The sequence below is a fragment of the Lawsonibacter sp. JLR.KK007 genome (genome assembly GCF_036941135.1).
Taxonomy (GTDB): domain Bacteria; phylum Bacillota; class Clostridia; order Oscillospirales; family Oscillospiraceae; genus Lawsonibacter.
Window position 1 is genome coordinate 896,618 of record NZ_JAYWSY010000002.1, and the last position, 109,541, is coordinate 1,006,158.

The window sequence follows — 109,541 nt, forward strand, 5'->3', positions numbered from 1 at the left end:
GGTTCAGCTCACCGAGACGGCGGCGGAGCGGTACCTCCCCGAGGGCGTTTTGGGCCGGCGGACCATCCTGTGGCAGACCCGGGCGGGGACAGCCGGAAATGGCGGGGTGACCGTCCTGGACGCAGACGGAGAAACGGTCCCCCTGGATCTCGACCCGGAGACGGGCGTCTATACCGTCAGGGAGACGGCGGAGGAGCCCACCGATGAGGAGTATGCCGCGCTCACCGGCGCGGCGAAGAGCTACGCCCGGTATATGATCCGGCAGGGGGACGCCGCCCAGCTGCGCCGCTATTTTGACAGCAGCAGCGCCATCTATCAGACCATCTGCTCCAGCGAGATCTGGATTCGCCAGACCTCCGGCCACACCTTTTCCAACGAGAGGGTGAGCGAGTTCCAACGCTATGGGGAGGATATCTTTTCCGCTCGGGTGTCCATGCACCTGGACGTCCAGCGGGGGAACGGCTCTGCCAAGCCCTATGAGATCGACAGCACCTTTTTCTTCCATAAACAGAACGGCGGCTGGCGGGCCTTTGAGATGACCAATATGGACGTGCAGGAGGAGATCGTCCATAGCCGTCTGGTTTTTATGGACGGCGAGCAGGAGCTGGGACGGCTGTTCGTCTCCTCCGGGGAGCGCAGCTTTACGCCGCCCGCTGTGGAGGAACGTCCAGGCCAGCACTTCGCCGGCTGGGCTACCCGGGGACAGGAGGGGGGCAGCGTCACCATGACTCTCCAGTTCCAGCCGAAGGAGGATGGGACCGTCACCCTTCCGGCGGGCCTGACGCTGGAGCCCATGACCCTGTATGCGGTTTTTGAATGAATGAAAAAAGCGGACAGTCCGTATGGACTGTCCGCTTTTTATGCATACTGAGACCAGCGCGGTCCGCAGGACCGACTTGATAAAAAAGGAGCGGATAGCTTGACGATCAATTACAGAAAGGCGGCCATCGTGGGCTGCGGCTTTGTGGGCGCGTCCATCGCGTTTCGCTTTTTGCAGCAGGGACTGTTTTCCAATCTGGTCCTGCTGGACGCCAACCGGGACAAGGCGGAAGGGGAGGCCATGGACCTGAGCGACGGCCTGCCCTACGGCGCTTCCATGGAGATCACCGCCGGGACCTACGACGACATCGCCGACTGCGGGCTGGTCGTGATCACCGCCGGGGTGAACCAGAAGCCCGGCGAGACCCGGCTCCAGCTGATCGAGCGCAACGCTGTCATCATGCGGAGCATTGTGGAGGAGATCAAAGCTCGGCCCTTTGGGGGCATTCTTCTTATCGTGTCCAATCCGGTGGATGTGCTCACCCATGTGGCCAGGGAGCTGTCAGGCTATCCCAAGGAGCGGGTCATCGGGTCTGGGACGGTTTTGGACACCGCCCGGCTGAAACAGCTGCTGGGGGAAGAGCTGGGGGTGGACAGCCGCAATGTTCACGCCTTCATTGTCGGTGAGCACGGCGACAGCGAGCTGGCTGTCTGGAGCGGAGCCAATGTGTCCGGTTTGAATCTGGACGATTTCTGCCGCCTGCGGGGAAAGGAACTCCATGAGGCCAGCAAGGAGCGCATCTATCAAACCATTCGGGACAGTGCCAACGAGATCATCAAGCGTAAGGCGGCGACCTACTATGGCATTGCGATGGCGGTAGGACGCATAGCGGAGTGCATTGTAAAGGACGAGCAAGCGGTGCTGCCCATCTCGGTGGGGCTGGAGGGAGAGTACGGCTTGGACCACGTGACGCTGAGCATTCCGTCCATTGTGGGCAAGAACGGCCTGGAGAAGATCTTGGAGATCCCGCTGGGGGAGTCCGAACGGTTGGCGCTGGACCGCTCCGCCCAACAGCTGCAGGAGGTCATCGCTGGGCTGAAGCTGTAAGCGGACCAGCCTCGTGCAAAGCGGGCGCGGTGTTTGTATGATGGAACCAGAACTAGTAAATATAGGCAGGTCCCGTTGTGGTATATCTCCGCAGTTCAGGGCAAAGCTATAAGCGGATGTTCCATCCAACACAAACAGGAAAAACAAAATGAAAAAAGGAGAGACGAGTTATGTCTAACAGTAATAGCAGTAAGATCATGGTTCCCAACGCCCGTGAGGCCATGGACAAGTTTAAGATGGAGGCTGCCAACGACCTTGATGTAGCTGCACCATCTTAAAAAAGCAAAAGCGAATTAGAGAAGACTATGACGAAATATTACTTAAATTGGTGAATCGGCCCATAAAAGCCGGCCTGTCGCAAAGAAATGTGACAAGCCGGCTTTTATTCCCTCTTATTTTTGTGAATCAAATCAGAAATTGGCTCATGTTTTAGGCGAAATAGGAAAAAATTCGCTCATTTTTTGCGGAACAGTTGTAATTCTTCCCCCATCGGAGTATACTATAGCCAATAATGCGGATGGAGGGAAGTGCCTATGCGCTACTTGAAACGGAAAATCGACTTATTTCTGGCAGAGTGGAAAGCCGCCCCTAACCACAAACCGTTGATTGTCAAGGGACCCCGGCAGGTGGGCAAGACGGAGTCGGTCCAACGTTTTGCCCAAAGCAGCTACGAAAATGTGATCTATATCAATTTCGTAGAGGAGCCCAAGTACAAGCTCATCACAGCCGACGGCTATAAGACGGACGAGATCATCAAGAATATTTCCCGCCTGGACCCGGGCAAGCGATTTCTGCCAGGAAAGACTCTGCTCTTCTTTGACGAACTCCAGGAATTCCCCGATATCGCCACCGCACTGAAATTCTTTTCCATTGATGGCCGCTTTGATGTGATCTGCAGCGGGTCCATGCTGGGGATCAATTACCGGAAAATCGAGAGCAACAGCGTGGGCTACAAAACAGACTACGAGATGTATTCCATGGATTTTGAGGAATTTCTCTGGGCGAAGGGCTATGACGGCGGTTTTGTAGACGACCTGTTGGAGCATATGCGGACGCTGACGCCTTTCAGCGAATTGGAACTGTCCGTCTGCAATTCGCTGTTCCTGGATTTCTGCATCCTGGGCGGGATGCCGGCGGTGGTGCGGGAGTATGTGGAGCGGGGTACCTTTGAGGGCTCTCTGGATATTCAGCGGCAACTCATTGCCGACTACAAGGAGGACATTCGGAAATACGCCGAGGGGCTGGATCAGGGGCGCATCCTCAACGTATTTAATCAGATCCCGCCTCAGCTGGCTAAGGACAGCAAAAAATTCCAGATCTCCAAGGTGGCCTCCGGGGCCAGGTTTAAGGACTACCGGGGGTGCATCGAATGGCTCAGCGATGCCGGGATGGTAAATATCTGCTACTGTCTGAATTTCCCGGAGCTGCCGCTGAAGGGCAACTATGAGGAGACCAAGTACAAGCTGTATTTTGCCGACAGTGGCCTGTTGGTGGCCATGCTGGACGAGGAGGCCCAGGAGGATCTGCGGGCCAATAAAAACCTGGGGGTGTACAAGGGCGCACTCTATGAGAACATCGTGGGAGAGGCGCTGGTGAAAAGCGGCTGTGGGCTGTACTACTACAAACGGGAGGATTCCACGCTGGAGGAGGACTTTTTTGTCCGCACTGCCTCGGAACTGATCCCGGTGGAAGTCAAAGCCACCAACGGCAGGGCCAAGTCCCTGCGCACGCTGATCTCCAGCGAAAAATACAGCGATATTTCCCACGGAATCAAGCTCACTGGGGGAAACATTGGATACAGTGATAATATCTATACGTTTCCATACTTCTGCGCATTTTTACTGAAGAGGTACTTGAAGTCGGGAAATGAAATGACATTATAGGAGAACGGAGTTGGAGACGATGCAAATGGGATCCTGGAAGAATTGGTTCCAGCCCCACATTTTGGAGCGGGGCCGGACCTACTTTGAAGAGGGCCGAGTCTCAGACCTGGAGCGCACTGAGGACGGCTACATCGCCACTGTGGAAGGCACAGAGGAATATGAGGTGGAGATCCTGCTGGAAGGAGATACCATTGAGGATATGCTCTGTGACTGCCCTTATGCGGAGGATGGAAATGCCTGTAAGCACATGGCGGCGGTCCTGTTTGCGATATCTGCCGCCGAACCGTCCAAGAAGAAAGCCCCAGCAAAAAGGGAGCGTCTGACTCCCGCCGGTCTTGTGGAAAAAATTCCTGACAGCCAACTCCGTCCGCTGTTGACAGAATTGGTATCCGCAGATGAGAAGCTTTACAGGGCGCTGCTCCTTCGATATGGGGAAACATCTCTGGATGAATGTATAAAGACGCTGAAAAAAGAGCTGGCCTCCATCGGAAACCAGTACGCTGACCGCCATGGCTATATCAACTACAGAGAGGCGGATGATTTTGAGTGCGATATGGCTGATTTCATTGGGCGGCAGACACAGACACTGCTGGAGCGGGGTGAACCCCTGCTGGTGCTCCGGGCAGGGATAGATGCGCTACGGGAATTTGCGAGCTATGAAGTTGAGGAGGGTTGCAGCTATATAGATGACGCTATGGATACGATGCTTACGGACATATTTTGTACCTGTAAAGAAGACACCGTTTCAGAGATGTTTGACCTCCTCCTGAAATGTGCAGAATCAGGCAGAGAACACTGGAAGGTCCAAGACTTTGCAGAACAGGCGATTTTCTCCCGGTTTTCCGGAGAAATGTTTGACAGGAAAAAGCTGGAGCTGATAGATAGACAAATTGCGGACCTTGAGGTTTCCGGCAAGCAAGGTTATTCCAGAGAATATGAGATGGAACAGCTGCTGACACGCCGTTTTGATTTGATGAAAAAGCTGTCCTTGCCGAAGGAGGAACTGGACGCCTTTTTAGAACGGTACACAAACTATTCTGATATCCGTAAGCTGCGTATCCAGCAGGCGCTTGAGGACGGGAAGATGGACGAGGCCATTCGTCTGCTGGAGGAGGGTAAGTCCGCCGGCCGTGACAAGCGGGGGCTGGTAGCGGAGTACAGCGAATGGCTGATGAATCTGTATGAGCAGCAGGGGCAGCGGGACAAGCTGATTGCGGAGCTGGAGTATCATGTCTTTGTTCTGTCCTCCGGCGGTATAGAGATGCTGAACCGCCTGAAGAAAGCGTGTACGCCGGCGCAGTGGATCGAGTACAGAGAGCGGTATCTTTCCGGGCGATCTTACCACAAGCTGGATCTTATGGAATCCGAGGAGCTTTGGGAACGCCTGATGAAAGCGGTTGCTACGGCTGGGCATCTTTCCATTCTGGACCGCTATGAAGCGGCTCTGAAAAAGCGGTATCCAAACGAACTGCTGGAGGCATACGCTTGTATCCTAACGAAAGAAGCGGCCACGGCATCCAACCGAAAGCGGTATCAGGAGTTGGCGCACTATCTGAAAAAACTCAGGAGCTATCCGGACGGGGCAGAGCGAGCGGCACAGCTGGTGGGGGACTGGCGCGCTCGGTATACCCGCCGCCGGGCCATGATGGAGGAACTGCGGAACGCGGGATTTTAACTGTATCATTGTCATATGGCGCTTTTGGCGCTATAATAGCTTAGGACAGGAGGTGTTCCCCATGAGCTGCCACAATGTCAGTGCCAATGATAAAATGAAAGAAAACGCCGAGGAAAAAATGTAGTTTTGTGGCGGAGGTGAAGGGAAAAGGATAGACTCCCAATCAGGGCGAGAAAGAGCCCGGAAAGGGAGTCAGGAAATGCAAGGAGCACAGTGGATGGAAATCCGAAGCGACAGACAAAAAGGGCTGAGCTATGTGGAGCTGGGCCGGAAGTACCACATGGACCCGCGAACAGCAAAGCGGTACGCGGAATCGCCGCAGAAGCCGGAGTACACATTGAGCGAACCCAAGCCAACAAAGATGGACCCGTACAAGCAGATCGTGGACGAGTGGCTGGAAGAGGCGCCGTATTCAGCGCTGCGGATATTGGAGAAGCTACGGGAAATGGGATTTGACGGGGGCTACAGCATCGTCAAGGCGTATGTGAGCAGCCGGAAGATGGACTTGAATGAGAAAGCAACGGTGCGGTTTGAGACGATGCCCGGAAAGCAAGGGCAGATGGACTGGGGATTCTTTGAGGATCACCTGGTATACGAGGTAATATCGGGGTGACACCATCCCCATCCTCCTCAAAGGAGAAGTCGGAGATGTGGGTCCCACCGGCGAAGGTCTTGGGGACCTTGATAGCCAGGATATCCACCGCCCTTTGGATCATCCGCTCACTGATACACCCCTCCCCGTTGAGCAGAGCCTGGACCTGGGCCTCCCGGAAAATCTTCACGATGTATGCCGGGATCCCCGCCGAGTGGTCATACAGCTTATTGGCCATCTTTTCCGTCAGGGGAGCGGAGGAGGGCGTCAGCTGGTAGGGCCAGAGCTGTTCCAGGAAGGAGCGGTAGGCCCCGTCTGGTTTCAGCGGCAGCAGGCGGATTCCCCTGGTGCGGCGTTTCAGGTGCTCCTGACTGATAAACAGATCCTCCGCCTCCGGGGTCCCCACAAAGTAAGTGGCAGTCCCGGTATCGTTGGTCAGCTCCACCAGGAACTTGATCAGCGGCTTCACCTGCCGGTTTTTCCGGGCCGTGAGGACCGCGTTCTGGATCTCATCCACCAAAATCAATCCCACATGGTGGGTTATGCAGAGAATCTTCACCTGGGTAGCGATAGCAGAAACGGAGATGGACTTCATCAGGGTCAGGCGGTTCAGGTAATCGGAGGCAATGGCTCGGTCTAATACCGCCAGGATGTTGAAGGCCAAGGTCTTGATGGAGCAATCACTGGGACACTCCACCCTGAGATATAAGACCTGCTTGCAGAAGAAGGGGTGGCCTTGGTACTCGGTGTGCTCGATCACCTGGGGGAGCAGCCCCAGAGACCTTTGAACTGTAACCGTCTTCCCGATGCCGGGCACTCCCAGAACGGAGCCGGTATCCGCCTGAGCTACAAAAAAGGCCGCCCCTAGCCCCTGGAAGATAGCGTTGGTCTGCCTGGCCCCATCAATCACCGTCCGGGTGGTGTAGGTTGTCCGGATAGCCCGGTAGAGCTGGTATAAATGGCGTACATGTAGTCCATGGGGATGAAGACTGTGGAGAGGATCGGGAGGGCCTGTCTCCGCTCCTCCGAGGTTATGGTTCCAATGTTATGTGGGATTGGTGGGGACCCGTTCACCTCAGCTAGAAACTCCTCCCGCCCAACCATCTCGGGCATCGCAGCCAGAAATGGATTGTCCGCTGGGGCATTGTCGTAGATGCCCCCCACGCTCTGTCCCGCCGGGTATTTCCTCATGTTGAATCCCTCCCTTGAGCCTGCTTCACGATTCCCTGAATAGCCCTCACCGCCGCCACTCCGGCCTGCCGCTCCGTCTGCTCCGCTTCTTTATGGATAGTCCGCTGCCGGGCCTGGTCCTAAATTACCTCCTGAGTTGAGCAGCCCTCATATTGAGTTGTTGCAGTAGTTTTTGTCATGGGGCAGGGGATTGTCCCATCATCCATGATGAGAAAAACTGAACCCACATCAGCCGGGTCATACGCCACCGTGTAACTATCCCCGATATATAAACCGTCCACACACTTTGGCGCGTACCACAACCCATTGACCTTCAAACCCTTCCGGGTCAGCTTGGCGGTCATCCGGGGGAGAGTCAGCGGATGGAGTTCATCAATGGGAGGGGTTAGCAGATTAGCCCCACCCTCAATCCACCGCCGAGCAGATGTTCTCCCATCTGGGAGAAGCCGACCGGAGTTTAGGTAGATAATCGAATGGATTAAAATAGCCGTGAATTCATCCAAATCAAGCACAGCCTGGTCCCGGTAGTCCACAGTCCAACGCTCCTGGGCGTCTGGCTCAATCACCCCCTTCCCCCGCAGGAGGGGCTTGTACCTCTGCTGGAGCAAGTCGAAGGCCTTCTCCACCAACCCCTTCCGATCCGGACGGAACGGCGGGAGGGATTCTACCTCAACCCCATATCTCCGACAGAGTTCATTGACTCTGGGGCCAAAGAACTCCCTCCCCCGGTCGGTAATGATCTCATTGGGGAGGCCGGTGTTGGGCCACTGCTCTCTGTTGATGTCAACCCCGAACTGCTTGCAGAACACCACCTTATCCATGGTGGCGCACTCCAGGCACTTCATCACCGCCGTCTCATCGGAGTCCATCCCCACATAGAGGCCGGTGATCAGTTGGGTGGCCGTATCGACTGCCAGGTAGATATTTGGTCTACCAATGACGGTAGTTCGATCCAGTTGGGAGACTAAATAGATGTCTCCGACAGTGGCATCCATCTGAAAGGCTCCCGGCTCCGGCTTCCACTGGCTGGCTGCTCCAAATGCCGGGCGGTTATTGCGCTGATAGTGGGTCAGACCGTCCCGGGCAATCACCTTTTGGGGCTGCTTGTGATAACCTCGGTTATAGAAGTAGTGCCGGAAGGCGGACCAGCTCGGTGTTGTATCTAACAGAGTTCCGTCCCAGCTGGTGTACCTCTCAACCACCATCATCTCGTATGCAGCTCGCAGGGAGAACTTCTTGGCGGAGAAGTAAAATGTCTTGATTGCCCAGTCAAACTCCGGCCTGGACTCCCCACCCCCACAACCCTTTGGTGCAGTCAGCACCCCCTGAGCCAGATAGCGGTAGTAGAGCCGGAGGACTCGCTTGTAGGTGGTCCCTTCCCTCTGCGCCACCTCTTTCGCCACAACCAGCCGATAGGCACGGTCTGTGATAGACCTGGGCTGGGCGTCCAGGAGGGGTTGGATTAAAGCCAGCCGCGACTGTTGAGCCGCAGTCAGCTTCTTCTTGGAGGACTGCTCCAGAAAATCCTCCGGGGTCTGAATCCGTTCCACCTCGTCCCCTGTGTAGAAAAAGGGTTGGGCTGGTTCTTCGTAGGGAATCAACCACATTCCGCCCTCGCCAACATGCAAAACCCGATACTCAATCCCGTTGTAAGAAACAAACTTCACAGTCACGGAATCACCACCACCTTCCAATCGCTGACATCCAACACAGCCCAGTACCGTCGAGACAGTTCCAACTTCTCCAAGTCGGCCTTCTTCTGTAACTGCCCGTCCGTCACCAGTTCCCGGACTCCAACCCTCCCATCCGCATAGCGGAGGAGGAAGTCAGAGGCCCATTCTGTTTCAAAGTAGGCCGGACGGATACCGATGCGGTCGATGTGGGGGTAGCGGGTCATATCCCACCGGCAGGCGGCCTCGTAGGATTCCACCCAGGCCTCCCCCTCCAGCCACTTGGCGTAATCCCTGGCCGGCTTGCTGTGGACTTTGACCATTACTCCACCCTTCTCGCTGTAAAACTGAATGTCCCTTGTTTTCACTCCAACTTTTTCCACGATAAATCCCTCCCATATAACATCGATCGGTGTGGTTGGGGGTGGGGGTGAATCGCCAATCAAGAGGTTTAAAATCCCACCCCCACATTTTCTTGTATCCACCGGATGAGTTGCTACCCCAAAATAACTCCTAAATTGAATTAATTTGAAATTTTGACCTTGAAATTTGAATTAATCTGAAAATTTGCGGGTTTTCACCTGCAAAAACTCGGATTAAATCCCTGCTTGACCTGTCAATCTGCAAAAATTCAGATTAAATCAGCCCCCTCAACCGAATAAATCTCAATTTTTGATGCTTACGGAATAAATCTGAAAAATGCCGTTTCAAGATCAGCAAAAACTTAGAATAAATCAAGAAGCCCCAACCGAATTAATCTAAAAAAACGCCCCTCAAAACCCACAAAAACTCAAATTAATTCAAAATTTTTCGGCAAAAATTCAGATTAAATAGCCTTAATCGGAACCACTCTGTCATAGTCCCTCCCAAAACGCCCCCAATGTCCCAACCATTTTGGACTGCGGCTATCTGAATTGGAGGGAATTTAAATGAAAGGAATCGGAATTTTTAGAGGTGGATTTCAACCGATTTAGATAGGAAAGCCGATAAAAACAAAGAAAAGGCCCCGAGTAATGGTGAATTACTCAGGACCTCTTGGGGGTCAGGATATTAGGGATGCTCTGTCTGATGTGAAATGGACAACGACAAATGGGAGACTGATTACTTCAGCTCCACCTTGGCGCCGGCCTCTTCCAGCTTCTTCTTCAGCTCCTCGGCCTCGTCCTTGGACACGGCCTCCTTCAGGGTCTTGGGAGCGCCCTCGACAGCGGCCTTAGCCTCGGCCAGACCCAGACCGGTGATCTCGCGGACGGCCTTGATGACCTTGATCTTGGCGGCGGCGTCAAAGCCGGCCAGGACCACGTCGAACTCGGTCTTCTCAGCGGCGGCCTCAGCGGCTCCGCCGCCGGCGGCGGGAGCGGCCATAGCGGCGGCGGACACGCCAAACTCCTCCTCCAGGGCCTTCACCAGCTCGGACAGCTCCAGAACGGTCAGAGCCTTGACTTCCTCGATCATCGCAGTAATCTTCTCACTCGCCATGATAAATGAACCTCCTAATTGTGTAAATTTTTAATGTGTGGTTCCCGGTTTGGGAACAGTCTGCCGCTTACTCGGCGGCGGGGGCCTCCTCAGCGGGGGCCTCAGCGGCGGGCTCGCCGTCCTTCTCGGCGATGGCCTTCAGCACGATTGCCAGGCTGGTAATGGGAGCCAGCATCATGCCGAGAGCCTGCGCCTGCAGGACCTCCTTGGAGGGCAGCTCAGCCAGGGCCATGATCTCCTCCAGGGACAGCACCTTGCCGTCCATGAAGCCGCCCTTGATGTTGAACTTGCCCTCGCCCAGCTTCTTCGCGTGCTTGTTGACCACGCGCATGGGAGCGATGGGGTCGCCGGCGCTGGTAGCCAGAGACGTGGTGCCGTTGAGCACATCGTCCAGCTCCTTGAGCCCGGCGTCGTCCAGGGCGAAGCGGACCAGGGTGTTCTTGACCACGCTGTACTGCACGTCGTTCTGACGCAGCTCGGCGCGCAGAGCGGTGTCCTCCGCTACGGTGATGCCCTTGTAGTCCACCAGCACGCCGCTGGCGGCGCCCTTCAGCTGTTCCTCCAGAGCGGCCACGATGGCCTTCTTCTCGGAAAGGACCTTTGCGTTAGGCATGTTTGGTTTCACCTCCAGAAATGTTTCCGCGAAACAAAAAACCTTCCGCCGGAAAGACAGAAGGACAGTACAATCAAAAGAATATCCCTTTGAATGCACTCTCGGCAGGAATTATGCCCGGAAAGGCCCCTGCTGTCTTTGAACGCGAGGTGTATTATATAAGAAGTCCGGCCCGTTGTCAAGGTGATTTTGCAAAAAATCCGCCCATTTTCATGGGCCGGGTCAGCATTCTTTTGCGCTATCCCCCTGAGACAGCGCTTTTTGAACCAGATCGGAGGACTTTGACGGGATGAATTCGATGGTTTTATAGTCCGCAATCCCCTCCCGGTAAAAAGGGTCCTGCTTCATGATCGACGCTGCAGTTTCCATATCATGGCAATTACACAAAATGATACCCCCTGTTCGGGGTACCTTGCGTCCAGAACAGAGGAACAGACCTTTTTCATAGTGTTCATCCAAGAATCGAATATGTTCTGGTAAAAAACGCTCTACCTCAGACAGCGGCTTTTGATAGGTCAGATCAAAAATAAACATGCTTGCATTCCTCCCTGATATGTGATAAAATTATAATGACCGAGGTCACTGACCTCGGTCATTATAATACATCTGTTGGCAGTGCCTGTCAAGAGAATGTTCAGGGAGATCGATCCATGTGGAACAACGATTAAGCAGAAAAGAAAGAGCCGCTGAAACAAAACGGAAGATATTTGCAACCGCGGTACAGCTCATAAAGGAAAAGGGCTATGACAAAATCACGGTTCGAGAAATTTGTGCGGCATCGGGAGTTGCCAAGGGTTCATTTTATGTTCACTATAAATCCAAGGAAGATATTTTACGAGAAAGCTATTATGCCGACATGGGACACTATGTGCGGGAGCGTTTTGAAGCGTGCTCTGCCGCCGGCAAAAGCGCATCTTATACGGCACAAATCATTCATTTTTTGAATCTGGAATTGGAATTTGCCGAATATGCAGGATACGAAATGACCGCTCTTGCTTATGCACTAAATTTAAGCGCCTGCGTTCCAGGCCCGTCGGAGCACCTCCAAAAAAGGACCTTCAGCCAGATCCTGTACGATGCGGTTCAGCATAATGCGGACCAAAACCGCACCGGCCTTTCCAGCGGCGAAATTTTCCACTATTTTGAAAGCCTGATTCGAGGTTTAATGGCAACCTGGTGCTTCTCCAATCACTCATTCAGCATCGTGGAACAGGGGAAAAAGTACATCTCGCTTGCCGTATACAGCATTTATAAAGAGGAACCGGAAACGCATTGATAGACGGCATATGCCCCATGATTCGAAAACTTTCTGCTCAGTTTGCATTGACTTCTCCCCTGTGATTCAGTATGATAAAGGGTACACGAAATCAATACAAAGGAGAACGAACCATGCTCACCCTGGAATCCTTCAAGGCGGCCCGCAGCGTACTGCAGTCCGTCCTGCGGCCCACGCCGCTGATCCACTCCCCCTACTTGTCCAAAAACTGCGGAAACAGCGTCTATCTCAAGCCGGAGAACATGCAGGCCACCGGGGCCTATAAGCTCCGGGGCGCTTACTATAAGATCAGCACCCTCTCCCAGGAGGAGAAGGACCGGGGGCTGGTCACCGCCTCTGCGGGCAACCACGCCCAGGGGGTGGCCTACGCGGCTCAGGCCGCAGGAGTGGCGGCCACCATCGTCATGCCCACCACCACCCCCCTGGTGAAGGTGAACAACACCAAGGACTACGGAGCCAAGGTAGTCCTCCACGGCGAGGTCTTTGACGACGCCGCCGAGCTGGCTGCTGAGATGGCCCAGAACCAGGGGCTGACCTACGTCCACCCCTTCAACGACCTGACCCTGGCCACCGGCCAGGGCACCATCGCCTACGAGATTTTCCAGGACCTGCCCGACGTGGAGATCATCCTGGTACCCATCGGCGGCGGGGGACTGGCGGCGGGAGTGTCCACCCTGGCCAAGCTGCTCAACCCCCATGTGGAGGTCATCGGCGTAGAACCCACCGGGGCGGCCTCCATGAAGGCCAGCCTGGAGGCTGGCCATGTGGTCACCCTCCCCAGCGCCACCACCATTGCCGACGGCGTGGCGGTCAAGACCCCTGGCGATCAGGTCTTCCCCTTTGTGCAAAAAAATGTGGACCGAATCATCACCATTGAGGACAGCGAGCTGGTGGAAGCCTTTTTGGACGTTATGGAGCGGCATAAGATGGTGGTGGAAAACGCCGGCCTGCTCCCCGTAGCCGCCCTGCGGCACCTGGGCTGCGAGGGAAAGAACGTCGTCTCCGTCCTCTCCGGAGGCAATATGGATGTGATCACCATGTCCTCCCTGGTCCAGCACGGGCTGATCTCCCGGGGGCGCATCTTCACCTTCGCCGTTCAGCTCCCCGACCGGCCCGGCTCCCTGCTGGCCGTGGCCCAGATTCTGGCCGCCAACAACGGCAACGTCATCAAGCTGGAGCACAATCAGTTCGTCAACATCAACCGCCAGTCCGGGGTGGAGCTGAGGGTCACCCTGGAGGCCTTCGGCCACGACCACAAGGAGCAGATCCTCCGCGCCCTCCGGGCGGAGGGTTTCCAGGCGGTGGAGACGGACACGGCGGATTTTTATACCTGATAAGCCCTCTGCCGCCCGCCGGGGACCCCATCGGGTCCCGACGGACGGCTATCTGAAAGCGGCGGGCCGGCCGGGCCGGCGAGGACGGGTGTGGGCCGTGGGCTCGGCCCGGAGCGGTCCCTCCGAACCCGGGGCCTCCTCTCCGCTGAACTATCTTATGCGCCGGGGCCGTCCCCAGCGCCTGTCCAAAAAAGGAGGATTCTCATGATCAAGATCGCCCCATCCATCCTCTCCGCCGACTTCGCCAACCTGGAGCGGGACATCCAAAAAGTGTCCTCCGCCGACTGCCTCCATGTAGACGTGATGGACGGCGCCTTTGTGCCCAATATCACCATCGGCGCGCCGGTGGTCCAGTCCATCCGCCGGTGCACCGGTATGTTCCTGGACGTCCACCTGATGGTGGAGAAGCCGGCGCGGTACATTGAAGCCTTCGCCCAGGCGGGAGCGGACCTGCTGTCCGTCCACCTGGAGGCCGACCACCCCTCCCGCATCGCGGAGGCCCTCCGCATCATGGACCGGTGCGGGGTGAAAAAGGCGGCCGCCCTGCGGCCCATCACCAAAGCAGAGGCCATCCTGCCCTACATTGAGGAGCTGGATCTGGTGCTGGTTATGACGGTGGAGCCCGGCTTTGGCGGGCAGGCTTTTATGGACTCCCAGCTGGAGACCATCCGCCGGGTGCGGGCCATTGTCAACCAATACAACCCCGCCTGCGAGGTGGAGGTGGACGGGGGCATCACCCCCAAAACCGCCCCTCTGGTCGTAGAGGCCGGGGCCAATGTCCTGGTGGCAGGCTCCGCCATTTACGGCGCGGCCGATATTCCCGCCGCCATCGCGGCGCTGAGAGGGTCTTGAACATGCAGTACTTTCCCCCCGCACTGGAAAATTTAGTGGAGTACTTCGCCAAGCTGCCTGGAGTAGGCGTCAAATCCGCCCAGAGGCTGGCCTTCCATGTGCTGTCCCTCTCCGAAGAGGAGGCCGCCGCCTTCGCCAGCGCCATCACTGGCGCAAAAGCGTCCATCCACTGCTGTCCCGTCTGCCAGAACCTGACAGAGGGGGACGGTCCCTGCGCCATCTGCGCCAGCGCCAAGCGGGACTCAGCCACCATCTGCGTGGTGGCCGACCCCAAGGACGTCATCGCCATGGAGCGCAGCCGGGAATACAACGGGCTGTACCACGTGCTCCACGGGGTGCTGTCCCCTATGAACCATGTGGGGCCGGACGACCTGTACATCCGCTCCCTGGTGGAGCGGGTGGCCGCAGGCGGCATTGAGGAGGTCATTATGGCCACCAACCCGGACACCGAGGGGGAGGCCACCGCCATGTACCTGTCCCGGCTGTTAAAACCCTTCCAGGTGAAGGTGACCCGTTTGGCCTACGGCATCCCGGTGGGCAGCCACCTGGAATACGCCGACGACGCCACTTTGGTCCGCGCCCTGGAGGGCCGCAGAGAACTGTAAAACGCCCGGCAAATTGCCGGGCGTTTGCCTGTTGTTATACCGCAGTTTCTTCTCCGCCGCCCTCGCTGGGGGCGCTCTCCACTGGGGCGTCCTCTCCGCCCTTTGAGGACTCGGTCTTGCCGCCGCTCTTGTCCTCGTCATCCAAAACGCTCTCGCACTCCTCGTCATCTTCTTTGACAAAGGCTTTCATAGCCATCGCGATTTTATAGCCGACGGGGTCGTTTTCCATCAGATACCGCTCATCCTCGGGCGGGACCTTTTTGCCCTTCATAATGCGCATGGCGATTTCCAGGCATTTCATTTTGGCCTTCATATCGGCAGACAGGGCGTCCAGCTCGTCCTGCTTGGCCTCCGCATCCTGCATGATGCTGTCCAGCAGGCCGTCGGACTGCTCCTCCCGCTCCTTCCCGGTGGTCAGAAGGGACAGGATCTGGGCGTTCTGCTCCTGCATTTGCTCCTGCATCTGCTCCACCCACTGGTTGGACAGCTCCACCCGGTCAGCCGGGGAGGTCCCGGCGGTCTGGGCCGCGTCCGCCTCCTTCTTTCCCGCCAGACGGGCAGAGGCGGCAAAGCTGACCGTCTCTCCCCGTACGATATTTCTGATCTCCATCCTTCATACCTCCTGTTCTGCCGTTATGATTCCGGCTCCTCCTCCAGCTCGTCCACCATAATGAGGGCGGCAATGTCCTGACACTTCTGCTGGAGCTTCAGCCGCTGGGATTCGGCCTCCCTCTCCTCCTCGCTCTGGCTGTTTTCCGGCAACTCGGGGGCGGCGGCCTGCATCCGCTGTCTGGCGGCCTTGGCATACAGGTTCAGGGTCTCCTCCGCCTGCTGCTCCTCCGCCTGCTGCACCCACTGGCGCTGCAGCTCCAAGCGGTCCAACGAGACCCGCCCCGCCTGGGGAGCGGGGGGCTGCTGCTCCATCCCTTCTTTTCCGCTCAAAGAGTCGTGCATTTCCATACAGACCCCTCCTTTTGTTGATTCTAAGTGAATTATCGGCCAGAGCGGACCAAAACTTTACCCCCTACAGACAAACAGGCAGAACCCTCTCCGCGGCCAGCCGCCCCGGCTCCACTGCGCACTCCAGTGCCAGCACCTCTACCCCCGCCTGCGCCGCCCGGCGGAGGGCGGCGCCAAATTCCGGATGGGTGGCGTCGTTGGGCTCCACATGGTCCATCCCCGCCATCTGGACGATGAAGCACACCCCCGCCTCACAGCCCGCCTGCCGGGCCAGGACCAGCTCCTCCAGGTGCTTCACCCCCCGGAGGGTGGGGGCGTCTGGAAAGCGGGCCGTGCCGCCCTCCTCCAGGGTGACCCCCTTCACCTCCCAGAAGCCCCGGCGGGCCTCCCCCTCCTGCGACCACTCCCAGTAATAGTCGAACCGGGAATTGCCGTAGGTTGTCTCCGGGCGCAGGAGCGTGGGCACAAAGCCAAGCCCTCCCGCCACCGCCCACTCCCCGAACACCTTGTTGGGAGCCTGGGAGTCCATGTTGATGAGCAGGGGCCCCTCCGGGCGTGCCTTCTCCACAGCGATCAGGTCGTATTTTGTTTTCCGGGCGGGATTGGCGCTCTCCTCCAGCCAGACCTTCATCCCGGGCACCAGCAGCTCCCGGCACCGCCCGGTATTTTTTACGTGGCAGACCTCCAGCCTTCCGCCCATCTCCACGTGGGCGATAAAACGGTTGGGCCGCGCCTGAAAGACGCCCGGTAAAATTTTTCCATAGACCATCTTGTTTTTTCTCCATTTTCTCTGTATAGTGGTATGTTGTTTCCCGCTCCCGCAGGACGGGAACCAGTATAATTCATCTCAGAAAGAGAGACAAGGCCCATGGAGAAAAAAGCCTCGCTGAACATTATCGCCGCCGCCGCCCTGTGGGGGTGCATCGGCCTGTTTTTGAAGCTGCTCACCGCCGCCGGCCTCACCTCCATGCAGGGGGTGGCCCTCCGCGCCCTGGTGGGCTGCCTCTTCTACGGCCTGTTCCTGTTCCTCACCGACCGGAACGCCCTGCGCGTCGCCCTCCGGGACTGTCCCTGGTTCCTGGGCACCGGGGTCTGCTCCCTGCTCTTCTTCAACTGGTGCTACTTCAACGCCATCACCCTCAGCTCCATGTCGGTGGCGGCGGTGCTGCTGTATACCGCCCCGGTCTTTGTCACCCTGATGTCCGCCCTCCTCTTCCGGGAGCCCGTCACCCCCGTCAAGCTGGCCGCCCTACTGATCACCTTCTCTGGCTGCGTCCTGGTCACCGGGATGTTCCCCCTGGGACAGGAAACCATCTCCCTGCCGGTGATCCTCTTCGGGCTGGGCTCCGGCTTTGGCTACGCCCTGTACTCCATCTTCGGCAAGTTCGTGCTGGACAAATATACCCCCTCTACCGTCACCTTTTACACCATTCTGTTCTGTGCCGTTTTCGCCCTGCCCCTGTCCGGGCTGCAGAACAACCTGGCCGCTCTGACCAACTGGCAGGTCTGGGCGGGGGCGCTGGGGGTTGGACTGCTGTGCTGCGCCCTGCCCTACCACCTATACACCACCGGCCTGCGGGACGCCGAACCGGGCCGGGCCGCTATCCTGGCCACCCTGGAGCCCTTCGTCGCCGCCGGGCTGGGCATCGTGCTCTTCCGGGAGGAGGTCACCCCCTTCAAGCTGCTGGGGATGGCGGCGATCCTGGGCGCGGTGCTGCTGCTCAACGTGCCGTCTAAAGGGACTCAGAGCTGAGTTCCCACTCTGGAAAATTCGGGACCGCTATGGTATAATGCACCGGTAAAACACGAAAAACTAAAAGGAGATGACCCCATGTCCTGCAAAGAGGAATTTATCGAGATCTTCAAGGCCAACATCACCCGGGAGGGGGCCGACAAGCTGCTGGATTACCTGGAGCACAAGAGCGACTTTTTCACCGCCCCCGCTTCCGCCCGCTACCACGGGGCCTATGAGGGCGGGCTGTGCGAGCACAGCCTGAACGTGTATCACTGTCTGGTGGACTACCTCCAGCGGGAGCGGGTGCAGGAGCTGTACGGCCTGGACTACAGCGACGAATCCATTGCTCTGGTGGCCCTGTGCCACGACCTGTGCAAGGTGGGCTGCTACAAAAAGGGCGCCCGCAACGTGAAGAACGAGGCCACCGGCCAGTGGGAGAAGGTCCCCACCTACACCTTTGAAGACCCCCTCCCCTACGGCCACGGGGAGAAGAGCGTGTACATCACCAACGGCTTCGTCCGCCTCACCCGGGAAGAGGCCATGGCCATCCGCTGGCACATGGGCTTCTCCGGCCCGGAGGATAACCGCACCGTGGGACAGGCCCTGCGGATGTACCCTCTGGCCTTCGCATTGGCCACGGCGGATATGGAGGCGTCCTATTTCTTAGAGAACGAGGAATAAACAGCAAGACCGCCCAACCGGGCGGTCTGTTCGTTTCAGGACTGGGCCAGCCGCCGCTTTTGGGCAAAGGGCCGCAGAACGGGTACCTTGGGCAGGGCAAACAGCAGCAGCGTCCCCAGCACATAGCAGGCCAGGGCCTCGCCGGGGATAAACGTCAGCGCGTTGAACCCGCAAGCCGCCCAGAAGGCGGCATCTACCGCTCCAACCTCCGCCCAGGCCCACATGGGCGGCAGGATGACAGCGTTGACCAGGATGGGGGGCAGCGCCGCCAGATACCAGCGGGGCATCTTCATGGTGAGCCATGCGGCAATAGCGGTGGCCAGAGTGCCAAACACCACATCCAAGGGACCATAAAGGGAGAGCAGATTGGTGAGGAAGCACCCCACAACCAGTCCCGGCGCGGCGGCGGGGAACACAAAGGGCAGGACGGTAAGGGCTTCGGCAAAGCGGCACTGGATGGGGCCGTAGGTCAGGCCGAAGATATCCCCAAAATACCCCAGCACCGCGTAGAGCGCCGCCACCATGGCGGCTAAGGTAATGTCTCGAACCGTGAATTTGCGCATAAAAAAACCTCCATTTTTTGTTTAGAGAACGGCGGCAGACCGCCGAACGAACACCGGATTGAAAAATTTTCCGGCGCTTGGACGAGATGGTACAAACTCGTCAGGAGGTATTGTAGCACAAGCGGTGCGGTTTGTCCAGCCTTGCGCTTTGAGTTCGGATGGCGTAAAATGTAAGAAATCCGTAAGAGATACCCCTCTTGTTTTGTAAGAAGTTTCTGTTATTCTGGTGCCAGCGAACGAGGAAGGAGCAAGTTCCATGAGCGAGCAAGAGACCATACTGGTGGTGGACGACGACAGGGAGATCGTGGGAGCCATCGCCGCCGCCCTGGAGAAGGAGGGCTACCGGGTCCTCCGGGCCTACGACGGCATGGAGGCGCTGAACCTGGCGGTGGACCCAGAGCTGCGGCTGATTCTGATGGACGTGATGATGCCCAGGCTGGACGGGCTGTCGGCGGTACTGCGCATCCGGGAGCGGCGGAATCTGCCCATCATCGTGCTGTCGGCCAAGAGCGAGGAGAGCGACAAGGTGCTGGGCCTGTCCATGGGGGCGGACGACTACGTGACCAAGCCCTTCAGTATGGGGGAGCTGGCCGCTCGGGTGCGCAGCCAGCTGCGGCGGTACACCCGGCTGGGGGATGTGAACGCCGCCCCTGACGGGACCATCACCAGCGGGCGGCTGGCCTACGATCCGGCTACCCGTGTGCTCACCGCCGACGGCGAGCCGGTGAAGCTGACCAACATCGAAACGGGCATTGTGGACCTGCTCATGCGCAACCTGGGCCGGGTGTTCCCCGCGGAAGAAATTTACCGCCGGGTGTGGGGGGAGGAGGCCTGGTCCTCCGAGGGCACGGTGATGGTCCACATCCGGCGCATCCGGGAGAAAATTGAGCTCAATCCTCGTGAGCCAGACTATTTGAAGGTGGTGTGGGGCATTGGATACAAAATGGAAAAAAAGTAAATCAATCATTGGCTTTCTGGCCTTCCTGCTGGGGGTCTCTCTGCTTCTGGAGGGGGCGCTGTTCTTCGGCACGGCGATGACCTCCTCCAACAGCCGCGCCTGGGTCTATGACAGCTTCAAAAGCGACTGGCGCAGGACCCGGGAGTTTAAAAACTTCGTCTCCAACCGGCTGGAGCGGCTCATTACCATGGGGGCCGGGGGCTGGGCCTACGGCTATTACAGCTACAGCGGGGACGACGGAAACGGCCCGGTACCCTCCACTGGCGCGGAGCGGTGGGCCAAAGGCATCCATGAGAAAATGAAGGAGGATAAAAACGTCCTCTACACCGTGGCGAAGGAAGGAGAAGCCCTTTACAGCAACAGCGACACGCTGACCGCCTCTACCACAGCGGCCCAGCTGCCCGAGGGTTACGGTTTCCTCCTGCAATTTGATGGAGAGAAGGTTCGCGCATGGCTGGACGGAGAGGAGCTGAACATCTACGGCGGCGGCTACTACCGCTTTGAGCCTCAAGAGGACAGCTATCAGTGGTACGTCCCCGGCTATAAGAACTTCACCGTGGACGAGGCGGGGAGCAAGGTCAAGGTGACCATGGCGATGATCAACAGCCCGCAAGTCTTTATCAAGGGCAACTATGGCAAAACCGGGTCAGACGAGTACAACGAGCTGTACTACCTGAAGCGTAACCTGGGAGCCTACCGGGAGGAAATTCTCGGCCACGCCGTCCGCACGGGCGTAGGCGCGGGACTGTTCCTGGTGTACCTCCTGCTGCGGAAGGACAAAAAGCGGGCGGACATGGCCCTGGCCCGAGGGACGGGTAAGGTCTGGTTTGAGGTGAAAATTCTGGCCGCCCTGCTGCTGGTGTTCTTCTGCCTCCCCCGTCCGGAGTACCTGGGGGATATCTGGCAGGAGCTGACCTATGCCTACGCGCCCCAGGCCTCCGCAGGCACCGCCGCCTCCATCGACATCAACGGCGACATCATCGCTGAGTGGGAGGCACAGGGCCTCCCTCCGGAGGAGATCGAAGCCGCTCTCTCCGAATACGGCTACGGCCAGATCGCCTATGCTGAACAGGCCAGCGACTTTGCCACAGCGGTGACCGTCCTCCGGGAAAACGGCGGCTGGCTGCTGCGGGAGTACCTGTGGGAGCTGGCCGACCACTCCCTCAACCTGCTGGTGGTCCTCTGGGGGCTGTACCTGCTGATTTTCAATGACTGGCGGTATAATCAGCGCCCCTGGAAACAGGGCGTATTGGGAATGCTGGCCGTCCGTGAGCTGAAGTACCCCCTGCAAAAGCGGCTGAGCCGGATGAACGGCTGGCTGGGGCTGGCGGTAGCGCTGCTCTGGCTGGAGGTGCTGTTCTTCCTGGTGGCCCAGACGGTGGAGCTCTATATCCCCTCCTGGGCAATCTGGAACCTGTTCGGCCTGCCCTGGCTGCTGGCACTGGTGGTGTACGCCTGGTTCTTCTGGCGGCAGCGGAGGATATGGCAGGACTTCGGCGCGGTGGCCGGGCAGCTGGAAAGCATTCGGGCTGGCGAGGTAGAAAGTGATTTGACCTTACAGGAGAACAGCGACCTGCATCAGATGGCCGACGACCTGAATCACATCCGGCAGGGCCTGCACCAGGCGGTGGAAGAGCGCACCCGCAGCGAGCGGATGAAGGTGGAGCTTGTCACCAACGTGTCCCACGACCTGAAAACCCCCCTCACCTCCATCCTCAGCTACACCGAACTGCTGGCCCAGGAGCCCCTGGAGCCTCCCGCCAGCGAGTACGTCCAGATTATGGGGGAAAAGGCTCAGCGGCTGAAGGCCATGGTTCAGGACGTGTTTGAGGTAAGCAAGGCGGCGTCGGGACAACTCCCCGTAAAATTGGAGAAGCTTGATTACGCCCGGTTATTGCGCCAGACCCTGGCCGACATGGCTCAGGCCATCGACCACAGCGGCCTGACCCTGCGCGCCAGCATCCCCGAGGGGGAGGTGCCCATCACCGCCGACAGCGACCGGCTCTACCGGGTCTTCCAGAACCTGATCGGCAACGCTTTAAAGTACTCCCTGCCCGGCTCTCGGGTCTACCTGAATCTGACGGTGGAGGGGGGACAGGCCAGCGCCAGCGTGCGGAACACCTCTGCCGCCGAGCTGAGGCCCGGCGCGGACTACACCGCCCGCTTTGTCCGGGGGGACGAGAGCCGCACCGACGGCGGCTCCGGCCTGGGGCTGTCCATCGCGGAGTCCTTTACCAGGGCCTGCGGCGGTGAGCTGACCGTCACCACCGAGGCGGATTTGTTTACCGCTGTGGTGACCTTCCCAACATCTGATTCTTAATCTTTTTTTAATGGCCGCTCCCTTGAGAGCGGCCATTCTTTATGCTATACTTTACCGAAAAAATCGAAGAAGGAGAGCAACCGCATGCCAACTGAACAGACTGCCGCGCCTAAGCTGAAAACCAATCTGGACACCGGCCTGCTCAAGCTGATTGCCATTCTCTCCATGGCCGTTGACCATGTGGGCAGCGTCTTTTTCCCAAAATATCCGGTGTTCCGCTGGATTGGCCGGTTGACCTTCCCCATCTTCGCCTACTGTTTGACGGTGGGACTGCTTTACACCCATGACATCAAAAAATACCTGGTCCGCCCTGTGGAACGGATACCTGGAGGACCCTAAATCCCTGATCGTCGCCGGTCACGCCATCAACTGGACCATCTTCGGGATGCGGTCCGTGATCCCCATCCATCTGCCCACCCGGACAGGAATCAAGGTCCCAAAATGATTCTTCTATGGCTTCTACCCCGCTCATCTGGCGGCCATCGGCATCGTCCGCTTGATTTTGAAGGTATAATTAAATTCCCGCCCTGGCCTGGCCGGGCGGGAATTTGTCTGGTCACAGCTTTTCAATCTCTCCCTGGTCGATCACCTTGATGCCCCGCTGGGCCAGGGCAGCGGAGGCGGAGGCGGCATCCTCCACGCGGAAGATCATGTAGGCGTGGTCCACCCCCTTGCCTCCCAGGAAGGCGTACATATACTCCACGTTCACCTTGGCGTCGGTGAGGACCTGGAGGACCTTGTTCAGCCCGCCGGGCACGTCGGGGATGGCCACCCCCAGCACGGGAGTGATCTTGTTGATAAACCCGGCCTCCCGCAGAACGGTGGCGGTCTTATACACGTCGTCCACAATGAGGCGGGCGATGCCGAAATCGCTGGTCTCGGCCAGGGAGAAGGCCCGCATGTCGATCTGATGCTGGGCCAGAACGCCGGTCATGGCGTACAGCGAGCCGGGCTTGTTCTCCAAAAAGACAGAAATCTGCTTGATCATAGTGGTACCCTCCTCAAATTTTCCGCTTGTCGATGACCCGGACCGCCTTGCCCTCGCTTCGGACAATGGTCTTGGGCGCCACCAGGGTCACCTTGGCGGTGATGCCCAGCATGGACCGCAGGCCGTCCACCAGTTCCTTCTGCCGCTTGGCAATCTCGCCCATGTTGTCGGTGAACATCTCGGGGGTCATCTCCACCTGGACGTCCAGAGTGTCGGTGGACTTCACCCGGTCCACGATGATCTGGTAGTTGGCGGGGTAGCCGTGGTTCAGCAGGACGGTCTCGATCTGGGACGGGAAGACGTTGACCCCCCGGATGATGAGCATGTCGTCGGACCGGCCCATAGGCTTGCACATCTTCACATGGGTGCGCCCGCAGGAACACTTCTCCCGGGTGAGCATGCAGATATCCCGGGTGCGGTAGCGCAACAGGGGGAAAGCCTCCTTGGTGATGGAGGTGAATACCAGCTCACCCTTGCTCCCCTCGGGGAGGACCTCGCCGGTGTCGGGGTCGATGATCTCAGCGATGAAGTGGTCCTCGTTGATGTGCATCCCCGTCTGGGCAGAGCACTCGAAGGATACGCCGGGGCCGGACAGCTCGGTCAGGCCATAGATGTCGTAGGCTTTAATCCCCAGGGTGTTCTGGATGTCCTGGCGCATCTCCTCAGACCATGCCTCCGCGCCGAAGATGCCCGCCTTCAGGGGGATCTGATCCGGGGTGAGGCCCATCTCCTTCATGGTCTCTCCGATGTAGGCGGCGTAGGAGGGGGTGCAGCACAGGATGGTGGCCTGCAGGTCCTGGATGAACATGATCTGCCGCTCGGTATTGCCCGAGGAGGTGGGGATGGTGAGACAGCCCACCCGATGGGACCCGCCGTTCAGGCCGGGGCCGCCGGTGAACAGGCCATAGCCGTAGGACACCTGGCACACGTCCTCGTCGGTGCCGCCGGCGGCCATGATGGCCCGGGCGCAGCAGTCCTCCCACAGGTCCAGGTCGTGCTGGGTGTAGAAGGCCACCACCCGCTTACCAGTAGTGCCCGAGGTGGACTGGATGCGCACGCACTCCTTCAGGGGCTTGGCTACCAGCCCGTAGGGGTAGGCCTCCCGCAGGTCGGCCTTGGTGATGAAGGGCAGCTTGTGCAGGTCGTCGCTGGAGCGGATGTCATCCGGGGTGAGGCCCTTCTCCTCCATCTTCTTGCGGTAGTAGGGCACATTGTCCCAGACGTGGCGCACCTGCTTCACAAGCCGCTCATCCTGCCAGGCCTTGATTTGTTCCCGGGACGCGCACTCGATCTCGGGCTGGTAGTATCGTTCCATTGGAATCATTCCTTTCTGACGTTCCATGTTTATTGTTTACGCCTCCGCGTTTTTCAGCCTACTTTGCCAGCAGCCGGCCCCGGTTCATGGTGACCTTGGCCTTGCCAAAGTCCATATCGAAGATGACAATTACGGTGACCGGCGGCTCCGGCAGCAGGTCAAATACCCGCTCCGACTCCCAGTCCGCCAGCTCCTCAAAGTTCTCCTTGGCAAAGCCGTCGTAGGAGGAGCCGTCCGCCCCCATGTCCATATTGATCCGGGCCTCATAGCCCTTGTCCCCCCGGGTGATGGAGATGGTATACTTTGCCGAATTTGTAAACTCACTGGGCAGCTTCTCCTTGAAAAACTGCTTGAGCGCCTGGGCGTTGGCGTCGTTGACCTCCTCCACTTTCTTGGCGCCGCCGCCAAAGAGATTAGAAAACAGTCCCATTTCAGGTCATCCCTTTCTATTGTTATGTTTACTGTGCGTTTTTTCCTAATTCAAAAGCCTTTTTGTTCAGCTCCAGGAATTTGGGCGGCACCATGGCCTCCAAGGACTTTTGCCACGCCTGGTCGGGCAGGTCGAAGTAGTGGGACAGCCGGCCCATGAGGACGATGTTCACCGCCTTGCTGCTCCCGGCTTCCTCGGCCAGCTTGAGGCAGTCCAGGGCGTCCACCTTGGCCCCGGCGGCGCGCATTTTCTCCACCAGGTTCTCCGGGTAGCTGGCCGCGCCGGTGATGACGGGCATGGGGTCGATCTGCTGGGTGGAGGTGACGATTTGGCCGTCGGGCTTGAGGTAACTCAGCCACCGGGCGGCCTCCAGCAGCTCGAAGGAGACGATGTAGTCCGCCTCCCCCTTGTCGATGACGGGGGAGTTCACCTTGCTGCCGCAGCGGACGTAGGTCACCACCGACCCGCCCCGCTGGGACATGCCGTGGACCTCGGAGACTTTCACGTCATAGCCCTGCTCCATCAGCAGATGGCCCAGCAGCTTGGAGGCCAGCAGGGAGCCCTGGCCCCCCACGCCGACAATCATAATATTTTTGGTTTCCATCTCTCAGCCCTCCTTTTTGGTGCTCTGGAACGCCTGCACCGGGCACAGCTGCTCACACACGCCGCAGCCCACGCACAGGGTATTGTCCACATGGGCCTTGCCCTCCCTGATGGAGATGGCGGGACAGCCGATCTTCATGCAGCTGCGGCAGCCCACGCACTTGACGATATCCACCTTCAGGGGCGCCTCGTGCTTGACGTACTTCAGCAGGGCGCAGGGGCGGCGGCTGATGATGACCGAGGGCTGGTTGGCGGCCAGCTCCTCCTTCAGGACGGCGTCGCAGGCCTTCAGATCGTAAGGGTCCACCACCCGGACCCGTGTAAAGCCCATTGCCTTGCACAGGGCCTCCAGGTCGATCTTCCCGGCGGGGTCGCCCTTGATGTTGTAGCCAGTCGTGGGGTTCTGCTGGTGGCCGGTCATGCCGGTGATGGAGTTGTCTAGAATAATCACGGTGGAGTTGGACTGGTTGTAGGCGATATTCGCCAGGCCGGTCATGCCCGAGTGCATAAAGGTGGAGTCGCCAATGACCGCCACCGTTTTGCCCTCGGCTTCCGCCCCCAGGGCCTTGTTGAAGCCATGAATGGCGGAGATGGACGCCCCCATGCACAAGGTCATGTCCATGGCGGCCAGAGGGGCCACCGCCCCCAGGGTGTAGCAGCCGATGTCCCCCAGAACGGTGACCTTGTTCTTGCTCAGGGTGTAGAACAGGCCCCGGTGGGGACAGCCGGCGCACATGACGGGGGGCCGGGGCGGGATGGGGTCCTCCAGGCTCCTGCCTATGGGGAAGGTGTGGGTCAGCCGGTCGGACACGATGTTCTGACTCAGCTCGCCCAGCCGGGGGAAGTCGTACTCCCCAGAGATGGCCAGGCCCAGCCGGCAGCAGTAATCCGTGACGAAGGGGTCCAGCTCCTCCACCACCACCAGCTCCTCCACGGATTTGGCGAAGTTGATCAGCTTCTGATCCGGCAGAGGCCAGATCATGCCCAGCTTCAAAACGGGGTATGTATCGCCGCAGACCTCCTTGACGTACTGGTAGGAGGTGGACGAGGTAATGATGCCGATCTTGTGGTCCGAGCCCGGCTCCACCCGGTTGATGGGGGCGGTCTCCGCCCACTGCTGGAGCCTGCGGGTGCGCTCCTCCACCAGGGGGTGGCGGCGGATGGCGTTGCCGGGCATCATGACATATTTTGCACTGTCCTTCTCATAGGGCCTGACCGCCGGTTCCGTCCGTGGGGAGGTCTCCACCAGGGACTGGGAGTGGGCAATGCGGGTACACATTTTCAGCAGCACCGGGGTGTCAAACTGCTCAGACAGCTCATAGGCCAGCTTGGCATACTCCAGGGCCTCGGCGGAGTCAGAGGGCTCCAGCATGGGGACCTTGGCGGCCCGGGCGTAGTGCCGGGAGTCCTGCTCGTTTTGGGAGGAGTGCATCCCGGCGTCGTCGGCCACGCCGATGACCATGCCGGCGCGGACTCCGGTGTAGCTCATGGTGAACAGGGGGTCGGCGGCCACGTTCAGACCCACGTGCTTCATGGCGCAGAAGGACCGCTTCCCCGCCAGGCAGGCGCCGAAGGCCGTCTCCATGGCCACCTTCTCGTTGGGGGCCCACTCGCAGTACACCGCATCGTACTTGGCGGCCTCCTCGGTGATTTCGGTGCTGGGGGTACCGGGGTAGCTGGAGACCACGCAGCACCCCGCCTCATACAGGCCCCGGGCAACGGCAGCGTTGCCCAACATCAATTGTTTCATCTTATTTTCCCTCACTATCCTTCGTTTTCTTGCCGCCCTCGTGGAGACCCTCCCGGGCGATGACCTCCTGCATGACGCCGCCCGCGCCGTTGTCCAGCATGGACCGGCGCACCCGGCTGATGGTGGCGCTGCTTGCGCCTGTTTTGTCCAGGATGTCCAAATAGACCAGTCCCTGCTGCAGATACACAGCCACATCAAACCGCTGCTCCAGCGAGCGCAGCTCCGTGGGGGTACACAGATCGTCGAAGAACCGGCAGCACTCGTCCAGGTCCTTCAGCTTCAGGATGGTCTCGTACAGGGCCATGCTCCGCGCTCTCTTTTCCCCTTTCGCCATTGGATAACACTCCTTTTCAAACGATGTTCCGGCGCGAAATTTACTCCTATAAAGTTTAGCACAGGAAAGTATGGAAGTAAAGAGCGGACCGGTTAAAATTTATGGGTTTTCGGGAATTTTCTTGACAGGATGGAAAATATGCGCTACAATGCTTTAGCGGTTAAAATCAATGAAGTCATACGGAACCGATCCGTTTCAGAAAGGAACGAACGCAATGCCTATCACCGATCTGCTGGAGCGCAACAGCAAGCTCTACGGCGATGAGACCGCCCTGGTGGAGATCAACCCGGAGGTCCGGGAGGAGCAGCGGGTGACCTGGAAGGAGTATGAGCTGATCCAGCCCACCGGCGACGCCCCCTACCGCCGGGAGATCACCTGGTCTGTCTTTGACGAAAAGGCCAACCGGGCAGCCAACATGCTGCTGGAGCGGGGCATCCGCAAGGGACAGAAGGTGGCCATCCTGATGATGAACTGCCTGGAGTGGCTGCCCATCTACTTTGGAATCCTGAAAACCGGGGCTGTCGCCGTCCCCCTGAACTTCCGCTATACCTCGGACGAGATCGAATACTGCCTCAAGCTGGCGGACGCTGACGTGCTGTTCTTCGGCCCGGAGTTCACCGGCCGCATGGAGGCCATCGTACCTAAAATTTCCAAGCAGATGCTGCTGTTTTTTGTGGGCGAGCACTGCCCCCCCTTCGCGGAGGAGTATCTGCGGGCCACCGCCAACTGCTCCAGCCGCGCCCCCAAGGTGCTGGTGGATGACGAGGACGACGGCGCGATCTACTACTCCTCCGGCACCACCGGCTTCCCCAAGGCCATCCTGCTGAAGCACACCGCCTTGATGCAGTCCGCCCGCATGGAGGCCATCCACCACGAGACCACCCACGAGGACGTCTTTTTGTGCATCCCGCCCCTGTACCACACCGGCGCGAAGATGCACTGGTTCGGCTCCCTGTTCACCGGCAGCCGGGCCGTGTTGCTGAAGGGGAACTCCCCCTCCGCCATCTTCCAGGCAGCCAGCCAGGAGCGGTGCACCATTGTCTGGCTGCTGGTGCCCTGGGCTCAGGATATTTTGGCCGCTCTGGACCGGGGCGAGCTGAAAATCGAGGATTTTCAGCTGTCCCAGTGGCGGCTGATGCACATCGGCGCCCAGCCGGTGCCCCCCTCCCTCATCAAGCACTGGCTGACCTACTTCCCCCACCACAAGTACGACACCAACTACGGCCTGTCCGAGTCCACCGGCCCGGGCTGCGTCCATCTTGGGGTGGAGAATGTCCATAAGGTGGGGGCCATCGGCGTGCCCGGCTACGGCTGGAAGCTGAAGATCGTGGACGAACAAAACGTCCCCGTCCGGCAGGGCGATGTGGGCGAGCTGTGCGTCAAGGGTCCCGGCGTGATGGTGTGCTACTACCACAACCCGGAGGCCACCGCCGAGGTGCTGGAAAACGGCTGGCTCCACACCGGCGACATGGCCCGCCAGGATGAGGACGGCTTTGTCTTCCTGGTGGACCGGAAGAAGGACGTGATCATCTCCGGCGGCGAAAACCTGTACCCGGTGCAGATTGAGGATTTCCTCACCGCCTACCCCAAGGTCCATGACGTGGCCGTCATTGGCCTGCCCGACAAGCGGCTGGGTGAGATCGCCGCCGCTATCATCCAGATCAAGGAGGGCATGACCTGTACGGAGAGCGAGATCAACCAATTCTGCATGGACCTCCCCCGGTACAAACGGCCCCGGAAAATCATCTTCGCTGACGTCCCCCGCAATCCCACCGGCAAGATCGAAAAACCCAAGCTGCGGGAAATCTACTGCGGCGTCCGGCTGGTGGAGGCACAGAACCAGGGATAACAGAAAAGGAACGGCCCCTGCGGGGGCCGTTCCTTTATTCCTCTTCCTTGAGTTCCTTGGGCTCGGGGGGCATAACGGGACGGTCGCCCTCCAGCTGGTCGAAGTAGTCCTCCTCCTGGAGCACCGGTCTGCGGTGGCGGGCGATGGCCATGATGGTGGGGTAGAGCACAATCGCAATCAGCCCGCCGGAGAAGCCGTTGTTGTACAGGTTCATCCCCGCCACGGGTGAGCCGGTATACAGCACCACCGACGAATGGAGGAAGCCGGCCAGAACGCCGTAGCCCCATCCAAAATACCCCGCCACCGGAGCCAGCGTGGTGCAGAACAGGCAGGCCAGCTGAACGGCGGAATCGGTGAGGGACCAGTCCATCACCAGGCTGCCCAGGGCCACTCCGCCCATCACCGGCAGGATGTTGAATGCGTGCTTGCCGAAGGCGGAAAAGCCCATGATGGTGAGGATACCCCCTACGGTGGGACCATTCAGGTCGCCGCCGGTGAGGAGAAGGAAGGACATCCCGATCAGACCGTTCACCCCGATGTTGATACACACTGGGGCAGGGCCGAACATACGCAGGTAGTCGCTGGGAGCCCGTCCGCTGGTCTGGAGCAGGCGGCGGTAGCCCGCCCAGGCCGCCCACACCGGACGTTTGGCCCAAAACAGTCCGCCCAGGATCAGCAGCACGCACAGCACTCCCAGGTACAGCCCGAATGGCACCTCATAGCCCTTGGCCCAGCGGTAATGGGTGGTGGGGTCCGCCCCCAGGGAGGCCATCAGCGGCACGCAGATCAGCGCCACCAGCCCGCAGGCGAAGCCCACGTTGTACAGATTCATGCCGTTTTGGATGCGGTATGTGTAGGTGGCCAGCGGCGGCATGACAAAGCCGATGGCCACGCCCACCAGCACCCCCTGGACGGGACCGCCCCAGCCGTTATCCAGGGCGATGTAGCTGACGATGGGGGCCAGCGCGGTGGCCATCAGGCCGATGCCGATGTTGCCCGCCAGCTTCTCCCGGCGCACCCTGGTGTACAGCCAGGTCCCGGCCAGGATCGGCCAGATGTTGACAAAATTTTTTCCAAAGAGGGAAAAGCCGGACATCAGGCCCATCTCCACCAGCGTCATGCCGTTGAGGGTATCCCGGGCGGCGTAGAGCAGGATGACGCTGATTGCGGTGACGATGGAGGAGTTCACCAGCGCCGCCCCAGGCCCCGCCACCAGGACGTAGTCAGTGATCAGGGCGTCCTCCGTGATGATGATGGTGTAAAGCCCCCGGAGGATGCTGGCCGGGGTGTCCATCACAAAGCCGGCCATCGCCAGCAGTATGACGTAGGCCCACAGGTAGGGGAACATCTTATCGTATCGCGCCTGGTGCTCATGGTGCAAAAGGTGAAATACTCCCATTGGCCCTCACCCTCCGAAATAGGCCCGGGCCTGCCGGGCGTTGCTGCGGATCTCCTCGGCCAGGGCCTCCATGGAGGGGAACTTCCGCTCCCCCCGCAGGCGCTTATGGAACTCCATGCGCACCTGCCGGCCATAGAGGTCGCCGTCAAAATCCAGGATAAAGCCCTCCACCGTCACCCGTCCGTCGTTGTCCGCCACCGTGGGGCGGACTCCCACGTTTGTGACAGCGGGACGGCTCTGGCCGTCAAACCATATCCTTGTGGCGTAGACGCCAAAGGCGGGGACGATGACCCCCTCGGGCACGCGCAGATTGACGGTGGGGAACCCCAGGGAGGAGCGGCCGATCCCCTTTCCGTGGCCCACCTGCTGGGTGAGGATATGGGGGTGGCCCAGAAACTGGACGGCCCGCTCCATCTCCCCCTGGGCCACCAGGGTCCGGATGTAGGTGGAGGAGACGGTAATGCTGTCCCGTTCCACCTTCTGGATGATGTCGCAGCCCACCCCCAGCTCCGTACACTTGGCCTTCAGCCGCTCCGGGCTGCCCTTCCCCATGTAGCCAAAGTGGAAGTCATGGCCGGCCACTACGTGGACCACCCCCAGGGTCTCCACCAGGTAGCGGACAATAAACTCCTCCCAGTCCATGCGCTGCATGGCGTCGAAGGGGGCCACCACCACCTCCCGCATCCCGTAGCACTGCCGCATGAGGAGGATGCGGTCCTCCACCGTGCTCAAAAGCGGGACCGCCTGCCCGGTGATGACGGCGGTGGGGCTCTTGTCGAAGGTAAAGGCCGTAGGTACAGCTCCCAGCCGGTCCGCCTTCTCCTTCACCGCCTGCAGCAGCGCCCCGTGGCCCAGGTGTACTCCGTCAAAAAAGCCCAGGGCGATCACTCTTTGTTGTTTTTCCATCGGCTATTACACCTCAAAAAAGCTCTTGACGATTTTGATCTCCTGGCCCACATACCGGCCCACCGCCAGAAATTCATTGCGCGGACCATCGTAGATCCGGCAGAGCCCGCCGTCGTGCCAGGTGTTCCTACAGCCTTGGGGAGCCTTGGCGGGAAAGGGCGCGCCGTTCCTCGCCAGGACCACCGGCCGCCCCTGGATGACCAGCGCAGGCAGGTCCCGGAAGGCATAGTCCACCGGCAGGAGAAGCTCCTCCGGGTGTTCCGCAGCCAGAACCTGATCCATCGTATAGGCGCCATCCAGGCAGTCCGGTTCTAAGGTGAAGCCCGCCGTCTCTGTACGGCGCAGGGAGGACATGCACCCTCCGCAGCCCAGGGCCTGACCGATGTCGTGGCAGAGGGTACGGATGTAGGTGCCCTTGGTGCAGCGCACCCGGATGGTGTAAAGGTCTTCCCCCTGCTGGTCCAGCAGTTCCAGGGCCTTTATGGTCACCGGCCTGGCAGGGCGTTCTACTTCACGGCCCTTGCGGGCCAGCTCGTAGAGCTTCTTGCCGTTGATCTTGATGGCGGAGTACATGGGAGGAAGCTGCATAATATCTCCCCGGAACTGCTCCAGGACCTCTTCCAGCCTCTCCCGGCTGGCCTGGACGGGACGAACCTCCAAAACTTCGCCGGTGATATCCTGGGTGTTGGTGATCACACCCAGTTTTAATTCTGCAATATATTCCTTGTCATACTTCTCCGTAAACTCCACCGCCCGGGTGGCCCGGCCGATAAAGATGGGCAGTACGCCGGTAGCCATGGGGTCCAGGGTACCGCCGTGGCCCACCCGCTTCTCGTGGAAAACGCCCCGCAGCTTGGCGCATACGTCCATGGAGGTCCACCCGGCGGGCTTGTCAATCACAAGGATTCCGTTAGCCATTGCGCACCTGCTTGATCGCATCGATGACGGCCTGCCGGACCGTCTCCATGGTCCCCTCCATCATGGCCCCGGCGGCGGCGGCATGGCCGCCGCCGCCCACCAGGGCGCAGACGGCGCTGGCGTTCAAATCGCCGGGATCGGTGCGCACGGAGATCTTTACGTGGCCATCGGTGGTCTCCTTCAGGGTAACGCCGGTGCGGACCCCCTCAATCTGCCCTGAAAAGGCGGAAATATTATCCATATCCCCCTCGTCGGCCCCTATCTCGTCGATGAGCGCCCGGGTGAGCTGCACAATGGCAGTTGCGCCGCCGTCCCGCAGCTCCATCCCCTCAACGATCCGACTCTCCAGCTGCAGCCGCTTGAAGGTCTTCGTCCGGAAATGGCGGCGGTTGACGGGGTAAGGATCGAAGCCGCTCTCCATCAGCGCGGCGGCCACCCGGTGGACGTCCGCGTCGGTGTTGCTGTACTGAAAGCAGCCGCAGTCGGTAGAGACCGCCACGTAAAGAGCCTCACCGATCTCCGGGGTGACGTCCGTGAACTGCTTCACGATATCGTACACCACCTGGCCGCAGGCCGCCCGCTCGCTGTCCAGGCAGGTGGCCTTGGCAAAGAACTCCTGGGAGAGGTGGTGGTCGATGGCCAGGTCCACCCGGTCCAGGTAGGGCTTTGCGTTCTCCGGGAACAGAGACCGGGATGCGATGTCAACCGAAACCACCGTTTGGGGGACAAAGTCCTTCCCGGCTGTCAACCCTTCCACATAATCGGTAAACAGGCTGGTCAGCTCCGGATTTTCCAACAGATAGGCTGTTTTCCCGGCCTGACGCAGCGCCCGGCACAGTCCGGCGGCGCAGCCGATGGTGTCGCCGTCGGGACGCACGTGGGTCAGGATCAGATAGCCGTCGTGGGCCGTCAGAAAGGCGGCCGCCTCTTGCGGTGTCATAGGATCAGTCCTCCTCATCTAAGATGATGTGTTCGTTGGCCGGATTGGCCGGCTTGACCACCTCCGGATTCCGCAGCATCTCCAAAATATGAGCCCCTTTGGCCATGGAATCGTCCTGGAGGAAGTCGAGTTCCGGTGTGCTGCGCAGGTTCAGCGCCCGGCCCAGCTCCCGGCGGAGATAACCGGCGGCGGACTTCAGCCCTTTCAGCACCTGCTCGCTGCCGCTTTTCTCCAACACCGAGATGTAGACCTTGGCGAACTTCAGGTCCGGGGTCACGTCCACTCCGGTGACCGAGATCAGCCCCGTCACCCGGGGGTCCTTTACCGTAGGAATGAGGGCGGCCAGCTCCCGCTGGACCTCCTCGTTGATGCGTCCGATTCGATTGCTTGCCATATCGTTCTCCTTTGAATCGTTTTACTGCCGCTCCCGCACGTCGGAGCGGCCCATGAGATAGTCCAGGCTGACGTCGAAAAAATCAGCGATAGCTAACAGTTTTGCTACCTCCGGGTAAGATTCCCCGTACTCGTACCCCTGATAGGTACGCAGCTTAACAGAGAATTCGTCCGCTAATTCCTGCTGTTTTAGTTTTTTCTCTTTTCGCAGTTCTTTCATGCGCAGAGCAAAATTTGACATTTTTCCTCCGACCTATTGACGCGTGAATAATTCGCGTATATAATAAAGACGTGAATCATTCACGCATTTTATTATTGCACAGGAGTGATCAAAATGCAAGACCTGCTTGCTGAAGTAATCTGGGACAACGAAGACATTCACATCGCCGCGAAGCAGCTGTGCAAGAGCTTCCCTGGCTATTCGGAAGCCCAGCAGCAATGTCTGGAGGCCATAGAAACCCTCAAATCCGCATTGGGTTTTGAGCTATGCGACCGTTTATGCACACAAATTGCCCGCCACACCCGATATGAACTGCGCGCTTATTACACCATTGGCCTGGGCTTACGCCAGGACATCGCCCAGGCGCTGGAGCGGTAAGCAAAGCGGGACGGGCGAAAACGCCCGCCCCGTTGGTGAACTTATACCTCAATCTGCTCCATGAGGAAGGCCTCGATGACGTCGCCCTCCTTGATGTCCTGGAACTTCTCGAAGGTGATGCCGCACTCATAGCCGGAGGCGACCTCCTTCACGCTGTCCTTGAACCGCTGGAGGGAGGCGATTGCCCCGTCGTAGATGACGATGTTGTCCCGCAGCAGGCGCATCTGAGCGCCCCGCTGCATCTTGCCGTCCAGCACATAGCAACCCGCCACCATGCCCACGCCGGTAATGCGGAACACGTTCCGGACCTCCGCCCGGCCCAGGTCCACCTCCTTGAACTTGGGGGCCAGCATGCCCTTCATGGCGGCCTCGATCTCGTTGATGGCGTCGTAAATAACCCGGTACATCCGCATATCCACGCCCATCCGGGCGGCGTTGTCCTTGGCGTTGTTGTCCGGGCGGACGTTAAAGCCCACAATGATGGCTCCGGAGGTGGCGGCCAGCATCACGTCGTTCTCGCTGATGGCGCCCACGGCGCAGTGGATCACCCGCACCCGGACCTCCTCGTTGGTCAACTTCTCCAGCGAAGCCTTCACGGCCTCGGCGGAACCCTGAACGTCCGCCTTAACAATAACATTCAGATTCTTCATCTCGCCCGCTTGGATCTGGCTGAACAGGTCCTCCAGGGTGACCTTGCCCACCGAGCTGTGGATCGCGGACTTCTGCTCATGCTTCCGCTGCTCCACCAGCTCCCGGGCCATGCGCTCATCGGCCACAGCGTGGAAGTCGTCCCCAGCGCCGGGGACCTCGCCCATACCGATGATCTCCACCGGCACGGAGGGACCCGCCTCGGTGAGCTTCCGGCCCCGGGCGTCCGTCATGGCCCGGACACGGCCTACGGCGGTGCCGGCGATGATCACATCGCCCTGCTTCAGGGTGCCGTTCTGCACCAGCAGGGTGGCCACCGGGCCCCGGCCCTTGTCCAGCCGGGCCTCGATCACCGCGCCGTGGGCGGAGCGGTTGGGGTTGGCCTTCAGCTCCTGGACCTCGGCGGTGAGGACCACCATGTCCAGCAGATTGTCGATGCCCATGCCCGTCTTGGCGGAGATGGGGCACACGATGGTCTCGCCGCCCCACTCCTCGGGAACCAGCTCATACTCGGTGAGCTGCTGCATGATGCGGTCCGGGTTGGCGGTGGGCTTATCCATCTTGTTGATGGCTACGATAATGGGGATGTCAGCCGCCTTGGCGTGGTTGATGGACTCCACGGTCTGGGGCATAATGCCGTCGTCCGCCGCCACCACCAGGATGGCCACGTCGGTGATCATAGCGCCCCGGGCGCGCATGGCGGTAAAAGCCTCGTGGCCGGGGGTGTCCAGGAAGGTGACGGTATGGTCCTTCACCTGCACCTGATAGGCGCCGATGTGCTGGGTGATGCCGCCCGCCTCGCCGGACACCACGTTGGCGTCCCGGATATAGTCCAGCAGGGAGGTCTTTCCGTGGTCCACGTGGCCCATGACCACCACCACAGGGGCACGGCTCACCAGGTCCTCCTCCTTATCCTCTGCGGTATCGATCAGGCGCTCCTCAATGGTGACGATGACCTCCTTCTCCACCTTGCAGCCCATCTCCTCGGCAATGATGGCGGCGGTGTCGAAGTCGATGATGTCGCTGAGGGAGGCCATCACGCCGTTCTTGATCAGGCACTTGACCACCTCGGCCCCGGTCTTCTTCATGCGGGAGGCCAGCTCGCCCACGCCGATCTCGTCGGGGATGAGCACCTTGGTGGGGGCCTTTTTGGCGATCTCCAGCTGGAGGCGGCGCATACGGTCCTGCTCCTCCTGGCGGCGCTTGTTGCCAAAGGACTGGCCCCGTCCGCCCTGCTGGCGGCCCCGCTGGTTCTGCTTGGGCAGCTTCTGCTTGCCGCCCCGCATGTCCTGGCGGCGCTGGTCGGTGAAATTCTCCAGCCGCTCGTCGTACTTCTCCAGGTTGACCGCCGGGCCGCCTCGGGTGTCCACCACCTTCTTCTGGGGCACCTTGGAGACGGGCTGCTGGACCGGCTGCTTGGCCTGGTTCGGCTGCTGGCCGCCCTGGGACGCGGGTTTGGACTGGCCCTGCTGCTTGGGAGGGGCGGGACGGTCCTTCCGCTCCCCCTTGGGAGCGGGCTTGGGCTCCGCCTTAGGCGCCTCCTTTTTGGGTGCCTCGGGCTCGTGGTAGACGTCCGCATACACCGACTCAATGGAGTCGATCTGGTTGTGCTGGGTCAGGTACTCAAACACGATGGACAGCTCCTCATCGGTGAGGGGCTGCATGTGGTTCTTGGGGGGATGGCCATACTGGGTCAGGATGTCCATGATTTCCTTGGAAGGCAGCGCCTTTCCGTTCTTGGAAAAATCCTTGGCCAGCTTATGGACGGGATATTTTATCAGCATAGATGGATGCACCTCGATTCTTAGGAGTGACGGAACTTGCCGGTGAGACGGCGTCCGCCGGGACCGCCAGCGGCGTTCGGGGAACGTCCGGGGCCCGGCTCAGGACTTGGGCCGTCCTTGGGGCGGCGGTGCGCCTTGGACGGTCTGGGCTTGCCCCGCTTAGGCGGGGGCGCCTTCTCTTCGGGCGGCGGCGGGGCCCACGGTTTTCGCCTGCCCTGACGGAGGTTTTTCTCGTGCTGCCGTTGCTCCTTCTGCCTCTGGAGCACCCGGTCCGCCTTGGCCCGCAGCTGCTGGGCAGCGGGACCGTACCGCTCCGGGTCCTGGGCGGCCAGCTTCTCCACCACGGCAGCGGAAAAGCCCGCGTCGGTCAGGGCCAGCATGGCGCAGGAGGACCGGCCCAGTACAAAACCCAGCTGGCTTTTATCAAAGGGGGTCTCCAGCCACAGAACCCCTCCCGCCTCGCCAAAGTGAGCCGCCCGGCGGCGGGTATTGGGGGCTGCGTCTGCGGCCAGAAGGATCAGCCGCGCCTGGCGCGCCCGGCAGGCGGCCCCAACCGGCTCCTCCCCAAGCTCCAGCCGCCCGGCCTTTTTGGCCAGCCCCAGCAAGTGGAGAACAGGATCATTTGCCATCGGACTCCACCTCCTTCATCTGCGCCTCCAGTCCCTCCCACACTTCGTCCATAATCAGAGAGGAAAAGGCCCGTTCCAGGGCCCGGCTCTTCCGGGCCCGCTTCAGGCACTCCGGGTTGGGACACACGTAGGCCCCCCGGCCGGGCAGCTTGCCCTTAAAGTCCAGGGACACCGGCCCCTCCGGCGGTTTTACCAGCCGGATGAGCGCTCTCTTCTCTTTCATCTCCCGGCAGCCAACACATTGGCGCATGGGTATCTTCTTGGGCAAGGCTCTTCCTCCCTTTTGAGGTTGTTCTTACTCCTCCGCCGTCTCTCCGGCGGACTCCTCCTCCGGAAGCGGCTCCTCCTCCGCCTCAGACGCCCCTGCCTCCAGGGCGGCGGCCTCCGCCTCAGACGCCTCAGCTTCCAGGGTAGCGGCCAGCTCCTCCAGAGACTCCAGGGGAGCGGATGCGGGCTTGATGTCGATCTTATAGCCGGTGAGCTTGGCGGCAAGGCGGGCGTTCTGGCCCTCCTTGCCGATGGCCAGGGACAGCTGGTCGTCCGGGACCACCACACGGCAGCTCTTGGCGTCCCCCACCGGGGGCAGCTCCTCAACGCTGATCACGTCGGCGGGAGACAGGGCGGCGGCAATGTATTCCAGCGGGTCCTCCGACCAGGGGATGATATCGATCTTCTCCCCCTTCAGCTCCTCCACAATGGTGTTCACCCGCTGGCCCCGGGGGCCGATGCAGGCGCCGGTGGCGTCCACGTTGGGCTGGTCGGCCCAGACCGCCATCTTGGTGCGGGAGCCGGCCTCCCGGGCCACCGAGCGGATCTCCACCGTGCCGTCGTACACCTCGGGGACCTCCAGCTCAAACAGCCGCTTCACCAGCCCGGGGTGGGTGCGGGAGATCAGGACCTGGGGACCCTTGGTGGCCTTGCGGACCTCCACCACGTACACCTTCAGCCGCTGACCCTCTGCGTACCGCTCCCCCTTCACCTGCTCGCTGGCCCCCAGATAGGCGTCGGTAAACTCGGAACCGGAGTGCAGCCGCAGGGACACCGCCCCGTTGCGGGGATCGATGCGGGTGATGGTACCGGTGAGCAGCTCATGCTCCTTGGTGGAAAACTCATCGTAGATCATCCCCTGCTCCGCCTCGCGGATGCCCTGGATGATGACCTGCCGGGCGGTCTGGGCCGCGATCCGGCCAAAGGAACGGGCCTTCACCTCCATGCGCACCGTGTCGCCCAGCTCGGCCTGGGGCAGGGAGCGGCGGGCCTCATCCAGACTGATTTCGGTGGCGGGGTTGTCCACCTCCTCCACGATGTCCTTCTTCAAAAACAGGCGGACGGTATAGGTGGACTCGTCGGCCTCGATAAACAGGTTGTCCCCCACCCCCTCGTGGTCCCGGCGGTAGGCGGACAGCAGGGCCTGGGTCACCTTCTCCATCATATAGCCGGGCTTGATGCCCTTCTCCTGCTCGATCTGATGGATCGCCTCAAAAAACTCCTTGCCGTCCATCTCGTTGGTGTTAACGGCTTTTTTTGTCACTCTTTTTGCCACAATGCTCTTCCTCCTGCAATCGCGAAGCTATGGTTTCTTCCATTAAAATACGGGGTGCAGCCGGACCAGGGCGATCTCCTGCTGGGCGAACACAGCCTCGCCGCCCTCCAGCTCCAGGACGACCTGCCCGTCCGAGCAGGGTCCGAGCCGGCCTGCGAACTCCTTGCGGCCCTCCCGGGGCCGGTAGAGCTTCACCTCCACCTCCGCGCCCTGGAACCGGGCAAAATGCTCCGGCTTTTTCAGCGGACGGTCCGCTCCGGCGGAGGACACCTCAAAGGTGTAGCTGCCCTCGATGGGGTCGGCCTCATCCAGAAGGTCGGACAGGGGGCGGGACACCGCCTCACAGTCGTCGATGGAAACGCCCCCCTCCTTGTCGATGTAGACGCGGAGGAACCAGGTTCCCGCCTCCTTCACATATTCCACATCCCACAGCTCGCAGCCCGCGCGCTCCACCACCGGGAGCGCCAGCGCGGCCACCGCGTCGGTCACCTTTGCCATGTGAACCCCTCCTGAAAACCGGGAACCGCCGGTTTTTTCAATCAAAAAGAGCGGAGCCGCGACCCCACTCTTACCAATACTACCTTACATTCTTTGCTTACTATACCACACTGCCGGAGAAATTGCAAGGGATTATGACGAAGTTTTTTCCAAAAAAGCGGAAGCCTTCCAGGCTTTTTTCCGTCAAAAGCGGTCAAAAAATCCAGATTGGCCGCTCATTCCCGGAGTGAATCCGGAAAAACCGGCACATACTAGAGCGCGGATGGGACTTCCGTGAAAAATCAAGCGGGAGGATAAATCGATGAAAAAAAACATCCTGGCTCTGGCCCTGGCCCTCACCCTGGTGGGATCGCTGGCGGCCTGCAGCAATCGTGACCCCAAGACCAACGGCGGTACCGGCAGTCAGAACGGGACCGTCTCCGGCAGCACCGCCGGAAGCGGCAGCGGCACTGCCGGAACGGTCAGCCGGCGCTACCGCGGCGAGACCAATTATGACGGCCGCAGCTATTTTGACGACGGCCATTACACCGCCGGCTCCAACGGCCAGGTCTACAACAACGGCGGCGATATGGTCTCCCGTGACCTGACCCAGGACGCCCGGGACATCGTCCGGGACGCCGGTGACGCCATTGGCGACATCGGCCGGGGCATTGGCGGCGTGATCACCGGCAGCGGCACCGGCATCAACAGCAGCGGCACCCCCAGCTGGGAGCCTGACTCCAGCGCGGTGCGCTATTAACCAAACCGGGACGGGCATGCACGCCCGTCCCGGCCCTTTTACCGCTTCTTCTTCGGCTTCGCCCAGCCCTTCTTTCGAACGGGTTTGGAGGAGCCCTCCTTTTTCTCCACCCGGGTCCGGGTATCGATGCGGGACCGCTTCCCTCCCTGGGCTCCCCCTCTGGAAGCGCTGTCCGCCCTGCGGGCTGGCTGGGCGGGCAGTTCCCCTCGGTCCGGCTTGACCAGACAGTGCTTGCCGTAGCCGATCAGGTCCTCCCGGCCCGTTTTGCGGAGCGCCTCCAGCACCAGCTTCCGGTTCTGAGGCTTGCGCCACTGCATCAGCGCCCGCTGGAGGGCCTTGTCGTGGGGTGTTTTGGGGACGAACACCGGCTTCATGGTCCGGGGGTCCAGGCCGGTGTACCACATGCAGGTGGCCAGAGTGCCGGGGGTGGGGTAGAAATCCTGGACCTGCTCGGGCATGTGGCCCTGCTTGTTCAGCCACTCCGCCAACCGGACCGCGTCCTCCAGAGTACAGCCAGGGTGGGAGGAGATCAGGTAGGGCACCAGATACTGCTCCTTGCCGTAGCGGCGGTTCAGCTTGAAATATTTTTCCCGGAATTTCTCGTAGACCTCGATGTGGGGCTTGCCCATGTAGTCCAGGGTGTGGGCTACGCAGTGCTCCGGGGCCACCTTCAGCTGGCCCGAGATGTGGTGCTGGACCAGATCGGTGAAAAACTCCCCGCTGGGGTCCTTCATCAGGTAGTCAAAGCGGATGCCTGAGCGGATGAACACCTTTTTCACCTTGGGGATGTCCCGCAGCCTGCGCAGGAGCATCATATAATCGGTGTGGTCCGCATCCAGATTGGGGCAGGGTTCCGGAGCCAGACAGGCCCGATTGCGGCACATACCGCTCTTCAGCTGCTTTTGGCAGGAGGGCCGGCGGAAGGTGGCCGACGGCCCGCCCACGTCATGGATGTAGCCCTTGAAGCCGGGGTGCTGGGTGAGGGCCTTCACCTCCCGGATGACACTGTCGTGGCTGCGGCAGGAGATGGTCCGCCCCTGGTGGAAGGCCAGGGAGCAGAAATTGCAGGCCCCGAAGCACCCCCGGTTGTGGGTGACAGAAAAGCGGACCTCCTCAATGGCGGGCACGCCGCCCATCTCGCCGTACATAGGGTGGGGCTCCCGGACGTAGGGCAGCTCCGCCACCCGGTCCATCTCCTGGGTGGTCAGGGGGAAGGCGGGGGGGTTGACCACAAGAAAGCGGTCCCCGTGCTTCTGGAGGATGGCCCTGCCCGACACCGCGTCGTGCTCCTGGTATTCCACCATGTTGGCCCGGGCGTAGGCCGCTTTGGAGGCGGACACCTCCTCAAAGGAGGGGACCTCCACCCTGGGATAGGCGCACAGGCCGGGGTATTTGCCGATGACACAGGTGCCCCGCACGTCGGTAATTTCTCCCACAGGGGTGCCCGAGGCCAGCCGGGCAGCAATCTCCAGGGTGGCCGTCTCCCCCATGCCGTAGGTGAGGATGTCCGCCTGGGCATCGAAGAGGACGGACCGGCGCACCTTGTTCTCCCAGTAATCGTAGTGGGCGAAGCGGCGGAGAGATGCCTCCAGCCCGCCGATGACAATGGGGATGTCCCCAAAGGCTTCCCGCACCCGGTTGGAGTAGACCACCGTGGCATGGTCGGGGCGCAGGCCCGCCCTGCGGCCGGGGGAGTAGGCGTCGTCGTGACGGCGCTTTTTGGCGGCGGTGTAGTGGGCCACCATAGAGTCGATGTTCCCCGCCCCGATGAGCACCCCCAGCCTGGGGCGGCCCAGAGGCCGGAACGCCTCCGCCGATCTCCAGTCCGGCTGGGCCAGCACGGCCACCCGATAGCCCTCCGCCTCCAGCAGCCGCCCGATGATAGCCGGGCCGAAGGAGGGGTGGTCCACATAGGCGTCCCCGGTGATGAGCAGGAAGTCATACCAGTCCCAGCCCCGGCGGGCCATGTCGTCCAGGGTCACGGGGAGAAATAAATCGCGGTCAAACGGCATGCTCCGCCCTCTTTTCCCTTAAAATAGGATTAGTATATCAGCCTTGGAGGAATCCGTCAACACGCCTTGCGGGACTTGTCGGATTTTGGTATAATGGCGGTGCTGTCCCCACCTACACCGGCAGCAGGAGGAGGTGGGTGAGTTGGAATATATGATCCATTTTATCGTGTCCGTCGCAGCGAACGTAGTCTCCTACTGCGTGAGCAAATGGCTTGACGGGCATCAGAAGGGACAGTAAAGCCTGACCCTGCAAAAGCGGCCCTCCGGAGAGCTCCTATCTCTTCCGGAGGGCCGCTTTTTGCGGTGGGATCGTAGAATATATGATCAGTTCTGGCTTTCGCCAAGGTTATTATAACACATTGGCGTCCCTCAATGCAAGAGGGATTTTGAGAGTGTCCTACCGCACATTTTATCGCGATTGCAAGAACAGACACGCTCTGTAGGGGCGGCCACAGGCCCCCCTACATTGCGGACGCCCCTTCACCGCCGCTCCCGCACATCGGAACGGCCCACCAGATAGTCCAGGCTGACGTCGAAGAAGTCGGCGATGGCAATGAGGCCCTTCATATCAGGCGACCGCTGCTGCAACTCGTAGCACTGGTAGGCCCGAAAGCCGATTCCCAGCTCAGCAGCGGCTTCTTTCTGCGTCAAATCTCGTTCTTTTCTCAGCAGCCGGATACGTTCATGAAATTTCATTTTCTTTCCCTTCGCCCCTTGACATTCGCAATTTGTAGATGTATAATTGCATTCGCAAACTGCGAATGTATTGTAGATGAGGAGTGGCAACTATGCAAGAACTATTTGCCCAGCTGTTCTGGGGAAATGAAGACGTTTCCCACGCTGTCGTCTGTCTCTGTGAGGACATTCCCGGCTATCATTCCGCCAAAACAGCGTATGAGCAGGTTCTGTCCCAGGTCCGGGAGCAAATAGGCTTTGAGCTCTGCGACCAGCTTCTCAGCCGCCTGACGGAATGCAGCAGCTATGAAGCTTATGCCTATTACGCCGTAGGCCTGGGTCTCCGGGAGACCATTTTCCGGGCGCTGTGCGGGTAAATGCTACCACTCAAACCCAATATATTTTTCCAGCAGGTCCCCCTCCGGGCCCTCTCCGATCTTTTTAAAGCCATACTTCTCAAAAAACCGCCGGGCCCGGTCGTTGTCCGCCGGGCAGTGGAGGCGCAGGCGGTCCCGGCCACTGTTGCGGTGCATAGACACCGCCGCCCCAATGAGCTGGATTCCCAGCCCTCTGCCCCGGTCCTCCGGAAGAAGGGACAGAAATTTGATGTACCCCGTTCTCTTTGTGTTGCACCGGTCGTCATAGAGGATCACGCCTATGGGCCGCTCCCCCGCGTGGAAGATGTTGATGTTCCACATGCCGCAGGGCCAGCGGTTCCACAGCTCCTCCGCCTCGGCCAGAAGGAGCGCGTCCTCCACGCCGGGACAGACCTCCCGCCACAGCTTCAGGTACAGCTCCTGATCTTGGGACCAGGTTTTAACGGGGATATCCGCCCACAGGTTCACGTCCGCCGCCGTCTTTTTGTCCTTCCGCCACCAGGACTGGCGGGCCAGGGTGGAGATGTCCTCGGGCAGGTGGGAGTTGTCCATCTCAAACTGAATGGTAAACTTCTCCCCGTCGAAGGTGAGACAGGTCACCGCCGTGTTGTCCCCATGGGGCATGGCGTGCCACTCCTCCGGCGGGATATTTTTCACCCTGCCCAGGAACTGACGGATGGCCATGCCATGGCTGAACATCGCCACGCTCTGGTCGGGATGCCGCCCTGCCAGACGGCCCACCGTCTCATACAGCCGGTCCCCCAGCTGGAAAAAGTTCTCCGCCTTCTCCACCTCCCAAGCCGGGTCAGTGCGGTTGAACAGGTCCATCTGCCGGGGGTCGCTGTGGCGCACAGCTCCAAAGGTCCGGTCCTCCCACTCCCCCAGATTCAGCTCCCGCAGGCCGGGGTGGGTGCGCAGGGGGAGGTTTTTGGAGCGGTAAATGGCCCGGGCGGTGGTCCGGGTGCGGAACAGGTCGCTGGAGTACACCGCGTCGATGTGGATATCCCGGAAACGCTCCTCTAAAGCGGCGATCTGCCGGTAGCCGTTTTCGGTAATCAGGGAGTCGTACCAGCCATGGACCCGGCGGTAGAGATTGCCCTCCGCCTCGGCGTGGCGGATGAGATAAATCGTGGTCATATCAGTCCTCCTGTTCCTTCGATAGCCGCTCCTGCCGCTCCCCCTTCATCTCGATGTGGATCAGCAAAGACAGCAGCGCCCGCAGCAAAATCACCGCGCCCAGCACCATCAGCTCGTTCAGCGTCCGGACCAGGACGGTCTTCAAAATCTCGGCGGCCATTTTAAATTCCAGACTGGTAGCCAGGCCGTCGGCCAAATAAAACTTGATGTTCCGGGGCTGGCGGGTGACCATCCCCACGCAGTACAGCCAGAAGGCGTGCAGCGCGGTAACCGCCACCACGAAAATACCCATCAGCTCGCAGGCGGAGATAATGGTGGGCAGGCACAGCTCGATCACATGCTCCAGCATGGAACTCTCCTCCTTTTCACCAGGGGCGCACCCCTCCGGTCAGCTCCGAAACCGACGCCAGCCCCTGCCGGGCGGCCAGGCCGGCCAATTCGTCCCGGACCTTCAGGGGGGCGAAGGGGTCGGCAAACAGGGCGGTGCCCACTGCCACGGCGGAGGCCCCCGCCAGCATCAGCTGGGCGGCATCCGTTCCCTTGGACACGCCCCCCATGCCCAGGATGGGCAGCTTCACCGCCTGGGCCGCCTCCCACACCATCCGCACCGCCACCGGCAGCACGGCGGGGCCGGACAGCCCTCCGGTGTTCATCTTCAAAACGGGGCGGCGGGTGTTGACGTCAATACGCATCCCCCGGAGGGTGTTGATGAGGGACAAAGCGTCCGCCCCCGCCCCCTCCACCGCCCGGGCAATCTCGGTGATATCCGTCACGTTGGGGGACAGCTTTACCATCACAGGCACGCCTCCGGCGTGCTTTTTTGCCGTCTCGGTCACCTCGGCGGCCAGCTCGGGCCGGGTGCCGTAGGCCAGCCCCCCCGCCTTCACATTGGGGCAGGAGATGTTCACCTCGATCATATCCACCCCGGCCTCCGCCAGCTTTTCACACATGATGCCGTACTCCTCCGGAGTGTTTCCGGAGATGTTGGCGATAATTTTGGTCTCAAACCGCTTTTTGTAGGGCAGGCCCTCCCCCCGCAGGAAGGGCAGCTCCTCCTTGATAAAGGCGTCCACGCCGGGATTTTCCAGCCCCACCGAGTTGAGGATGCCCATAGGGGTCTCGGCAATACGGGGGGCGGGGTTGCCGTTTCGGGGGTGGAGGGTCAGCCCCTTGGCACAGATGCCGCCCAGCTCCCCCAGGTCGTAAAATTGGCTGTACTCCCGGCCAAAGCCGAAGGTTCCCGAGGCCACAACTACGGGATTTTTCAGCGTCACCCCCGCCAGCTCCACCTGCATGTTCACGTCAGGCATCCCAGTCCACCTCCTGAGCGTCAAATACCGGGCCGTCCTTGCAGACGTGCTTTACCGTGCCGTCCTTCATGGCCACGGCGCATACCAGACAGGCCCCCACGCCGCAGCCCATCCGCTCCTCCATGGACACCTGGCAGGGGACATTAAACTCGGCGGCCACATTCGCAACATTTTTCAGCATGGGCTTGGGCCCGCAGGCCAGGATTCCCTGATAGTGGTGCTTCTTCTCCAACTCCTGACGCACCAGTGCGTCCACAAAGCCGTGATAGCCCAGGGAGCCGTCGTCGGTGGCAATTTGAACGTCGATGCACTCGCTGTCAAACTCGTCCAGCAGGATGGCCCGGTCCTTGGAGCGGAAGCCCAAAACGGCGGTGGAGGAACAGCCGGTGTAGCAGGCACAGGCGTGGAGCGGCGGCACGCCGATGCCGCCCCCCACCAGCAGGTAGGGTCCGGGAGTGGTCCGGAATCCGTTCCCCAAGGGGCCCAGCACGTCCAGAGTGTCCCCCACCTGACGCCGGGCCAGCCAGCGGGTACCCTCCCCCTTCGCCTCAAAGACAACGGTGATGGTCCCCCCCATCCGGGTCCCCAGCCAGGACTGGATGGAGATGGGCCGGCGAAGCAGCAGGCCCTCCCCGCATTTGATGTGGATAAACTGTCCGGGGTGAATGGGCCGCCCGGTATTGGTAATGGCGGAGCTGACCATGTCCCCCACCGCCAGAGTCATGGAGACGGTGTCCGGGGTCAGCTGTTCCCGGGCGATGATGCTGCATGCGTGTTCTACCTTCATGCGTTCACCCCTTACACAATGGTCACAAACTGCCGGATGTCGTCCCGCATGGCGAGGGCGGCGTTGCGGGCCGCTTCGGCGAAGTCGTGTCCGTCCCCGCCCGTCTTCTGCCAGGCGCACAGGATGCCCCGGGAGGAGTTGACAATGGCCCCGTGGCCGTACTTGTCGAAGGCGTACCGCACATCATCCGCCGTCCCCCCCTGGGCCCCGTAACCAGGCACCAGGAAGAAGGTCTTTTCCAGACGTTTCCTCAAAGCGCGGATGTCCGACGGATATGTGGCCCCGGTGACCGCCCCGGCCATGGTGTAGCCGTATTTGCCCTCGGTGCCGGCGGCGAGGCGCTCGTTCAGATCCCCCATCACCTGATAGACCAGCCGGTCCCCGGCCACAATATCCTGCAGCTCTCCGGAGCCGGGATTGGAGGTCTTCACCAGCACGAAGACGCACTTGTCCTCCCCCCTGGCCGCCTCCAGGAAGGGCTTGATGGAGTCGGAGCCCATGTAGCCGTTGAGGGTGACGCAGTCGGCGTCGAAGGACTTGAATATCTGCCCCTCGATCTTGGCCCCGGACAGCCATCCCTCGGCGTAGGCGGCGGCAGTGGAACCGATGTCCCCCCGCTTGATGTCAGCGATGACAAAGAGGCCCTTTTCCTGGGCGTAGCGGATGGTGCGCTCCAGCACCTCCATCCCCTGCCAGCCCAGGTTCTCGTAGTAGGCCGCCTGGGGCTTCACCGCCGGAACGACCTCGCACAGCGCGTCGATCAGCCCCGTGTTAAACTGCCAGATGGCCTCGGCGGCCCCCTTCAGGCCCGCTCCGTACTCCTCAAAGGCCGCCCGGCGGATGTGCTCGGGCACGTATTCGATGCGGGCGTCCAGCCCGGCCACGGTGGGATTCTTCATGGCTCGGATCTTATCCTGTAATACGTCAAATGACATAATTTCGTTCCTTTCTTCAGCCGTCCTGGTAGATGACCTCGCCCCTGGCGATGGTGTACTTCACCCGGCCCTTGACGGTCCGCCCGGCAAAGGGGGTGTTCCGAGCCTTGGAGGCAAACAGCAGCGGGTCCACGGTCCAGGTCTCGTCGGGGTCGAAGATGACCAGATCAGCGATGGCTCCGATGGACATGTGCCCCCGGGGCAGGCGGAGGATATCGGCGGGGTTGGTGGACATGCGGCGGATGATCCCCGGGAGATCCAGCTTTTTGGTGTGGTACAGCTGAGTCAGCGCCAGAGCCAGGCTGGTCTCCAGGCCGATCATGCCGCTGGGCGCCCGGCTGAGGGGCCGGGTCTTCTCCTCCACCGAGTGGGGGGCGTGATCGGTGGCGATCACATCGATGGTACCGTCCCTCAGACCGGCGACGATGCCCTGCACGTCCTTCTGGGTCCGCAGGGGCGGGTTGACTCTGGCCTGCGCCCCCTGGATGAGCACCTCGTCCTCGGTGAGGGTAAAATACTGGGGACAGGTCTCGCAAGTGATGCGGACCCCCCTCTTTTTCATCTTGCGGATGATGTCCACGCTCCGGGCGGTGGACACGTGGCAGATATGCACCGCCGACCCGGTCTCCTCGGCCAGCATGGCATCCCGCATGACCATGATCTCTTCCGCGATGGCGGGCCGCCCCTCCAGCCACAGCTGGCGGGACACGCTGCCCTCGTTCACCGCCCGGCCCGCTACCATGGAGGTGTCCTCACAGTGGCACAGCACCGGCAGCTCCAGCTGGCCCGCCCGGATCAGCGCATCCCGCATCAGGTTGGCGTTGTCCACGTTGTTGCCATCGTCCGACAGGGCCACCGCACCGGCCGCCTTCAGGGCCTCGGCGTCTGTGGGTTCCTCCCCCCGCAGTCCCTTGGACAGCGCCGCAATGGGGTACACCGCCACTCCGTTGGCCTGCCTGGCCCGGTCCAGCACGTACTTCACCTGCTCCGGACAGTCCACCGCCGGGCTGGTATTGGCCATACAGGCCATGGAGGTCACGCCCCCTCGGGCCGCTGCCGCGCATCCGGTAAAAATGTCCTCCTTATAGGTCAGGCCCGGGTCGCGGAGGTGGACATGCATGTCCACCAGCCCCGGAGCCACCATCAGCCCGGAGGCGTCAATAACCCGGTCCGCCTCGCAGGTCAGGCCGCGCTCCAGCAGGCCCACCCGGCCATTCTCCGCCAGAAGGTCCTGGAGCAGGACGGTCCCCGTCACCGGATGGACCACCCGCCCGTTTTTGATCAAAAGCTTCATTGTGCTTCCTCCGCCATTGCATGGTAATTTTTGTAAAACTGCCCGCCTGCCGGCGCATAGCTTCCTGACATTAAATTATAGCGGAAGATGCAGGATTTAGCAACGAGTTTTTCAAATTTTCAGGAGATACTAGCTCTGCGGAGAACCTTTTGATTTCTCCGGGGAAGGAGAGGAAAAAAACATGTGCGGAACTTCTTACAGCTGCCAAAACACCGGAGCCTTTCTGATGGGCACTATGGCCGGTATGGCTGCGGGCGCCGTTCTGGGCGCCACAATGGCTCCGTCCAGCCGCCAGATCAAGCGGACCGCCCACAAAGCCGCCCGCCGGGTCAACGAGGCCATCGACCATCTGGCTGACGCCATGGACATGTGAGCATGACAAGGCCCCCGGCTCGCACCGGGGGCCGCATTTTTGCGGCGTCACATTTTCGTCATTTTCCCCATCAGCCTGATAACCGCTGTATAATAGTACAAGCCACAAATTCAGGAGGTTCGTTTAGTATGGGAAATCATTTTATACGATTCACATTGCGTACAGAAAAAACGCTTTCCGACAAGCTTACATACATCGCCGCATATAACCTGCGCTCCAAAAACCGGGAAATCGAACAACTCATTAAGCGTCACATCGCCGAATTTGAGAAGACACACGGAAAAATAGACGTATAAAAGCCGAAGGGAGCAATCCCCTCGGCTTTGTTTGACAAAAAACGCCATTATGCTATAATAGTCTTACCCCTCGACCGGAGGGGACAGGACGCTGTTACATTTGGCGGTTGGTTCACCGATATTACCCCATAGCAAAATCCTGGATGGGGGAGGTGAAGCGGATGTGGAAAAAGCGTATAGTCGCTGTACTTCAGATCATGGCGTACTTAGCGATCATACTGTACGTAATGACCATAGATGCGTGTTAGCCGCCCGGCTGGCACCGAGCGGCTAACTTGGTTAAGTTAGTGTAATTGGGGCCGACCGCTGTAGCGGCGTCCTTATATTGATTATACCATTCACCGCCCTTTTGTCAAGGCGGTTTTTTAGTATAATCCGTCCAAAAGTTCCACAATCGCCCCAATCACGCCATCGTTGCAGTGGCAGAGAATCCGCGCCCCCCAGTCCTTGACCTCCTGGGCGCAGTTGGCGGGGGCGAAGGGGATGGCGGACAGCTCCAGCATGGGGATATCGTTCTGGTTGTCCCCCACGCAGTAGATGTGCTCCGGGGCCACCCCCAGCAGTTCGGCCACCCGGGCCACGCCGCCCCCCTTGTTGCTGCCCTTGGCGGTCAGCTCCAGGTAGCGGGGGTTGGAGAAGATGGCCTCGTACCGGTCCCCCCACTGCCCCAGCAGCCAGGCCTGGGCCTGGAGGAGCACCTCCCGTTCCTGGTGGAACAGGGCCTTCACCCAGGGCGTGGGCATGCCGGCCACCTCGCACTCGGTGTAGTCGCAGTTCACCTTTTTCAGATGGGAAAAGGTGATGTAGTTGGGGTGGCAGACGTAGATATCCTCCCCATGGTAAACCTCCAGGGACAGGGAGGGAAACTCCGCCATCACCGCCGCCAGGTCCCGGGGAGCGGACTCGGGCAGCTGGGTCTGTTCCAGCATCCGGTCCGCCTGGAAATCGTAGATGGCGGCCCCGTTGGACAGCACCGCCGGAGCGTTCATGGGCACCAGATGGGCGTAGGGGGCGAAGGTGCGGTGGGCCCGTCCGGTGGAGACGGCAAAATATCCGCCCTCCCCGGTGAAATAGCGGAGGGCCTCCAGGTTGCGCTCCGGGATGCGCAGGTCCATACCGTACAGCGTGTCGTCAAAGTCGCTGGCCAGCAGCAGACCGTCAAATTTTCCCATGAGGGCCTCCTTTCGCCCCTCCTGGGGGCTCCTGCGCTTTGGCCAGCAGCCACATCCGTCTGGCCAGCAGCGCGGCAGAAATGGTGAAAAAAACCTCCAGTGCGGTGGATACCATCCGGGGGATCAGGAACAGCGCCCCGCAGCCCAGGGTGATGAGCCGCCACGTCCGGAGCGGCTTTGACCAGCGGAAGGGGTCCTGGCGGCGCAGGGTCAGAAGGATGAGCAGCAGCGCCAGCATCAACAGTACGCAGGCGGACGCGGCCAGCAGCACATGGAGGGCGGCATATTTTGGAAAATACTCTGGCAGATAGGGGATGGCCAGGGCGTAGGCCAGACAGAGGCAGGCGGCGGCGGCCAGCAGCCGGACTGCCAGTCCGGCCCGCCAGCCGGGCAGGACGGCCGCAAGGGCGTTGAGCATCACCAAAAAATAGCCCCCCGCCAGCACGCCCCAGTAGATGAAGCCCCGGTAGTGGTCCGGTCCGGTGACCGCGATCACCGAAAAGTTGGTACCGAACCACCGCATGCTCCCCGCAAAGAGGAGGGTATAGGCCGGAATGAGAAAGCAGGCAAAAACATGCACGAAAAACCGCTTGAGCTTGATCATAACCGCTCCACGGCGGCCACCAGGTCGCCCTTTTCATTAAAGTGGACCGCCCGGATCTGACTGCCGGTGCATTTGGCGATGTCGTCCAGCCTCAGCCCCTCGCTGATGCTGGCCACCAGGGAGAAGGCCACGCCGTGACGCTTGGCCCGTCCGGTGCGGCCAATGCGGTGGATGTAGTACTCGTTCTCATCGGGAACATCGTAATTGAACACGGCGTCCACATCGTCGATGTCCAGTCCCCGGGCGGCCACATCGGTGGCGGCCAGCACCCGGAGCTTGCCGTCCCGGAATTTTTTCAGGGTGTGCTCCCGGAGGGACTGGGTGATGTCCCCGTGGATGGCCTCGCAGGAAATCCCCCGCATGGCCAGCAGGCCGGCCAGACGGTCGGCCATATTTTTGGTGTTGCAGAAGGCGATGACCCGCTCGTAGTTCCCCATCTCCAGCAGATGGGCCATCATGTCCGCCTTCTCCCCCCGGTCCACATCCAGACGGAACTGGGCGATGTCGGGCCGGTTCTCCTGGTCGGCCTGGACGGTGATCTCCACCGGCTCCCGCTGGTAGACCCAGGAGATGTCCAGCACCTCCCGGGAGATGGTAGCGGAGAACATGCCCAGGTTCTTCCGCTTGGGCATGGTGTCCAGAATACGGGTCACATCCTGAACGAAGCCCATGTCCAGCATCCGGTCGGCCTCGTCCAGCACCACCGTCTCCACCTTGTCCAGCCGGACGGTGCGCCGCTTCATGTGGTCCATCAGCCGCCCGGGGGTGGCCACTACGATCTGGGGCTTCTTCTTCAGCTGGTTGATCTGACTGCCGATGGGCTGGCCGCCGTAGAGGCACACCACCCGCACCCCTTCCTTGAAGGCGCACAGGTCCCGCAGCTCGTCCCGGATCTGGATGGCCAGCTCCCGGGTTGGGGCCAGCACCAGGCCGGTGACGTCGGTGGACGCGGGGTCGGTGTGCTCCACCATGGGGATGCCGAAGGCGAAGGTCTTTCCGGTCCCGGTGGGGGCCTTGGCGATGACGTCCTTCCAGTCCATGAAATAGGGGATGGCCCCGGCCTGGATGGGGGTGGCCTCTGTATAGCCCTTCTGGCCGATGGCCCGCATCAGCTCCGGGGAGAGGCCCATCTCGTCGTAGCGCGCTGTACCGCTGACGGTTTGTCCGTTGATTTCCATAATCGTATCCCTCTCTATATAATCTGTCATTTTATATTATACCTGTTTTTTCGGGATTGTCTATCCTTTGCGCCTTATTTCTTTCTGTCTTGCCGTTTCTGTCGTATTCTGCTATAATCTATATGCTGTCCCCACCCACACCGGCAGCGGGAGGAGGTGGGTTTATGGACTGGATCGTTAGTTTCATCGTGTCTGTTGCAGCGAACATAGTCTCCAACTGTGTGAGCAAGTGGCTTGACAGACGCAGCAGGGAACAGTAAGCCCGTCATCGCAAGAAGCGGCCCTCCGGAGAGCTCCAACCTCTTCCGGAGGGCCGCTTTTTTGCGGTGGGTGTGAACTGGATCGTTATCAGTTTGGCTTTCGCCAACATGATTATAGCATATCTCTTTTTGCTTTTGCAAGAGGAAATTTACCAGGGGAACATTCCGCCGAAGGGCCACTGGTAATAGAACCCGTTGTCCTGGCTGTCCTGGGAGGGCTGCTGCTGTTGCTGCTGGGGGTTTTTAGCCTCGGTCTCGGCGTTCTTCTCGTCGAAGGTGATGGTCAGCTTCATCTCCTGCTGATTGCGGATGACGGTGAGGGTGGCGGTATCCCCCGCCTTATAGCCGGTGGTGAGGGCGGCGGTGAGGGCGGAGGAGGAGTCAATGGCGGTGCTGTCGATAGCGGTGATGATGTCGTTGACCTGGAGCCCGGCCTTCTGGGCGCAGGAGCCCTCGGCCACCGAGACAATAACCGCGCCGGCAGAGATACCGTAGCGTTGAGCCTCCTGGGAGACATTATCCACCCGAACGCCCATGTAGGGCTTGCCGGTGACATAGCCGTGCTCGATGAGGTCGGCCAGAATCTCCTTCACATCGTTGATGGGCAGGGCGAAGCCCAGGCCCTCGGCGCTGACGCCGGAGGAGGACTGGGTATACTTGGCGGTGGTGATGCCGATGACGTTGCCGTAGCTGTCAAAGAGGGGCCCGCCGGAGTTGCCCGGGTTGATGGCGCAGTTGGTCTGGAGGACGTTGAGGGTAGTGCTGTCCCCGTTCTCCCCGGTGGTGATGAGCCGGTCCAGGGCGGAGACGATGCCGTCGGTGAGGGAGTAGGTCAGCTCGCCCAGAGGGTTGCCGATGGCGTAAACCGCCTCACCCACCACCAGCTTGGAGGAATCGCCCAGGGTGACGGGGGTCAGGCCGGCGGCCTCGATCTTCAAAACGGCCACGTCGTTGTCCTTCTCGCCCCCCACCAGCCTGGCGTCGTACTTGTCACCGTTGGCGAAAGACACCTGGATGGTGACGCCGGAGTTCTTCACGGCGCTCTCAATCACGTGGTAGTTGGTGGCGATATAGCCGTCCCGGCTGAGGACGAAGCCCGAGCCCGAGGCGGCGGAGGTGGTGGTCTGGCCCCAGATGTTCTGGGTGGTGTTCACCGTGATGCCCACGCAGGAGGCCAGGTTGGCGGCGTAGAGCTGCTCCGGGGTCATGGGCTGGCCGTTGTTGGTGTTGAGCACGGTCCGCACCTGGGGGCGGTCTTCCTCATAGATCACGGTGGAGCTGGAGGAAGCCGCCATGCGGTTGTAGAGGTAGGCCCCGCCCACCCCCGCGCCGCCGCCGGCGATGGCGCAGGCCAGCACCAGGGCGATGAACTTGCCCGCGCCGCCCTTCTTGTGCCGGGGCTGCATGGGGCCGGTGCTGTAGGGAGTGCCGGACATTCCCGGCTCCGGGTCCACGTAGCCGCCGAAGCCGCCGCGGTAACCGTCGTTCTCGCTGTTGTAAAAGTTGAATTCATCCATACTAAAACGCTCCTCTCGAAACGGATTTCAGGTATTCCTGTGATCTATGGGTATCATACCCCCAAAATATGAAAAAAGCATGAAGAAAAACAACTATCTTTTTGAACATTCCAGGGGGTTTTTGGTGATTTTATGAACGGGAGTCCTGCACTGCCGCCGTCAGCCGGGCCGCTCGCTCAAGATGGCGGCAATATCCCTGGCGGCGGCCTCCAGGTCCAGGCGGACGCCCCGGAACATGCCCATCCCGGCCAGGTTGAGGATCACCAGCACCACCACCGGCCCGAACACCATCCCCAGTACCCCCGCCAGCTTCATGCCCACATAGATGCTCACCAGGGACAGGATCGGGGACAGCCCCGTCTGGTCGCCCACGAACTTGGGTTCCATCACCCGGCGGAACAGGGCGATCACCCCCCAGATGGCCATCAATTCCACTGCGCCGGTGAAATCCCGGGTAAACAGAGCCACAAAGGCCCAGGGGACCATCACGGTGCCCGCCCCGATGATGGGGATAAAATCCATCACCGCCAGCCCCAGGGCCAGCAGCAGTCCATAGGGCTGCCGGATCAGGAAAAAGCCCGCCAGCAGGATGAAGAACACCCCCACCGACAGGAGAAACTCCGCCTTGACATAGCCGCCGAAGGCGCCCAGCGCGGTAGTGCGCAGCTGGCTCAGGAAGCGGCGCACCCCCTCATCCAGATGCTGCACATACCGGCTGCGGAGGTAGGGGTAGTCCGCCGTCAGCAGAAAGGCGGCCATCACAAAGATCACCAGCGCCACGCAGAAGCCGGGCAGGCCCATGGCCCGCTCCCCCGCCTCCATGCCCAGGCTGCCCAGCATGGCGGGCGCCGCCTCAGACAGCCACTGGAACAGGTCCTCCCCGGCCTTCTCCACAAGCTCGGTAACCTGGGGGGGCACCAGTGCGAGCAGCTGGGCAAACAGCTGCTCCAGCTGGTCCAGGACCGACTGGAGCTGGTCCAGCAGCCCGCTCCAGTTCTGCACCAGGGACACCAGCTGTCCCGCGGCGGCATAGACCAGCAGGGCCAGCGCCCCGCCCAGCAGTCCGAACAGCACCAGCAGGAGGAACAGTGTCACCGCCTGCCGGTTCCAGCCCAGCGCCCTCTGCAGCCGCTTCACCATGGGATTGAGCATCGCGGCGGTCATCAGCGCAAACAGAAACGGAGCAAACAGAGACAGCAGAGGCCGTCCAAACGCCGCCAGCATCCACACCGCCAAGGCCGCCAGCACCAGCCGGATGCCCAGCCGGAGCCACAGCGCCCCTCGCTGCTCCCAGGTAAGCTTCCGGTTCTCCATCCTTCACCGCTCCCTTCCCAATTGTATGAAGGGTATCCTACCCCAGAATAGCACAAAATGGGTGAATAAAATGTAAAAATTACCGGCCTGCACCAGGCCGGTAATTTTTGATCCTTATACGCGGTAAATCACACCGATGAGATTCGGCCCGGCGTTGATGGCGATCACCCCGCCAATCTGATAGGCCATCGCGGGCTCCTCCCCCAGCTCCTGGCGGCACAGGTCCAGCAGTTTCCCCGACTGCTCGGCATTGCCGCCCTGGATCAGCAGGTAAGGGGTCCCTTCCCGGCGCTCATTTTTGCACATGTCCACCAGCTTGGCTGTCACCGCCTTCTCGCCCCGGATCTTGGCCAGAATCCGGGACTCCCCGTTGACGAAGGTCATGATGGGCTTCAGGCCCAGCGCCTCCCCCACAAAGGCGGCGGCGGCCGATACCCGGCCCGACTTTTTGGCGAAGCGCAGGTCCAGCGGAACGAAGACAACCTGCACATGGTCCACCCAGTCCTGGATAAAGTCCACCACCGTCTGGGGTGTAGCGCCGCCGGCGGCCATCCGGGCCCCCTGGACCACCGCCCAGCCGTAGCCCATGGTGTAGTTCAGGGCGTCAATGATGTGGATGCGGAAGGTCTCCTCCGCCTCCGGGTGATCCCGGTAGAAGGCGCCCCTGGCCTGAAAGGCGTTGGAACAGGTAGCGGAGCCCTTGGAGTTGATGGAGGTGTGGATCAGATCGGTGTACCCCTCCTGCCAGGCCGTCTCAAAGAGCTCGGTAAACACATAGGGGTTGAGCTGGGCGTGGGTGGGGATCTGAGGGGCGGCCAGAAGCATCTCATAAAACTCCTGGGGGGTGAAGTCAAAGCCGTCGGCGTACTCCTTGTCCCCCATGGCGATGGGGAACGGGAGCACCTGAATGTTCAGCTCCTCCCGCAGGGAAACCGGGATGTCGGCGGCGGAATCGGTGGAAAACTTGATGCGAGCCATAATGGACCCTCCTTATCACAGGGCGTTCGCCCGAAACTCGTTCCGTATTGGAAAATCACAGCCATTATGGCAGAAAATGGCGGACTTGTCAATTGAAAATCCAGAAGCCGCCCAGTCCAAGCCAAACAAAAAGCCAGAGGCCGTGTACCAACCGCCTCTGGCTCGCTTCTGTGCGTTATTTTGCTGTTTTCCCTGTCTCCAACGCCAGGGCGTGCATAACGGCGGCCTCCTGCCGGGTGAGGAAGTCGCCGGGCCGGTCGATGGCGCCGTTGATCTCGCTCATGATCCCGGCGTCGATGCACTTGCTGATGTAGGGCGCCGCCCAGGGCGCGGGAGCCGCCGCCCCCAGCTCTTGGCGGTACTGATCCATGTACTCTTTGAATTTGTCGTAACTCACGATATCATCCTCCTGATTGTATGCCCTGGCGTCCACTACCCAGTAATAGGCCGCCTCGTTGCGGAAGGTGTTGATGTCGCCGTTCACCCGGCTGTCCATGGTGCTGGCCGGATCGTTGATGCGGATTTTCCCGTCCGCCCACCAGACCACGATGAAGTGGCCCCCGCTGGTCCAGGTCCCCTGCTTCATCAGGGCGATGAGATAGTACCCCTGCTTCAGGTACTCCAGGGCCTGGTCGTGGACCTTGCTGGCGGGGTTATGGTAGACGTTGGTCCAGCTGAGCTGCCAGCACTTGATCCCGAATGCCTCGAACTGAGGGGCAAAATAGCCGTAATAGGTCCCCTGCCCCTTGGCCTTGTAGCCGTGTTCCACGCTCCATTTGCAGGCGTCCACCGGAGTAAAGGTCTTGCCGGTCAGCGTCTCGATGAGCATGGCGGCGGCGGTAGGTCCGCACCCGGAGCCGCCGATGGTGGCCGTCTCGCCGGGAACCTGGTAGGGCAGGTCCTTCCACCGGGGATCGGTCTGAAGGTAGCTGACAGGCCGCTTATTCATTGCGCTTCACGCCCTCCGCATCCACCTTGCCCTCGGTGATGATGTAGGCGATCACCGACGCCGCCGACACCACCGCCCCCGCCACGCTGGACATGGTGCCCTCGTCCAGTCCGAAGACCATGGCCAGCCCGGTGACGATCCCCGCGGCCGCCGCCCACAGCTTCCGGCTGCTCAGCTTGCGCTTCCAATCGATTGTTGTCATATGTACGCTCCTCCTGTTATGGTTTGTTGATGTTCTCCAGGTCGCCGATCCGGCGGTTGGCCACCTTGATCTTCTCCTCCTGGACCTCGGTCCGCTCCTCCAGCTTGTACACCCGGTCGATCACCTGGTTGTGGACCTCCACCTTCCGCTCCAGCTGCTCCAGCCGGTACTGAGTCAGCTTAGAGGACACCAGGATGCCACCAAAGGCTCCCGCCCCGGAACCCGCCAGCCCGATCAGGGCGACTAGGATCGTCTCGCTCATGGCTTGCACCTCCCTTACAGTGTCAGCATCCATTTCTTTCCAGTAGCAATGGCCTTCTCCTCCTCGGTCAGCTCCGGCACGCCGGGGTTGCCGGTGAGGGTCAGCACCTTTGCGCTGGTGATGGACGGAAGGCTCTCCAGCAGGGCAACGATAGCGTCGTGGTTGAGCGAGCCGCCGGAGAGGCTGGTCGCGTAGCCCGCCCAGCCCGACACAGCCGGGTCGAACCGGAGTTCCGAGAGCACACCGCAGTTGGTGAACCCAGACGACGCAGCCGCCCGGTAGCCCTTCAGGCGGGGGACCCGTAAAAGGGAGTAGCAGTTGCTAAACAGGTAGCTCGCGGAGGTCACCTTTGTCATATCCAACTCCGGCACCGATGTCAAGGACCAGCAGTCGCTGAACAGGTAGGACATACTGGTCGCCTGCGACGTATCCAGCTTCGGAACCGACGTCAAGGACCGGCAGCCCCGGAACAGATAGCTCATAGAGGCCGCGTTCCTGGTGTCCAGGTCCGGCACCGTTTGCAGGGAAAAGCAGTTACTGAACAGATAGCTCAGATCGGTCGCCAGGGACGTATCCAGCGCAGGGACCTCTCGCAGGGAGCTGCAATCCGCAAAGAGCTGGGCCAGTGACGCCGCCCTGGATGTGTCCACCGGCGGGACCGCCGGTATGGCGGTGCAGCTGTTGAACATGCGGTCCACTGTTTCCACCTTCGACATATCCAGGGTGGGAACAGCGAGCAGGGCCGCGCAGTTGGAGAACAGGTACCCCATGTCCACCGCCTTGCTGGTGTCCAGAGCCAGGACGGCGGCCAGGGATCGGCAGAAGTAAAACATGCTGTTTAAATTCACCGCGCAGTTCTCTCCGTACCATGCGAAATAGCGGAGATTCGACAGCGCCCGGTTCGCGGTGGCGTGGCCGCAGGACAGCCTCGTCCCCGCCGGAAGGCGGCAGGCAATCTCCACGATATTCCAGTTGGAAAAGCTGGCCGGAGAGCTTTTCCGGCTGTGTACAGACGGCTCCCAGGTAAGCAGCTCCGCCCCGCTCACCTTAATCATGACCTGCCTGCATCCGTCCGAGGTGAGGTCTGTCCAGTCCGCCGCCGCCAGCTCCGTCTCATACTTCGCGCCCGAGTCCACCGAAACGGAGCTGCGCTGAACGAACTGCCCGCCCTCCACCGTCCCCAGGGCCACGGTGTACGAACCGGTACAGGTGGCCGTAAAGGCCAGCAGGGAGGACGCGCCGTCAGGGATGTGAAACAGCAGGTACATCTCGTTGCCGGCGGGCTCAGGCATGGACAGCCAGTCGGCGGGCCGGGTGGCTTTGTATACCTCCATCGGGTCCAGAGGCTTGCCGGAGAGGCTCCCGCCGGAGGCCGCCTCCCGGATGCCCTCCTGAACAGCCTCCTTCACCACACCGGACAGCTGCTCCGCCGTGACGGCGCTGGCGGCCACCTCCCCGATGGCCTCAGCCGCCGCCGCGGCCACCTGAGCGGAGAGGGTCCGGGACCGCTCCGCCGTCCAGCGCAGATGGGCCAGCTTTACCAGGGCCCCGTCCATCAGAGCGCCTCCCCGCCAAAGACCTCGGCCAGCATCTCCAGCACCTCAGCGTCGGCGGCCACATCCTCCGCCATAACGCAGCCGGACAGATCCACCGTGGTGTCGTCCAGCAGGACGACCTCCCCGCCCACCTTGGCGTAGATGTCATAGTGGCCGGTGTTCCCGTTCATGACCAGGTACAGGACGTTGTCCTCCGCCTCCTCCGCGCCGGGGACCGCGTCCGCCTTCTGATAGACGGGCCGCTCCGCCGCCGCCAGCCCGTCCACCCGCTCAGACAGGGCGTTCAGCGCGGCTTTTGTGGCAAAGCCCGCCTCGATCCGCTGAGCCAGACTCTTCAGGGACCTCAGTTTCGTCAGTTTTTCCTCGTTGTAAGCCATCGCTCATTTCCTCCTTTTTCTGCTTCAGATGTGTCCGAATACTTCGTCCAGCATTTCCGCCACCTCTTCCTCCGTGGCCGCGCCATAGGCTCCGCCCTCCGCCGGCACAGCGGCGAGCAGCCGTCTTCCGGCGTACAGCCCCAGCTCTCCGGCGTCGGTGTAGGCCAGGCTGTCTCCCTTGGCGTCCAGCTGCTGTTCCCACAGCTCTGGAGTGGGCGGCGGGGCGGGGGGCTCGCCGGGCTCCGTCCCCTCCCACACCATCCCCAGGGCCGTCCAGACCGTGGGCAGAACCAGCTCCTCCCCCTGCTTGCCGTACACGCCGGCAATGAGGTAGCGGCCCGGCTGGGTCAGCACCTCCCAGGGGACCACGCAGGTTCCGCTCCGGTCCAGCAGGACGGACGCCTCCCGGCTGCCCGACTGAAACACCGCTGTGCGGGACAGGCCGTCCCAGTCCGGGGAAAACTCAAAGCGGACCGCATTGGCGTTCATCGCTCCGCTGGTGACCGGCTCCCGCTCCAGGACCGATAGGCCGTTTTTCTTTGCGTAAAGTACAAACAATATGCTCCCTCCTTTGTTGGCCGGATCACTATTGGGCCGCAGGGGGCAAAAGTGGTACGTTCCTGTACAACTTTCCCCCTGTCCGCCGGGAGCGGCGCATAAAAAAACGCCCCCGGCGCTCAGGCGCCGAAGGCGGGGGATGCATGGGGGCATTCCGAACGGCCCGTTCAGCCTTTTTTCCTCAGCCTGGTCCGGGTCCCGTCGGGGTGCTGTATATAGGTGTTGTCCAGCTGAGCGGTCAGACTGGCCTTGAAGGCGTCGATATACTCCCGGCGCAGGCTGTCCCGCTCGGTGAGCTCCTCCGGAGTCAGCCCTTCCGGAGTTCTGGCCTTCCGGGCCAGCTCGTTGATACGGTCGATCTTCTTCTGTTCCATTACAGGTACCTCTCTATCACTAGCATTGTGCGGCCCTTTTTCGACTGCCCCAGCACCTCTTTGATGACGCACTTGCCCAGTCCCCGGCAGGTGAGGATGTCCCCCTCCGCCACCTGGCGGTCCGCCTTGAGGCACTCCTGGTGGTTGAGGGACACCTTCCCGGCGGAGATCAGGCCGGCCGCCTTCCCCCGGGATATGGAAAAACCGGCGGCGGCGGCCGCGTCCAGCCGGAGGGCGGCCACCGTATCCCGGATGGTCTTCACCTGGGCGGGCCCGGGGGTGAGCTGGTCCAGAGGCAGCTCCGACAGGCTCGCCTTCCACCGCCCGGCCCCCTCCCACTGGGACAGGAGGATGGGCAGGCTGTCCCGCAGGACCACCACCTGGCACACCCCCGGACCGGGCAGCAGGATATCGCCCAGCACCGCTCTGGTCATGCCCAGCCCCATCAGGGAGCCCAGAATATCCCGGTGGGTGAGGGACGCTCCCCCAGGGAACCGGGCCTGAATGGCGGCCAGGGGGGTATCCGGACCGGACAGGAGGCTGTCCTCCTCCTGCCAGTCCGCGGGAAAGAGGCAGATCTGCCGCTCACTGTCCGGATAGCCGCCCCAAAACCGGAAGCGGGGGCGGCCCCACGCATGGAGCAGACCAGTCACCGCCCCCTGTTCCCCCGGCGAGAGAAAGGGCGTACAGGTGGGAACCCCCCGGCGCTGGGCCAGCTCCAGCTTGTCCAGCACCCGGGCCAGCAGGATGCGTTCCTCTCCGTCCCTGGCGCAGCGGTCCAGCAGCTCTTTTTTGTTCACGGCGCTCCCCCTCCTGTTCCAATATCCGCTCCAGTATACCGGCGGACAGGCGGGTTGTCAAGCAGACCGGTTCCCAGCCCCTTGCGCCGGAGCCGCTGGTGTGATAAAATGATTTTAATCAAATCTTTATTTTTTTCCTATGGTATTTTCAATCGCCGTGGCGTATGATAGGGGCAGAACCAAACCCGAATCACGTTTGAAAAGGAGTTATGATACATGGGAAGCAAGCGACTGTACCGGACCGAGGGGTCCTATAAGATGCTGTGCGGCGTATGCGGCGGCATTGCGGAGTATTTTGACATCGACCCCACCCTGATCCGGGTGCTGTGGGTCATCGCCTTCTTCTGCGGCACCTTCGGCTTCTGGGCCTATTTGATCTGCGCCGTCATCATGCCCAAGAAGAGCGACATCTACCCGGAATATTAAGGAGGACCCCGCCTATGCTCACCGTCCGCCCCTCCCTTCCGGAGGACGTCCCCGCCCAGCGGGAGTTGTGGAAGCTGGCCTTTGGGGACAGCGATACCTATCTCGACAACTTCTACACCACCTACTACCGCCCGGAGCGGGTGGTGGTGCTGGAGGAGGACGGGGCGGTCCGCTCCATGACCGCCTGGTTTGACACCGCCTTCGTGGTCCCCGGCCAGGGGGAGTACCAGGCGGCCTACCTCTACGCTGTGGCCACCCACCCCGACTGCCGGGGCCGGGGACTGGCGGCCAGGCTGCTGGCCGGGGCGGACGAATACTTTCGCTCCCTGGGCATCCCCGCCGTTACCACCGTCCCGGCGGAGCCCTCTCTCCACGACTTTTTCGGGGCTAACGGCTTCCGGGAGTGTTTTCGCATTTTGGGCGGCAAGCTGAGCCGGGATGAGATTCCCGTCCCGCCCTCCAACGGCCTGCACCCCGCCTCCACCGAGGAGTACAGCCGGGTACGGGAGGAGCTGCTGAAGGACATCCCCCACATCGCCTACCCGGAGGACGCCCTGGCCTATCAGGCGGGGTGCTGCGCCCTGGGGGACGGCGGGCTGTTCGTGGGGGACACCCCTGCAGGCCCCGTCTGCCTGTGCGCCGAGCGGGCGGACGACGAGCTGGTTATCGTCAAGGAACTGCTGGGGCCCGCCGGAATGGGCCGCGCCGTCTTTCCCGATTTGCCCCGGATCGCTCCCGCCCGGCGGTGGGAGATCCGGGGGCCCCGACCTTGGGATGAGCGGCCTGATCTCCGGGGAAAGCTAGGCAAATTCGCCATGCTCAAGTGGCTGGACCCGGCGCTGGAAAAAAGCTGGGACTGGGATACGGTGGGCTACCTGGGGCTGGCTTTTGACTGAGTTCTTGCATATTGAACAAAAACGGCGGTCCCTTTTTGTGGATTCGGCCGTTTTTTGTGTCCGATTTTGGCTTCCACAGCCATTCAGTTGTGGCAGCCCCCACAAAACATCTGCTTTACTTAAGCGGATTTTCTGGTATAATGTACATATCAGAGCACAAGCGGGACCTGCTGATCCCAAATATGAAAGTGTCCCGTCAAAAACACGATATATTTTATAGGAGGAATGCCGCTATGAACCAGTACATCGAGAGAGTCCTGAACGCCACCAAGGCCAAGAACGCCAACGAGCCCGAGTTCCTGCAGACCGTGGAGGAGGTCCTCTCCTCGCTGGAGCCCGTCATCAACGCCCATCCCGAGTACGAGAAGGTCGCCCTGCTGGAGCGCATGGTGGAGCCCGAGCGTCTGGTGGAGTTCCGCGTGACCTGGGAGGACGACAACCACGTGTGGCAGGTCAACCGGGGCTACCGCGTGCAGTACAACGGAGCCCTGGGTCCCTACAAGGGCGGCATCCGCTTCGACCCCTCCGTCAACCTGTCCATCATCAAGTTCCTGGGCTTTGAGCAGGTGTTCAAGGACGCCATGACCGGCCTGCCCATCGGCGGCGCCAAGGGCGGCTCCGACTTCGACCCCCGGGGCAAGTCCGACGCGGAGGTCATGCGCTTCTGCCAGGCCTTCATCACCGAGCTGTACCGCCACATCGGCCAGGACATCGACTGCCCCGCCGGCGACCTGGGCTGCGGCGGCCGTGAGATCGGCTACATGTACGGCCAGTACCGCCGCATCGTGGGCGCTTCCGAGTTCGGCGCTCTGTCCGGCAAGGCGGTGTGCACCGGCGGCTCCCTGATGCGTCCCGAGGCCACCGGCTACGGCGCGGTCTACTATCTGGTCGAGGCCCTGAAGCACGACGGCGAGGACATCAAGGGCAAGCGGATCGCCATGTCCGGCTACGGCAACGTGGGCTGGGGCATCATGAAGAAGGCCGCCGAGCTGGGGGCCAAGGTCACCTATTTCGCTGGCCCCGACGGCTACATCCACGATCCCGACGGCGTGGACACCGAGGAGAAGCTGAACTACATCCTGGAGATGCGGGCCAAGGACCCCATGCACTGCGCCTCCTACGCCGAGAAGTTCGGCTGCGAGTTCGTGGCCGGCGAGAAGTGCTGGGGCGTGAAGGACGTGGACATCTACATGCCCGCCGCCACCCAGAACGACGTGAACATGGACTGGGCCGAGAAGATCGCCGCCTCCGGCGTGAAGTACTACATTGAGGTGGCCAACATGCCCACCACCAACGACGCCCTGGAGTTCCTGAAGAAGCAGCCCCACATCGTGGTGGCCCCCTCCAAGGCCGTCAACGCCGGCGGCGTGTCCGTGTCCGAGCTGGAGATGGCGCAGAACGCCGAGCGCCTGTACTGGACCGCCGAAGAGGTGGACGAGAAGCTGAAGGGCATCATGAAGAACATCTACCACTCCTCCGTGGAGGTGGCCGAGCGCTACGGCCTGGGCTACGACCTGGTGGCCGGCGCCAACATCGTGGGCTTCCAGAAGGTCGCGGACGCCATGATGGCGCAGGGCATCTTCTAAAAATCCCCAATCCAACCGCACGCCAGCCGCAGGACCCTTTTGGGCCCTGCGGCTTTTTTGCCGGGAGACGCTGGGCTTTACTTTTTGCTCCATATCTTCTATAATAGAGATAATACGACACGGACAGACAAAAATCCCCACACCTTGAAAGGAGTCCCTTTATGTCTCAACGTTCTCTCCGCCTGGGTCCGCTCCTGACCGCTCTGGCTCTGCTGGTGACTGGCTGCGCACCGGCCGCCTCCGGCTCTTCAGAAGCTGGCAGCTCCAGCCAGGAGGAGTTCCCCCCTGCCGTCAGCGAGGTTGCCATGCAGGACGCGGTACCCGCCATCCTGCCCGAACCCGACCCGGAGCCCCACCCCGTCCTCACCCAGGAGGACATCAACGACGCCCTGGCCCGGGTGATGGAGCGCTATTCCGCCACCGGCGTGACGGTGGCGGCTGTGGAGTGCGGCCAGGTGAGCCAGGCCGGCGCCTGGGGCTGGGCCGTCAAGGACAAGCGGGAGATGACCCCTGACACCAAGATCCGCATCGCCTCCATCAGCAAGGTGGTCATCGCCATGTGCGCCATGGCCATGTCGGAGGACGGCCTCATCGACCTGGACGCCCCCATCAGCGACTACTGGGGGCCGGATGCAGTCAACCCCTACAGCAAGACCCAGCCCACCGCCCGCACCTTCATGACCCATACCTCCTCCATCAAAAACCTGGACATCACCCGGGGCCTGTCCAAGCTGAGAGGAATCCTCCAGAGCAAGTCCTCCTGGCGGAACATAGAACCGGGAAACGGGACATACTGGGCCTACAGCAACTTCGGCATGTGCATTCTGGGCACTACTCTGGAGCTGGCCGGAGGCCAGCTGCTGGACGACTACCTGCAGGCCCGCTTCCTGGAGCCGCTGGGGGCAAAGGCCTCCTTCTTCGGCGGGCGGCTGAAGGCGGAGGAGGTGGCCGACCTGTACAGCGGCGGAACCGTGAGCCGCACCGCCGCCGCCCACGCTGGACAGGCCATCCCCACCGAAATCGGGCGGGGGGCCTCCTACTTCCCCGGCGGCTACACCACCAGCGCCGTGGACATGGCCAAGCTGGTGGCGGTGCTGGCCAACGACGGGGTGTATAAGGAACCGGTCTATGGCTACACAGAGGTAACTGACGCGGAGAGCGGCGCCCAGCTTGTGGTAGCCGAGCCGCTGGAGGGCCGTTATCAGGAGACCCGCCTGCTCACCGAGGAGTCGGTGGCCGATATGGAGACCCCCCGCTTCACCGTGGATCTGGCGGAATACTCCTCTTTTGACCAGTGCCTGATCCTCCGCCGCCAGGAGGACATACTGGGCCAGAAGGTCCTCTATTACCACACTGGCAGCGCCTATGGCGTCTACTCCCTGATGACCTACAATCCGGAGACCAAAAACGGCGTGGTTGTCATTACCACCGGCGCCCGCCGGAACATGAATGAGCGGGGAATGTACGCCCTGTGCGCCGACCTGATGGAACTACTTTATGAAAAAATGGGGGATCAGCTCGTATGAAACGCTTCCTTGCCCTGGCGCTGAGCCTTGTCCTGCTGGCCGGATGCGCCCCGGCCCAATCCGCCGGCGGCCCCGCCGCCAGCGCCCCGTCTCCGGCCCAGTCCCAGCCGGACCCCGCCTCCACATCCGAGCCGGAACCGGAGCCTGAGCCGGAACCCGAACCGGAGCCGGTTGTCGCCCATCTGATGGTGGCCGGAGACGTGATGAGCCACATGCCCCTCACCAACGACTGCTATGTGAAGGAGACGGACACCTATGATTATGGCCACGTCCTCCAGTCCGCCGCCCAGCAGCTGGCGCTGGCCGACTACGCTGTGGCCAATCTGGAGACCACCCTGTCCGGCGGACCGGAATACTCCGGCTACCCGCGGTTCAACTCGCCGGACGGGCTGGCCCTCAGCATCCAGGAGGCCGGCATCGACCTGCTGTGCACCACCAACAACCACTGTATGGACCGGGGCTTCGACGGCCTGAGCCGCACCCTGGATGTGCTGGACGGGTTCGGCATCCCCCATGTGGGTACCTACCGCACCCAGGAGGAGCGGGATGCGGACAACGGCATCTATGTGGCGGACGTGGGGGGCATCTCGGTGGCCTTTCTGGCTTACACCTACGGCCTCAACGGCCTTCGCCTGCCCAGCGGCAAGCCCTATGCCGCCAACGTCTTCAACACGGACTACTACACCACCCTCTCCAGCCCGGATTATGAGACGCTGGAGGCCGATCTGGCCGCCGCCCGGGCGCTGGACGCCGACCTGATCGCAGTCATGATCCACTGGGGGCTGGAGTACCACACCAAGCAGAACCGCTACCAGGAGGAGATGGCCCAGTTCCTGGTGGAGCAGGGGGCCGATCTGGTGCTGGGGGGGCATCCCCACGTCCTTCAGCCCTATGACACCATCACCGCCACCGGCCCGGACGGCCAGGAGCGCCAGGGCTTTGTCATCTACTCCCTGGGCAACTTCATCTCCAACCAGAACTTTTCTGACAACCACCAGAAGGACCTGGCCACCAAGACCACCGTGATCCTGGACCTGGAGCTGACCAAGGACCCGGATGGAAACACCTCCCTCACCGATGTGCGGTACACCCCCTACTACATGGTCCACCGGAACGGCAAGCCGGTGGGCGACCGGCGCTACCTGGTCAACGTCAGCCAGGCGATAGCGGAATATGAGGCTGGAGAGAGCCAGATCATTGACAAGAACGCCTACAAGCAGCTCCAGGAGGCCCAGGCCCTCTGCCGCCAGATCCTGGGCGAGGAGGGCGATCTGCCCTCGGAATCATAAACGCCTACAGAAGGCCGCCGGCGCACAGCGCCGCCGTGAACAGAACGTCCCTTTACCTTCCGTGTTGATGGAAGTATCAGCCATCAACACGAAGGGTAAAGGGATGAACCATCAGAGCTTTTTTTCACTGCGCCCCCTGCTTGTCTGGCTGATTCGGTCCCCGCTGGGGCAGCAGGGTTTTCCGCTTGTGCAGGAACAGCGTCAAAGTGGTGGCGGAGGCCAGAATATCGGCCACCGGCTCGGCCACGTAGATGCCCATCACGTTCTGGGTGACCAGGGGCAGGATGATGGCCAGGGGCACCAGCAGAATCACCTTCCGCAGCAGGGCAAGAAACAGACTGGTCTTGGCCTGACCCATGGCCATAAAGGCGGACTGACAGGCCATCTGCGCCCCAAAGGCCCAGATGCCGCCGAAGAAAATGGGCATCACCCGGCCCACCAGCTCCACCAACTCCGGATCGTCGTTGAAGATAAAGGCCAGCGGTTTGGGGAAGAGGGCCACCAATACGCAGGCGGTGACCGTCACTGTGAGGGTGGTGCGCAGCAGCAGGCGGAAGACCTCCCGCACCCGCCGGTAGTTCTTCGCCCCGAAGTTGTAGCTCATGACGGGCTGCACCCCCTGGGTGATCCCCTGCACCGGCATGACCACCATCTGCATCACGCTCTGCATCACGGTGACCGTCCCCACATACAGGTCGCCCCCGTAGAATTGCAGGCCGGAGTTGAGCACCACCGTCACCAGGCTCTCGGTGGACTGCATAATAAAGGGGGCCACGCCCAGGGCGGCGATTTTGCCCACCACAGCTCCCTCCAGGCGCATATTGCGCGGACGGATGCGCAGTCCGGACCGGCCCGAGCACAGAAAACCAACCACCCAGCAGGCGCTCACCCCCTGGGAGATGACCGTCGCGGTGGCCGCGCCCCGGACCCCCATCCCAAAGCCGAAAATAAACAGCGGGTCCAAAGCGATGTTCAGCACCGCCCCGATCAGCACCGAGCACATGGCCACCAGAGCCTGTCCCTGGGCGGTGATATAGGCGTTGAGCCCCAGGGCCAGCTGGACAAAGACGGTGCCCACCAGGTAGATGGAGATGTAGTCCAAAGCATAGCCGATGGTATCCTCCGAGGCGCCGAAGGCCATCAGCACCGGCTCCTTGATGATGGTGAAGAGGGTGGTCAGCACTGCTGCCATCAGGAGCAGCAGGGTGGTGGAGTTGCCCAGTATCTTTTCTGCGCCCTCCCGGTCCCCCGCCCCCAGGCGGATGGAGGCCAGCGGCGCGCCGCCCATCCCGGCGAAGGCGGTAAAGGCGGAGATCAGCATCAGGATCGGGAAGGTCACCCCCAGCCCGGTGAGGGCGGTGCGGCCTACCACTGCAATGTGGCCGATGTAGATGCGGTCCACGATGTTGTACAGCATATTGATGAGCTGGGCCGCCACCGCGGGCAGGGCCAGCTTTACCATCAAAGGGCCAATCGGGGCGCTGGCCAGCGCCTCCTCGCTTTTGCGTGACTGGGACAAGCCGCTTTCCTCCAATCCGTTCTGCGCCCCCAGCCGCTGGGCGGGGGCGCGTTCAGGCGAATTATGATAGTGGGCAGTATATCACAAATCCGGCCAAAAGGGAAGCACAAAATTACGTCTGCCGCACAAGTATCTTCTTCCGAAGCTTAGAAAAGCGGACCCCAGATGGGGTCCGCTTGAACCTTAAAATTTTGCTCCGCCGAACTCAGCCAGCTTCAGGCCCTTGTTCCGCTCGGTGACCCACTGGATGGACCACTGGGAGGCAAACAGCAGCAGCTGATTGCCCTTGTAGTCCTCCACCAGCTTGGCGTCGTTGGGCAGGAGCAGGTCCTCCTCCTTCAGGGGCGGGGCGTCCTCGTCCTCCTTGACGATCCACCGCAGATACTCGAAGGGCAGGCCCTCCTTGTACAGCTCCACGTTGTACTCCGACCGCAGGCGGTACTCCAGCACATCGAATTGCAGGGTGCCCACCACCCCCACGATGACCTCCTCCATGCCGGAGTAGGGGGTCTTGAAGATCTGGATGGCGCCCTCCTGGGCGATCTGCTCCACGCCCTTCAGGAACTGCTTGCGCTTCATGGTGTCCATGGAGCGGATACGCTCAAAGTGCTCCGGGGCGAAGGTGGGGATGGGGTCGAAGGCAAACTTTTTCCCTGGAGCGCACAGCGTGTCGCCAATGGAGAAGATGCCCGGATCGAACACGCCGATGATGTCGCCAGCGTAGGCTTCCTCAATGATCTCCCGCTCCGCCGCCATCAGCTGCTGGGGCCGGGACAGGCGGATCTTTTTCCCGCCCTGGAGGTGGTAGACCTCCTTGTCCGCCTCAAACTTCCCCGACACCACCCGCATAAAGGCGATGCGGTCCCGGTGGGCCTTGTTCATGTTGGCCTGGATCTTGAAGACGAATGCGGAGAAGTCGCCGTCAAAGGCGTCGATGACCTCCTCACCGGCTTTCCGAGCCAGGGGGGCGGTGGTCATGCGGAGGAACTCCTCCAAAAAGGGCTCCACTCCGAAATTGGTGAGGGCGGACCCGAAAAACACCGGCGACAGCTTGCCGTGGCGCACTCGGTCCAGGTCGAAATCGCAGGAGGCCCCGTCCAGCAGCTCGATCTCGTCCACCAGCCGGTCCCGCCTGGCCGTGCCGATCAGCTCCGCCAGAGCGGGATCGTCGGGTTCGATCTGGGTGGCGGTGGCCGCCCTGGCGTTGGTGTTGGAGGTGAAGTGGATCACCTTCCGGTTCTGCCGGTCGTACACCCCCATAAACTCCTTGCCGCAGCCGATGGGCCAGTTCATGGCGTAGGTGTCGATGCCCAGCTCGTGCTCCAGCTCCTCGCACAGCTCAAAGGGGTCCCGGGCCTCCCGGTCCATCTTGTTAATAAAGGTGAAGATGGGGATGTCCCGCATGGCGCACACCTTGAACAGCTTCCGGGTCTGGGCCTCCACGCCCTTGGCCCCATCGATGACCATCACGGCGGAATCGGCGGCCATCAGGGTGCGGTAGGTGTCCTCAGAGAAGTCCTGGTGGCCGGGGGTGTCCAGAATGTTGATGCAGAAGCCCTCGTACTGGAACTGCATCACCGAGGAGGTTACCGAGATGCCCCTCTGCTTCTCGATCTCCATCCAGTCCGACGTGGCCGCCCGGGTGTTCTTCTTCCCCTTCACCTGCCCCGCCTGGGCGATGGCCCCACCGTACAGGAGGAACTTCTCCGTCAGGGTGGTCTTGCCCGCGTCCGGGTGGGAGATGATGGCAAAGGTCCGCCGGCGCTTGATTTCCGCTTCGTAGTTTGACAAAAGGGTCCACTCCCTTGCTTTTATTTCCTGTTTGGCAAGCTATTGTACCATAAGATGGCAGAGGTGGCAAGCAAAAATTCCTCTTGCATAGGATGGGCTGTCTGTGGTATACTGAACACAGCGAAAGCTAAGAAGTCGATTAAGTAGTTTCGTGTTTCCACCAAGCAAAAGGGACCCCCTGAAGAGGTTGGCTCTCTCCAGGGGGTCCCTTTTTGCGGTGGCAGGCTTTACTGTCCCTTGCGGTGTCGCTCAAGCCATTTGCTCACGCAGTAGGCAGCCACGTTTGCTCCAAGCGACACAAAGAAGTCTATTAAATAGTTCATGCTTCCACCTCCTCCCGCTGCCGGTGTAGGTGGGGACAGCACAGCCATTATACCAGCTTTCGACAAAGACCGCAAGGGTGGTCAGTTCGCTGCTTCATACAGCGCGCGAACCTTTTTGTCCAATTCCTTGACCCAATCTATCTGTGCTTTCACATCCAGTTTGCTCTCGTAAAACAGAGCTGTAGCCAGGTTTTCAGTGATCTGGGAGACCAGGCATCCCATATCTCCCTGCCTCCATATCCGAAAAGGGAAGGAGCTGCCTGTGCTCTCGTACAGGCGGGCCGCGTCAGAGTATAAGATCAGCTCTTGAAACAGGCTCCAATATTTCAGACTCCCAATCTTTTCCACCCGGATGACTCCGGCCGCCCGGTCGGCCTCGGCAAAGGCGGCGATGCCGTTTTCCCGCATAAACTGGATATGATCCATCAAAATACCTCCCTTATAAGCAGAACAGGGGCCCCGGACGGGGCCCCTGAACCAATTTTTTTACAGCTTCATAATCCAGCCGTGGGGATCGGCGACACGGCCCCACTGGATGCCGGTGAGCTCGTCATAGAGCTTCTGGGTGATCTCGCCGATCTGGTTGTTGTTGATGATAACCTTCTCGCCGCCCTCGGCCAGCTCGCCGATGGGAGAAACCACGGCGGCGGTGCCGGTGCCCCAGGCTTCCTCCATGGTGCCCTTCTTGGCGGCCTCAAACAGCTCCTCGGCGGAGATGCGGCGCTCCTCCACCTCGTAGCCCCAGTCCTTCAGCAGCTGGATGCAGGAGCGGCGGGTGATGCCGTCCAGCACGGAGCCGTTCAGGTCGGGGGTGAGGATCTTGCCGTCCACCTTGAACATCACGTTCATGGCGCCCACCTCCTCGATATACTTGCGGTGGACGCCGTCCAGCCACAGCACCTGGGTGTAGCCCTTGGCCTCGGCCCGGTCGCCGGCCCGGAGGGAGGCGGCGTAGTTGCCGCCGGTCTTGGCCATGCCGGTGCCGCCCTTGACCGCGCGCACGTCCTCGTCCTCCACGTAGATCTTGACAGGGGCCAGCCCCTCGGGGTAGTAGGCGCCCACGGGGCAGACGATGACGATATACTGGCAGTGGTGGGAGGAGTGGACCCCCAAAGCGGGGTCAATGCCGATGATGAAGGGGCGGATATACAGGGAGGTGCCCTCCTCGCTGGGGACCCAGTCCTGCTCCAGCTTGACCAGCTCGGTGATGCCGGCCAGGGCCAGGTCCTCAGGGACCTGGGGCAGGGACACCCGCCCGGCGGAGGCGTTCATCCGGCGGATATTGTCCATGGGCCGGAAGAGCTGCACGGAGCCGTCGGCGGTGCGGTAGGCCTTCAGACCCTCAAAAATCTCCTGGGCGTAGTGGAGCACCTTGGCGGCGGGGTCGATCTGCAGAGGTGCGTAGGGGACGATGCGGGCGTCCTGCCAGCCCTTGCCTGCGTAATAGTCTGCAATGAACATATGGTCGGTAAAGCTCTGGCCGAAGACCAGAGTGGAGGAATCCGGTTTTTCCTTCAGGGTCGCTGCGCGGGTGACTTTGATTTCCATAGTAGATCACTCCTGTTTCCATGTTAGGGTAACCTCTATTATATCAGCAATTTTTCTCCGGTCAAGAGCCTGACGGCGGATTTTGTGCTTGTACTTCCCGTGGGGATTTGATATAATGAAATACCTTTTGTTATGGATATCGACCGAGAGGGGGCCGCCTCCTTTGAACCGAAAAATGAACAAACTGCTCCAACCCAGCTTCCGTCTGTACTTTGCGTGCCTGATCCTGTTCGCTCTGCTGTCCGCCGCCTTCTCCTGGCAGCTGGCCCTGGTGGAGCTGGGACTGGTGGCCTGTCTGGGCCTGTACAGCCGGGAGAGCGCCCGCCGTCGGCGAAACGAGATCAACAAATACCTGGACAGCTACGCCGGTACGGTGGACTCCGCCACCAAGGACACCATGATCAACTCCCCCCTGCCCATGGTGCTCTTCCGCCCGGAAAGCGACGACATCATCTGGACCAACGACCGGTTCCTCCGCCTGTCCGGTCAGCGGGAGCACCTGTACGACGCCAAGCTGTCCGCCCTGATCCCGGACTTTGACATCCACTGGCTGATGGAGGGAAAAAACCAGTGTCCCGACGAGGTCAGCTACGCCGGCCGGCTCTTCCAGGTCTACGGCCATCTGGTGCGCACCGGGGGCCGGGGAGGCGGGGGCTTTCTGGCCACCACCTACTGGGTGGACGTCACCGAGCTGGCCCAGATCCGGGACCAGTACCAGGCCAGCCGCCCGGTGGCGGCGGTGCTCCTCATCGACAACTATGAGGACCTGCTGAAAAATCTCTCGGAAAACGACCGCTCCACCATGATGGCGGAGATCGACGGCCGCATCGAACACTGGGTGGCGGAGACGGGGGGCATCCTCCGCCGCTACCAGCGGGAGCGCTACCTGTTCGTCTTTGAGCAGCGCCATTTGGCCAAATTTGTGGACAGCAAATTTGATATTCTGGATACCATCCATCAGGTCGTCAACCCCAGCGGGATGAACGCCTCGCTGTCCATCGGCGTGGGCTTGGACGGCGACAGCTACAAGGAGCTGCTGGACTTCGCCAACCTGTCGGTGGACATGGCACTGTCCCGGGGGGGCGATCAGGCGGTGATCCGCAACAAGTTCACCTTCGAGTTCTACGGGGGCCGCTCCAAGGAGACAGAGAAGCGCACCAAGGTCAAGAGCCGGGTGATGGCCAACGCCCTGTCCTCCCTGGTGTCCGACTCCTCCCAGATCTTCATCATGGGCCACAAGGCCCCGGATAACGACGCGGTGGGCGCCGCCGCCGGTGTGTGCGCCCTGTGCCGGAAGAACGGCATCCCCGCCCACATCATCCGGGAGGCCGGGGTCACCCCCTCCCAGGAGCTGATCGACCGGCTGAGCCAGCTGCCCGAATATCACGACTGCTTCATCTCCGCCCAGGAGGCCCTGCTCATTGCGGACAACCGCTCCCTGGTGGTGGTGGTGGACACCAACCGGCCCGAGCAGGTCCAGGCGCTGGAGGTCCTCCAGAGCTGCAACCGGGTGGCGGTCATCGACCACCACCGCCGGGCGGCCACCTACATCGAGGGCGCGGCCCTCAACTACCACGAGCCCTACGCCTCCTCCGCCTCCGAGCTGGTCACCGAGCTGCTGCAGTACGTCATGGAGCCCAACCACCTGCTCCGGGCGGAGGCCGAGGCCCTGCTGGCCGGCATCGTGCTGGACACCAAAAACTTCACCATGCGCACCGGCGGCCGCACCTTTGAGGCCGCGGCCTTCCTCCGCCGCTCCGGGGCGGACACCGCCGAGGTAAAAAAGCTGTTCCAGAACGATCTGGCGGGCACCATCGCCAAGTATTCCATCATTCAGAACGCCCGGCTGTACCGGGAGCACATCGCTGTGGCGGTGGCCGACCACCCTGTGAACCGGGTCACTGCCGCCCAGGCGGCGGACGAGCTGCTGAACATCATCGGCATCGACGCCTCCTTCGTCATCTCCCCCGACGGCGAGCAGGTGAACATCTCTGGCCGCTCCATGGGGGACACCAACGTGCAGATCATCCTGGAGAAGCTGGGGGGCGGGGGCAACGCCGCCGCCGCCGGAGGCCAGATCACCGGCCAGACCGTGGATCAGGTTGCCGCCGCCCTGGCAAGGGCCATCGACCAGTATCTGGAGGAAGAGTAGAAGACAAGCGGGCTGGAAGTGCTGCGGCCCAATCGAAGGGACCGGTATCACAATGAACCGTAAAACAACAAAACAACAACCAGAAAGGATTTGATTCAAATGAAAGTGATTTTACAGCAGGATGTACGGGGCCAGGGCAAGAAGGGCCAGCTGGTGGAGGTCTCCGACGGCTACGCCCGGAACTTTCTTCTGCCCCGGAAGCTGGCGGTGACCGCTACCGCTGAGAATCTGAACACCATGAAGCAGCAGGAGAAGGCCAAGAAGGCCCAGGAGGCCGCCGAGAAGGCGGAGGCCGAGGCCACCGCCAAGCAGCTGGAGGGCATCATGGTAAAGATCCCCGCCAAGGCCGGCGAGGGGGGCCGTCTTTTTGGCGCCGTCACCGGCAAGGAGATCTCCGACGCCCTGTCCGCCCAGCACGGGATCAGCATCGCCAAGGCCAAGCTGGTGCTGGACGAGCCCATCAAGTCCTGCGGCAGCTATTCGATCAAAGCCAAGCTGGGCTATGAGGTCAGCGGGACCGTCAACGTGCTGGTAATCGAGGGCTGACATGCGGCCTCATGACCGCTGCGCATATTTCAGGAGCAGGGAGGCGGCCTTATGCCCAACGAACTGGAAGAACTGATGCTCAGGCAGGCGCCCCACGCGGCCGCTGCAGAACAGTATGTCCTGGGCGCCATCCTGTACTACCCAAAATGCGTTGCTGAGGTTGCCGGCAGCCTTCGCCCGGACGACTTTTATGTCCAAAAAAACAGGGAAATCTACGAGACCATCTACACCATGTTCAGCTACTCCCGCACCATCGACCCGGTCACGGTGCTGGAGAATCTGAAGCAAAACGGCTATGACTCGGACGACCAGGCCTGGCCGTATCTGCTCCAGCTCATGCGAAACGCCTCCACCGCCGCCAATGTGGGTCTTTACATCCAGATCATCAAGGACAAGACCCTCCTGCGGCAGCTTTTGGAGACCTCTCAGGAGCTGGTCAACATGGTCCAGGAGGGGACCGAAACCGGCCAGACCCTTTTGGACGCGGCGGAGCAGCGCATCTACGCCATCCGGCAGGGCCGCTCCGTCCAGGGACTGACCCCCATTGCCGACATCATCATCAACGTCTACGACCGCCTGGAGGAGCTGGCCGCCAGCGACCGCGCCGTCACCGGCCTGGAGACCGGCCTGCGGGACCTGGACCGGGCGCTCTCCGGCCTGAACAACTCCGACCTGATCCTTCTGGCCGCCCGCCCTGGCATGGGCAAGACCTCCATGGCCCTGAATATCCTACTGCACGCAGGCAAAAAATCCCACAAGCAGGTGGCCTTTTTCTCCCTGGAAATGAACAAGGAGCAGCTGGCTCTGCGGCTGATCTCCAGCGAGTGCTTTGTGGACAACAAAAAGCTGATCACCGGCAAGCTGTCCGACGAGGACTGGGAAAATGTGGCCGCGGCCGCCGACTCCCTCAGCCGGTCCACCATCCTCATCGACGAGGACTCCAATGTCACAGTGGCCGATATCCTGGCCAAGTGCCGCCGGGTGGAAAACCTGGGGCTGATCGTCATCGACTACCTCCAGCTGATGCAGTCCTCCGGGGGCAAGACCCGGAGCAGCGACAACCGCCAGCAGGTCGTGTCTGACATCTCCCGCTCCCTGAAGCTGATGGCCAAGGAGCTGAACGTCCCGGTGCTGTGTCTGAGCCAGCTCTCCCGGGCCAACGAGTCCCGGACGGACAAGCGGCCCATGCTGTCCGACCTGCGGGAATCGGGGGCCATCGAGCAGGACGCGGACATCGTCCTCTTCCTCTACCGGGAGGGCTACTACAACCGGGACACCGAAAACCCCAATCTGGCCGAGTGCATCATCGCAAAAAACCGCCACGGCGAGACCGGCAAGATCGATCTGCAGTGGAGTCCCGAGTTCACCACCTTTACCGACACGGAGTGGAGGCGGGAGGAATACTGAGATGGGACCCATCCACGTTGTCCCCAATTTCCGGGGCATGCCGCCGGCAGCTGGGGCAGTGGCCAGTGGTACCAGGTTTCTTTCCCCTCGGACTTCCTCCTGGCGGAGGCGACCACACCAATCAACTGACCGGGAGGTCCTGCCATGTTAAAGACCGTCGAAACCTTCATCCGGGAGCAGGACCTGATCCCCGCCGGTTCCACCGTGCTGTGCGCGGTGTCCGGGGGGGCAGATTCCGTGGCCATGCTCCATGTGCTCTATCAGCTGAGGGACAAGCTCCACTTCCAGCTGGCCGCCGCCCACTACAACCACCAGCTGCGGGGGGCCGAATCGGACCGGGACGCCCGCTTTGTGGAGCAGTTCGTCCAGCTCTGCTGCGGCAAGCAGCGCCATCCCAGCGGACGCATCCTCCCCGCCGTCCCCCTGTACACCGGCTCGGGGGATGTGGCCGGTCAGTCCCGGCTGCGCGGAACGGGGCTGGAGGAGACCGCCAGGGACATGCGGTACGCCTTTCTCCGTCAGGCGGCGCAGGAAGCGGGGGCCAGTCTCATTGCCACCGCCCACACCGCCAGCGACAACGTGGAGACCATCCTGTTCCATCTGGCCCGGGGCTCCGGACTGCGGGGGCTGGGGGGCATTCTCCCCAGGCGCGATGGGATTATCCGCCCTATGCTCACCGTCACCCGCGCCCAGGTGGAGGACTATCTGCGCCACCTCTGTCTGCCCCACATGGAGGACAGCTCCAACCAGAATGACGACTACACCCGCAACCGCATCCGCCATCAGATCCTGCCGGTGCTGGAGGATATCTCTCCCGGCTTTCTCGCCCGGATGGCGGATACTGCCGCCCTCCTGCGGGCTGACGAGGCCTGCCTTGCAGAGCTGGCCCGGAAGACGGTGGAGCAGGCCGTCCCCAGGGAGGGAGGGCTGGCCATCGACGCAGGGCTCATCGCCGGCGCCCCCGACCCCATCGCCAGCCGGGCGCTCCGCCTGCTGCTGGGGCGGATATGGGGGGGCGACCAGAACTGCTCCGCAGTCCACCTCAACGCCCTGCTCCGGCTGTGCCGGAGCGCAGACCCCTCCGCCCAGATCTGCCTGCCCCACGGCACCAACGCCCGCCGCGCCTATGAGACGCTGCTCCTGGTCCCCCGGCTGGGTCCCATTCCCCTGCGGGAGGGGCCGCTGCCCCTCCCCGGCGCTCTGGACTGCGGCCCCTGGCGGGTCGTCTGCCAGGCCGCCGATTACGGGGGGCAGCCCCAAGGTCCCTGGGACTTCTGGCTGGACCGGACCCAGATCTCCGCGCTGGAGCTGCGGGCCCGGCGCACAGGAGACCGCCTCACTCCGCCGGGACGGCTGGGCAAAACCGTAAAAAAATGGATGATCGAGGCCCGCCTGCCCCGCTTCCAGCGGGACACCCTCCCCATCCTGGACTGCGGAGGCCAGATCGCCGCCGCCGCCGGACTGGGGCCCGACCGGGCCTTCGTCCCGCCGGCCGGCGGGCCCGCCTGGCATATCACCGTCGTTTCCTCAGAGTAAACTAAATTTTCACACTGAAAGGAAGAAAATTTCCATGCTAGAGAAGGATATTCAGGAGATATTATTCAGTGAGGAACAGCTGAGCAGGCGGGTGCAGGAGATCGCCCGTCAAATCGAGGCGGACTATGCAGGCAAGGAGATCATGCTCATCAGCGTGCTTCGGGGTTCCTTTGTCTTTATGGCCGACCTGTGCCGGGCCATCGACCTGCCCTGCACGCTGGACTTCATGTCCGTGTCCTCCTACGGCAGCGGCACCAGCTCCAGCGGCCAGGTGCAGATCACGAAGGACCTGTCTGAGGACATCACCGGGCGCAACCTCATCGTGGTGGAGGATATCCTGGACAGCGGCAACACCTTAAGCTACCTGCTCAAGATCCTGGAGCACCGCCATCCCGCCTCGGTCCGCCTGTGCGCCCTGCTGGACAAGCCCGACCGCAGGGTCAAGCCGGTGGACCTGCACTACTGCGGCTTCACCATCCCCGACGCCTTTGTGGTGGGCTACGGTCTGGACTACGCTGAAAAATACCGCAATCTGCCTTACATCGGCATTTTAAAGCCCGAGGTATACGGCGGCTGATCCATATTGGAAAGGATTCTTTGCCTATGAGACGCTTTGGTCCCCGGGACATCATGCTGTATCTGCTGCTGGGGCTGATGATCCTGTTCACTTTCACCGCCCTTCAGCAGATGGACCGGACAGATTCCCCTACCTACAGTCAGATCCGCACCCTGTTCCTCCAGGAGCAGGTAGAGTACTTCACGCTGGAGGACAACACCCTCACCTTGACCCTCCGGGGCCAGACCGGGACCAATGAGACGGTCCGCCTCACCTACCGGGTGGCCGATCCTGCGATCTTCTACGACGACATGCGGGACCTGGTCAACCAGCAGCTGGAAGCCGGGGTTCTGAAGGGCTACGACTATCCCCCCGGCGTGGAGAGCTCCTGGTGGTACAACCTGATCCCCTACCTGGTGGCGGCGGTGGTGCTGTGCCTGTTCTGCTATCTGATGATGCGCCAGCGTACCACCGGCAGCGGCGGAGGCGCCCCCGGGGCCGCCCGCTTCAGCCATGCCCGCACCCGCACCCTGTCCGACCAGGAGAAAAAGGTCACCTTTGACGACGTGGCCGGTGCGGACGAGGAGAAGGAGGAGCTGCAGGAGATCGTGGAGTTCCTCCGGGACCCCCAGAAATTCACCGCCCTGGGCGCCCGCATCCCCAAGGGCGTCCTGCTGGTAGGCCCTCCGGGCACCGGCAAAACCCTGATCGCCAAGGCGGTGGCCGGAGAGGCCGGAGTCCACTTTCTGTCCATCTCCGGCTCCGACTTTGTGGAGCTCTATGTGGGCGTGGGCGCGGGCCGGGTCCGGGACCTGTTTGATCAGGCCAAGAAGGACGCCCCCGCCATCGTGTTCATTGACGAGATTGACGCCGTAGGCCGCCAGCGCGGCGCAGGTCTGGGCGGAGGCCATGACGAGCGGGAGCAGACGCTGAACCAGCTCCTGGTGGAGATGGACGGCTTCGCCTCCAACGAGGGGGTCATCGTGCTGGCCGCCACCAACCGCCAGGACATCCTGGACCCCGCCCTGCTGCGCCCTGGCCGGTTCGACCGCCAGATCTACGTGGGCCTGCCCGACATCAAGGGCAGGGAGGAGATCTTGAAGGTCCACGCCCGGCAGAAGCCGCTGGCGGAGGACGTCGTGCTGAAGGACGTGGCCAAGGCCACCTCCGGCTTTACCGGCGCGGACCTGGAAAACCTGCTCAACGAGGCCGCTCTGCTGGCCGCCCGGTCGGACCGGCGGTTCATCCTGATGACCGACCTCCACGAGGCCATGCTGAAGGTCATCGCCGGCCCGGAAAAGCGCAGCCGGGTGGTCACCGACCACACCCGCCGTCTCACCGCCTACCACGAGGCGGGACACGCTGTCGTCATCCACGAGCTGTCCACCGCCGACCCGGTCCACCAGATCACCATCATCCCCCGGGGACAGGCAGGCGGCATGACAATCTCCCTGCCCGACGAGGACAAGGCTTATCAGTCCAAAAAGGAGCTCACCGAACAAATTGCCCGCTGTCTGGGCGGCCGGGTTGCTGAGCAGCTGGTGCTGGGGGACATTTCCACCGGGGCTGGAAGCGACATCCAGCGTGCCTCCGCCATCGCCCGGAACATGGTCATGCGCTACGGCATGAGCGACAAGCTGGGCAGCGTCAGCTTTGAGAGCGGTCACGACGAGGTGTTTATCGGCCGGTCCATGGCCCAGGCCAAGAGCTATTCCGAGGAGCTGGCCGCCGTCATCGACGGGGAGGTCCGCGCCCTCATTGATTCCGCCTACGCCCGGTGCGAAGAGATCTTGACCCGCTGCCGCCGGGAGCTGGAGATCACAGCCCGGTACCTGCTGGACCACGAGACCATGGACGGCGAGGTCTTCGCCAAGGTATTCGACGCCCCTCAGGCGGAGGAGTTCGCCCCTTATCAGGGGGGCCAGTCCTGAAATTTTCCGGCGTTTTCTTAAAAAACTGCCATTTTACCCCTTTACAACGGACCGCGAATCTGCTATAATGATCTGGTCTCTTAGAGATGTGCGTCCGTAGTTCAATTGGATAGAGCGTCAGATTCCGGTTCTGAATGTTGGGGGTTCGAGTCCCTTCGGGCGTGCCAAAAACCGCTTGAAATGTTTGATTTTTCAAACATTTCAAGCGGTTTTTTATGTCCTGCAGAGCGGAACCCCCCGGTGGTGCTCAAGAGGCCCTTACAGCATCAAACAGCACTTTGTCCATCACTGTTCCCAGTCTGTCCATGTCCCCGCCCAGCACAGGATCGTACACATGCAGTTGTGGGAATGTCGCTATGACCCGGCCAGGCCTGAATATCCTTTGCGTCGCACTCGCCCTTGCGTAAAGCATATACCGCAGAATGACGAAGATCATGGAGCCGAATGACCGGCAATCCCCCCTTCCACTTATGCTGGAAGTACAGTGACTTTGCTGAGTTCATTGATTTCATTGTTTGCACAGACGCATCTGCAGCCAAATATTCCAATAGACTTTTTTCCTCGCAGGACATGGTAACGTGTCAATACAGCTGGTTTTCCCCCACCAGCTTGTCCACATGGTCCATTCGTTTTTCCTGTCCCTCGTCTCTGCGGCTGCTGAGTGCAAGCAAAACCGCCTCGGTCAAAGAGAGGGGAACTGCATAGGAATTGGTGAACCCCAGCCCTCCCACGCAGGCGGTGATGACCACATCCGCCCGGTTGGCCAGCGGGCTGGTCACCTGGTCGGTAAACAGAATGATTTTTGCGCCCTGTTCCTGGGCCATGTCCATCAAAACGAAATTCAATTCAGAATACCGGGGAAAACTGTATACAATCAGGCAGTCGCTGCTGGAGATATCAACCAGCCGTTCCAGTGCGGTAGCGTCGGCATGGAGCACCGGGAGTACATCCGGAACAAGAAAAAGCAGCTTACTGGACATATACTGCGCACAGCAGGCCGCGCCGCGAAATCCGGCGACAAATTTTCGCCTGCTGGATAAAATGATATCTGCAACCCGATCGACGGTGGACATTTCCAGCTTGGCAAAGCTCTTTTGCAGATTATCCAGCGTGTAGCGTTGTACGTCCTGAAGCAAGCTGTTCTGATGAAGAAATTCCCGGCTTTTGATATACTTTTCACCGGGAGAAAGGCCGGGCTGTGTCTGGCTGTAGTGCCGGGCAATCCGATCTGCCATCTCGCTGCGAAATTCTGAATAACCTTTAAACCCCAGCTTGCGGATAAAACGGATAATAGAGGTGTCGCTCACTCCGATGTCCTGGGCAAGCGCAGTGGAGGTTTGAAGGCCAATGGTGTTTAAATGCTCCAATATGTATTCCGCAATTCTGCGCTCCGCGTGGGTCAAAGAGAGACGCTGGATTTTGGCTGCGAGTTCTTCCATGGGATTCGTTCTCCCCTTCCTTGCCAAAATCATATCACATATCCCCCTTCTGGTCAACTGTTTCGCAGTTTTCAGATGTTTTGATCTTCTGTATATAAACGGCCCGAAACCCTGCAAAGAAGGTTCCGGGCCAAAAGAGAGATGGGAAAATTTATTCCAGTGCGGACAGGGCTTTCTCCATACGGTCCAGAGCTTCCTTCAGATTTTCCATGGAATTGGAGTAGGAGATACGAATTTTTCCGGGGACGTTGTAGGCCTCGCCGGGTACGGTGGAGATCAGGGCCTCATCCAGCAGATACTGGCACAGGTCTACGGCAGTTTCGATCGTTCGCTCGCCAACATGTTTGCCCAGATAGGGGCCCACATCCGGATAGACGTAGAAAGCGCCCTTTACATTGGGGCAGGTAATGCCGGGTATGGCGTTCAGCCGGCCCACCACATAGTCCTTCCGCTTTTTGAACTCGGCAACCATGTCGTGCAGGTCGTACTGGGGGCCCTGAAGGGCGGCAGCGGCGGCCTTCTGAGAGATGGCGCTGGTGGCGGAGGTGGTCTGACTCTGAACGGCCATAATGCCCTTGATCACGTCGGGCCGGGCGGCGGCGTAGCCAATACGCCAACCCGTCATGGCATAGGCCTTGGAGAAGCCGTTCACCGTGATGGTGCGGTCCCGCACCTCCCTGGAGATGGAGGCCACGCTGAAGTGTTTGGCTCCGTCGTAGACCAGCTTTTCGTAGATTTCGTCGGCTACAATGAAGAAGTCGTGCTCCACGGCCAGTTCCGCCAGGCGGCGCAGGTCCTTTTCGCTGTACACGGCGCCAGTGGGGTTATTGGGCGTGCAAATGACGATGGCCTTTGTTTTGGGGGTAATGGCCTTTTCGATGGCGTCCATGTCCAGCTCATAATTATCGGAGCGGACCGGGACGAAAACGGGCTCGGCCCCGGCCAGACGGATCATCTCGGTATAGCTCACCCAGCAGGGAATAGGCAGCAGCACCTCATCCCCCGGGCCGGCAATGACCATCAAGCTGCTGGCGATGGCCTGCTTTGCGCCCACGGCGGTGGTGACCTCATTGAGGGCATACTCCACCCCGTTGTCTTCTTTCAGCTTTTTGACAATCTCCTGCCGCAGCTCCAGAATGCCGTTGCCAGGGGTATACTTGGTAAAGTTTTCGGCAATAGCCTTGATACCGGCCACCTTGATATAATCCGGCGTGCCGAAGTCAGGCTCGCCCACGTTCAGAGAGATGATGTTCTTTCCCTGGCGCTTGAGCTCCGCTACTGTGGCGATGAGGGCGGAGGTTGGGGACCCGGAAAAGTGGTTCATGCGTTCTGCAAGGGTGGTTGCCATATGGAAATTCTCCTTTCAGATTCTATGATTCGGCAGGAAATTACTCGATATTGATGGCCTCGAACTCGTCGCTGGCCTCATTGAACTCCTTGGCATCCCACAGCTTTTCGCTCTTGGCCACGAACATGGTGCCCAACACGTCGCCGGAGACGTTCAGGGTGGTATGAGACATGTCAATCAGGCGGTACATACCAGCGATGGGACCCATCAGGTCCATGGGCAGGTTCAGCAGGTTCAGGAAGATGGCGCCGGTGACAATGCCGCCGCCGGGGATGCCGGGAGCCGCGATGGACATGATGGTGGAGATGGAGATGACCATGACAATCTGGCCCACGCTTAGGGACAGGCCGTAGATTTCCGCCACGAAGAAGGCCAGGATAGTCTTATAAATGGCGGCGCCGCACAGGTTAATGGTAGCGCCCAGGGGAATGGAGAAGGAGGCGATGCTGTTGGGCACCCGCAGGCGCTTGGTGGTCACGTCCAGGGTGATGGGAATGGTGCCGGCGGAGGAGTTGGTAGCGATGGTATTGATCCAAATGGGGACCATGGCCTTGCACATCTTGCCATACTTGACGCCGGTAAAGGCCTTCACGATCATGCTGAATGCGAACCAGGCCAGCAGGCAGCTGGTGTAGTCGGTGAATACGAACTTGGCCAGGCTGCCAAAAAGCTGAGGACCATAGACGGCGGTAGTGTTGGCCATGAGGGCGAAAACACCGATGGGGGAGTAGATCATCACGATGTCCAGCATCTTATAGATGACATTGGCGGTCTGGGTCATGAACTGGGTCACAACGGCGGCCTTTTCACCCAGGAAAACCAGCGCCACGGCAAAGATCAGCGTAAAGAAGATCATCTGCATGATATCCTGGTTGGCCATGGCGGAGATAATGTTGGTGGGGATCATGTTCAGGAGGAAGGCTCCAAAGTCGGGAGTGGTAAGTTGAGAGGCGTCGTACTCGGAGAGCAAGCTGGTGTCAAAGCCCACGCCGGGGTGGACCACATTGACCACCACGATGCCGACAAGACAGGAAATTACGGTCATCACACAATAGACCGCAACCACCTTGGCGCCCACCCGCTTCAGCTTGTTCACATCGCCGATGGAGGCCACGCCGCTGGTGATGCTGAAAAAGATGACGGGGACGATGAGCATTTTGATCAGGTTCATAAAAGCGGTGCCGAAGGGCTTAACCCACACGGAAAAATCATAGAAGAACAGGCCGATGAAAATGCCCAGAGCAAAGGCAATCATAGTGCGGTGGGGCAAATACTTTTTTGCGAATAAGTACTCCTTCACTTTTTTCACCTCATATTTTTAGTCGATTGTCCGGGGCGGCGTTACTCCCCATAAGCCCGGTCCAAAAATTCCACGTTCTTGGCCTGAATCGTCTTTGACACCCAGGCCCGGTTGGAGGTGCCGTTTCTTGCGGCCTCTACCTTGACTGCGTCCTGCTCATGGAATTTCTTTGCTGCCTGAAGGACGTCAGGAGCATCCTTCAGGGGAATGACGATGATGCCGTCGGCGTCCGCCACGATGATATCGCCGGGATTGACGCTTACCCCTCCGCAGGCGATGGGGACATTGATCTCGCCGGGTCCCTCCTTGTGGGGGCCGCCGGGAGTGGAGCCGGTGGCATAAACAGGGAGGGGCATTTTTCTCAGGGCGTCTGTGTCCCGAACGGGACCGTCCAGTACCAGCCCTCCCAGCTTGCGCTGATATTGGGCATAGGTAAACATGATTTCCCCCATAAGAGACCGGGTCTGGTCCTCGTCGTTGGATACCACAATGATGTCGCCAGGTTGGGAGATATCCAGGGCCTGATGGATGAACAGGTTGTCGCCCGCCCGGGCCTTCACCGTCAGTGCGGGTCCTACCATAGTTCCCTGAGCTCCGCTCATGAGCTTAATCCGGGGATTCATGGCGCAGGAACGGCCCATGGTGTCGGCAATGTTGGCTGCGGGTATCCCGGCAAAGCCATCCAGCAGCTCCTGGCTGGGCATCGGACGTTTCAGAAACACACGATTGCCAATGGACATAGTCAATACTCCTTTCTTCCCATCTATTTTTCATGGGTTATCTGTAGCATATCACAAAAAAGAATATTCGTCAACATATATTTTACTGGATGAATATTTTTCTTTGCACCTGAGCCCCACTGTAAAATTGCTGTCATCGTTCAAATTTAATCCACCTGCCTTTATATAGCGGACTGACAAAACAAAAGCCTTGCGGTCTATCCCGCAAGGCTTTTTTCATTCCTGTGTCTCAGTGCAGCACGGACCCAAAGCGCATCACCATCTCCGCCAGCTCGGCCCGAGTGACGCCGCCCTGGGGGGACAGCCTGCCGTCCGAGCCGTACAGGATTCCATTGGCTACCGCCCAGCACACTGCGTTCTCCGCATGGGCGTTCACCTGTCCGCGGTCGGAAAAGCCGCTCAGGTCCGCAGGGGTGATGGGGCTGTTGGCGCACCGCCACAGCATCTCCGCCAAATACTCCCGGGTGACGCCGCCCATGGGATCGGTTCCATCCCCGATGCCCTGCTTCAGCGCCCAATTCAGGCCCGGCTCATACCACGCCTCGCCGTCCTTCGCCTTGGTGTCCACCTTGTTCATCCGGGCCAGGACGGTCCAGGCCATGGCCCGGTTTGTGGACTCATCGGGGGCAAAGCTGGTGTCTGATACGCCGCTCATCAGGGAGTTCTGCCAGACGTAGCACACGCCGGAATAAAACCAGCTGTCCTCGGGCACATCGGTAAAGGACATGACCGCATACCGCCGGGCCAGCCATATATACCACAAAATCTCCTCCAGCCTGGCGCGCTGCTTCTCGGCCTCGGTCATCTCGTTCCAGGGCCGGTTGTAGCTGCCCGACGCCCCCGGCGCCAGCTCGTTCACGTAGGCCAAAGCCCGCACCGGCGCCAGCGCCATCAGCAGGCAGACAGCCGCCGCCATTGCGATCAAACGTCTCCTCATAGTATCCTCCTTCATCTCCACTCGGGCACACGCTTTTCTTCGGTTACACAACTCTATTGTACAGCTTTTCTCGGAAAAAGCAAGGCCAAATCCCCTTTACTTTTCCGCTCCGTTCCGATATAATAAGCTGGATCTATTTCTTGAGAAAGTTGGGAAACACATGCTCCAATTTGACGAGTATAAAGTAAAGCTGAACAACCTCGCCCCCGCCCTGAAGGAGCTGGCCCAGGCGCTGGACCTGGAGGGAGCCGAGCGCGAGCTGGATATGCTCCAGGCCGAATCTGCGGCGGACGGGTTCTGGGACAATCTGGCCAAGGCCCAGAAGGTCCAGCAGCGCATCAAAAACCTCCAGGACAAGGTGGACAGCCAAAACAAGCGCCAGAGCCAGTGGGACGACCTGATGGCCCTGTGCGAGATGGGCAACGAGTTTGAGGACGAGTCCCTCATCCCCGAGCTGGAAGAGGGCTTTGCCCAGCTGGAGGCCAACATGGAGACCGCCCGGCTGGACACCCTGCTCACTGGAGAATACGACCGCTCCAACGTGATCCTCACCATCCACCCTGGCGCGGGCGGCACCGAGGCCCAGGACTGGGCCCAGATGCTCTACCGCATGTACACCCGCTGGACCGAGCGCCACGGCTTCTCCTACCAGATCATGGACTACCAGGAGGGGGACGAGGCGGGCATCAAGTCGGCCACCATCATGATCGAGGGGGAAAACGCCTACGGCTACCTCCGGGGGGAGCACGGCGTCCACCGGCTGGTGCGGGTGTCCCCCTTCGACGCCAACGCCCGGCGGCAGACCTCCTTCGCCTCGGTGGAGGTCATGCCCGACCTGCCCGAGGACGTGGAGGTGGAGATCCGGCCCGAGGACATTGAGATGCAGGTCTACCGGGCCAGCGGCGCAGGCGGCCAGCACGTAAACAAGACCTCCTCCGCCGTCCGGCTGATCCACAAGCCCACCGGCGTGGTGGTGGCCTCCCAGCAGGAGCGGTCCCAGTTCCAAAACAAGGACAACTGCATGAAGATGCTCCGGGCCAAGCTGGTGGAGCTGCAGATGCAGGAAAAGGCGGAAAAGATCTCCGACCTGAAGGGCGTCCAGCTGAAGATCGAGTGGGGCAGCCAGATCCGTTCCTACGTCTTCATGCCCTATCAGATGGTCAAGGACAACCGCACTGCCTTCGAGACCAGCAGCATCAACTCCGTCATGGACGGCGATCTGGACGGCTTTGTCAACGCCTACCTCACCGCCGAGGCCACTGGAAACTGGGCCACCAAGTAGTCTGGAAAAACGGGACAAGAGGGGATCGCAATGAACAAACGACACTGGGGCACGCTGCTTCTCGCCGCGGCGGCGGCCCTCACCCTGTGCGCCTGCGGCGGGTCCGGGGATGACTCCTCCCCCAGCGCCAGCGCGTCCGAACCGGAGAGCCCCAGCGTCTCTGTCATCGCTCCGGTGGAGCCGGAGCCCCCTCCCGAGCCAGTATACCCCTACGTCAATCCTCTCACCGGCGAGGGGCTCTACCAGGACATCAGCGGAAAACGGCCCATCGCCGTCATGTTCAACAACCTGAAACAGGCCCTGCCCCAGATCGGCATATCCCAGGCGGACGTAGTCTATGAGATCGTCGCGGAGGGAGGCATCACCCGGATGATGGGGGTGTTCCAGGACCTGGAGGGGGTGGGCGATCTGGGCAGCATCCGCTCCGCCCGGGACTACTACGTCAATCTGGCCCTGGGGCACGACGCCATCTATATCCACGCCGGGGGCAGCCCCCAGGCCTACGACGCCTTCAGCGGCTGGGGGGTCACCCACATCGACTTTGTCAACGGCCCCTACGGGGACATGTGCTGGCGGGACCCGGAGCGGCGCAAGACCGCCGGGCTGGAACACTCCCTGCTCACCTCCAGCGAGCGGATCCTGGAGCAGATGCCCAGCCGCTTCCGCCTGGACCACGAGGAGGGCTATGAGGTGGGCTGGACCTTCTCCAAGGAACCGTCCCCCGCCGATGCGGTCTCGGCCCACACCCTGACGGTCCCCTTCTCCGTCTACAAAACCGGCTGCTTCACCTACGACAGCGAGACCAACCAGTACTTCTCCGTTCAGAGCCTGAACGGCTCCGACCCCATCCCCTATGTGGACGGGGCCACCGGCCAGGAGGCGGGCTTTTCCAACGTACTGGTGCTGTACACGGACGTGAGCCGGGTCAGGGGGGACGAGGCCGGCCGCATGTCGGTGCGCACCACCGGAGAGGGGGAGGGCCTGCTCTTCCGGGACGGCCTGCTGTATGAGATCACCTGGAAGCGGGACAGCCGGACGGACAACTACTCCTTCCTCAACGCCTCGGGCCAGCCCGTCCCCCTGGCCATCGGACCCAGCTACATCAACATCGTCGCCGCATCCACCCAAGTCACCTTGGAATAAAACACGGCCCGCCGGAGCTCCGGCGGGCCGTTTGCTGGTTATTTGGCCAGGGCGCGGTGGAGGAAGGTCACGATCTGCCCACGGGTACAGACGCTGTCCGGGGAGAAGGTGGTGTCAGAGGTCCCGGCGGTCACGCCCTTCTCTACCGCCCAAGCCACGGCCTGAGCGTAGTCAGCATCGGCAGAGACATCCGTGAAGCTGGCGGCCTCGGCACTGGGACTACCAGCGGCCTTCCACATATAGGTCACCGCCATAGCGCGGGTGCAGGGTTTGTCCCCGTCGAAGGTGCTGCCGGTGGCGATACCCTTCTTATAGGCCCACTGCGCCGCATCGTAGTAGTAGTCGCTTCTCTTCACGTCGGAGAAAGGATTCTTCGCGTTGGTGAAGGGGGAAAGGTAGGAGGGGGAACCGTAGGCCCGATAGAGGAAGGTCAATATTTGTGCCACAGTACAGTTTTCATTGGGAGAGAATGTCGTCTCGGAGGTCCCGGCAGTGATCTTCTTATCCACGGCCCACAGCACCGGATCAGCAAAGTAGTCGTTTTCTTTCACATCAGTAAAGCCGCCAAATGTCTGAACATTCATTGTGGAGGAATAGATATTGACGGACTTTACAGAATAATTTTTCTGTAGAAACTTTTCCATGTATTTTAGCAGGTCCATGCCATCAATGATATCGTCATCAATGGTGATGCCGGACCCAATACTGATGGTGACCGTATCGATTCCATCGTATCCATTTGTTGCTTCGTGGAGTAGCATGATGCCACCCTCCGCAGTGTATCCTGTTAATGTTCCTGAACCGGTATAGCTGATCGTCCCGCTTGAATCGATCGTAATGGTAATACCATCAACGGTATACGTTTCGGTTCCTGCCGCAAACGTGGGAACAGCCACCCCCAGGCAGAGGGTCAAGGCCAGGACAAGGGATAGGATTTTCTTTTTCATCATCTCTGTCTCCTTTAAATAAATTGAACGCACTTATTGTTTCCTGACAAGGAAACAATAGGACGTACGTCCTATTGTTTCCTGACAAGGAAACAATAGGACGTACGTCCTGCCCTTATTTTACCGCAAACGCCGCCGGGATGCAAGATAAAAAAAGACCATCCATCCGCACTTGCAAACGGGGGCAAAAGGTGTTACAATAGCATAGGATATCAAGAAACCACAAATTTTCAGCGAAAGGAAGTGGGACCCAGCATGGAAGGCCGAAGTCGCCATCAAGCGGAAAGCTGCCACGAACGAGGGGCGGCGGACTTGGCCCTGACCGGGTCCCGGTCCCGCCGCCGGAGCTGAGCCGGAGGGACGCTGTCCTTCTCCTTGTTATGTGCAGCCACAGGAACGCCGCGCCCGGCCCCGGGTACGGCGCCTGTGGCTTTGCGGCTTTCCCCGCGTTTCCCAAAACGAGAGGAGGAGAGCATTATGCACGACAACTATGAGCTGGACCTGCTCCTTCAGCTGGTCCAGGAACGGAAATTCCGCGCCCTGCGGGAAATCCTAAACGAGATGAACGAGGTAGACATCGCCGAGTTCCTGGACGAGCTGGACGTGGAGCAGGAGATCCTGGTCTTCCGCCTGCTGCCCAAGGATGTGGCGGCGGAGGTCTTCGCCTACCTGGAGGAGGACCAGGAGAAGCTGATCAGCGCCCTCAGCGACAAGGAACTGCGGGAGGTGCTGGACGAACTGTATATGGACGACACCGTGGACCTGATCGAGGACATGCCTGCCAACCTGGTGTCCCGCATCCTGCACAACACCGACGCCTCAACCCGCAGCCAGATCAACCAGCTGCTCAACTACCCAAAAGACTCCGCCGGGTCGCTGATGACCACGGAATTTGTCTACCTCCACCCCAACAACACAGTGGAGGAGTCCTTCGCCCGCATCCGAAAGGTGGGCCTGGACAAGGAGACGGTGTACACCTGTTATGTCACCACCAACCGGGTGCTCCAGGGGGTGGTGACCGTCAAGCGGCTGCTCATGTCCACCTATGAGACCAAGATCAGCGACATTATGGAGACCAACATCCTGTCCATCACCACCCACGAGGACAAGGAGGACGTGGCCCAGATGTTCTCCAAATACGATCTGACCGCCCTGCCCGTGGTGGACGGGGACGACCGTCTGCTGGGCATCATCACCGTTGACGACGCCATGGACGTTATGGAGGAGGAGGCCACCGAGGACATCGAAAAGATGGCCGCCATCCTCCCCACCGACAAGCCCTACTTCCAGACCGGCGTCTTCGAGACCTGGAAGCACCGTATCCCCTGGCTGCTGCTGCTGATGATCTCCGCCACCTTCACTGGCACCATACTGGGCTTCTTTGAGGAGGCCCTGGCCGCCAACGCCGCCCTCACCCTCTTCATCCCCATGCTCATGGACACGGGCGGAAACTCCGGCGGACAGGCGTCGGTAACCATCATCCGCGCCATGTCCCTGGGGGACGTGGAGTTTGCCGACTGGCTGCGGGTCATTTGGAAGGAACTGCGGGTGGCCGGGCTGTGCGCGGTCACCCTGGGGGCGGTGGTGTTCGGCAAGGTGATGGTGGTGGACCGGAAGGACGCTACCGTGGCGCTGGTGGTGGCGCTGACCATCTTCTTCACCATCATCATCGCCAAGCTCATCGGCTGCACCCTGCCCATGCTGGCCAAGCGGCTGGGCTTCGACCCGGCGGTGATGGCCTCCCCCTTCATCACCACCGTGGTGGACGCCCTGTCCCTGCTGGTCTACTTCGCCATCGCCACCCAGGTTTTAGGACTATAAAAAACGGCCCCCGGCTTGTTAGCCAGGGGCCGTTTTGCGTTTATGATTTCATCATCAAACAATGGGCAACTATACTTGCACTCTGGATACGCAGGATTTCCACAAGCTGCACACCCTGCCGGTTTACGAATATAGTACGAAAGACTATCTTTTCTGCTTAAAGCGTATCCTTTCTTGATGTTTTCCTTTCTTGCTTTCATAATATTACCTCCTCCGCATTTTTTAATACATATTAATCAGTGGTAAAATTAGAGCAAGCATATTCTTTTAAAAATTCTGACTTTTGTCAACAAGAAACTCACAGGTCGTCCATGCTCCGCAGGTACGCCTCCGCCCCGTAGCGCAGGCACCGCTGGAGCCGCCGCTCCCCCCGCTTGATGGTGCGGGAGACGGTGGACTTGTCGATGCCCATCATGTCCCCGATCTCCCGCATGTTTTTCCCCTCGGCGTAGTACAGCAGCATCATTTCCCGCTGCTTGGCGGTGACGTCCTCCCGCAGGCAGCGGATCAGGTTGCGCTTCAGGCGGCTGATCTCCTGGCTGTTGTCCGCCGCGATCTGCCGGCTGTACATGGCCATGTCGGCGGCGTACAGCTTGCCCTTTCTATATCGTGTATTTGGCATTGCGGCGATACCCCCTGTCGTAGTAACGCTCCGTCAGCACGGCCAGCTCCCTGGCCTCCCGCAGCATGGTGGACAGCATCCGAATCCGGTCCTGGAGCTGACATCGCTTGTCCACATTGTCTGTATGCTCCAGCAAATATTCCAGCTGGCAGATCCGCAGGTCCAGCGCGTGGGCGTGGGCCCGGTACTCCAGCGACAGCTCCGCTAATGTCATGGTGATCCCTCCTCAGCTTGTAATCGTTCCAAACACCGGGCGCACAGATCTCTGCCCCGCCGTCTCCCGCCCCGGTCAAAACGGTATTGCTCCCCGCCGCAGAGGGGGCACAGCCAGGCCGCCCGCTCAGCCTGCATGTCCCGCAGAGGCGGTTGAAAAAAAATTTGGTTTTCTACTTGACATACCTCCGTTTCTCTGTTATAATAGCGTCTGCTGTTGGACAATCGCCATTTGCTGGTGTAGCTCAGTCGGTAGAGCAGCTGATTTGTAATCAGCAGGTCGGGGGTTCGAATCCGTCCACCAGCTCCAATTTAATATGGAGGAGTTCCCGAGTGGCCAAAGGGGGCAGACTGTAAATCTGTTGCGTTTCGCTTCGGTGGTTCGAATCCACCCTCCTCCACCAGAAAGCCGGTTTTCCCGTTCGGAAGGCCGGTTTTTTGCTGTCCATCTCTGCCCCTCCTCTGGCCTGGAATAAGAATTTCGCAGCTATAGAACTGTTGTTCTATAGCTGCGTTTAGAATACTCTTTCCCGGAGCAAATGTCAACCAGTTGAATCGAAAATTTGTTCTATATCGGACCGCTTTAATGGACTATACCAGCTGGAATGGCCCTCCGGTCTGCCTTGAACTGAGCGCAAAACAGCGCCCCGGCCGGAAGCCAGGGCGCTGTGTATGATTACGGCTCAGAAATATTTTTTCACGCCGTCAGGAGCCAGGGACGCGTCGTCGCTGATGGTGATGGTGAACTTGATGTTGTGCCGCTCGGCAAACTTGTTCAGCCAGTCCAGGAACTGCTCGGTCTCATGCCCGCACTCGCCGCCTACAATCTTGGTGAGGCTGTCGATGAAGATGTGGGTAATATCATAGTTCCCGGCGTACATGCCGCTGATAAAGCCCTTCAGGGCGGTATAATCGGCGATATCGTACTCGCTGGCTTCCACCAGGCGGATGTGGTAATGGATGTCGAAGGTCAGCTTATTGCCTTTCTCAATGCAGACCACGTTGCCGTGCTCGGTCTGGACAGCATTGTTGATCATCTCGATCACGTTCTTGGTCTTGCCGGAGCCCTTCTTGCCCATGATAACGCGAATCATGTGTATCACTCCTTATCATTTTGACATCGGGGGTGTACCCTCTGTTTATCTATACTCTACCATATCCGGGCATTTATTTCAACTAAAATAATTGTGAATTTTTGATGGACAGAAAACGGCCGGTGACGTTTCCGCCGCCGGCCGTGGTTAGACCTACTCGGAGTAGGGTTTGTCCGTTTCGATATACATCCCGCGTTCGGCGCTCCAGCCCACGTAGAAGTTGAGGGCCTTGCCCAGGTCGCGGAGCTTGAAGTAGTTGGAGCCGTTGATTTTATAGACCTCAGCCTCAATTTTCTGGCCGTCCACGTAGATGGCATCGTTGCTGGGGTCGGCGCTTTGGTTTCCGCCGGTGGCGGCCCCTGCCAGGTCGCCGGTCTGCTTGTCATAGCCCTGGCCGGTGGTGGCGGTGACGGCGTTCTTCGTGCCGTCGTAGCCCACGGCAAACTGCTTTTCGCTCTTGTTGAGCAGGGCGGCCACGTCACGGATTTTAAAGTAATTGCTGTCGCCGATTTTGTACACCGTGGGGTTGGCCGCCGTGCCGTTTACCTCCAGCTTGTCGTTGGTGGGGGAGGCGGTGGCGTTCCCGGCGGGCTGCTGGGGCTGCTCGATGGGCTTTTCTGGCTGTCCACTAGCGGAAGTGGTAGGAGCAATCCGAACATAAGTCGCATCTGTACCATTGCTGGTTTTCGGCACCTGTGAATTGTCCGAAAGTTCTACTCTTGCCGTGGTGTCATATGTTAGCGGAAAATTATTGCCTCGGTCAGGGCCTCCGGTCATTTGAAGATTTTCCGCTAAAGTAATTGGTCCCGAATTTTGAAAAACAGATAAATTTGAGGTGGCAATTAGTTCCCCGGTACCCTCAATGTGTAGTTCAGGACAAGCATTATTGCAATTTAGGTTGACACGTTCAAATGTATTAACACTCCCATCCGACAGAATAAGATGAGTAGTAAGCCCAAGTGATAGATATTTCCCTTCACACCCATTTAATACTAATGTATGCCAGCCATCTTCGTTTTGTGTCCAACTCCAGTTGAGTGCATTTCTCTCGTCAGAACTTAACATACGATCCTTTCCATTCTGATCGATGAACCAGATGTTCCCACCATAGTTTAACAAATAGTACTCTCCGTTCAAACTTTCGATCATTCCTCCACCACCATCCGCATAGGCCGGGACGATAAACAGACCCAGGCACATCATCAGAGCCAGCGTAAGGGATAAGATTTTTTTCTTCATGTTTTTCTTCCTCTCATTTTATTTTTCTCAGCGGAACGTTCCCTCTGGAGGGCGAGGCACAGTGCCCTCCAGGGGCGTTGTCCGCCGAGACAAACAAAAGCGGCGCAGGATCAAGGATCCCACACCGCATCTATCCAGACACAAACCCTCAAACCGGACTTGTAAACAAGTCGCAAATCCAGTATAATGAGGGTTGGCGCAGCAAAGCTGTTGTGTAGGAGGGTATGCTCCTGCATAGGGGTGTGGGGGAGGTCGAGTCCCCCACGCCTTGCCTTTATTTGCCTCGTGTTTCCATTGTAGCGCATCTTGGGAAATTACGCAAGCGATATTTTCAGAAAATAGGAAGAACGGAGGCCGTTTGGCCTCCGTTCGCTTGTTTGGATGGAATTTACAGCTTGGCCAGCAGTTCGGCCCGCAGGTCCTCGTAGCCGGGCTTGCCCAGCAGGGCGAACATGTTCTTCTTATAAGCCTCCACGCCGGGCTGGTTGAAGGGGTTGACCTCCAGCAGGTGGCCGGACAGGCCGCAAACGTACTCGAAGAAGTAGATCAGGTAGCCCACGCTCTTCTCGCTGATCTGGGGCAGCTCCAGCAGGACGTTGGGCACGCCGCCGTCCACGTGGGCCAGGATGGTGCCCCGCATGGCCTGCTCGGCCACGAAGGACAGGGGCTGGCCGGACAGGAAGTTCAGGCCGTCCACGTTGGCGGGGTCGTTGGGGATCTTGTACTCGCCGGCGGGAGCGAAGGAGACCACCGTCTCGAACATGACCCGCTCGCCGTCCTGGATATACTGGCCCATGGAGTGGAGGTCGGCGGTAAACTCCACGCTGGCGGGGAACAGGCCCTTGCCGTCCTTGCCCTCGCTCTCGCCGTAGAGCTGCTTCCACCACTCGGCAAAGAAGCGGAACCGGGGCTCGTAGCCGGCCAGAACCTCGATGGCCTTGCCCTTCTGATACAGGCCGTGGCGTGCGGCGGCGTACTGCCAGGCGGGGTTGTCCAGGCCGCCCTGGCCCAGCTCCTCCATGGCCTGGCGGGCGCCGGCCATCAGGGCGTCAATGTCAATGCCGGACACGGCGATGGGCAGCAGGCCCACGGCGGTGAGGACGGAGAACCGGCCGCCCACATCGTCAGGCACCACGAACTCCTCGTAACCCTCCGTGTCGGCCAGGCCCTTCAGAGCGCCCCGGGCCTTGTCAGTGGTGGCGTAGATGCGCTCCTTGGCCCCCTCCTTGCCGTACTTCTTCTCCAGCAGCTCCTTAAAGATGCGGAAGGAGACGGCGGGCTCAGTGGTGGTGCCCGACTTGGAGATGACGTTGACCGAGAAGTCCCGGTCACCGATGAGGTCGATGAGCTCCAGCAGGGCGTCGGTGGACAGGCCGTTGCCGGCGAAGAAGATGTCGGGGGTGTCCTTCTTCTTCAGGTTGTAGTTGTTGGACAGCAGCAGCTCGATGACCGCCCGCGCTCCCAGGTAGGAGCCGCCGATGCCGATGACCACCAGCACCTGGGACTGCTTCTGGATCTTCCTGGCCGCCGCCTGGATGCGGGCAAACTCCTCCTTGTCGTAGTCCCTAGGGAGGCAGACCCAGCCGGTGAAATCGCCGCCGGGGCCGGTGTGGGAGGCCAGCATGTCTGCCGCCTTGGCCAGCCGCTCCTGACGGGAGGTCAGGTAATCCTCGGGCAGAAATCCGCTCAGCTTGGAGAGATCAAGTTTTACCATGGAACATTCCTCCTGTGAAAGAATGGGATCGATGCTGTTACATTATACCACACTCCCTGGAACATTTCACCTGAATTTTTTATTTTCTCCTCCGCCACAGATTTTTTTCGAAAATTCGAATTTTTTTGAAATATGCCCTTGACAATCCCTCCACTCTTGAGTATAATAATTTTTGCTGTTCGGACGATTAGCTCAGCTGGTAGAGCATCCGCTTGACGTGCGGGAGGTCACAGGTTCAAGTCCTGTATCGTCCACCAAGCAAAGCCCTAGGGCCGCAAGGCTTTAGGGCTTTTTTCTTTCCTCAATTTGTCGATTTCGCTGTCTGCACATCGCAGTGTTTAGGGGCACTTTGGGGACCGTTCGGGGCACAACTCGGGGCACAATTTTTGGCCCGCTATTACAAAAAAAGAGGCCTCCCGGCTCGAAGCCGCGGGCCTCCCTGACCGACATGATGATCCATAGAAAAAGAGAGGAGATCACCATGTCGATCATAAAAAACGTATCCGCTGTGATGCGGGAATATAAGGACGCAAACCAAATGTCGCTGTCCGGGCTGTCGGAAGAACTGGGGATCCCGGTCTCTTCCGTGCAGTGCTATCTGAAGGGCGCCTCCGACCTGCGGGCGACCACCATTGAGCTGCTGGCTGAAAAGATGAACATCCCGCTGATGGAGATGGTCTCCGGCCCGGCTCCGGAGTGGAAGCGGGCGGCGACCATTCTCCGGGCGGCCAGGGAGTTCCGGGATCTGCCGGAGGAGAAACGGGATCAAGGAATCCAGCTCTTCCTTCAGTTGGTCGCCCTGTTCACCAAAGACGTCTAAGCGCCTTCCGGGCGGGAGCATCAGCCTCCCGTCCGGTTTTCTATCTTATCATACTATCGTCAGTATATAAATTGACAGATCTGCCAATTTTATACTATCGACATTATTTATAGTATCGACAGTAGACCATATAATAAGCTCCACAAGGGGCTGAATTAGATGGCATATTCCAATTCCCAGAAGGAAGCAACCGCAAGATATAACAAAAAAGCCTATGACCGGATCGAAATCAAGGTCAAAAAGGGACGCAAAAAGGAAATTGTTGAATTTGCCAAGAAGAAGGGCGCCCCGAGCGTCAACAGCTTCATTGTCAGTCTGATTGAGAAAGCTATGAACGAGGAGGACACCTAACGGCGCCCTCCTCCATTTTGCAAATGGATGATCCGCGCATGCTCGTAGTCCTTCCACCCAAGGCGCTGGCCGCAGCGGTCGCAGAAACGCTGGTACTCCCGTTCCAGGGAGATGCTGCACTGGGGGCAGACCGGGTAGGTCCCATCGGTCCGGAACCAGCGCAGCTGGGTGACCGCCATAGGCTTGCGGAAGGCCCAGGCCGGGCGGCTCATACCAGCGCCTCCTCTCCCAGCAGCTGTACCAGCTCCATGAATTGCTCCGCGAACCGCAGCCGCTTGGCTTGGGGCAGGACGGACACCGCCTGGATGGTGTCCAGCAGCAGCAGCGCGGTCTGCCGCTGCTCCGGTTCGATGTCCCCGGACATCAGCACCAGCGGGTCGACCCCCAGCTTGTCCGCCAGGTGCTCCACCATCCCCAGGGTGGGATTTCCCGAGCCGCTCAGGTAGTCCTGCAGGGTGGACGGGGCGATCCCCAGCGTCTCCGCCCACTGCTCAATGGACTGTCCGCTGAGCTTCCGCTTCGCCCGGAGCATATCGGCCATATTTTCCAAAATCCCCATTTTTCTCGCTCCTTTCAACAAAATTATACTGGGACGAACTGGAAAAGGCCATGCCGGGATATCGAAGCGCCCCGCCGTTATACCGGCAGGGCGCTGTGCTTCATATCTTGGGACTGTTCTCAAACCCTGCGGCCCGGGCGCTCTCGAAGGTGATGCCGCCCTCCTTGTGGTCGGACTTGGCCATGTTCAGGTAGAAGGCGCAGACCGTCCCGTGGGCGGTCCAGGGCAGGCCCACCATGGCGGTGAGCCAGGGCAGAGCTCCGGTGTAGCCGGTGCGAATGCAGTAGGCCGCCAGGGCCAGCCCGCCCACCGTCACCACCCACAGCAGGGCCCGGATGTCAGCGATGAGCCGCTTGGAAAACTCCTGCCGCTCCGGCGCGGCCTGACGCCGCCCCCTCACGCCAGGCCGAAGGTCTGAGCAAAGGCGTACAGCAGCTGGGCCGCCTGTTCCCGGGTGAGCAGGTCCTCCCACATGTAGTTGGGCTGGCCGTCGGAGCCGGGATCGCCCCCGGCGAAGATGCCCCGCTCTGCCACGAACCGCCGGGCCGCCTGGCTCCAGTCGCCGCAGTCGTTGTCCCGCAGCTCCTGGCGGTACTGCTGCATGGCGGTTGCAAACATCTGATTGAACTTCTCCTGATCCATGTCTTCCTCCTGTTCTGCCGCTCCGTTGTATGCCCTGGCGTCCACCACCCAGTAGTAGGCCGCCTCATTGCGGAAGGTGTTGATGTCGCCGTTCACCCGGCTGTCCCTGGTGCTGGCCGGATCGTTGATGCGGATTTTTCCGTCCGCCCACCAGACCACGACGAAGTGTCCACCGCTGGTCCAGTTACCCTTTTTCATCAGGGCGATGAGATAGTACCCCTGCTTCAAATACTCCAGGGCCTGGTCGTGGACCTTGCTGGCGGGGTTATGGTAGACGTTGGTCCAGCTGAGCTGCCAACACTTGATCCCAAACGCCTCGAACTGAGGGGCAAAATAGCTGTAGTAGGTGCCCTGCCCCTTGGCCTTGTAGCCGTGGGCCACGCTCCACCGGCAGGCGTCCACCGGAGTAAAGGTCTTGCCGGTCAGCGTCTCGACGAGCATGGCGGCGGCGGTAGGTCCGCACCCGGAGCCGCCGATGGTGGCCGTCTCGCCCTTTACCTGGTAGGGCTTGTCTTTCCAGCGCTTGTCCGTCTGGAGATAGCTGACAGGCCGCTTATTCATTGCGCTGCCCGGGCAGACGGGCCATCACCTCCTGCGTTACTGCCTCAGCGAGCTCAGAGACGTCCAGGCCGTCAGAGACAATTTCCTTGGTCTGCACCTGGGCCTTTTTCGTCTCCGTGTTGATCTCCCAGACGGAGCCCTCAATCATATTGAGCACCGCCTCGGTAACCTCCACGCCCAACAGCCGCAGCTGCTCCATCACAAACTTCCGGCGCTTCTCTCCATCCGGGTCGGTGTCGTGGTACAGCTGCTCCGCCGCCCGGGTGAAGGACACCACCAGCTGGTGGATGCGCTCCTGGGTGTCCTTTGTGATCCTGGTCTCAAACCAGACCCTGGCCTTGGGTACCAGGCAGGCCAGCAGGCCCACCACAAAAACGGCCAGCAGATTACCGATGATCTCGTAGATGTTTCCCATGTTGTTTTTCCTCCTTTAATTTTTCAGTGTTTGCTCCAGGTCCTCAATCCGGTGGTTGGCCACCTTGATCTTCTCTTCCTGGAGTTCGGTCCGCTCCTCCAGCTTGTACACCCGGTCGATCACCTGGTTGTGGACCTCTACTTTCCGCTCCAGCTGCTCCAGCCGGTACTGGGTCAGCTTGGAAGACACCAGAATGCCCCCAAAGGCTCCCGCCCCGGAGCCCGCCAGCCCGATCAGGGCGACTAGGATCGTCTCGCTCATGGCCGCCTCCTTAATACTTCCCCCCCGTAATCGCCTGGAACTGGGCCGGGGTGAGCACGCCCTTTTTCACCGCCACCCGCACCTGGGCGGCGCTCCAGAGCTTGCGTTCGTAGTTCTTCTTGATGGTTTCGTAGTTCATAAGTACCTCCTCAATTCTCGTCGGGCAGGCTGTTCATGGCCAGGAATTCCAGCGCGGCGGCGGTGCGCTCCTCCACGGAGGGGCCGGGGTCGGGAGGATTGTCCTCAAAAGCCTCAATGGCCGCCAGCACCTCCTCGTCGGTCATGCCGTCGTCGATGGCCGCACCGGCCTTCTTCGCCCGCTCCGCCAGGTCAGCGAAGACCAGGGCGCAGCCGCCGTTGATGGGTCCTGCGGATATGACCATCTTCACCCCCGGCAGCTTGGACCAGGGATAGCGGTCCGCCCACTCCGAAGCCGTGAACTGCGCCCCGCTGGGCGTGATGATGTTGTCGGTCTTGTTCCAGATTTGATACCTCATTTGTGAACTCCTTTCTTGTTCCCGGAGACGTGAAAACGCCTCCGCTTCGTCCTTGACAAAACGGGGGCGTGCGGGTATAATAAACGCAGAAGGGCGCTGTTACGGACGGTCAGCCCTAATACAACAAACGGATTAAACCGTTAGCCGCTCGGGTAGGGACCGGGCGGCTAACACGCATTTATGGCCGACAGGTACATGAGGATCGCCAAACCTGTCAAGAAACAAGCCGCTTTGAGCAACCAGTTCTTCCACATCTGCACCACCTCCCCCGTTTAAGTCTCGCGTCGGGGTCATAACGGTGGGCCAACCGCCTTATGTAACAGCGCACACTTCTGTCCCGCCGGACCGGCGGGCACATTCATCATACCGTATGCGCCGTGTTTTGTCAAATCCTGCCGCCTGTGAGGGCGGCGTTTTTTGTGGTCAGGCCACGGGGCCTGCAACAAAATCAGTGGTAGTTACATAGCTTCCATAAAACTTATTGTTTATCACATCATACAACCCCACTTTTTTGTCTGGGGATATACAGGGTACAAGGTCATAAATTAAATTGCCTGTCAGATCAGCGGAAGACTCATAAACCCGATAGCTATATAAGTAAAAATTGCAGACTCCAGATTTTGGCGTGTTTGTAGTTGTCGTTGAACCACTCGCTGTATACCTTGTTTGGGAATATTGATATGCTGCAAATAGAGATGGGCTATACATCTTATAAGTTCCAGGGCCGCCTGTCACCTGCGATTCTGTGGTTGTATCCGTAGTAATCTGAAACAGCGTTTTTGCATAATCCAACACCACATGGAATTTTCCGTCTGGAGCTGGAATTTCTCGACTCCAGGATGCTGATGTACTGGTTGTCGAGCGCCCTCCACAGACAAGAATTTGCTTTTCTGTGGCATTATAATAGATACGGTTGTTAGAACTTCCCCTCGTATGTCTGCCGCTAGTTGCATACCAATATTCAAAGAAGTATGCACCTGCAATATTCCCCGACGCACTATCCTCTCCTAATTTCATATCGACTTCAACCCGATTTGTTGTATTTGCAAACGGGATTGCCGAAATACAAGTGAGATTCGGATTGCTAATATATTCCACTTCGGTATACCCTGCGGGGAGTCTGGACATTTTGGCGAACAGCAGTTCATCGCCCAAGTAAACCCGGCTAATGCTGTCGTCTCCCAAATAGCATTTTTTGGTTTTTTTATCGCCAGTGTAAATCATTTATTCCTCCGCAACCAGGTAAAACGTATTCGGATCGTGAGAATCCATGGCGTCGTACTCGTCTTGCGTAACCTTGACAAGCGGGAGGTCTGCCCACCTGTAATCGTAATCCGCGCTGGAGGCCTTCGCCAGCCATTGTCCAGCCACGCCTCCTGTCGGCAATCCCGCGCCCACTGCGCCGTCCTTACCCGGTGGTCCCTCCGGTCCCTGCGGACCCGGTTCCCCCTGGGGACCCGCTGGCCCGGTTTCGCCTGGGTCGCCTTTCGGCCCCACCGGGCCGACCTCGCCCTGCTCCCCCTGGGGGCCTTCCGGGCCGCGTTCCCCCTGCGGGCCGGGCGGACCCTCCGGGCCCTGTGCGCCGGGTTCGCCCTGCGGACCCTGCTCCCCCTGGGGCCCGCGCGGGCCTTGACGCCCGCCAAATCCCGCGACCTTGATTCCATTCACCTTGATTGACATGCTTGCACCTCCTAGACTCTCCTATATACGTCAACTGTATCACATCTACTGTTATCAAAGGTGCTTGCGCCTCCGGCAAACAAAGCGTAAGCTCCGACGGTGGCCGCGGAAAACTCTCTCCGTGCCACACTAAGCCCGACTTCCTGTGTAGTACGAGTCAGTACCTCGTCGTATACGTCCACATAGCCATAAGAGCTATTGTTCCCGATCAAAGCATAACCGCCAACAGATGTCGCCCCGCCTCTGGCCGATGATGAGCTGAGGGGGGTTGGAGTAGTCTGTGTCAAGTTGGCATCATATGCAGTAACATCGCTGGGATAAGTGGTTCCGAGAATATAGCCTCCTGCAATCAGCGCATAGTTGCCAACGGATGCTGACGCACAGTTTTCCCGCGCGAATTTTAAGGCTATCGGCGTAGAACGCACAAGAGCTGTGTTATATGCGTCAACTACATCGGAATAATATATGCTTGAAGGGGTACTGCTGCTACTACCAGTATAGCTATTCCCACCTGCAATTAACGCATAATTACCAACGGTAACACCTGTTGCCAGCGTTCGAGCCTTGCTTAGAGAGCTCACGATGCCGCGAGTCAGATTAGCGTCATAGGCGTTTACTGTGGATGTGAGCCTAGTGCCGACATTGTTACTATCAATTTTACCTCCTGCAATCAGCGCATAGCTGCCAACGGTAGCAGCTGCGGATTCTTCACTTTCCGTGGAAAGGGGCGTTGTGCTGCTGTGGGTCAAGTCGCTATTGTATGCATCGACATCGCGATCCACAAAAGTCCCTCCTGCAAACAGCGCGAAATCGCCAACGGTTGTAGCCTCTGCTCTAACTCGAGCTACATTTAGCTCCATTGGTGTGGAACGGGTCAAGCTTGTGTTGTATGCCTCCACAATAGCGGAGTAATAGCCGTCGGCAATCCCGCCTGCAAATAAGGCATAATTTCCGACAGAAGCACTTAACATGTCGTCCCGCGCTGCGTTCAGCGGCGTGGCTGTTTTGTAGTACTCGATAAACACCTCTGCTGTCAGCTCGGCGCTGTACTGGCTGGATACAACTATCGTCGCGGTATTATACTGCGCCATGCCCCGCACGGCGGTGACTTTCCAGGTACCCTCGATTGGCAGCTCCAGGACGACGGTGCCGGTGGTGGAAAGGGCCTCCACGGACGTGTCGCCGCAGGTGGCAGTGACCACCGCGCCGATGTCCGCTTTGACGGTCAGAGTAGCTTGAAAGCTGCTCTCCATCGCCCCCGACACCCCAAAAATGGACACCCCCTTCTTGATGTTGCTGGAGGTCAGGTTGGGATCGCCCTTGATGGTCTGGGTCCCGGCCAGGTACTGGCCGTTGGCGATGGTTTTGTCCGCCGTCCCTGGTGTAATGGTCTGGGCGGGCAGAGAGGGGATAATACCCTCAACCTTGCCCGAGGCGGTATACGCCGTTTTGGGGGCCAGGATGTCTCCTGGGGTGGCGGTGGCGTCGGAGGTGTCCGCGCCGGTGCTGATTTTCCTGATGTTCGCCGCCAGTTCGGCAAAGGTCGCGTCCGCTGCTGTTTCCACGCCCTGGGCAGTGACAGCGGACGCGATCAGGGTTTTTCCCTCACTGCCAGATGTAAAAAGCTCCGAAATCGCGTCCTGGACGGTTCCGTCACCGTAGACGATGTCCCCGGCGGTCAGGGGCGGTTCCTCTTCAAAGTCGAAGGTGACCGTGTGGGGACCGTCCCCGGAGGAAAATTCCAGTTCGGCCCCGCCGGGGGTGGTGACTGCGTTTTCCGGCAGGATGCTCCCGCCCCCGCCTCCGGACAAGGGGCCGTAGTTCTTCCAGTCCAGGGTCGTGCCGTCGAAGACGTAGACGTCGTAGGGCGGTTCTTCCCCCACGCCGTAAGCGTCCCCCACCTCCGGGGACGCCACAGCGGCGCGGAGCGCGTCCTCCGTGTCGTAGTGGCCCAGGAGAGTCAGGCCGTTTCCAGGCGGTCCCTGGGGGCCTCTGGGGCCCGTCTCTCCGGCGGGGCCGGGTTCCCCCTTCTCCCCCCGTGGCAGGCCAAAATCCAGATTGACCTTGCCTGCGCGGGTGCTCTTGGTCACCGTGGCCGTGTCGCTGGCGTGGGCTTCCACCGTCATGTCCGTGACGGCGCTCACCGCCTCCGCCGCCTGGGCCGCCGCCGCCTGGGCCGCGTCCACATAGCTCTGGACCTGCCCAATCACCGCCTGACGGCCAAACTCCTTGAACTGCGCTCCGGTGACCTTCATCGCCTGGCCCTGCTGCTCCGCCACCAGGAGGGAGTCATCATCCAGCTGTGGGGCCTGGGGCAACGCGCCGATGCTGCTGTCTGCCATTTTAGTTCACCTTCCCTTCCAGTATGGTAACGCGGGATTCCAGTTTTGTGATCGTGTCGGACATTGCAGTTACTTTCATGTTCAGCTCCTGCAAATCGGTTTTCATCAGGTTCAGGGAGGAGTTCATGGCCCCCAGGCTTTTGGTGATAAAGGCCCGCAGGCTGTCAATGTCGCCGGTCAGGTCCCGGCTGGTCTCGCTGCGGTAGGGGTATTCGTCCTCCAGCTCCACCTCCCCAGGGGCCGAGATGTTGGGATATCCGTCGCCGTTGTCCTGGATGGCGGAGATCACGCCGTAAAGTCCGCCTGCGTCCACGCCGTCCCCCAGCTCCGCCGCCGGGTCCAGGTTGGCGCTGTCCGCGCTGAATGCCTGGTATTGATAGTCCCGGACCTGGAGCAGCACCGCAAGGGCCATTTCCTGGGTGGCGTAGGGGCAGACGGCGTACAGGTCCATCCCCGCGCCATAAGAACCGGCGGTGATGACGTTCTCGTTGTCCACCTGAAAGGTCACGCTGGAGATGGCGGGACGCTTGCCGTTGTCCGTGCAGCCGGTCACGTCCAGGCCAACGTAGAACTTGCTGGCCCCCTCCAGCCCGATGGGAGCGGCGGACACAGCCCCGGACGGGGAAAGCAGGATTCTTGTCCCCCCGAACAGGATAGCGTCACCGTGTTCCGTGACCAGATAGCCCGTCTCCGGTGGGAAGGAGATCAGCGGGACCAGACGCAGCTTTCCCGCGTCGCTGATGTACCAGTTGCCCCCATGGGCGGCGGCGATGTCCCGCAGGGCGTCCCGGCGCATGTACTCCCCTGCGGGGTACTCGTCCATCGTATAGGGCAGGTAGACGTTGCGCTCGTCCAGCTCCACGTCCATCGCCGTGGCGATGTCCCGCGCCGCCGCCTCCATCGTACAGGGGAAGGTGAGCTTGGGGGTCCAGGTGATGTCCGCCTTGAGCATCGCGTCATAGGCTTCAATGGTCCAAAGACCGTCCTCCACCTCCCGGCGGTTGGTGAAGAACACACCCTTGGGGAGCCATTCCGACGCCTGCGTGCCGTTGACCAGCCGAATATATCGCTTGATGACCGCTCCCCGGGGGATTTCCTTCGCGTACAGGTCCAGGTTCAGCGTGACGGACATGGCGTTGCCGATACCAAAGCTGTCGAACAGGCTGTAATCGACGCTGTGGCTCACCTCCGCCTCGTCCCCGTACCACACTCCGTTAATGTCAAAGGCGTACTCTCGGACCGTGTTCCGATCCCGGATTAGGACTTGCCAGAGGGCGCTTGTTTGCTGGGCCATCGGCTCACCTCTCAATGATGCTGAACGTAGCCGATTCCCAATCCTCATGTCCGTCTGCCGTCTCCGCCAGGGAGGTTTCAAAGGATGTGCAATAGAACGTCCGGGTCATGGTTCCGTGGAGGTCCAGAAAGGTGGCGTCAAAAAATGTGGCGCTCAGGTCATCGTCCAGTTTAGCCAGCGTCTCCCTGGGGGCTGGCATGGTGGTAAAGGCCAGCTTTCGTTTGGTCCCGATCTTGTCCCGGCGCATGACGCCGTTTTTGGGCCGCTTGGTCTGGTCGCTGTCCAGGTCGTTGCGCGTCCAGCCGTAGCCCTTGCGCTGAACCAGGCTGGACCAGTCATGCCCGTTGATAATTAATATCTCTGCTGCCATATTCTCACCCCAATACTACCGACCGGCCAGATTGGCGGGTCATTCGATTTTGTTCTTGTGTTACGGTCTGGCCCAGTATGCGCCGGTCTACCATGATGATGTGCCCGGCCTTAACCGCCTCCAGAATAGCTTGCAGCAGGGCGGTTGTCTCGCCCCCGCCGCCGGATTCCTCCCGGACAATTTTACGAATTAGCCCCTCCGGGGCCTCCAGGTTATTGCCGTGGCTCTGGTCGCCCAATACCGCCATGAATTCCCGGTTGGGCGGGATGACCGCGCCCCGGGCCAGCCGGGGGAGCTTCACCTCCGAGATGGACGGGATATTGATCCCGAAGGAATTGCCGCCGATGCCGGGCACCCAGTCGGGCACGTCGAAGCTGATCTTGTTCATCTGGGAGATCAGCCAGTTGACCCCCTTGATAATCGCGTTGATCATCCCCTCCACATTGGAGAGCAGGCCGTTGACGGCGCCCTTCACGGCGCTGCCTGCCGCGTCGAAGGCGGCGGCCAGGGGCTGGGTCACGTGCTGGCTGAACCACTCGGCAGCGGCGGACCACACGCCCTTCACGGCCTCCCAGACGCTGGAGGCGGCCTGCTGGATGCCTTCCCACAGGCCCTTGAAGAAGCCCGCCACCGGCTGGATCACGTTGGAGTTAAACCACTCCGCGATGGTCCCCGCGACCTCCTGGATACCGGCCCACAGGTCCAGGAACCACTGCTTGATCTCCTCCCAGTGCTCGTGGATCACAACCGCCATCGTGGCCACGGCGGCCACAATCCCTGCGATCACCCCGGCCACCAGGGCGGGCGCGCCCAGGATCACCGCCCCCACGGCGGCCAGGGCGATGCCGAAGAGCATAAGGACCTCCTTGGCCCAGGAAAAGCCCTCGTTCCACATAGAGAAGAAGCTGGAGGCCGCCAGGGCCACCCCGCCGATGATGGAGCCAATCCCCGCGATGGTCTTGCCCACGGTGGACAGGATGGAGGCGAAGCCGGAGGAGGTCATGGCCTCCGCGATTTTCTGGACGACGTTGTCCACCAGCTCCTTGGCCAGCGGCGCGACTACCGTTCCCACAATCCGCTTGACCACCACGGCGGCCAGCAGGCCCGCCGCCCCGATGAGCACCTCGGGGTCGGCGTTGGCGAGGAAGCCCCCCGCCGCCTCCAGGAAGGCCAGGATCAGCTCCCGGGCCGCCTCCACAAAGGCGGCGATGGCTCCGGCCCAGTCGATGTTGTTGAGAAAGGCCGCGATCTGGGCTCCGATCTGGGCCCAGTCGATGCCCGCGACGGTGTCCCCCATGGCGTTGAAATAGCCGATCACCGTCTGGCTGGCCGCCTGGGCCAGCTGGGGCATATCCAGCCCCAGAAGAAAGCCCGCCAGCGTCTCCAGCCCGATTTTGATCCCCTTGAACAGGAGCATCCCAAAGGCGTACCAGTCGATCTCCGACACCGCCCCGTTGATCAGGGCGGCCAGGCTCCCGCCCCAGGCAATCCAGTCGAAGCTGTAGAGGAAGCTGACCAGGAACTGCAGCGCCAGGTTCAGCCCGGCCCCCAGGGCCTGGCCCAGCTGGTACCAGTCGATCTGTTCCACCAGGTGGTTGAGGGCGTCCGCCAGATCCCGGCCCAGCTGCTGCACCTTCTCCAGCACGCCGGGGAAGGTGAACATCTCATGCACCTTCCCGGAACACTCGTTCAGCCAGGCGGCGAAGTCCCCAAAAGCCGTCTTGAGCTTGGGCACGCCCGCCAGCATCAGGTCCAGGAAGGCGGAAAACGCCTCCCCCCAGGAGGCAAAGGAGGGGCCCTCCGCCCCCTCCAGCTCCGACAGGTCGGGGATGGCGAGGGAGCCCACGTCCACCGCCCCGCCGCCGCCAACACCTCCGGCGCTCCCGGCGGCCTCCCCGGCCAGCTGGTTGATCTCGTCGAACCCGGCCAGCGACTTCTGCTGGGCCTTGCTGGTGTCCTCCACCGCGCCGGCGAGGGCCTCCTGATTGTCCACGCTGGAGGCGATGGCGCCGCTGGCAGCCTCCGCCTGCTTGGCCTCCCCGCCGAAGGCGCGGGTCACGGTGTTGTTCAACAGGGTCGCCAGGGCGATCATATGGGACAACACCGCGTTGAGCCACTTCACCACCGGCTTGAGCACCGTGATGATGGACTGGCCCAGGATGCCCATGAACTCCTGCCACTGCATGGACAGGATGCGGGTCTGGTTGGCCCAGCTGTCCTGGGTGCGGGCGAAGTCGCCGCTGGCCAGGGCCAGGCTGTCCAGCACAAACCGGTACCGCAGGGCCACCTTCTCCGCCTGGGACATGGCGTCGTAGGATTTCTGGAAGCCCTTGGACAGGGCATAGGCTTTCAGGTTGTCCTGGGTCATCACCACGCCCAGGTCCTTCAGCGTCTCCGTCTCGCCGGTGAAGACGCTCTTCAGCTTGATATCGGCCAGCTCCTGGGAGATGTTGAAGAAGGAGGCCACATCCCCCGACAGCCCGGCCAGAGTGATGGCCATATCCGCCGCCTCCTGGCTGGCCAGCCCCATCCCCTTGGCCATGGCCATGTAGGTGGAGGCCGTCTTCTTGGCGGACAGGGCGGACATGCCGAACTGGGTGATGGCGGTCTGGGCGAACTCCTCCGCCTGGCCGCTCAGCTCCCCGAAGGCCACGTCCACCACATTCTGCACCTCGGCCACGTCGCTGCCCAGCTGGACCGCCTTTTTGCCGAAGTCCACCACCGCCTTTACCGCGAAGACGGCGGTGATGGCCGCCCCCAGCCGCCGGACGGCGGAGCGCAGGCCGTCCACCTGCCCGGTCATCCCCCGGATGCCCTTGATAAAGCCCCGGTTGTCCAGGGAGGTGTCAATCACGACACGTCCGTCGGTGCTTCCAGCCATATGCTCACCTCACTCTCACACGCCCCAGGCGTTCAGTGTCTGTTCCTCGTCCGCTGTGTACCTTCGCTTGAAGTCCACCCGGCTGCGGTTCTGCCGGTAATACTCCCGTTCCCATGGCTCCAGCTTTTTCCCCTTGCGCAGCTTCTCCCGGAGGGCCACAATCATGGACAGCTGGCCCTCGC

General features: G+C 60.6%; 118 protein-coding genes, 4 tRNA genes and 1 other annotated feature (2 of these 123 running past the window's edge). Of the genes, 41 read left to right on the top strand and 81 right to left on the bottom strand.

Translation table 11 applies throughout. The features are described from left to right. The 5 genes from VV088_RS14305 to VV088_RS14325 form a co-directional block, all read left to right on the top strand. Positions 1-820, top strand: partial view of a hypothetical protein gene (locus tag VV088_RS14305; protein ID WP_334601365.1) — the 3' portion only. Its footprint begins 506 nt before the window's first position; only the last 820 of its 1,326 coding nucleotides appear in the window; its start codon lies beyond the left edge, outside the window; it ends in the stop codon at positions 818-820. 105 nt (positions 821-925) lie between these two features. Next, complete coding sequence (locus VV088_RS14310; protein WP_442913177.1) at positions 926-1,867, top strand: L-lactate dehydrogenase; 942 nt, start codon at positions 926-928, stop codon at positions 1,865-1,867. 170 nt (positions 1,868-2,037) lie between these two features. Further along, positions 2,038-2,145, top strand: a complete 108-nt coding sequence (locus tag VV088_RS14315; RefSeq protein ID WP_334601367.1) for a small, acid-soluble spore protein, alpha/beta type — start codon at positions 2,038-2,040, stop codon at positions 2,143-2,145. A 255-nt stretch (positions 2,146-2,400) separates the two neighbouring features. Beyond that, positions 2,401-3,750 carry an ATP-binding protein gene (locus VV088_RS14320; protein ID WP_334601368.1) on the top strand — a complete coding sequence of 450 codons (1,350 nt, stop codon included), beginning with the start codon at positions 2,401-2,403 and terminating at the stop codon, positions 3,748-3,750. 25 nt (positions 3,751-3,775) lie between these two features. After that, complete coding sequence (locus VV088_RS14325) at positions 3,776-5,425, top strand: SWIM zinc finger family protein (RefSeq protein WP_334601369.1); 1,650 nt, start codon at positions 3,776-3,778, stop codon at positions 5,423-5,425. Positions 5,426-5,898: 473 nt separating this feature from the next. Here the strand turns inward: VV088_RS14325 and VV088_RS14330 are convergent, their stop codons facing one another. The 7 genes from VV088_RS14330 to VV088_RS14360 all read right to left on the bottom strand — a co-directional run bounded on the left by VV088_RS14330 (position 5,899) and on the right by VV088_RS14360 (position 11,504). Next, positions 5,899-6,927, bottom strand: coding sequence for an ATP-binding protein (locus VV088_RS14330; RefSeq protein WP_334601370.1), 1,029 nt, complete (start codon positions 6,925-6,927; stop codon positions 5,899-5,901). Next, entirely contained in the window at positions 6,924-7,208 is a 285-nt protein-coding gene (locus tag VV088_RS14335) for a hypothetical protein (RefSeq protein WP_334601371.1), read from the bottom strand. Before VV088_RS14335 ends, VV088_RS14330 begins: the two co-directional genes overlap by 4 nt. Positions 7,209-7,327: 119 nt before the next feature. Next, complete coding sequence (locus VV088_RS14340; RefSeq protein ID WP_334601372.1) at positions 7,328-8,809, bottom strand: Mu transposase C-terminal domain-containing protein; 1,482 nt, start codon at positions 8,807-8,809, stop codon at positions 7,328-7,330. Between the two features lie 68 nt (positions 8,810-8,877). Then, positions 8,878-9,261 (bottom strand): hypothetical protein, encoded by a 384-nt coding sequence (locus tag VV088_RS14345; protein ID WP_334601373.1) that lies wholly within the window; start codon positions 9,259-9,261, stop codon positions 8,878-8,880. A gap of 718 nt (positions 9,262-9,979) precedes the next feature. Continuing rightward, positions 9,980-10,357 (bottom strand): 50S ribosomal protein L7/L12, encoded by a 378-nt coding sequence (gene rplL / locus VV088_RS14350; protein WP_160570392.1) that lies wholly within the window; start codon positions 10,355-10,357, stop codon positions 9,980-9,982. A gap of 67 nt (positions 10,358-10,424) precedes the next feature. Continuing rightward, positions 10,425-10,970 carry a 50S ribosomal protein L10 gene (gene rplJ, locus VV088_RS14355; protein WP_334601374.1) on the bottom strand — a complete coding sequence of 182 codons (546 nt, stop codon included), beginning with the start codon at positions 10,968-10,970 and terminating at the stop codon, positions 10,425-10,427. A 25-nt stretch (positions 10,971-10,995) separates the two neighbouring features. Beyond that, positions 10,996-11,130 (bottom strand) — a sequence feature (ribosomal protein L10 leader region). Positions 11,131-11,192: 62 nt separating this feature from the next. Continuing rightward, complete coding sequence (locus VV088_RS14360; protein ID WP_334601375.1) at positions 11,193-11,504, bottom strand: YciI family protein; 312 nt, start codon at positions 11,502-11,504, stop codon at positions 11,193-11,195. 118 nt (positions 11,505-11,622) lie between these two features. Here VV088_RS14360 and VV088_RS14365 point away from each other — a divergent pair, with 118 nt between their 5' ends. From VV088_RS14365 to recR, 4 genes are all read left to right on the top strand, one after another. Further along, positions 11,623-12,246 (top strand): TetR/AcrR family transcriptional regulator, encoded by a 624-nt coding sequence (locus tag VV088_RS14365; RefSeq protein ID WP_334601377.1) that lies wholly within the window; start codon positions 11,623-11,625, stop codon positions 12,244-12,246. 113 nt (positions 12,247-12,359) lie between these two features. Continuing rightward, entirely contained in the window at positions 12,360-13,580 is a 1,221-nt protein-coding gene (gene ilvA / locus VV088_RS14370; RefSeq protein WP_334601378.1) for a threonine ammonia-lyase, read from the top strand. Positions 13,581-13,784: 204 nt separating this feature from the next. After that, positions 13,785-14,432 (top strand): ribulose-phosphate 3-epimerase, encoded by a 648-nt coding sequence (gene rpe / locus VV088_RS14375; RefSeq protein ID WP_334601379.1) that lies wholly within the window; start codon positions 13,785-13,787, stop codon positions 14,430-14,432. A gap of 2 nt (positions 14,433-14,434) precedes the next feature. Continuing rightward, positions 14,435-15,037 carry a recombination mediator RecR gene (recR, locus tag VV088_RS14380; protein WP_334601380.1) on the top strand — a complete coding sequence of 201 codons (603 nt, stop codon included), beginning with the start codon at positions 14,435-14,437 and terminating at the stop codon, positions 15,035-15,037. 34 nt (positions 15,038-15,071) lie between these two features. On the opposite strand, the gene VV088_RS14385 is transcribed toward recR, so the two are convergent. The 3 genes from VV088_RS14385 to sfsA form a co-directional block, all read right to left on the bottom strand. Then, the gene (locus VV088_RS14385) at positions 15,072-15,647 is read right to left on the bottom strand and encodes a hypothetical protein (protein WP_334601381.1); all 576 of its coding nucleotides are present in this window, start codon (positions 15,645-15,647) and stop codon (positions 15,072-15,074) included. A gap of 23 nt (positions 15,648-15,670) precedes the next feature. Next, positions 15,671-15,997, bottom strand: coding sequence for a hypothetical protein (locus VV088_RS14390; protein ID WP_334601382.1), 327 nt, complete (start codon positions 15,995-15,997; stop codon positions 15,671-15,673). A gap of 64 nt (positions 15,998-16,061) precedes the next feature. After that, the gene (sfsA, locus tag VV088_RS14395; RefSeq protein ID WP_334601383.1) at positions 16,062-16,766 is read right to left on the bottom strand and encodes a DNA/RNA nuclease SfsA; all 705 of its coding nucleotides are present in this window, start codon (positions 16,764-16,766) and stop codon (positions 16,062-16,064) included. Between the two features lie 99 nt (positions 16,767-16,865). On the opposite strand from sfsA, the gene VV088_RS14400 reads away from it, so the two are divergent. Further along, positions 16,866-17,750 (top strand): DMT family transporter, encoded by an 885-nt coding sequence (locus VV088_RS14400; RefSeq protein ID WP_334601384.1) that lies wholly within the window; start codon positions 16,866-16,868, stop codon positions 17,748-17,750. Between the two features lie 78 nt (positions 17,751-17,828). Beyond that, positions 17,829-18,413 carry a hydrolase gene (locus VV088_RS14405; RefSeq protein ID WP_334601385.1) on the top strand — a complete coding sequence of 195 codons (585 nt, stop codon included), beginning with the start codon at positions 17,829-17,831 and terminating at the stop codon, positions 18,411-18,413. Between the two features lie 35 nt (positions 18,414-18,448). Here the strand turns inward: VV088_RS14405 and VV088_RS14410 are convergent, their stop codons facing one another. Then, positions 18,449-18,976, bottom strand: coding sequence for a QueT transporter family protein (locus tag VV088_RS14410; RefSeq protein WP_334601386.1), 528 nt, complete (start codon positions 18,974-18,976; stop codon positions 18,449-18,451). 256 nt (positions 18,977-19,232) lie between these two features. On the opposite strand from VV088_RS14410, the gene VV088_RS14415 reads away from it, so the two are divergent. The 3 genes from VV088_RS14415 (at position 19,233) to VV088_RS14425 (ending at position 22,593) form a co-directional block, all read left to right on the top strand. Next, positions 19,233-19,934 carry a response regulator transcription factor gene (locus tag VV088_RS14415; RefSeq protein WP_334601387.1) on the top strand — a complete coding sequence of 234 codons (702 nt, stop codon included), beginning with the start codon at positions 19,233-19,235 and terminating at the stop codon, positions 19,932-19,934. Then, complete coding sequence (locus VV088_RS14420; RefSeq protein ID WP_334601388.1) at positions 19,909-22,254, top strand: sensor histidine kinase; 2,346 nt, start codon at positions 19,909-19,911, stop codon at positions 22,252-22,254. The genes VV088_RS14415 and VV088_RS14420 overlap by 26 nt, the downstream gene beginning before the upstream one ends. Positions 22,255-22,338: 84 nt before the next feature. After that, entirely contained in the window at positions 22,339-22,593 is a 255-nt protein-coding gene (locus VV088_RS14425; protein WP_334601389.1) for a TraX family protein, read from the top strand. A 217-nt stretch (positions 22,594-22,810) separates the two neighbouring features. On the opposite strand, the gene VV088_RS14430 is transcribed toward VV088_RS14425, so the two are convergent. From VV088_RS14430 to VV088_RS14455, 6 genes are read right to left on the bottom strand one after another with little or no spacing between them, the layout of a single operon-like run. After that, positions 22,811-23,242 carry an ACT domain-containing protein gene (locus tag VV088_RS14430; protein ID WP_334601390.1) on the bottom strand — a complete coding sequence of 144 codons (432 nt, stop codon included), beginning with the start codon at positions 23,240-23,242 and terminating at the stop codon, positions 22,811-22,813. Between the two features lie 13 nt (positions 23,243-23,255). Then, on the bottom strand, positions 23,256-24,557 hold the full coding sequence (locus VV088_RS14435) for a phenylacetate--CoA ligase family protein (RefSeq protein WP_334602075.1): 1,302 nt from the start codon (positions 24,555-24,557) through the stop codon (positions 23,256-23,258). A 58-nt stretch (positions 24,558-24,615) separates the two neighbouring features. Then, entirely contained in the window at positions 24,616-24,987 is a 372-nt protein-coding gene (locus VV088_RS14440; protein WP_334601391.1) for a hypothetical protein, read from the bottom strand. Between the two features lie 28 nt (positions 24,988-25,015). Beyond that, positions 25,016-25,591 carry an indolepyruvate oxidoreductase subunit beta gene (locus tag VV088_RS14445; RefSeq protein WP_334601392.1) on the bottom strand — a complete coding sequence of 192 codons (576 nt, stop codon included), beginning with the start codon at positions 25,589-25,591 and terminating at the stop codon, positions 25,016-25,018. 3 nt (positions 25,592-25,594) lie between these two features. Continuing rightward, positions 25,595-27,340 carry an indolepyruvate ferredoxin oxidoreductase subunit alpha gene (gene iorA / locus VV088_RS14450; RefSeq protein WP_334601393.1) on the bottom strand — a complete coding sequence of 582 codons (1,746 nt, stop codon included), beginning with the start codon at positions 27,338-27,340 and terminating at the stop codon, positions 25,595-25,597. 1 nt (position 27,341) lies between these two features. Further along, positions 27,342-27,674 carry a YerC/YecD family TrpR-related protein gene (locus tag VV088_RS14455; protein ID WP_334601394.1) on the bottom strand — a complete coding sequence of 111 codons (333 nt, stop codon included), beginning with the start codon at positions 27,672-27,674 and terminating at the stop codon, positions 27,342-27,344. A 214-nt stretch (positions 27,675-27,888) separates the two neighbouring features. Between VV088_RS14455 and VV088_RS14460 the strand changes: the two genes are divergently transcribed. Further along, the gene (locus VV088_RS14460; RefSeq protein ID WP_334601395.1) at positions 27,889-29,523 is read left to right on the top strand and encodes a class I adenylate-forming enzyme family protein; all 1,635 of its coding nucleotides are present in this window, start codon (positions 27,889-27,891) and stop codon (positions 29,521-29,523) included. Positions 29,524-29,557: 34 nt separating this feature from the next. On the opposite strand, the gene VV088_RS14465 is transcribed toward VV088_RS14460, so the two are convergent. The 6 genes from VV088_RS14465 to VV088_RS14490 are packed head-to-tail and all read right to left on the bottom strand — an operon-like array spanning position 29,558 to position 34,320. Next, positions 29,558-30,922, bottom strand: a complete 1,365-nt coding sequence (locus VV088_RS14465; RefSeq protein WP_334601396.1) for a DUF1576 domain-containing protein — start codon at positions 30,920-30,922, stop codon at positions 29,558-29,560. Positions 30,923-30,928: 6 nt separating this feature from the next. Next, a complete protein-coding gene (gene ribF, locus VV088_RS14470; protein WP_334601397.1) occupies positions 30,929-31,828 on the bottom strand; it encodes a riboflavin biosynthesis protein RibF in 900 nt (299 codons plus the stop codon). 6 nt (positions 31,829-31,834) lie between these two features. Further along, positions 31,835-32,746 (bottom strand): tRNA pseudouridine(55) synthase TruB, encoded by a 912-nt coding sequence (gene truB / locus VV088_RS14475; protein ID WP_334601398.1) that lies wholly within the window; start codon positions 32,744-32,746, stop codon positions 31,835-31,837. Then, on the bottom strand, positions 32,739-33,686 hold the full coding sequence (locus VV088_RS14480; RefSeq protein ID WP_334601399.1) for a DHH family phosphoesterase: 948 nt from the start codon (positions 33,684-33,686) through the stop codon (positions 32,739-32,741). Before VV088_RS14480 ends, truB begins: the two co-directional genes overlap by 8 nt. Before the next feature lie 4 nt (positions 33,687-33,690). Continuing rightward, positions 33,691-34,080 carry a 30S ribosome-binding factor RbfA gene (gene rbfA / locus VV088_RS14485; RefSeq protein ID WP_334601400.1) on the bottom strand — a complete coding sequence of 130 codons (390 nt, stop codon included), beginning with the start codon at positions 34,078-34,080 and terminating at the stop codon, positions 33,691-33,693. Between the two features lie 21 nt (positions 34,081-34,101). After that, a complete protein-coding gene (locus VV088_RS14490) occupies positions 34,102-34,320 on the bottom strand; it encodes a helix-turn-helix domain-containing protein (RefSeq protein ID WP_334601401.1) in 219 nt (72 codons plus the stop codon). 93 nt (positions 34,321-34,413) lie between these two features. Here VV088_RS14490 and VV088_RS14495 point away from each other — a divergent pair, with 93 nt between their 5' ends. Beyond that, a complete protein-coding gene (locus VV088_RS14495; protein WP_334601402.1) occupies positions 34,414-34,677 on the top strand; it encodes a hypothetical protein in 264 nt (87 codons plus the stop codon). 41 nt (positions 34,678-34,718) lie between these two features. Here the strand turns inward: VV088_RS14495 and infB are convergent, their stop codons facing one another. The 5 genes from infB to rimP all read right to left on the bottom strand — a co-directional run bounded on the left by infB (position 34,719) and on the right by rimP (position 39,779). Continuing rightward, positions 34,719-37,109, bottom strand: a complete 2,391-nt coding sequence (infB, locus tag VV088_RS14500; protein WP_334601403.1) for a translation initiation factor IF-2 — start codon at positions 37,107-37,109, stop codon at positions 34,719-34,721. Positions 37,110-37,129: 20 nt separating this feature from the next. Continuing rightward, entirely contained in the window at positions 37,130-37,738 is a 609-nt protein-coding gene (locus VV088_RS14505) for a L7Ae/L30e/S12e/Gadd45 family ribosomal protein (protein WP_334601404.1), read from the bottom strand. After that, entirely contained in the window at positions 37,728-38,006 is a 279-nt protein-coding gene (gene rnpM / locus VV088_RS14510; RefSeq protein WP_334601405.1) for an RNase P modulator RnpM, read from the bottom strand. The genes VV088_RS14505 and rnpM overlap by 11 nt, the downstream gene beginning before the upstream one ends. A gap of 27 nt (positions 38,007-38,033) precedes the next feature. After that, positions 38,034-39,239: a transcription termination factor NusA gene (gene nusA, locus VV088_RS14515; protein WP_442913178.1), complete on the bottom strand. Its 1,206-nt coding sequence runs from the start codon at positions 39,237-39,239 to the stop codon at positions 38,034-38,036. Between the two features lie 84 nt (positions 39,240-39,323). Further along, a complete protein-coding gene (gene rimP / locus VV088_RS14520) occupies positions 39,324-39,779 on the bottom strand; it encodes a ribosome maturation factor RimP (protein WP_334601407.1) in 456 nt (151 codons plus the stop codon). A 301-nt stretch (positions 39,780-40,080) separates the two neighbouring features. Here rimP and VV088_RS14525 point away from each other — a divergent pair, with 301 nt between their 5' ends. Further along, the gene (locus tag VV088_RS14525) at positions 40,081-40,518 is read left to right on the top strand and encodes a hypothetical protein (RefSeq protein ID WP_334601408.1); all 438 of its coding nucleotides are present in this window, start codon (positions 40,081-40,083) and stop codon (positions 40,516-40,518) included. A gap of 38 nt (positions 40,519-40,556) precedes the next feature. On the opposite strand, the gene VV088_RS14530 is transcribed toward VV088_RS14525, so the two are convergent. Beyond that, positions 40,557-42,530: a YgiQ family radical SAM protein gene (locus VV088_RS14530; RefSeq protein WP_334601409.1), complete on the bottom strand. Its 1,974-nt coding sequence runs from the start codon at positions 42,528-42,530 to the stop codon at positions 40,557-40,559. A 480-nt stretch (positions 42,531-43,010) separates the two neighbouring features. Further along, entirely contained in the window at positions 43,011-43,226 is a 216-nt protein-coding gene (locus VV088_RS14535) for a helix-turn-helix domain-containing protein (RefSeq protein ID WP_334601410.1), read from the bottom strand. A 92-nt stretch (positions 43,227-43,318) separates the two neighbouring features. Between VV088_RS14535 and VV088_RS14540 the strand changes: the two genes are divergently transcribed. Next, positions 43,319-43,582, top strand: coding sequence for a hypothetical protein (locus tag VV088_RS14540; RefSeq protein WP_334601412.1), 264 nt, complete (start codon positions 43,319-43,321; stop codon positions 43,580-43,582). A gap of 3 nt (positions 43,583-43,585) precedes the next feature. On the opposite strand, the gene VV088_RS14545 is transcribed toward VV088_RS14540, so the two are convergent. Genes VV088_RS14545 through VV088_RS14570 form a run of 6 tightly spaced genes read right to left on the bottom strand, consistent with a single transcriptional unit; the run spans position 43,586 to position 49,045 of the window. Further along, on the bottom strand, positions 43,586-44,719 hold the full coding sequence (locus VV088_RS14545; RefSeq protein ID WP_334601413.1) for a bifunctional histidine phosphatase family protein/GNAT family N-acetyltransferase: 1,134 nt from the start codon (positions 44,717-44,719) through the stop codon (positions 43,586-43,588). 1 nt (position 44,720) lies between these two features. After that, positions 44,721-45,068 (bottom strand): DUF1622 domain-containing protein, encoded by a 348-nt coding sequence (locus VV088_RS14550; protein WP_334601414.1) that lies wholly within the window; start codon positions 45,066-45,068, stop codon positions 44,721-44,723. Positions 45,069-45,084: 16 nt separating this feature from the next. Further along, the gene (locus tag VV088_RS14555) at positions 45,085-46,029 is read right to left on the bottom strand and encodes a dihydroorotate dehydrogenase (RefSeq protein WP_334601415.1); all 945 of its coding nucleotides are present in this window, start codon (positions 46,027-46,029) and stop codon (positions 45,085-45,087) included. After that, positions 46,022-46,816: a dihydroorotate dehydrogenase electron transfer subunit gene (locus tag VV088_RS14560; protein WP_334601416.1), complete on the bottom strand. Its 795-nt coding sequence runs from the start codon at positions 46,814-46,816 to the stop codon at positions 46,022-46,024. Before VV088_RS14560 ends, VV088_RS14555 begins: the two co-directional genes overlap by 8 nt. A gap of 11 nt (positions 46,817-46,827) precedes the next feature. Then, positions 46,828-47,751 (bottom strand): orotidine-5'-phosphate decarboxylase, encoded by a 924-nt coding sequence (gene pyrF / locus VV088_RS14565; protein ID WP_334601417.1) that lies wholly within the window; start codon positions 47,749-47,751, stop codon positions 46,828-46,830. Between the two features lie 16 nt (positions 47,752-47,767). Beyond that, complete coding sequence (locus VV088_RS14570) at positions 47,768-49,045, bottom strand: dihydroorotase (protein WP_334601418.1); 1,278 nt, start codon at positions 49,043-49,045, stop codon at positions 47,768-47,770. A 181-nt stretch (positions 49,046-49,226) separates the two neighbouring features. Between VV088_RS14570 and VV088_RS14575 the strand changes: the two genes are divergently transcribed. After that, positions 49,227-49,418: a hypothetical protein gene (locus VV088_RS14575; RefSeq protein WP_334601419.1), complete on the top strand. Its 192-nt coding sequence runs from the start codon at positions 49,227-49,229 to the stop codon at positions 49,416-49,418. 128 nt (positions 49,419-49,546) lie between these two features. Beyond that, complete coding sequence (locus tag VV088_RS14580; protein WP_334601421.1) at positions 49,547-49,714, top strand: hypothetical protein; 168 nt, start codon at positions 49,547-49,549, stop codon at positions 49,712-49,714. A 365-nt stretch (positions 49,715-50,079) separates the two neighbouring features. Here the strand turns inward: VV088_RS14580 and VV088_RS14585 are convergent, their stop codons facing one another. The 14 genes from VV088_RS14585 to VV088_RS14650 form a co-directional block, all read right to left on the bottom strand. Further along, positions 50,080-50,886 (bottom strand): HAD-IIB family hydrolase, encoded by an 807-nt coding sequence (locus VV088_RS14585; RefSeq protein ID WP_334601422.1) that lies wholly within the window; start codon positions 50,884-50,886, stop codon positions 50,080-50,082. Further along, positions 50,873-51,490, bottom strand: coding sequence for a hypothetical protein (locus tag VV088_RS14590; RefSeq protein ID WP_334601423.1), 618 nt, complete (start codon positions 51,488-51,490; stop codon positions 50,873-50,875). The genes VV088_RS14585 and VV088_RS14590 overlap by 14 nt, the downstream gene beginning before the upstream one ends. Continuing rightward, positions 51,487-52,668, bottom strand: coding sequence for a DEAD/DEAH box helicase (locus VV088_RS14595; protein WP_334601424.1), 1,182 nt, complete (start codon positions 52,666-52,668; stop codon positions 51,487-51,489). The genes VV088_RS14590 and VV088_RS14595 overlap by 4 nt, the downstream gene beginning before the upstream one ends. 409 nt (positions 52,669-53,077) lie before the next feature. After that, positions 53,078-54,445: a S1C family serine protease gene (locus tag VV088_RS14600; protein WP_334601425.1), complete on the bottom strand. Its 1,368-nt coding sequence runs from the start codon at positions 54,443-54,445 to the stop codon at positions 53,078-53,080. A 159-nt stretch (positions 54,446-54,604) separates the two neighbouring features. Further along, complete coding sequence (gene ytvI, locus VV088_RS14605; protein WP_334601426.1) at positions 54,605-55,759, bottom strand: sporulation integral membrane protein YtvI; 1,155 nt, start codon at positions 55,757-55,759, stop codon at positions 54,605-54,607. Between the two features lie 114 nt (positions 55,760-55,873). Continuing rightward, positions 55,874-56,737 carry a DegV family protein gene (locus VV088_RS14610; RefSeq protein WP_334601427.1) on the bottom strand — a complete coding sequence of 288 codons (864 nt, stop codon included), beginning with the start codon at positions 56,735-56,737 and terminating at the stop codon, positions 55,874-55,876. 175 nt (positions 56,738-56,912) lie between these two features. Beyond that, a complete protein-coding gene (locus VV088_RS14615) occupies positions 56,913-57,686 on the bottom strand; it encodes a C39 family peptidase (RefSeq protein WP_334601428.1) in 774 nt (257 codons plus the stop codon). After that, positions 57,679-57,888, bottom strand: a complete 210-nt coding sequence (locus tag VV088_RS14620; protein ID WP_334601429.1) for a hypothetical protein — start codon at positions 57,886-57,888, stop codon at positions 57,679-57,681. The genes VV088_RS14615 and VV088_RS14620 overlap by 8 nt, the downstream gene beginning before the upstream one ends. A 16-nt stretch (positions 57,889-57,904) precedes the next feature. Further along, positions 57,905-58,150, bottom strand: a complete 246-nt coding sequence (locus VV088_RS14625) for a hypothetical protein (RefSeq protein ID WP_334601430.1) — start codon at positions 58,148-58,150, stop codon at positions 57,905-57,907. Between the two features lie 14 nt (positions 58,151-58,164). Next, complete coding sequence (locus VV088_RS14630; protein ID WP_334601432.1) at positions 58,165-59,706, bottom strand: BspA family leucine-rich repeat surface protein; 1,542 nt, start codon at positions 59,704-59,706, stop codon at positions 58,165-58,167. Further along, positions 59,706-60,083, bottom strand: coding sequence for a hypothetical protein (locus VV088_RS14635; RefSeq protein ID WP_334599755.1), 378 nt, complete (start codon positions 60,081-60,083; stop codon positions 59,706-59,708). Before VV088_RS14635 ends, VV088_RS14630 begins: the two co-directional genes overlap by 1 nt. Before the next feature lie 24 nt (positions 60,084-60,107). Next, positions 60,108-60,641 carry a hypothetical protein gene (locus tag VV088_RS14640; RefSeq protein WP_334601433.1) on the bottom strand — a complete coding sequence of 178 codons (534 nt, stop codon included), beginning with the start codon at positions 60,639-60,641 and terminating at the stop codon, positions 60,108-60,110. 167 nt (positions 60,642-60,808) lie between these two features. Then, positions 60,809-61,015 carry a DUF896 domain-containing protein gene (locus tag VV088_RS14645; RefSeq protein ID WP_334601434.1) on the bottom strand — a complete coding sequence of 69 codons (207 nt, stop codon included), beginning with the start codon at positions 61,013-61,015 and terminating at the stop codon, positions 60,809-60,811. Further along, positions 61,015-61,815: a YlmH family RNA-binding protein gene (locus tag VV088_RS14650; protein WP_334601435.1), complete on the bottom strand. Its 801-nt coding sequence runs from the start codon at positions 61,813-61,815 to the stop codon at positions 61,015-61,017. Before VV088_RS14650 ends, VV088_RS14645 begins: the two co-directional genes overlap by 1 nt. Positions 61,816-62,031: 216 nt before the next feature. Between VV088_RS14650 and VV088_RS14655 the strand changes: the two genes are divergently transcribed. The 5 genes from VV088_RS14655 (at position 62,032) to VV088_RS14675 (ending at position 67,538) form a co-directional block, all read left to right on the top strand. After that, on the top strand, positions 62,032-62,241 hold the full coding sequence (locus tag VV088_RS14655; protein WP_334601436.1) for a PspC domain-containing protein: 210 nt from the start codon (positions 62,032-62,034) through the stop codon (positions 62,239-62,241). Between the two features lie 14 nt (positions 62,242-62,255). Beyond that, entirely contained in the window at positions 62,256-63,137 is an 882-nt protein-coding gene (locus VV088_RS14660) for a GNAT family N-acetyltransferase (protein WP_334601438.1), read from the top strand. 233 nt (positions 63,138-63,370) lie between these two features. Beyond that, positions 63,371-64,723, top strand: coding sequence for an NADP-specific glutamate dehydrogenase (gdhA, locus tag VV088_RS14665; RefSeq protein WP_334601439.1), 1,353 nt, complete (start codon positions 63,371-63,373; stop codon positions 64,721-64,723). Positions 64,724-64,884: 161 nt separating this feature from the next. After that, positions 64,885-66,249 (top strand): serine hydrolase domain-containing protein, encoded by a 1,365-nt coding sequence (locus tag VV088_RS14670; protein ID WP_334601440.1) that lies wholly within the window; start codon positions 64,885-64,887, stop codon positions 66,247-66,249. Then, positions 66,246-67,538, top strand: a complete 1,293-nt coding sequence (locus VV088_RS14675) for a CapA family protein (protein WP_334601441.1) — start codon at positions 66,246-66,248, stop codon at positions 67,536-67,538. Before VV088_RS14670 ends, VV088_RS14675 begins: the two co-directional genes overlap by 4 nt. A gap of 124 nt (positions 67,539-67,662) precedes the next feature. On the opposite strand, the gene VV088_RS14680 is transcribed toward VV088_RS14675, so the two are convergent. The 4 genes from VV088_RS14680 to VV088_RS14695 all read right to left on the bottom strand — a co-directional run bounded on the left by VV088_RS14680 (position 67,663) and on the right by VV088_RS14695 (position 72,719). Then, on the bottom strand, positions 67,663-69,000 hold the full coding sequence (locus tag VV088_RS14680; protein WP_334602076.1) for an MATE family efflux transporter: 1,338 nt from the start codon (positions 68,998-69,000) through the stop codon (positions 67,663-67,665). Between the two features lie 240 nt (positions 69,001-69,240). Further along, a complete protein-coding gene (locus VV088_RS14685) occupies positions 69,241-70,848 on the bottom strand; it encodes a peptide chain release factor 3 (protein WP_334601442.1) in 1,608 nt (535 codons plus the stop codon). A gap of 404 nt (positions 70,849-71,252) precedes the next feature. After that, positions 71,253-71,597 (bottom strand): hypothetical protein, encoded by a 345-nt coding sequence (locus tag VV088_RS14690; protein WP_334601444.1) that lies wholly within the window; start codon positions 71,595-71,597, stop codon positions 71,253-71,255. Positions 71,598-71,657: 60 nt separating this feature from the next. Further along, entirely contained in the window at positions 71,658-72,719 is a 1,062-nt protein-coding gene (locus VV088_RS14695; RefSeq protein WP_334601445.1) for a branched-chain amino acid aminotransferase, read from the bottom strand. Positions 72,720-72,882: 163 nt separating this feature from the next. Between VV088_RS14695 and VV088_RS14700 the strand changes: the two genes are divergently transcribed. From VV088_RS14700 to VV088_RS14730, 7 genes are all read left to right on the top strand, one after another. Then, complete coding sequence (locus tag VV088_RS14700; protein ID WP_334601446.1) at positions 72,883-74,871, top strand: DHH family phosphoesterase; 1,989 nt, start codon at positions 72,883-72,885, stop codon at positions 74,869-74,871. Between the two features lie 99 nt (positions 74,872-74,970). Beyond that, the gene (rplI, locus tag VV088_RS14705) at positions 74,971-75,417 is read left to right on the top strand and encodes a 50S ribosomal protein L9 (protein WP_334601447.1); all 447 of its coding nucleotides are present in this window, start codon (positions 74,971-74,973) and stop codon (positions 75,415-75,417) included. Between the two features lie 51 nt (positions 75,418-75,468). Continuing rightward, positions 75,469-76,824, top strand: a complete 1,356-nt coding sequence (gene dnaB / locus VV088_RS14710) for a replicative DNA helicase (protein ID WP_334601448.1) — start codon at positions 75,469-75,471, stop codon at positions 76,822-76,824. Positions 76,825-76,968: 144 nt separating this feature from the next. Continuing rightward, a complete protein-coding gene (tilS, locus tag VV088_RS14715; protein WP_334601449.1) occupies positions 76,969-78,360 on the top strand; it encodes a tRNA lysidine(34) synthetase TilS in 1,392 nt (463 codons plus the stop codon). Positions 78,361-78,394: 34 nt separating this feature from the next. Beyond that, complete coding sequence (gene hpt, locus VV088_RS14720) at positions 78,395-78,937, top strand: hypoxanthine phosphoribosyltransferase (RefSeq protein ID WP_334601450.1); 543 nt, start codon at positions 78,395-78,397, stop codon at positions 78,935-78,937. A gap of 26 nt (positions 78,938-78,963) precedes the next feature. Further along, complete coding sequence (ftsH, locus tag VV088_RS14725) at positions 78,964-80,847, top strand: ATP-dependent zinc metalloprotease FtsH (protein WP_334601451.1); 1,884 nt, start codon at positions 78,964-78,966, stop codon at positions 80,845-80,847. A 90-nt stretch (positions 80,848-80,937) separates the two neighbouring features. Continuing rightward, positions 80,938-81,014: transfer RNA gene (locus VV088_RS14730), tRNA-Arg, on the top strand. 414 nt (positions 81,015-81,428) lie between these two features. On the opposite strand, the gene VV088_RS14735 is transcribed toward VV088_RS14730, so the two are convergent. The 5 genes from VV088_RS14735 to VV088_RS14755 all read right to left on the bottom strand — a co-directional run bounded on the left by VV088_RS14735 (position 81,429) and on the right by VV088_RS14755 (position 86,611). Further along, positions 81,429-82,286 (bottom strand): MurR/RpiR family transcriptional regulator, encoded by an 858-nt coding sequence (locus VV088_RS14735; RefSeq protein ID WP_334601452.1) that lies wholly within the window; start codon positions 82,284-82,286, stop codon positions 81,429-81,431. A gap of 151 nt (positions 82,287-82,437) precedes the next feature. Further along, a complete protein-coding gene (locus VV088_RS14740) occupies positions 82,438-83,634 on the bottom strand; it encodes a pyridoxal phosphate-dependent aminotransferase (RefSeq protein WP_334601453.1) in 1,197 nt (398 codons plus the stop codon). A gap of 40 nt (positions 83,635-83,674) precedes the next feature. Then, positions 83,675-84,934 (bottom strand): dicarboxylate/amino acid:cation symporter, encoded by a 1,260-nt coding sequence (locus VV088_RS14745; protein WP_334601455.1) that lies wholly within the window; start codon positions 84,932-84,934, stop codon positions 83,675-83,677. 41 nt (positions 84,935-84,975) lie between these two features. Further along, entirely contained in the window at positions 84,976-85,674 is a 699-nt protein-coding gene (locus VV088_RS14750; RefSeq protein WP_334601457.1) for an RraA family protein, read from the bottom strand. Positions 85,675-85,903: 229 nt separating this feature from the next. Beyond that, a complete protein-coding gene (locus VV088_RS14755; RefSeq protein WP_334601458.1) occupies positions 85,904-86,611 on the bottom strand; it encodes an S-layer homology domain-containing protein in 708 nt (235 codons plus the stop codon). Positions 86,612-86,771: 160 nt separating this feature from the next. Here VV088_RS14755 and prfB point away from each other — a divergent pair, with 160 nt between their 5' ends. After that, entirely contained in the window at positions 86,772-87,893 is a 1,122-nt protein-coding gene (prfB, locus tag VV088_RS14760; RefSeq protein WP_334601459.1) for a peptide chain release factor 2, read from the top strand. A 30-nt stretch (positions 87,894-87,923) separates the two neighbouring features. Next, positions 87,924-89,036, top strand: coding sequence for a DUF3048 domain-containing protein (locus VV088_RS14765; protein WP_334601460.1), 1,113 nt, complete (start codon positions 87,924-87,926; stop codon positions 89,034-89,036). Positions 89,037-89,074: 38 nt separating this feature from the next. On the opposite strand, the gene VV088_RS14770 is transcribed toward VV088_RS14765, so the two are convergent. Beyond that, positions 89,075-89,986 (bottom strand): S-layer homology domain-containing protein, encoded by a 912-nt coding sequence (locus tag VV088_RS14770; RefSeq protein WP_334601461.1) that lies wholly within the window; start codon positions 89,984-89,986, stop codon positions 89,075-89,077. A 474-nt stretch (positions 89,987-90,460) separates the two neighbouring features. Between VV088_RS14770 and mgtE the strand changes: the two genes are divergently transcribed. Further along, a complete protein-coding gene (gene mgtE, locus VV088_RS14775) occupies positions 90,461-91,804 on the top strand; it encodes a magnesium transporter (protein WP_334601462.1) in 1,344 nt (447 codons plus the stop codon). On the opposite strand, the gene VV088_RS14780 is transcribed toward mgtE, so the two are convergent. The 3 genes from VV088_RS14780 to VV088_RS14790 all read right to left on the bottom strand — a co-directional run bounded on the left by VV088_RS14780 (position 91,768) and on the right by VV088_RS14790 (position 92,640). After that, positions 91,768-92,004, bottom strand: coding sequence for a hypothetical protein (locus VV088_RS14780; RefSeq protein ID WP_334601463.1), 237 nt, complete (start codon positions 92,002-92,004; stop codon positions 91,768-91,770). The two genes, mgtE and VV088_RS14780, sit on opposite strands and share 37 nt — an antisense overlap. Before the next feature lie 98 nt (positions 92,005-92,102). Then, positions 92,103-92,426 carry a sigma-70 family RNA polymerase sigma factor gene (locus VV088_RS14785; protein WP_334601464.1) on the bottom strand — a complete coding sequence of 108 codons (324 nt, stop codon included), beginning with the start codon at positions 92,424-92,426 and terminating at the stop codon, positions 92,103-92,105. Continuing rightward, positions 92,407-92,640, bottom strand: coding sequence for a hypothetical protein (locus tag VV088_RS14790; RefSeq protein ID WP_334601465.1), 234 nt, complete (start codon positions 92,638-92,640; stop codon positions 92,407-92,409). Before VV088_RS14790 ends, VV088_RS14785 begins: the two co-directional genes overlap by 20 nt. A 233-nt stretch (positions 92,641-92,873) precedes the next feature. On the opposite strand from VV088_RS14790, the gene VV088_RS14795 reads away from it, so the two are divergent. Then, positions 92,874-92,949, top strand: a tRNA-Thr gene (locus VV088_RS14795). A 9-nt stretch (positions 92,950-92,958) separates the two neighbouring features. Next, positions 92,959-93,043: transfer RNA gene (locus VV088_RS14800), tRNA-Tyr, on the top strand. 279 nt (positions 93,044-93,322) lie between these two features. Here the strand turns inward: VV088_RS14800 and VV088_RS14805 are convergent. From VV088_RS14805 to VV088_RS14815, 3 genes are all read right to left on the bottom strand, one after another. Beyond that, positions 93,323-93,733: a hypothetical protein gene (locus VV088_RS14805; protein ID WP_334601466.1), complete on the bottom strand. Its 411-nt coding sequence runs from the start codon at positions 93,731-93,733 to the stop codon at positions 93,323-93,325. A gap of 153 nt (positions 93,734-93,886) precedes the next feature. Next, positions 93,887-94,426: a hypothetical protein gene (locus tag VV088_RS14810; protein WP_334601467.1), complete on the bottom strand. Its 540-nt coding sequence runs from the start codon at positions 94,424-94,426 to the stop codon at positions 93,887-93,889. Between the two features lie 934 nt (positions 94,427-95,360). Further along, positions 95,361-96,686 carry a glucose-6-phosphate isomerase gene (locus VV088_RS14815; protein ID WP_334601468.1) on the bottom strand — a complete coding sequence of 442 codons (1,326 nt, stop codon included), beginning with the start codon at positions 96,684-96,686 and terminating at the stop codon, positions 95,361-95,363. A 181-nt stretch (positions 96,687-96,867) separates the two neighbouring features. Here VV088_RS14815 and VV088_RS14820 point away from each other — a divergent pair. The 3 genes from VV088_RS14820 (at position 96,868) to VV088_RS14830 (ending at position 97,857) form a co-directional block, all read left to right on the top strand. Continuing rightward, positions 96,868-96,943: transfer RNA gene (locus VV088_RS14820), tRNA-Val, on the top strand. Positions 96,944-97,167: 224 nt separating this feature from the next. Next, positions 97,168-97,506, top strand: a complete 339-nt coding sequence (locus tag VV088_RS14825) for a helix-turn-helix domain-containing protein (RefSeq protein ID WP_334601469.1) — start codon at positions 97,168-97,170, stop codon at positions 97,504-97,506. Between the two features lie 159 nt (positions 97,507-97,665). Continuing rightward, the gene (locus tag VV088_RS14830) at positions 97,666-97,857 is read left to right on the top strand and encodes a hypothetical protein (RefSeq protein WP_334601470.1); all 192 of its coding nucleotides are present in this window, start codon (positions 97,666-97,668) and stop codon (positions 97,855-97,857) included. Here the strand turns inward: VV088_RS14830 and VV088_RS14835 are convergent. The 10 genes from VV088_RS14835 to VV088_RS22810 all read right to left on the bottom strand — a co-directional run bounded on the left by VV088_RS14835 (position 97,854) and on the right by VV088_RS22810 (position 102,190). Further along, positions 97,854-98,069: a hypothetical protein gene (locus tag VV088_RS14835; RefSeq protein WP_334601472.1), complete on the bottom strand. Its 216-nt coding sequence runs from the start codon at positions 98,067-98,069 to the stop codon at positions 97,854-97,856. The genes VV088_RS14830 and VV088_RS14835 overlap by 4 nt on opposite strands. After that, a complete protein-coding gene (locus VV088_RS14840; protein WP_334601473.1) occupies positions 98,066-98,416 on the bottom strand; it encodes a helix-turn-helix domain-containing protein in 351 nt (116 codons plus the stop codon). The genes VV088_RS14835 and VV088_RS14840 overlap by 4 nt, the downstream gene beginning before the upstream one ends. Positions 98,417-98,516: 100 nt before the next feature. Next, positions 98,517-98,816 carry a hypothetical protein gene (locus VV088_RS14845; protein WP_334601474.1) on the bottom strand — a complete coding sequence of 100 codons (300 nt, stop codon included), beginning with the start codon at positions 98,814-98,816 and terminating at the stop codon, positions 98,517-98,519. Next, positions 98,813-99,619 carry a C39 family peptidase gene (locus VV088_RS14850; protein WP_334601475.1) on the bottom strand — a complete coding sequence of 269 codons (807 nt, stop codon included), beginning with the start codon at positions 99,617-99,619 and terminating at the stop codon, positions 98,813-98,815. The genes VV088_RS14845 and VV088_RS14850 overlap by 4 nt, the downstream gene beginning before the upstream one ends. Continuing rightward, the gene (locus tag VV088_RS14855; protein ID WP_334601476.1) at positions 99,612-100,034 is read right to left on the bottom strand and encodes a phage holin, LLH family; all 423 of its coding nucleotides are present in this window, start codon (positions 100,032-100,034) and stop codon (positions 99,612-99,614) included. The genes VV088_RS14850 and VV088_RS14855 overlap by 8 nt, the downstream gene beginning before the upstream one ends. A gap of 15 nt (positions 100,035-100,049) precedes the next feature. Further along, on the bottom strand, positions 100,050-100,295 hold the full coding sequence (locus VV088_RS14860) for a hypothetical protein (RefSeq protein WP_334601477.1): 246 nt from the start codon (positions 100,293-100,295) through the stop codon (positions 100,050-100,052). A 10-nt stretch (positions 100,296-100,305) separates the two neighbouring features. Next, positions 100,306-100,434, bottom strand: coding sequence for an XkdX family protein (locus VV088_RS14865; RefSeq protein ID WP_334601478.1), 129 nt, complete (start codon positions 100,432-100,434; stop codon positions 100,306-100,308). Between the two features lie 10 nt (positions 100,435-100,444). Then, positions 100,445-100,792, bottom strand: a complete 348-nt coding sequence (locus VV088_RS14870; RefSeq protein WP_334601479.1) for a hypothetical protein — start codon at positions 100,790-100,792, stop codon at positions 100,445-100,447. Positions 100,793-101,215: 423 nt separating this feature from the next. Beyond that, entirely contained in the window at positions 101,216-102,016 is an 801-nt protein-coding gene (locus tag VV088_RS14875; RefSeq protein WP_334601480.1) for a hypothetical protein, read from the bottom strand. Next, positions 102,017-102,190, bottom strand: coding sequence for a phage upper tail fiber protein (locus VV088_RS22810; RefSeq protein ID WP_442913179.1), 174 nt, complete (start codon positions 102,188-102,190; stop codon positions 102,017-102,019). Between VV088_RS22810 and VV088_RS14880 the strand changes: the two genes are divergently transcribed. Further along, positions 102,152-102,469: a hypothetical protein gene (locus VV088_RS14880; RefSeq protein ID WP_334601481.1), complete on the top strand. Its 318-nt coding sequence runs from the start codon at positions 102,152-102,154 to the stop codon at positions 102,467-102,469. The genes VV088_RS22810 and VV088_RS14880 overlap by 39 nt on opposite strands. Positions 102,470-102,483: 14 nt before the next feature. Here VV088_RS14880 and VV088_RS14885 read toward each other — a convergent pair whose 3' ends face one another. The 5 genes in view from VV088_RS14885 to VV088_RS14905 are tightly spaced (at most 15 nt apart) and all read right to left on the bottom strand, a layout consistent with a single transcriptional unit that may run on beyond the window. Beyond that, the gene (locus tag VV088_RS14885) at positions 102,484-104,814 is read right to left on the bottom strand and encodes a hypothetical protein (protein WP_334601482.1); all 2,331 of its coding nucleotides are present in this window, start codon (positions 104,812-104,814) and stop codon (positions 102,484-102,486) included. Position 104,815: 1 nt separating this feature from the next. Further along, positions 104,816-106,108, bottom strand: a complete 1,293-nt coding sequence (locus VV088_RS14890) for a hypothetical protein (protein ID WP_334601483.1) — start codon at positions 106,106-106,108, stop codon at positions 104,816-104,818. Positions 106,109-106,112: 4 nt separating this feature from the next. Continuing rightward, on the bottom strand, positions 106,113-106,478 hold the full coding sequence (locus tag VV088_RS14895) for a hypothetical protein (RefSeq protein ID WP_334601484.1): 366 nt from the start codon (positions 106,476-106,478) through the stop codon (positions 106,113-106,115). A 4-nt stretch (positions 106,479-106,482) separates the two neighbouring features. Beyond that, a complete protein-coding gene (locus tag VV088_RS14900; protein WP_334601485.1) occupies positions 106,483-109,359 on the bottom strand; it encodes a hypothetical protein in 2,877 nt (958 codons plus the stop codon). Between the two features lie 15 nt (positions 109,360-109,374). Next, a protein-coding gene (locus VV088_RS14905) for a Gp15 family bacteriophage protein (RefSeq protein ID WP_334601487.1) crosses the window boundary here: on the bottom strand, positions 109,375-109,541 show its 3' portion. 382 nt of this gene lie beyond the right edge of the window; only the last 167 of its 549 coding nucleotides appear in the window; its start codon lies beyond the right edge, outside the window; its stop codon occupies positions 109,375-109,377.

Bases quoted from the DNA above. Each gene is read 5' to 3' on its own strand.
- VV088_RS14315 (WP_334601367.1), top strand. From the start codon at position 2,038: ATGTCTAACAGTAATAGCAGTAAGATCATGGTTCCCAACGCCCGTGAG.
- VV088_RS14320 (WP_334601368.1), top strand. From the start codon at position 2,401: ATGCGCTACTTGAAACGGAAAATCGACTTATTTCTGGCAGAGTGGAAA.
- VV088_RS14325 (WP_334601369.1), top strand. From the start codon at position 3,776: ATGGGATCCTGGAAGAATTGGTTCCAGCCCCACATTTTGGAGCGGGGC.
- VV088_RS14335 (WP_334601371.1), bottom strand. From the start codon at position 7,208: ATGAGGAAATACCCGGCGGGACAGAGCGTGGGGGGCATCTACGACAAT.
- rplL (WP_160570392.1), bottom strand. From the start codon at position 10,357: ATGGCGAGTGAGAAGATTACTGCGATGATCGAGGAAGTCAAGGCTCTG.
- rplJ (WP_334601374.1), bottom strand. From the start codon at position 10,970: ATGCCTAACGCAAAGGTCCTTTCCGAGAAGAAGGCCATCGTGGCCGCT.
- VV088_RS14360 (WP_334601375.1), bottom strand. From the start codon at position 11,504: ATGTTTATTTTTGATCTGACCTATCAAAAGCCGCTGTCTGAGGTAGAG.
- ilvA (WP_334601378.1), top strand. From the start codon at position 12,360: ATGCTCACCCTGGAATCCTTCAAGGCGGCCCGCAGCGTACTGCAGTCC.
- rpe (WP_334601379.1), top strand. From the start codon at position 13,785: ATGATCAAGATCGCCCCATCCATCCTCTCCGCCGACTTCGCCAACCTG.
- recR (WP_334601380.1), top strand. From the start codon at position 14,435: ATGCAGTACTTTCCCCCCGCACTGGAAAATTTAGTGGAGTACTTCGCC.
- VV088_RS14385 (WP_334601381.1), bottom strand. From the start codon at position 15,647: ATGGAGATCAGAAATATCGTACGGGGAGAGACGGTCAGCTTTGCCGCC.
- VV088_RS14390 (WP_334601382.1), bottom strand. From the start codon at position 15,997: ATGGAAATGCACGACTCTTTGAGCGGAAAAGAAGGGATGGAGCAGCAG.
- sfsA (WP_334601383.1), bottom strand. From the start codon at position 16,766: ATGGTCTATGGAAAAATTTTACCGGGCGTCTTTCAGGCGCGGCCCAAC.
- VV088_RS14400 (WP_334601384.1), top strand. From the start codon at position 16,866: ATGGAGAAAAAAGCCTCGCTGAACATTATCGCCGCCGCCGCCCTGTGG.
- VV088_RS14405 (WP_334601385.1), top strand. From the start codon at position 17,829: ATGTCCTGCAAAGAGGAATTTATCGAGATCTTCAAGGCCAACATCACC.
- VV088_RS14410 (WP_334601386.1), bottom strand. From the start codon at position 18,976: ATGCGCAAATTCACGGTTCGAGACATTACCTTAGCCGCCATGGTGGCG.
- VV088_RS14415 (WP_334601387.1), top strand. From the start codon at position 19,233: ATGAGCGAGCAAGAGACCATACTGGTGGTGGACGACGACAGGGAGATC.
- VV088_RS14425 (WP_334601389.1), top strand. From the start codon at position 22,339: ATGCCAACTGAACAGACTGCCGCGCCTAAGCTGAAAACCAATCTGGAC.
- VV088_RS14430 (WP_334601390.1), bottom strand. From the start codon at position 23,242: ATGATCAAGCAGATTTCTGTCTTTTTGGAGAACAAGCCCGGCTCGCTG.
- VV088_RS14435 (WP_334602075.1), bottom strand. From the start codon at position 24,557: ATGGAACGATACTACCAGCCCGAGATCGAGTGCGCGTCCCGGGAACAA.
- VV088_RS14440 (WP_334601391.1), bottom strand. From the start codon at position 24,987: ATGGGACTGTTTTCTAATCTCTTTGGCGGCGGCGCCAAGAAAGTGGAG.
- VV088_RS14445 (WP_334601392.1), bottom strand. From the start codon at position 25,591: ATGGAAACCAAAAATATTATGATTGTCGGCGTGGGGGGCCAGGGCTCC.
- iorA (WP_334601393.1), bottom strand. From the start codon at position 27,340: ATGAAACAATTGATGTTGGGCAACGCTGCCGTTGCCCGGGGCCTGTAT.
- VV088_RS14455 (WP_334601394.1), bottom strand. From the start codon at position 27,674: ATGGCGAAAGGGGAAAAGAGAGCGCGGAGCATGGCCCTGTACGAGACC.
- VV088_RS14460 (WP_334601395.1), top strand. From the start codon at position 27,889: ATGCCTATCACCGATCTGCTGGAGCGCAACAGCAAGCTCTACGGCGAT.
- VV088_RS14465 (WP_334601396.1), bottom strand. From the start codon at position 30,922: ATGGGAGTATTTCACCTTTTGCACCATGAGCACCAGGCGCGATACGAT.
- ribF (WP_334601397.1), bottom strand. From the start codon at position 31,828: ATGGAAAAACAACAAAGAGTGATCGCCCTGGGCTTTTTTGACGGAGTA.
- truB (WP_334601398.1), bottom strand. From the start codon at position 32,746: ATGGCTAACGGAATCCTTGTGATTGACAAGCCCGCCGGGTGGACCTCC.
- VV088_RS14480 (WP_334601399.1), bottom strand. From the start codon at position 33,686: ATGACACCGCAAGAGGCGGCCGCCTTTCTGACGGCCCACGACGGCTAT.
- rbfA (WP_334601400.1), bottom strand. From the start codon at position 34,080: ATGGCAAGCAATCGAATCGGACGCATCAACGAGGAGGTCCAGCGGGAG.
- VV088_RS14490 (WP_334601401.1), bottom strand. From the start codon at position 34,320: ATGTCAAATTTTGCTCTGCGCATGAAAGAACTGCGAAAAGAGAAAAAA.
- VV088_RS14495 (WP_334601402.1), top strand. From the start codon at position 34,414: ATGCAAGACCTGCTTGCTGAAGTAATCTGGGACAACGAAGACATTCAC.
- infB (WP_334601403.1), bottom strand. From the start codon at position 37,109: ATGCTGATAAAATATCCCGTCCATAAGCTGGCCAAGGATTTTTCCAAG.
- VV088_RS14505 (WP_334601404.1), bottom strand. From the start codon at position 37,738: ATGGCAAATGATCCTGTTCTCCACTTGCTGGGGCTGGCCAAAAAGGCC.
- nusA (WP_442913178.1), bottom strand. From the start codon at position 39,239: ATGGACGGCAAGGAGTTTTTTGAGGCGATCCATCAGATCGAGCAGGAG.
- rimP (WP_334601407.1), bottom strand. From the start codon at position 39,779: ATGGCAAAGGTGACCGACGCGGTGGCCGCGCTGGCGCTCCCGGTGGTG.
- VV088_RS14525 (WP_334601408.1), top strand. From the start codon at position 40,081: ATGAAAAAAAACATCCTGGCTCTGGCCCTGGCCCTCACCCTGGTGGGA.
- VV088_RS14530 (WP_334601409.1), bottom strand. From the start codon at position 42,530: ATGCCGTTTGACCGCGATTTATTTCTCCCCGTGACCCTGGACGACATG.
- VV088_RS14535 (WP_334601410.1), bottom strand. From the start codon at position 43,226: ATGAAATTTCATGAACGTATCCGGCTGCTGAGAAAAGAACGAGATTTG.
- VV088_RS14540 (WP_334601412.1), top strand. From the start codon at position 43,319: ATGCAAGAACTATTTGCCCAGCTGTTCTGGGGAAATGAAGACGTTTCC.
- VV088_RS14545 (WP_334601413.1), bottom strand. From the start codon at position 44,719: ATGACCACGATTTATCTCATCCGCCACGCCGAGGCGGAGGGCAATCTC.
- VV088_RS14550 (WP_334601414.1), bottom strand. From the start codon at position 45,068: ATGCTGGAGCATGTGATCGAGCTGTGCCTGCCCACCATTATCTCCGCC.
- VV088_RS14555 (WP_334601415.1), bottom strand. From the start codon at position 46,029: ATGCCTGACGTGAACATGCAGGTGGAGCTGGCGGGGGTGACGCTGAAA.
- VV088_RS14560 (WP_334601416.1), bottom strand. From the start codon at position 46,816: ATGAAGGTAGAACACGCATGCAGCATCATCGCCCGGGAACAGCTGACC.
- pyrF (WP_334601417.1), bottom strand. From the start codon at position 47,751: ATGTCATTTGACGTATTACAGGATAAGATCCGAGCCATGAAGAATCCC.
- VV088_RS14570 (WP_334601418.1), bottom strand. From the start codon at position 49,045: ATGAAGCTTTTGATCAAAAACGGGCGGGTGGTCCATCCGGTGACGGGG.
- VV088_RS14575 (WP_334601419.1), top strand. From the start codon at position 49,227: ATGTGCGGAACTTCTTACAGCTGCCAAAACACCGGAGCCTTTCTGATG.
- VV088_RS14580 (WP_334601421.1), top strand. From the start codon at position 49,547: ATGGGAAATCATTTTATACGATTCACATTGCGTACAGAAAAAACGCTT.
- VV088_RS14585 (WP_334601422.1), bottom strand. From the start codon at position 50,886: ATGGGAAAATTTGACGGTCTGCTGCTGGCCAGCGACTTTGACGACACG.
- VV088_RS14590 (WP_334601423.1), bottom strand. From the start codon at position 51,490: ATGATCAAGCTCAAGCGGTTTTTCGTGCATGTTTTTGCCTGCTTTCTC.
- VV088_RS14595 (WP_334601424.1), bottom strand. From the start codon at position 52,668: ATGGAAATCAACGGACAAACCGTCAGCGGTACAGCGCGCTACGACGAG.
- VV088_RS14600 (WP_334601425.1), bottom strand. From the start codon at position 54,445: ATGGATGAATTCAACTTTTACAACAGCGAGAACGACGGTTACCGCGGC.
- ytvI (WP_334601426.1), bottom strand. From the start codon at position 55,759: ATGGAGAACCGGAAGCTTACCTGGGAGCAGCGAGGGGCGCTGTGGCTC.
- VV088_RS14610 (WP_334601427.1), bottom strand. From the start codon at position 56,737: ATGGCTCGCATCAAGTTTTCCACCGATTCCGCCGCCGACATCCCGGTT.
- VV088_RS14615 (WP_334601428.1), bottom strand. From the start codon at position 57,686: ATGAATAAGCGGCCTGTCAGCTACCTTCAGACCGATCCCCGGTGGAAG.
- VV088_RS14620 (WP_334601429.1), bottom strand. From the start codon at position 57,888: ATGACAACAATCGATTGGAAGCGCAAGCTGAGCAGCCGGAAGCTGTGG.
- VV088_RS14625 (WP_334601430.1), bottom strand. From the start codon at position 58,150: ATGAGCGAGACGATCCTAGTCGCCCTGATCGGGCTGGCGGGTTCCGGG.
- VV088_RS14630 (WP_334601432.1), bottom strand. From the start codon at position 59,706: ATGGACGGGGCCCTGGTAAAGCTGGCCCATCTGCGCTGGACGGCGGAG.
- VV088_RS14635 (WP_334599755.1), bottom strand. From the start codon at position 60,083: ATGGCTTACAACGAGGAAAAACTGACGAAACTGAGGTCCCTGAAGAGT.
- VV088_RS14645 (WP_334601434.1), bottom strand. From the start codon at position 61,015: ATGGAACAGAAGAAGATCGACCGTATCAACGAGCTGGCCCGGAAGGCC.
- VV088_RS14655 (WP_334601436.1), top strand. From the start codon at position 62,032: ATGGGAAGCAAGCGACTGTACCGGACCGAGGGGTCCTATAAGATGCTG.
- VV088_RS14660 (WP_334601438.1), top strand. From the start codon at position 62,256: ATGCTCACCGTCCGCCCCTCCCTTCCGGAGGACGTCCCCGCCCAGCGG.
- gdhA (WP_334601439.1), top strand. From the start codon at position 63,371: ATGAACCAGTACATCGAGAGAGTCCTGAACGCCACCAAGGCCAAGAAC.
- VV088_RS14670 (WP_334601440.1), top strand. From the start codon at position 64,885: ATGTCTCAACGTTCTCTCCGCCTGGGTCCGCTCCTGACCGCTCTGGCT.
- VV088_RS14675 (WP_334601441.1), top strand. From the start codon at position 66,246: ATGAAACGCTTCCTTGCCCTGGCGCTGAGCCTTGTCCTGCTGGCCGGA.
- VV088_RS14680 (WP_334602076.1), bottom strand. From the start codon at position 69,000: ATGGTAAAGCTGGCCCTGCCCGCGGTGGCGGCCCAGCTCATCAATATG.
- VV088_RS14690 (WP_334601444.1), bottom strand. From the start codon at position 71,597: ATGGATCATATCCAGTTTATGCGGGAAAACGGCATCGCCGCCTTTGCC.
- VV088_RS14695 (WP_334601445.1), bottom strand. From the start codon at position 72,719: ATGGAAATCAAAGTCACCCGCGCAGCGACCCTGAAGGAAAAACCGGAT.
- rplI (WP_334601447.1), top strand. From the start codon at position 74,971: ATGAAAGTGATTTTACAGCAGGATGTACGGGGCCAGGGCAAGAAGGGC.
- dnaB (WP_334601448.1), top strand. From the start codon at position 75,469: ATGCCCAACGAACTGGAAGAACTGATGCTCAGGCAGGCGCCCCACGCG.
- tilS (WP_334601449.1), top strand. From the start codon at position 76,969: ATGTTAAAGACCGTCGAAACCTTCATCCGGGAGCAGGACCTGATCCCC.
- hpt (WP_334601450.1), top strand. From the start codon at position 78,395: ATGCTAGAGAAGGATATTCAGGAGATATTATTCAGTGAGGAACAGCTG.
- ftsH (WP_334601451.1), top strand. From the start codon at position 78,964: ATGAGACGCTTTGGTCCCCGGGACATCATGCTGTATCTGCTGCTGGGG.
- VV088_RS14735 (WP_334601452.1), bottom strand. From the start codon at position 82,286: ATGGAAGAACTCGCAGCCAAAATCCAGCGTCTCTCTTTGACCCACGCG.
- VV088_RS14740 (WP_334601453.1), bottom strand. From the start codon at position 83,634: ATGGCAACCACCCTTGCAGAACGCATGAACCACTTTTCCGGGTCCCCA.
- VV088_RS14750 (WP_334601457.1), bottom strand. From the start codon at position 85,674: ATGTCCATTGGCAATCGTGTGTTTCTGAAACGTCCGATGCCCAGCCAG.
- VV088_RS14755 (WP_334601458.1), bottom strand. From the start codon at position 86,611: ATGAGGAGACGTTTGATCGCAATGGCGGCGGCTGTCTGCCTGCTGATG.
- prfB (WP_334601459.1), top strand. From the start codon at position 86,772: ATGCTCCAATTTGACGAGTATAAAGTAAAGCTGAACAACCTCGCCCCC.
- VV088_RS14765 (WP_334601460.1), top strand. From the start codon at position 87,924: ATGAACAAACGACACTGGGGCACGCTGCTTCTCGCCGCGGCGGCGGCC.
- VV088_RS14770 (WP_334601461.1), bottom strand. From the start codon at position 89,986: ATGATGAAAAAGAAAATCCTATCCCTTGTCCTGGCCTTGACCCTCTGC.
- mgtE (WP_334601462.1), top strand. From the start codon at position 90,461: ATGCACGACAACTATGAGCTGGACCTGCTCCTTCAGCTGGTCCAGGAA.
- VV088_RS14780 (WP_334601463.1), bottom strand. From the start codon at position 92,004: ATGAAAGCAAGAAAGGAAAACATCAAGAAAGGATACGCTTTAAGCAGA.
- VV088_RS14785 (WP_334601464.1), bottom strand. From the start codon at position 92,426: ATGCCAAATACACGATATAGAAAGGGCAAGCTGTACGCCGCCGACATG.
- VV088_RS14790 (WP_334601465.1), bottom strand. From the start codon at position 92,640: ATGACATTAGCGGAGCTGTCGCTGGAGTACCGGGCCCACGCCCACGCG.
- VV088_RS14805 (WP_334601466.1), bottom strand. From the start codon at position 93,733: ATGATTCGCGTTATCATGGGCAAGAAGGGCTCCGGCAAGACCAAGAAC.
- VV088_RS14815 (WP_334601468.1), bottom strand. From the start codon at position 96,686: ATGGTAAAACTTGATCTCTCCAAGCTGAGCGGATTTCTGCCCGAGGAT.
- VV088_RS14825 (WP_334601469.1), top strand. From the start codon at position 97,168: ATGTCGATCATAAAAAACGTATCCGCTGTGATGCGGGAATATAAGGAC.
- VV088_RS14830 (WP_334601470.1), top strand. From the start codon at position 97,666: ATGGCATATTCCAATTCCCAGAAGGAAGCAACCGCAAGATATAACAAA.
- VV088_RS14835 (WP_334601472.1), bottom strand. From the start codon at position 98,069: ATGAGCCGCCCGGCCTGGGCCTTCCGCAAGCCTATGGCGGTCACCCAG.
- VV088_RS14840 (WP_334601473.1), bottom strand. From the start codon at position 98,416: ATGGGGATTTTGGAAAATATGGCCGATATGCTCCGGGCGAAGCGGAAG.
- VV088_RS14850 (WP_334601475.1), bottom strand. From the start codon at position 99,619: ATGAATAAGCGGCCTGTCAGCTATCTCCAGACGGACAAGCGCTGGAAA.
- VV088_RS14855 (WP_334601476.1), bottom strand. From the start codon at position 100,034: ATGGGAAACATCTACGAGATCATCGGTAATCTGCTGGCCGTTTTTGTG.
- VV088_RS14860 (WP_334601477.1), bottom strand. From the start codon at position 100,295: ATGAGCGAGACGATCCTAGTCGCCCTGATCGGGCTGGCGGGCTCCGGG.
- VV088_RS14865 (WP_334601478.1), bottom strand. From the start codon at position 100,434: ATGAACTACGAAACCATCAAGAAGAACTACGAACGCAAGCTCTGGAGC.
- VV088_RS14870 (WP_334601479.1), bottom strand. From the start codon at position 100,792: ATGAGGTATCAAATCTGGAACAAGACCGACAACATCATCACGCCCAGC.
- VV088_RS14875 (WP_334601480.1), bottom strand. From the start codon at position 102,016: ATGATTTACACTGGCGATAAAAAAACCAAAAAATGCTATTTGGGAGAC.
- VV088_RS14885 (WP_334601482.1), bottom strand. From the start codon at position 104,814: ATGGCAGACAGCAGCATCGGCGCGTTGCCCCAGGCCCCACAGCTGGAT.
- VV088_RS14890 (WP_334601483.1), bottom strand. From the start codon at position 106,108: ATGGCCCAGCAAACAAGCGCCCTCTGGCAAGTCCTAATCCGGGATCGG.
- VV088_RS14895 (WP_334601484.1), bottom strand. From the start codon at position 106,478: ATGGCAGCAGAGATATTAATTATCAACGGGCATGACTGGTCCAGCCTG.
- VV088_RS14900 (WP_334601485.1), bottom strand. From the start codon at position 109,359: ATGGCTGGAAGCACCGACGGACGTGTCGTGATTGACACCTCCCTGGAC.